This is a genomic window from Streptococcus sp. F2, assembly GCF_056500955.1.
Genome location: NZ_JBWKAI010000005.1, coordinates 1 through 97,575, shown reverse-complemented (window position 1 = coordinate 97,575; position 97,575 = coordinate 1). Strand labels below are relative to the sequence as shown.

At 40.8% G+C, this 97,575-nt stretch carries 90 protein-coding genes, 1 other RNA gene and 4 pseudogenes; 23 read left to right on the top strand and 72 right to left on the bottom strand.

Features of this window, described 5'->3' with window-relative positions:
• Positions 1-245: pseudogene (locus ACYTR8_RS03175) on the top strand (hypothetical protein); the annotation flags it as partial.
• On the opposite strand, the gene ACYTR8_RS03170 reads toward ACYTR8_RS03175, so the two are convergent.
• Together ACYTR8_RS03170 and ACYTR8_RS03165 are read right to left on the bottom strand one after the other, a co-directional pair.
• Positions 184-873, bottom strand: a complete 690-nt coding sequence (locus ACYTR8_RS03170) for an MFS transporter (RefSeq protein WP_479641657.1) — start codon at positions 871-873, stop codon at positions 184-186. The pseudogene ACYTR8_RS03175 and the gene ACYTR8_RS03170 overlap by 62 nt on opposite strands.
• Positions 874-1,488 (bottom strand): annotated as a pseudogene (locus ACYTR8_RS03165) (MFS transporter).
• 222 nt (positions 1,489-1,710) lie between these two features.
• On the opposite strand from ACYTR8_RS03165, the gene ACYTR8_RS03160 reads away from it, so the two are divergent.
• The 3 genes from ACYTR8_RS03160 to ACYTR8_RS03150 all read left to right on the top strand — a co-directional run bounded on the left by ACYTR8_RS03160 (position 1,711) and on the right by ACYTR8_RS03150 (position 3,200).
• Positions 1,711-1,977, top strand: coding sequence for an isochorismatase family protein (locus ACYTR8_RS03160; protein WP_269760017.1), 267 nt, complete (start codon positions 1,711-1,713; stop codon positions 1,975-1,977).
• On the top strand, positions 1,974-2,273 hold the full coding sequence (locus ACYTR8_RS03155) for an isochorismatase family protein (protein ID WP_479641656.1): 300 nt from the start codon (positions 1,974-1,976) through the stop codon (positions 2,271-2,273). The genes ACYTR8_RS03160 and ACYTR8_RS03155 overlap by 4 nt, the downstream gene beginning before the upstream one ends.
• A 96-nt stretch (positions 2,274-2,369) precedes the next feature.
• Positions 2,370-3,200: a MurR/RpiR family transcriptional regulator gene (locus ACYTR8_RS03150; protein ID WP_111717615.1), complete on the top strand. Its 831-nt coding sequence runs from the start codon at positions 2,370-2,372 to the stop codon at positions 3,198-3,200.
• Positions 3,201-3,316: 116 nt separating this feature from the next.
• Here the strand turns inward: ACYTR8_RS03150 and ACYTR8_RS03145 are convergent, their stop codons facing one another.
• The 27 genes from ACYTR8_RS03145 to ACYTR8_RS03015 form a co-directional block, all read right to left on the bottom strand.
• A complete protein-coding gene (locus tag ACYTR8_RS03145) occupies positions 3,317-4,204 on the bottom strand; it encodes an ROK family protein (protein ID WP_111717963.1) in 888 nt (295 codons plus the stop codon).
• Positions 4,205-4,224: 20 nt separating this feature from the next.
• Positions 4,225-5,142, bottom strand: coding sequence for a dihydrodipicolinate synthase family protein (locus ACYTR8_RS03140; protein ID WP_479641655.1), 918 nt, complete (start codon positions 5,140-5,142; stop codon positions 4,225-4,227).
• Between the two features lie 11 nt (positions 5,143-5,153).
• Positions 5,154-5,816 (bottom strand): DUF624 domain-containing protein, encoded by a 663-nt coding sequence (locus ACYTR8_RS03135; RefSeq protein ID WP_479641654.1) that lies wholly within the window; start codon positions 5,814-5,816, stop codon positions 5,154-5,156.
• A 43-nt stretch (positions 5,817-5,859) separates the two neighbouring features.
• Positions 5,860-6,315: a NanQ anomerase/TabA/YiaL family protein gene (locus tag ACYTR8_RS03130; protein WP_111717618.1), complete on the bottom strand. Its 456-nt coding sequence runs from the start codon at positions 6,313-6,315 to the stop codon at positions 5,860-5,862.
• Positions 6,316-6,334: 19 nt separating this feature from the next.
• Positions 6,335-7,165: a carbohydrate ABC transporter permease gene (locus ACYTR8_RS03125; RefSeq protein WP_111717619.1), complete on the bottom strand. Its 831-nt coding sequence runs from the start codon at positions 7,163-7,165 to the stop codon at positions 6,335-6,337.
• A gap of 12 nt (positions 7,166-7,177) precedes the next feature.
• Entirely contained in the window at positions 7,178-8,065 is an 888-nt protein-coding gene (locus tag ACYTR8_RS03120; RefSeq protein ID WP_003052879.1) for a carbohydrate ABC transporter permease, read from the bottom strand.
• Between the two features lie 102 nt (positions 8,066-8,167).
• Positions 8,168-9,487, bottom strand: coding sequence for an ABC transporter substrate-binding protein (locus ACYTR8_RS03115; RefSeq protein ID WP_138126561.1), 1,320 nt, complete (start codon positions 9,485-9,487; stop codon positions 8,168-8,170).
• Between the two features lie 48 nt (positions 9,488-9,535).
• A complete protein-coding gene (locus ACYTR8_RS03110; RefSeq protein WP_111717621.1) occupies positions 9,536-10,240 on the bottom strand; it encodes an N-acetylmannosamine-6-phosphate 2-epimerase in 705 nt (234 codons plus the stop codon).
• Positions 10,241-10,569: 329 nt separating this feature from the next.
• Complete coding sequence (rpmH, locus tag ACYTR8_RS03105; RefSeq protein ID WP_002885866.1) at positions 10,570-10,704, bottom strand: 50S ribosomal protein L34; 135 nt, start codon at positions 10,702-10,704, stop codon at positions 10,570-10,572.
• A gap of 312 nt (positions 10,705-11,016) precedes the next feature.
• Entirely contained in the window at positions 11,017-11,931 is a 915-nt protein-coding gene (gene jag / locus ACYTR8_RS03100) for an RNA-binding cell elongation regulator Jag/EloR (protein WP_479641653.1), read from the bottom strand.
• An 11-nt stretch (positions 11,932-11,942) separates the two neighbouring features.
• Entirely contained in the window at positions 11,943-12,770 is an 828-nt protein-coding gene (locus ACYTR8_RS03095; RefSeq protein ID WP_111679436.1) for a YidC/Oxa1 family membrane protein insertase, read from the bottom strand.
• Complete coding sequence (gene rnpA / locus ACYTR8_RS03090; RefSeq protein ID WP_003056083.1) at positions 12,736-13,095, bottom strand: ribonuclease P protein component; 360 nt, start codon at positions 13,093-13,095, stop codon at positions 12,736-12,738. The genes ACYTR8_RS03095 and rnpA overlap by 35 nt, the downstream gene beginning before the upstream one ends.
• A gap of 543 nt (positions 13,096-13,638) precedes the next feature.
• Positions 13,639-14,379: a LytR/AlgR family response regulator transcription factor gene (locus ACYTR8_RS03085; protein ID WP_111717625.1), complete on the bottom strand. Its 741-nt coding sequence runs from the start codon at positions 14,377-14,379 to the stop codon at positions 13,639-13,641.
• A 3-nt stretch (positions 14,380-14,382) separates the two neighbouring features.
• Positions 14,383-15,666 carry a sensor histidine kinase gene (locus ACYTR8_RS03080; protein ID WP_111717626.1) on the bottom strand — a complete coding sequence of 428 codons (1,284 nt, stop codon included), beginning with the start codon at positions 15,664-15,666 and terminating at the stop codon, positions 14,383-14,385.
• A complete protein-coding gene (locus ACYTR8_RS03075) occupies positions 15,667-17,010 on the bottom strand; it encodes a sensor histidine kinase (RefSeq protein WP_479641652.1) in 1,344 nt (447 codons plus the stop codon). It abuts the gene before it with no gap.
• Positions 17,011-17,624: 614 nt separating this feature from the next.
• Entirely contained in the window at positions 17,625-19,073 is a 1,449-nt protein-coding gene (gltX, locus tag ACYTR8_RS03070) for a glutamate--tRNA ligase (RefSeq protein ID WP_111717628.1), read from the bottom strand.
• Between the two features lie 132 nt (positions 19,074-19,205).
• Positions 19,206-20,474: an MFS transporter gene (locus ACYTR8_RS03065; RefSeq protein WP_269761091.1), complete on the bottom strand. Its 1,269-nt coding sequence runs from the start codon at positions 20,472-20,474 to the stop codon at positions 19,206-19,208.
• A 95-nt stretch (positions 20,475-20,569) separates the two neighbouring features.
• Positions 20,570-21,271: a hypothetical protein gene (locus ACYTR8_RS03060; RefSeq protein ID WP_479641651.1), complete on the bottom strand. Its 702-nt coding sequence runs from the start codon at positions 21,269-21,271 to the stop codon at positions 20,570-20,572.
• Positions 21,272-21,274: 3 nt separating this feature from the next.
• Positions 21,275-21,721: a LytTR family DNA-binding domain-containing protein gene (locus ACYTR8_RS03055; protein WP_003053367.1), complete on the bottom strand. Its 447-nt coding sequence runs from the start codon at positions 21,719-21,721 to the stop codon at positions 21,275-21,277.
• Between the two features lie 228 nt (positions 21,722-21,949).
• A complete protein-coding gene (locus ACYTR8_RS03050) occupies positions 21,950-22,666 on the bottom strand; it encodes a TIGR00266 family protein (protein WP_129556332.1) in 717 nt (238 codons plus the stop codon).
• 135 nt (positions 22,667-22,801) lie between these two features.
• A complete protein-coding gene (locus tag ACYTR8_RS03045; protein ID WP_443597544.1) occupies positions 22,802-23,296 on the bottom strand; it encodes a beta-class carbonic anhydrase in 495 nt (164 codons plus the stop codon).
• Between the two features lie 188 nt (positions 23,297-23,484).
• Entirely contained in the window at positions 23,485-24,846 is a 1,362-nt protein-coding gene (gene radA / locus ACYTR8_RS03040; protein WP_443597556.1) for a DNA repair protein RadA, read from the bottom strand.
• A gap of 82 nt (positions 24,847-24,928) precedes the next feature.
• On the bottom strand, positions 24,929-25,375 hold the full coding sequence (locus ACYTR8_RS03035; RefSeq protein ID WP_479641650.1) for a dUTP diphosphatase: 447 nt from the start codon (positions 25,373-25,375) through the stop codon (positions 24,929-24,931).
• 107 nt (positions 25,376-25,482) lie between these two features.
• The gene (locus ACYTR8_RS03030) at positions 25,483-26,250 is read right to left on the bottom strand and encodes an epoxyqueuosine reductase QueH (RefSeq protein ID WP_269761093.1); all 768 of its coding nucleotides are present in this window, start codon (positions 26,248-26,250) and stop codon (positions 25,483-25,485) included.
• A 118-nt stretch (positions 26,251-26,368) separates the two neighbouring features.
• Positions 26,369-28,153 carry an ABC transporter ATP-binding protein gene (locus ACYTR8_RS03025; RefSeq protein WP_479641649.1) on the bottom strand — a complete coding sequence of 595 codons (1,785 nt, stop codon included), beginning with the start codon at positions 28,151-28,153 and terminating at the stop codon, positions 26,369-26,371.
• Positions 28,153-29,862 (bottom strand): ABC transporter ATP-binding protein, encoded by a 1,710-nt coding sequence (locus tag ACYTR8_RS03020; RefSeq protein ID WP_479641648.1) that lies wholly within the window; start codon positions 29,860-29,862, stop codon positions 28,153-28,155. The genes ACYTR8_RS03025 and ACYTR8_RS03020 overlap by 1 nt, the downstream gene beginning before the upstream one ends.
• Positions 29,855-30,304, bottom strand: a complete 450-nt coding sequence (locus tag ACYTR8_RS03015) for a MarR family winged helix-turn-helix transcriptional regulator (protein ID WP_003053369.1) — start codon at positions 30,302-30,304, stop codon at positions 29,855-29,857. The genes ACYTR8_RS03020 and ACYTR8_RS03015 overlap by 8 nt, the downstream gene beginning before the upstream one ends.
• Positions 30,305-30,504: 200 nt before the next feature.
• On the opposite strand from ACYTR8_RS03015, the gene ACYTR8_RS03010 reads away from it, so the two are divergent.
• Both ACYTR8_RS03010 and hasC read left to right on the top strand, forming a co-directional pair.
• Positions 30,505-31,521 (top strand): NAD(P)H-dependent glycerol-3-phosphate dehydrogenase, encoded by a 1,017-nt coding sequence (locus tag ACYTR8_RS03010; RefSeq protein ID WP_003053365.1) that lies wholly within the window; start codon positions 30,505-30,507, stop codon positions 31,519-31,521.
• Between the two features lie 31 nt (positions 31,522-31,552).
• Entirely contained in the window at positions 31,553-32,458 is a 906-nt protein-coding gene (hasC, locus tag ACYTR8_RS03005; protein WP_269760429.1) for a UTP--glucose-1-phosphate uridylyltransferase HasC, read from the top strand.
• A 110-nt stretch (positions 32,459-32,568) separates the two neighbouring features.
• Here the strand turns inward: hasC and ACYTR8_RS03000 are convergent, their stop codons facing one another.
• From ACYTR8_RS03000 to ACYTR8_RS02990, 3 genes are all read right to left on the bottom strand, one after another.
• Positions 32,569-33,240, bottom strand: a complete 672-nt coding sequence (locus ACYTR8_RS03000) for a rhomboid family intramembrane serine protease (protein WP_111717642.1) — start codon at positions 33,238-33,240, stop codon at positions 32,569-32,571.
• On the bottom strand, positions 33,237-33,764 hold the full coding sequence (locus tag ACYTR8_RS02995; protein WP_164714890.1) for a 5-formyltetrahydrofolate cyclo-ligase: 528 nt from the start codon (positions 33,762-33,764) through the stop codon (positions 33,237-33,239). The genes ACYTR8_RS03000 and ACYTR8_RS02995 overlap by 4 nt, the downstream gene beginning before the upstream one ends.
• A gap of 535 nt (positions 33,765-34,299) precedes the next feature.
• The gene (locus ACYTR8_RS02990; protein WP_479641647.1) at positions 34,300-37,578 is read right to left on the bottom strand and encodes a Cna B-type domain-containing protein; all 3,279 of its coding nucleotides are present in this window, start codon (positions 37,576-37,578) and stop codon (positions 34,300-34,302) included.
• Between the two features lie 442 nt (positions 37,579-38,020).
• Here ACYTR8_RS02990 and ACYTR8_RS02985 point away from each other — a divergent pair, with 442 nt between their 5' ends.
• Complete coding sequence (locus tag ACYTR8_RS02985) at positions 38,021-39,526, top strand: helix-turn-helix domain-containing protein (RefSeq protein ID WP_479641646.1); 1,506 nt, start codon at positions 38,021-38,023, stop codon at positions 39,524-39,526.
• 113 nt (positions 39,527-39,639) lie between these two features.
• On the opposite strand, the gene ACYTR8_RS02980 is transcribed toward ACYTR8_RS02985, so the two are convergent.
• The 7 genes and pseudogenes from ACYTR8_RS02980 to ffs form a co-directional block, all read right to left on the bottom strand.
• Positions 39,640-40,764, bottom strand: coding sequence for a hypothetical protein (locus ACYTR8_RS02980; protein WP_479641645.1), 1,125 nt, complete (start codon positions 40,762-40,764; stop codon positions 39,640-39,642).
• Positions 40,765-40,799: 35 nt separating this feature from the next.
• Entirely contained in the window at positions 40,800-41,297 is a 498-nt protein-coding gene (locus ACYTR8_RS02975; protein ID WP_111717647.1) for a hypothetical protein, read from the bottom strand.
• A 259-nt stretch (positions 41,298-41,556) separates the two neighbouring features.
• The gene (locus ACYTR8_RS02970; protein ID WP_479641644.1) at positions 41,557-42,906 is read right to left on the bottom strand and encodes a glucose-6-phosphate isomerase; all 1,350 of its coding nucleotides are present in this window, start codon (positions 42,904-42,906) and stop codon (positions 41,557-41,559) included.
• Between the two features lie 240 nt (positions 42,907-43,146).
• A complete protein-coding gene (locus tag ACYTR8_RS02965; RefSeq protein WP_269760782.1) occupies positions 43,147-43,728 on the bottom strand; it encodes a TlpA family protein disulfide reductase in 582 nt (193 codons plus the stop codon).
• Between the two features lie 114 nt (positions 43,729-43,842).
• Entirely contained in the window at positions 43,843-44,463 is a 621-nt protein-coding gene (locus ACYTR8_RS02960) for a hypothetical protein (protein WP_012767582.1), read from the bottom strand.
• A gap of 84 nt (positions 44,464-44,547) precedes the next feature.
• A pseudogene (locus ACYTR8_RS02955) lies at positions 44,548-45,250 on the bottom strand (exotoxin beta-grasp domain-containing protein).
• 100 nt (positions 45,251-45,350) lie between these two features.
• An RNA gene (gene ffs, locus ACYTR8_RS02950) (signal recognition particle sRNA small type) lies at positions 45,351-45,449 on the bottom strand.
• Between the two features lie 224 nt (positions 45,450-45,673).
• Here ffs and ACYTR8_RS02945 point away from each other — a divergent pair.
• A complete protein-coding gene (locus ACYTR8_RS02945) occupies positions 45,674-46,894 on the top strand; it encodes a transglutaminase domain-containing protein (RefSeq protein ID WP_269760959.1) in 1,221 nt (406 codons plus the stop codon).
• Positions 46,895-46,995: 101 nt separating this feature from the next.
• On the opposite strand, the gene tadA is transcribed toward ACYTR8_RS02945, so the two are convergent.
• The 5 genes from tadA to tgt form a co-directional block, all read right to left on the bottom strand.
• Positions 46,996-47,523, bottom strand: a complete 528-nt coding sequence (tadA, locus tag ACYTR8_RS02940; RefSeq protein WP_269760960.1) for a tRNA adenosine(34) deaminase TadA — start codon at positions 47,521-47,523, stop codon at positions 46,996-46,998.
• A complete protein-coding gene (locus tag ACYTR8_RS02935) occupies positions 47,523-48,302 on the bottom strand; it encodes an MBL fold metallo-hydrolase (RefSeq protein WP_003052949.1) in 780 nt (259 codons plus the stop codon). The genes tadA and ACYTR8_RS02935 overlap by 1 nt, the downstream gene beginning before the upstream one ends.
• A 139-nt stretch (positions 48,303-48,441) precedes the next feature.
• Complete coding sequence (locus ACYTR8_RS02930; protein WP_479641643.1) at positions 48,442-48,981, bottom strand: biotin transporter BioY; 540 nt, start codon at positions 48,979-48,981, stop codon at positions 48,442-48,444.
• Positions 48,982-48,984: 3 nt separating this feature from the next.
• The gene (locus tag ACYTR8_RS02925; RefSeq protein ID WP_479641642.1) at positions 48,985-49,296 is read right to left on the bottom strand and encodes a CHY zinc finger protein; all 312 of its coding nucleotides are present in this window, start codon (positions 49,294-49,296) and stop codon (positions 48,985-48,987) included.
• A 204-nt stretch (positions 49,297-49,500) separates the two neighbouring features.
• Positions 49,501-50,643 carry a tRNA guanosine(34) transglycosylase Tgt gene (gene tgt / locus ACYTR8_RS02920; protein WP_443597045.1) on the bottom strand — a complete coding sequence of 381 codons (1,143 nt, stop codon included), beginning with the start codon at positions 50,641-50,643 and terminating at the stop codon, positions 49,501-49,503.
• Positions 50,644-50,862: 219 nt separating this feature from the next.
• Here tgt and ACYTR8_RS02915 point away from each other — a divergent pair, with 219 nt between their 5' ends.
• A complete protein-coding gene (locus ACYTR8_RS02915; protein ID WP_111717668.1) occupies positions 50,863-51,729 on the top strand; it encodes a DUF975 family protein in 867 nt (288 codons plus the stop codon).
• Between the two features lie 120 nt (positions 51,730-51,849).
• On the opposite strand, the gene perR is transcribed toward ACYTR8_RS02915, so the two are convergent.
• From perR to ACYTR8_RS02805, 22 genes are all read right to left on the bottom strand, one after another.
• Positions 51,850-52,317 carry a peroxide-responsive transcriptional repressor PerR gene (gene perR / locus ACYTR8_RS02910; RefSeq protein WP_012767592.1) on the bottom strand — a complete coding sequence of 156 codons (468 nt, stop codon included), beginning with the start codon at positions 52,315-52,317 and terminating at the stop codon, positions 51,850-51,852.
• 66 nt (positions 52,318-52,383) lie between these two features.
• Complete coding sequence (locus ACYTR8_RS02905) at positions 52,384-52,824, bottom strand: CoA-binding protein (RefSeq protein WP_479641641.1); 441 nt, start codon at positions 52,822-52,824, stop codon at positions 52,384-52,386.
• A gap of 206 nt (positions 52,825-53,030) precedes the next feature.
• Positions 53,031-55,673, bottom strand: coding sequence for a DNA polymerase I (polA, locus tag ACYTR8_RS02900; RefSeq protein WP_479640115.1), 2,643 nt, complete (start codon positions 55,671-55,673; stop codon positions 53,031-53,033).
• Positions 55,674-55,816: 143 nt separating this feature from the next.
• Positions 55,817-57,544 carry an ABC transporter permease/substrate binding protein gene (locus ACYTR8_RS02895; protein ID WP_111717672.1) on the bottom strand — a complete coding sequence of 576 codons (1,728 nt, stop codon included), beginning with the start codon at positions 57,542-57,544 and terminating at the stop codon, positions 55,817-55,819.
• Between the two features lie 17 nt (positions 57,545-57,561).
• Positions 57,562-58,758, bottom strand: coding sequence for a quaternary amine ABC transporter ATP-binding protein (locus tag ACYTR8_RS02890; protein ID WP_111717673.1), 1,197 nt, complete (start codon positions 58,756-58,758; stop codon positions 57,562-57,564).
• 432 nt (positions 58,759-59,190) lie between these two features.
• Positions 59,191-60,102, bottom strand: coding sequence for a diacylglycerol/lipid kinase family protein (locus ACYTR8_RS02885; protein ID WP_269760963.1), 912 nt, complete (start codon positions 60,100-60,102; stop codon positions 59,191-59,193).
• Between the two features lie 250 nt (positions 60,103-60,352).
• Positions 60,353-61,444, bottom strand: a complete 1,092-nt coding sequence (gene ulaG / locus ACYTR8_RS02880) for an L-ascorbate 6-phosphate lactonase (RefSeq protein ID WP_003052974.1) — start codon at positions 61,442-61,444, stop codon at positions 60,353-60,355.
• Positions 61,445-61,739: 295 nt separating this feature from the next.
• The gene (locus ACYTR8_RS02875) at positions 61,740-63,386 is read right to left on the bottom strand and encodes a BglG family transcription antiterminator (protein WP_269760964.1); all 1,647 of its coding nucleotides are present in this window, start codon (positions 63,384-63,386) and stop codon (positions 61,740-61,742) included.
• Between the two features lie 282 nt (positions 63,387-63,668).
• Positions 63,669-64,385, bottom strand: a complete 717-nt coding sequence (locus ACYTR8_RS02870) for an L-ribulose-5-phosphate 4-epimerase (protein ID WP_143927990.1) — start codon at positions 64,383-64,385, stop codon at positions 63,669-63,671.
• A 1-nt stretch (position 64,386) separates the two neighbouring features.
• Positions 64,387-65,250: an L-ribulose-5-phosphate 3-epimerase gene (locus tag ACYTR8_RS02865; protein ID WP_479641640.1), complete on the bottom strand. Its 864-nt coding sequence runs from the start codon at positions 65,248-65,250 to the stop codon at positions 64,387-64,389.
• A gap of 3 nt (positions 65,251-65,253) precedes the next feature.
• Positions 65,254-65,916, bottom strand: a complete 663-nt coding sequence (locus ACYTR8_RS02860) for a 3-keto-L-gulonate-6-phosphate decarboxylase UlaD (protein ID WP_084916572.1) — start codon at positions 65,914-65,916, stop codon at positions 65,254-65,256.
• A gap of 108 nt (positions 65,917-66,024) precedes the next feature.
• Complete coding sequence (locus ACYTR8_RS02855; RefSeq protein WP_049520169.1) at positions 66,025-66,510, bottom strand: PTS sugar transporter subunit IIA; 486 nt, start codon at positions 66,508-66,510, stop codon at positions 66,025-66,027.
• A 126-nt stretch (positions 66,511-66,636) separates the two neighbouring features.
• Positions 66,637-66,915 (bottom strand): PTS sugar transporter subunit IIB, encoded by a 279-nt coding sequence (locus ACYTR8_RS02850; protein WP_479641639.1) that lies wholly within the window; start codon positions 66,913-66,915, stop codon positions 66,637-66,639.
• Positions 66,916-66,986: 71 nt separating this feature from the next.
• Entirely contained in the window at positions 66,987-68,420 is a 1,434-nt protein-coding gene (locus ACYTR8_RS02845) for a PTS sugar transporter subunit IIC (RefSeq protein WP_164714888.1), read from the bottom strand.
• 304 nt (positions 68,421-68,724) lie between these two features.
• On the bottom strand, positions 68,725-71,226 hold the full coding sequence (leuS, locus tag ACYTR8_RS02840; RefSeq protein WP_479641638.1) for a leucine--tRNA ligase: 2,502 nt from the start codon (positions 71,224-71,226) through the stop codon (positions 68,725-68,727).
• A 247-nt stretch (positions 71,227-71,473) separates the two neighbouring features.
• Complete coding sequence (locus ACYTR8_RS02835; protein ID WP_479641637.1) at positions 71,474-72,196, bottom strand: LPXTG cell wall anchor domain-containing protein; 723 nt, start codon at positions 72,194-72,196, stop codon at positions 71,474-71,476.
• Between the two features lie 32 nt (positions 72,197-72,228).
• Positions 72,229-72,732, bottom strand: coding sequence for a hypothetical protein (locus ACYTR8_RS02830; protein ID WP_443597059.1), 504 nt, complete (start codon positions 72,730-72,732; stop codon positions 72,229-72,231).
• A gap of 301 nt (positions 72,733-73,033) precedes the next feature.
• Entirely contained in the window at positions 73,034-73,573 is a 540-nt protein-coding gene (nusG, locus tag ACYTR8_RS02825; RefSeq protein WP_002987881.1) for a transcription termination/antitermination protein NusG, read from the bottom strand.
• Positions 73,574-73,791: 218 nt separating this feature from the next.
• Positions 73,792-73,968, bottom strand: a complete 177-nt coding sequence (gene secE, locus ACYTR8_RS02820) for a preprotein translocase subunit SecE (protein ID WP_003052994.1) — start codon at positions 73,966-73,968, stop codon at positions 73,792-73,794.
• Positions 73,969-73,980: 12 nt separating this feature from the next.
• Positions 73,981-74,133: a 50S ribosomal protein L33 gene (rpmG, locus tag ACYTR8_RS02815; protein WP_003052996.1), complete on the bottom strand. Its 153-nt coding sequence runs from the start codon at positions 74,131-74,133 to the stop codon at positions 73,981-73,983.
• A gap of 48 nt (positions 74,134-74,181) precedes the next feature.
• Positions 74,182-76,530 carry a penicillin-binding protein PBP2A gene (pbp2a, locus tag ACYTR8_RS02810; RefSeq protein ID WP_479641636.1) on the bottom strand — a complete coding sequence of 783 codons (2,349 nt, stop codon included), beginning with the start codon at positions 76,528-76,530 and terminating at the stop codon, positions 74,182-74,184.
• A 38-nt stretch (positions 76,531-76,568) separates the two neighbouring features.
• Positions 76,569-76,949 (bottom strand): RidA family protein, encoded by a 381-nt coding sequence (locus tag ACYTR8_RS02805; RefSeq protein WP_003054743.1) that lies wholly within the window; start codon positions 76,947-76,949, stop codon positions 76,569-76,571.
• 344 nt (positions 76,950-77,293) lie between these two features.
• On the opposite strand from ACYTR8_RS02805, the gene ACYTR8_RS02800 reads away from it, so the two are divergent.
• Together ACYTR8_RS02800 and ACYTR8_RS02795 are read left to right on the top strand one after the other, a co-directional pair.
• Positions 77,294-77,485 (top strand): hypothetical protein, encoded by a 192-nt coding sequence (locus ACYTR8_RS02800; protein WP_003053001.1) that lies wholly within the window; start codon positions 77,294-77,296, stop codon positions 77,483-77,485.
• Positions 77,469-78,380, top strand: a complete 912-nt coding sequence (locus tag ACYTR8_RS02795; RefSeq protein ID WP_479641635.1) for an RluA family pseudouridine synthase — start codon at positions 77,469-77,471, stop codon at positions 78,378-78,380. The genes ACYTR8_RS02800 and ACYTR8_RS02795 overlap by 17 nt, the downstream gene beginning before the upstream one ends.
• A 101-nt stretch (positions 78,381-78,481) precedes the next feature.
• On the opposite strand, the gene ACYTR8_RS02790 is transcribed toward ACYTR8_RS02795, so the two are convergent.
• Positions 78,482-80,122 carry a zinc ribbon domain-containing protein gene (locus ACYTR8_RS02790; RefSeq protein WP_479641634.1) on the bottom strand — a complete coding sequence of 547 codons (1,641 nt, stop codon included), beginning with the start codon at positions 80,120-80,122 and terminating at the stop codon, positions 78,482-78,484.
• 281 nt (positions 80,123-80,403) lie between these two features.
• Between ACYTR8_RS02790 and ACYTR8_RS02785 the strand changes: the two genes are divergently transcribed.
• On the top strand, positions 80,404-81,900 hold the full coding sequence (locus ACYTR8_RS02785; protein ID WP_111717682.1) for a C69 family dipeptidase: 1,497 nt from the start codon (positions 80,404-80,406) through the stop codon (positions 81,898-81,900).
• 333 nt (positions 81,901-82,233) lie between these two features.
• Positions 82,234-82,701, top strand: a complete 468-nt coding sequence (locus ACYTR8_RS02780; RefSeq protein WP_111717683.1) for an 8-oxo-dGTP diphosphatase — start codon at positions 82,234-82,236, stop codon at positions 82,699-82,701.
• 218 nt (positions 82,702-82,919) lie between these two features.
• On the opposite strand, the gene groL is transcribed toward ACYTR8_RS02780, so the two are convergent.
• From groL to ACYTR8_RS02755, 5 genes are all read right to left on the bottom strand, one after another.
• Entirely contained in the window at positions 82,920-84,545 is a 1,626-nt protein-coding gene (gene groL, locus ACYTR8_RS02775; protein WP_479641633.1) for a chaperonin GroEL, read from the bottom strand.
• 35 nt (positions 84,546-84,580) lie between these two features.
• The gene (gene groES / locus ACYTR8_RS02770; protein WP_003054738.1) at positions 84,581-84,871 is read right to left on the bottom strand and encodes a co-chaperone GroES; all 291 of its coding nucleotides are present in this window, start codon (positions 84,869-84,871) and stop codon (positions 84,581-84,583) included.
• A 177-nt stretch (positions 84,872-85,048) separates the two neighbouring features.
• Positions 85,049-87,493: an ATP-dependent Clp protease ATP-binding subunit gene (locus ACYTR8_RS02765; protein WP_111717685.1), complete on the bottom strand. Its 2,445-nt coding sequence runs from the start codon at positions 87,491-87,493 to the stop codon at positions 85,049-85,051.
• Positions 87,493-87,954, bottom strand: a complete 462-nt coding sequence (locus tag ACYTR8_RS02760; protein WP_003054759.1) for a CtsR family transcriptional regulator — start codon at positions 87,952-87,954, stop codon at positions 87,493-87,495. Before ACYTR8_RS02760 ends, ACYTR8_RS02765 begins: the two co-directional genes overlap by 1 nt.
• Positions 87,955-88,158: 204 nt before the next feature.
• Entirely contained in the window at positions 88,159-88,362 is a 204-nt protein-coding gene (locus ACYTR8_RS02755) for a cold-shock protein (protein WP_003053018.1), read from the bottom strand.
• A gap of 410 nt (positions 88,363-88,772) precedes the next feature.
• Here ACYTR8_RS02755 and ACYTR8_RS02750 point away from each other — a divergent pair.
• The 10 genes and pseudogenes from ACYTR8_RS02750 (at position 88,773) to ACYTR8_RS02705 (ending at position 97,326) form a co-directional block, all read left to right on the top strand.
• A pseudogene (locus ACYTR8_RS02750) lies at positions 88,773-89,747 on the top strand (amidohydrolase family protein).
• Positions 89,748-89,879: 132 nt separating this feature from the next.
• Positions 89,880-90,335 carry a MarR family winged helix-turn-helix transcriptional regulator gene (locus tag ACYTR8_RS02745; RefSeq protein WP_003053027.1) on the top strand — a complete coding sequence of 152 codons (456 nt, stop codon included), beginning with the start codon at positions 89,880-89,882 and terminating at the stop codon, positions 90,333-90,335.
• A gap of 3 nt (positions 90,336-90,338) precedes the next feature.
• On the top strand, positions 90,339-91,721 hold the full coding sequence (locus ACYTR8_RS02740; RefSeq protein ID WP_479641658.1) for a GNAT family N-acetyltransferase: 1,383 nt from the start codon (positions 90,339-90,341) through the stop codon (positions 91,719-91,721).
• Between the two features lie 115 nt (positions 91,722-91,836).
• Positions 91,837-92,115, top strand: coding sequence for a GNAT family N-acetyltransferase (locus ACYTR8_RS02735; protein WP_479641632.1), 279 nt, complete (start codon positions 91,837-91,839; stop codon positions 92,113-92,115).
• 300 nt (positions 92,116-92,415) lie between these two features.
• Positions 92,416-93,000 (top strand): GNAT family N-acetyltransferase, encoded by a 585-nt coding sequence (locus tag ACYTR8_RS02730; protein WP_479641631.1) that lies wholly within the window; start codon positions 92,416-92,418, stop codon positions 92,998-93,000.
• On the top strand, positions 92,988-93,248 hold the full coding sequence (locus ACYTR8_RS02725) for a hypothetical protein (RefSeq protein ID WP_111717692.1): 261 nt from the start codon (positions 92,988-92,990) through the stop codon (positions 93,246-93,248). Before ACYTR8_RS02730 ends, ACYTR8_RS02725 begins: the two co-directional genes overlap by 13 nt.
• A gap of 11 nt (positions 93,249-93,259) precedes the next feature.
• On the top strand, positions 93,260-95,317 hold the full coding sequence (locus tag ACYTR8_RS02720; protein ID WP_479641630.1) for a cation:proton antiporter: 2,058 nt from the start codon (positions 93,260-93,262) through the stop codon (positions 95,315-95,317).
• 131 nt (positions 95,318-95,448) lie between these two features.
• Positions 95,449-96,072, top strand: a complete 624-nt coding sequence (locus ACYTR8_RS02715) for a VOC family protein (protein WP_479641629.1) — start codon at positions 95,449-95,451, stop codon at positions 96,070-96,072.
• 12 nt (positions 96,073-96,084) lie between these two features.
• On the top strand, positions 96,085-96,693 hold the full coding sequence (locus ACYTR8_RS02710; protein WP_111717694.1) for a flavin reductase family protein: 609 nt from the start codon (positions 96,085-96,087) through the stop codon (positions 96,691-96,693).
• A gap of 12 nt (positions 96,694-96,705) precedes the next feature.
• Positions 96,706-97,326 carry an alpha/beta hydrolase gene (locus ACYTR8_RS02705; protein WP_111717695.1) on the top strand — a complete coding sequence of 207 codons (621 nt, stop codon included), beginning with the start codon at positions 96,706-96,708 and terminating at the stop codon, positions 97,324-97,326.
• The last annotated feature ends 249 nt before the right edge of the window (positions 97,327-97,575 follow it).

The window sequence follows — 97,575 nt, the reverse complement described above, 5'->3', positions numbered from 1 at the left end:
TGGCATGCTTAAATCTCAAAAAACTGGTCAAAAGGATGGCGGGAGAGCCTTTTTATTTTGTTCAGATGAGGTGGTTTAAGCACGGAAACAGCCATTTTTATCTAAAAACACTAAAAAAGACAAACACCAAATCGATGTTTGTCTTCAATCTGAAAAAGCCTCCAAAGAGGCTTTTTGAAACCATTAGTGCTTTCGAGGGAGACTCAAAGCTAAGAAAAGCCCAAGGAAGGCAAGTCCTGCAATAGCTTGATAGGTAAATTGAAAGCCCTGTTCTAAACTTGCTTTTGTCCCCATAAGACTGACAAAAATCGCTGTCCCAATGGCCGCAAAGAGTTGTCGTGTAGCACTGTTCATAGCACTGCCATGAGGGATTAAAGAGAGAGGTAAAGCATTCATGGCACTGGTCGTTAACGGGGTTAAAATCAAAGCATTTCCTGTCATAAGCATCGAAAACAAGAAGCTAATGGTCAAGGAAGTAGATTGGGCATCTAGACGTGATAAGAACAAACTACTAACCACAATCAGGAGCATTCCCAGCACCGCAAAAGGCTTTCCACCTATTTTATCAAAAAGACGGCCTGTAATAGGACCTAATATCCCCATTAAAAGTCCTCCAGGCAGGAGTAATAAGCCGCTTTGCAAGGCAGTCAACCCTCTAATATTTTGAATGTAAATGGGCATCAAGGTCATTGAGGCGTTGAAAATCATAAACATAACCATAATAATTAAACAAGCCTGAACAAAAGCTTTCGCCCGTAACACGCTGGTATTTAACACTGGAGTTGGTAACTGTTTTTGCCTTTTGAAATAAACAGTGAGAGCAACAAATGAAGCTATTAAAAGAAGAACAATCGTCGGGTTAGTAAATCCCATTCAACTTGCTTTGCTAAAGCCATACAAAAGTCCTCCGAAGGCAAAGGTTGATAATACCACTGAAAGGAGGTCTAAATCTGCTGGTCCAGTAGTTGTCACATTTTTCACTACTGCGATGCTAATAACGATATTAATCAGCATAGCTACCAAAACAATCACAAAGATAGCCTGCCATGAGTAATAACTCAAAATCCATCCTGATAAGGTAGGCCCTATAGCTGGTGAAAAGCCAGTTACCAAGCCAAAAATCCCCATGACTGCCCCACTTTCTTCAAGTGGAAAAGCTACCAATAGTACTACTTGTATCAATGGAATCAAAATCCCTGCTCCAATAGCTTGTACGGCTCGACCCAGCTAAAGCAGCCAAAAGTAAGGTGCCACAAGACATAATAAGGTGCCCAAAATAAAAAGACCTATGGCTGTCAAATAGAGACTCTTACTGGAAAAACGGGTTGTGTAATAGGCTGATATGGGAATCATGATGTCGTTAACCAACATAAAAATCGTGGTAAGCCATTGTGCGCTATCAATAGAAAGATTGAAAGACGTCATGATGCCAGGAAGTGCCGTTGTTAGTAACGTTTGATTTAACAAAGCAATAAATGCTCCTAACATCATCACCATCACTGTCGCATAACGTTGTGCTTTACTTAATTCCATAACGAGCCCCTCCGTAACATTTTACTTGAAAAGAAAACAAGTTTCATTTACAATACTCTTAACATATATCACTATATAGTGTTATGTCAATTCTTTTGCCTCAATAACTGTTTGTGGGTAATCAGTACTCTTTTCACTATAAAAAGATATCACGAAAATAGAAATGAAGATCAACTTATGATTGATTTTAAAAAAACAGCCCTCGTCCTCATCGACCTACAAAAAGGCATTTTAGAAATGCCTACAGCACCTCATTCTCAAGACACGATTATGTCAAATGCTAAAGCCATGGTCGATCTTTTCCGTCAAGAGGGAGCATTTATTACCTTTGTCGCGTTAAATTTCACGATGGGAAAGATAAACTCAATCCTAACGCCATGGTTCAACTTCCTGGAAAAAGACCTGAAGCTGCCTTCTCTGATTTTGCTGATGAACTCGGAGTGACCGAGACAGACTATGTGGTAAACAAACGTGGTTTCAGTGCTTTCTTTGGTACTGACTTAGATTTACAGCTACGTCGCCGTGGCATTGACACCATTGTTTTAGGGGAAATTTCTACCCATGCAGGCGTGGATACAACAGCTCGTGACGCCTATCAATACGGCTATGACCAATACTTCCTAACTGACATGATGGGAGCTGCCAGAGCTGACCTACATGAATTTCCTATTAAGAATCTCTTCCCTCTGATAGGACAAACAGTGACGACTCAAGAATTCTTGGAGTCAGTAAAAGTCTAATCAAACGCTATGCGATTGAAAAGAATTGTTCATCATCCTTTTCTAATCTATGTTATACTAGTAGGTAATTAGTCCTTTAAGGAGTGTACCTGTATCATGTCTAAAAACCACCGACTTATTACCAAAATCGAAGCCGCCTTGGATCATATGACCAGTTTGGAGAAGAGCATCGCACAATTTTTCATCACCACTGATTTAACTCCAGAGGAATTAACAGCCTCCCAAATGACGAAACGGTTACATGTCTCTCAGGCTGCCCTGACTCGTTTTGCTAAGAAATGTGGTTTCACTGGTTACCGTGCTTTTGCTTTTGACTATATTCATGGTTTACAAGAAGCTCAAGATACCTTTCAGTCGATAAGTCTGGAATTAACCAAGAGAGTCTTGATGGACTATGATGCTTTGATTAACAAGACTTATGATTTGGTTGATGAAGACAAGTTATTGCGTCTAGCTAGCTTGATAGATCGGTCTGAACGCGTTTATTTTTTTGGAAAAGGGTCCTCTGGTCTTGTTGCGCAGGAAATGAAGCTGCGCTTTATGCGACTTGGCTTTATCTGTGATGCTTATTCCGATACCGATGGCTTTACTTGGGCTAATAGCCTGGTCAATGACAACTGCCTTGTTTTTGGTTTTTCATTATCTGGTAAAACACGTTCGGTCATTAAAGCCTTGCACCAAGCCAGCCAACGTGGTGCGAAGACTATTTTATTAACCACAGCTACTGATATGGACTTCGGTGATATCTTTGATGTAATTCATGTCTCATCAACCCATCAATTGAATTATGGGAATCGCGTGTCACCACAATTTCCTCTCCTTATTATGATGGATGTCATCTACGCTTACGTATCAGCCATTGACAAACCGCATAAGGATAAAATTTTTAAAGATACAATTATTATCGAAGACAACAAACACCTTTAGGCAAAGACTAAACCTAAAGGTGTTTGTTTATAGAACAGAGACTGAAATAAACGGTGACACTTGTCTTTGGTCACCAAACAGTTAAGAGAATAGAGAAAGCGTTAACCTTCCAATCTTTACCTTTCCTGTTTCTGCCTAAAATGATAGTAAGCCCCAAAAATGCCAGCATTATTTCCATGACTAGCAAATTGCAGTTGGGTATTCTCCGCAAGGCTAGGAACCAAGTAGCTGTCAAGGGCTGTCTTTAATTTATCAGCTAAATAGTCTTGTTGTGCCATGATCCCTCCACCAAGCACCACCACATTTGGATTAACCACATAGCAAATATTGGCAATGCCCTGCCCTAAATAATCCACCTGTCTATCAATGGCAGTGATGCAAACCTCATCCCCTGCCTTAGCTTGGTCAAAAATACGACGGCCATCCCATTGGCTGATGTCATCACCATAAGCTTCTGCTACGTCTTGAACAAGGGCTGTCGTAGACGCTAGATCTTGAAATTCCCCATCTGATAAGTGAAGGTAACCAACCTCACAAGCTGCATAACCGCTACCATGGAAAACTTGGGAATTAAGCAATAAACAACCCCCAATCCCCGTTCCGATGGTCAGGCAAAGAGCCACAGGATAATCCTTGGCACTACCGGATATAGCTTCGGCTAGACCAGCACAGTTAACATCGTTTTCCACTTCACAGGGTAGCCCGAAAGTCTCTTCAATTTCCTTTTTAAACTGGGTTCCAGCATAGTTAGGAATCTGGGGGCCAGCATAAAAGATTTCTCCCTTATCAGGATTAACCATTCCTGCAGAAGAGATAGCCACTCCAGCCAAAGCCACTTGTTCTTGATAGGTCTTTACCAAGCCCTTGACCTTCTCCAAAATAGAGGGACCACCTTTATAAGCCTCAGTAGCCATTTCCTCTTTTTTCAACAGGTCTCCTGTTTCGGAAATTAAGCCATACTTGATAGCAGTACCACCAATATCAATTGCTAAATAGTATTTCATCTCCTTTACCCCCTCGCGTTTTAACAAAAGGTTTCCTTAGCTTGACTAATAAGGGCAGCGGCCCGTTGGCAAATGACCATGTCTTCCTCAACTAACTCAGATAATGGGGAACGAACAGATCCAATATCAAGGCCTTCATTAATACGAAGAACTTCCTTAATTACCCCATACATATTGCCATGAGCAGAAACAAGGACACCAATAATCTCATTAATAGTATATTGGAGGGCCTTGGCCTTTTCTAAATCCTTGTCAGCAATAAGTTGGTTCATCCTTAAAAATAATTCTGGCATAGCCCCGTAGGTGCCACCAATGCCTGCAGCAGCACCCATCAAGCGCCCTCCTAGAAATTGTTCATCCGGGCCATTAAAAACAATATGGTCGTCCCCACCAATCGCACAGAAGGTTTGAATATCCTGCACTGGCATGGATGAATTTTTAACCCCAATCACGCGCTTATTAGCCAACATAGTCTTATAAAGGCTTGGCGTCAAGGCAACCCCTGCCAGTTGAGGAATATTATAGATGATAAAATCTGTGTGAGGAGCTGCCGCTGAAATAGCATTCCAATAATCAGCAACTGAATATTCTGGTAACCGGAAATAAATAGGCGGAATAGCTGCAATGGCATCCACGCCCAAACGTTCTGAATGAGCTGCCAATTCAATACTATCTTTAGTGTTATTGCAGGCAACGTGACTAATAATCGTCAGCTTGCCCTTAGCGACTGCCATGACATTTTCTAACACCAATTGACGGTCAGCAACGCTCTGGTAAATACACTCTCCAGAAGAGCCATTAATGTAAAGCCCCTGAACCCCTTTGTCAATATAGTACTGGGTCAAGGCACGCACACGCTCAGGGCTGATGTTACCCTGGTCATCGTAACAAGCGTAAAAGGCAGGAATAATGCCTTGGTATTTCGTAAGATCTGTCATAGTAATGTCCTTTATTCAATGTCATTATTAAGTGGGAATCGCCTAAGAAGAGATTCCATGATAATCAAGTAGAGGTAAGTTAGGCTACTGATGCCGATGATAGTTAGCAAAGACATGCCTCCAAATAACGTTAACAGAGACAATTGTAGGCTAAATATCGTGAGACAAATAAAAGCCAAGAAAGCAAAACTCCATGGAAAAAAGAGTCCGGCTAGTAAAAAGCTTCGCTTAAACAGCGTAGATAGGGAAAGGTCTCTTTTGACGGCCTGAGGATAAGCGTACAAAAAGAGTATAACCACCAGAAATAAAACAGCAATGCAAAGTACTTTAAATCCTTGAAAAACTAGGCCTGATTGGTTTCGAATTAAGAAAACATCTAAGAGACAAATACTCATTATCCCAAGTTCAATAAGACCAAGGCGCAGCCCACTTTTAAAATAATATTTAAAATGAGAACTATAAGTAGTAACAAGCTGACTAACTTGACCTTCTCGCCAATCCAACAAACTCGCATACAAAGCCATTTTAGCAACCCCAATTGTCAGAAGAGGAAGGCAGGACAAGACAAATAAGAGATTAAACACGAGCAAATCAAATAGTGCTGCGCTAGCCCTCATCCATTTACTATCAAGATTAAAAAGAGAATGTAAAAGTCCCTGTTTTTTCGACGTCACACCATCACTTCCTTTCCCTCAATTGGGTCACTGCCAAATCAACCTAATCTGCCATTAACACTTTGATTAAGCATTTTGTAACTGCTTCCCTTGCTTGGTTAAAATTATTGGGTTGGTGAGGCTCATTAGGAAAAAAGTAAGCAAAGCTATCATCAACCAAATCTAGGTCATAGGTTCGATCACAGGTTACAAAGCCAATATCAGCTTCTTGTTCAAAAGGCACTGCTTCAGCTTGATTACCTATACCATAACGAATGCACTCATTCCCAGCTAGCAAAAGGTGGCAATCTGCATACCGTTTGTGGTATTCCAACAATGAATTGTCCGCTTTACTCAATTGATTTCTTTGAATAACTGCAAATACTTTCTCCCCTAAAATAGGATATTTCCCTTCAGCTAGTTGCCTCAAATCTGTGGTTTGTAAAAAGGTAATCGCCGCATCCAAATGAGGGTGAATCCCTCGGTAACGGCTAATATTTTTTAAACGATCATAAAACATGTTAGAAACCTTTCTTGATTTAACCTTTCACAGCACCCATAGTAATGCCTTGGGTAAATGATTTTTGGAAGACAAGAAAGACTGTTACAATAGGCACTGCAGCCATGGCAGCCCCTGCCATAATTAAGCCATAATTAGTAGCCATTTCAGCTTGCATAGTGGCAACACCAAGTGAAATCGTTAAATTTTCCCGAGATGTTAACATCACCAACTGCATAAAATAATCATTCCAAGTATTGATAAAGGTAAAAATCGCTAGTGCTGCAAAGCCTGGTTTGACAATAGGGAAAGCCACATTGAAAAAGGTGCGAATCTCGCCACAACCATCAATCTTGGCGGATTCCAATAACTCGGTTGGAATATTTTCTGAGAACTGTTTCATGAGGAAAACGCCAAATGGCCACCCCACAAGAGGCAAAATAACAGCTGCCAAGGTGTCATGGATTCCCATAAAATTAACAATCCGCACAAGAGGTACTAGAACAACCTGTTTTGGCAAGGCCATGGCAGCAATAAAAATCGAAAACAAAATCCGCTGTCCATAAAACCGCTTTTTGGCCAAAGCATAGCCTGCCAACGAGGAGGTTCCGCAAACCAAAAACATGGTCACCACCGAAATAAAGACACTGTTCCACAACCATTTTAAGGCTGGATTTTGAATGACCAAGGCCTTAAAATTTTCAATAGTAGGTACCTTTGGCCACCATTGCGGTGGAATCATAATGGTATCGGCTTGAGCCTTAAATGCTCCTGTCATAATCCAATAAAATGGGAAAATAAACAAAATGGTCAAGATGCATAGAATAACAGTAGTCAGAATATCCGATGCGGTTAGTTTCTTTTTCTTCATCTTAATATCCTCCTAATATTCCACATCATTGCCTAAAATTTTAAATTGAGCAAAGCTGATGATTGCAATCATGACTGCCAAGAATACACCCATTGTGTTGGCATAGCCGTATTCAGAGAGCTTAAAGGCTTTTTCATACAAATAGTACATGAGAGTGCTGGTTGAATAATTTGGCCCTCCAGACGTCAAGAGTTGAATCAAAGCAAAACATTGGAAGGAATTAATTGTTGTTATGACAGCAATATATAAGGTTGTTGGCAGGAGACTTGGCCACTTGATATTCCAAAACACCTGAAATTCCGTCGCCCCATCCACACGTGCAGCTTCTACCAAAGAGTTATCAATATTTCCCATAGCTGCAATATATAGAATAATAGGCTGCCCAACAGATGTGGTTAATAAAATAACAATAATAGCTAACAAAGCCCAGTGCTTATCTCCCAGCCAACTAATATTTTGTTCAATCACATGAGCATATTTTAAGACATAATTCAAAATCCCTGACATCGGATCATAAATCCATTTCCAAACCACCGTTACGGCAACACTTCCGGTAACAACAGGTAGAAAGAAAACTGCCCGATAAAACGAACGTGCCACCACATTTTTGTCATAAGTCTTAGCAGCCACAAAGAGAGAAAAGAAAACCACAACTGGTACTGAGCCAATTACGATAATCAACGTATTGATAAGAGATTTCATAAAGATAGGATCTTGAAACATCCTAGCATAATTGGCAAAACCAACAAAGGTAAACTCTGTCATGGAATAATTGAAAAAGCTCGTCACAAAGCCCATAATCATCGGTATCAAGACAAAAATCACAAAGAAAACCAAGACCGGAGCTAAGAAAGCGTATGAGATGAGCGTCTCTCGCATTTTTAATTTATTGACGTTCACTTGAAATACCTCTTTTTTCTGTTCAACTTTTCTAAAAAGAAAAGCTTCTTTCCAGTGACCATTTGACATGTGCATTGAAAAGAAGCCACTTGTTAGGAACACTTATTGTGTTTTTTTGATTGTCTTGTTTGCTTTTTCAGTGAAGGCTTTCAAGGCATCTTCTGGTTTTTCATCACCATTAGATACAGCTTGAACCATTGGGAACCAAAGGGTTCTCATTTCCGCAAACCCATCAATCGTGTTGTAGTATGGTGAGTAGAAACTTGTCCATTCAGCAATTTTTTCCATTCGTTTGTCTTTGTAAAGATCCCCGTAAGAAGTTCTCACAGGAAAGGCACCTGTACGGACAACATTTTTAGGTCCCCATTCTTTATCATCAGCGATAAATTGGATAAATTTCTTAGAGGCAGCGACTTTTTGATCATCTTTGTTATTAAAGACCGCAAAACCATTTACCAAATATTCTAACTCAGGCTTGCCATCTTCTGATGGGAATGGGATTTCAAGGTAATCAACTTTACTAGCTTCCAATAATTTAGCTTGGATGCCTGGCTGTGCAGGCGCCCAAAGAATGGTAAAGGAAGTTTGGCCATTCGCAAAGTTTTGAATATCAGCTGAACCGTCGTATTGAGAGCCATTCATCATTAAACCATCTTTAATCCAATTGGAAATCTTGGTCATGGCTTTAATAGAGTTTGCATCATCTGTGGTGTATTTACTTACTTTATCATCGGTAATATGACTGCTATAAAGGTTAGCAAAGAAGGCGCGCGGTCCTTGGTCACCACCTTGACCATTAGCAAAGAAAGAACCTGGGTTATATCCTTTGTCCTTCAATGCTTTCAAGACTTTTTCAAAATCGTCAGTTGTCCAACCTTCTTTCACAAGGTCAAGGACGCCAGCATCTTTGAGCATTTTTTTATTCAACGCCATGTAGAATGGAGCAGAGCTGATAGGATACATGTAGGCTGTATCTCCTGCTTTTGAGGCTTGAATCAATTTGTCATTGTTAACATCTTTGGTAAATTCTTCGGTAAACAAGTCATTCAAGTCAGCTAATTTCCCATTTTTACCATATTGAATGATACGGCCTGGAGCATCAAAGAGGACATCAGGAGCTGTTCCAGCTTCAATAGCAGTTGTGATTTTCTCAGGGCCAGATGTAAAATCAATGGTTTCCAATTTTACCTTGATTTCTGGATTAGCTTTCTCAAAGGCAGCAATCAACTTCTTTTCATAAGTTCCCACACCATCTTCAGCTTTTTCTTGCGTAAAGACTGGGAAAGCCCACCATGTGATTTCTGTTTTAGCAGCATCAGATTTACTTGCACTGGCCTCTTTCTGGCTATTTCCGCCACAAGCTGCTAGTCCTAAAACAGATGCACCAAGCATCGCTAATGAAGCAAACTTCTTCATATTCATCGTAAAATCTCCTTTTTTTGATGTGTGTTTCTATTTTGACAACCACTATTAGGATTTGAGCGCTTCGATAAAACGCTCTGCAATTTCCTTAGGCCTTGTGATGGCCCCTCCAACAACAATACCTGCCACCCCTAAGTCATTAATTTTCTTGGCTTCTTCTGGGGAATGAATCTTCCCTTCGGCAATGACAGCAACACCTTCTTTGCAAAGGGCTTCTATCAATGCCACATCAGGACCTGCTTCCTGACGGCTATACGGGGTGTAGCCTGACAGAGTGGTTCCAACAAAATCAATGCCAGCCTGATGGGCCACTAGTCCTTCATCAAGGGTACTAATATCAGCCATCAAGAGTTGATTGGGGTATTTTTTCTTAACTTGTCGAATAAAACTGGCAATGTCCAAGCCATCATGACGGTCACGCTTGGTACAATCCATAGCAATCACTGCAATATTTAAGGCTGCTAATTGATCCACTTCGGCCATCGTTGCCGTAATAAAAGGCTCTTGCGGCGGGTAATCTTTTTTGATGATACCGATAATTGGTAGGTCTGTTATGGCTTGAATTTCTTTAATATCCCTAACGGAATTGGCTCTGATGCCGACAGCACCAGCTTCTTGAGCAGCTTTTGCCATCAGTGGCATAACGCCCCCAGTCTCTGAATAGAGAGGCTCACCTGGCAAAGCCTGACAAGAAACAATAATCCCACCCTTTAACTGCTCCATGAGCTTTTCTTTGGTTGGTTTATCAGGCATAATGTCTACTCCTTGTGCTTCTTAGTTTTAATAAAGAGAACGTTCACAAATTTATTATAACAAGAAATAAAGCGTTTTCAACACTTGTTAGACGTTTAGAAACTACTTTCATTTTTAGCTTAAATTTCTCTTTTTTTGAATTTGCTTTCAGATAAGAAAAAGCTATTGGTAAGGCTGCTAGTGATTACAGAGCATCCACTACTTTCTTTTCTAATGAACGGTTGCCAGAAGACCGTTTTATAGCGATTATTTTCAAGGACACTTTGACAAACCACAAAAAACCAAGAGCCTCGAGCACTCTTGGTTTACTTTAGTTGTATTTTTTGCAATTAAGCTGATAATACTTTACGTCCTTTACGACGACGTGCAGCAAGCACGCGACGTCCGTTTTTAGTTGACATACGGTGACGGAATCCGTGTTTACGTTGACGACGGATTTTACTTGGTTGATAAGTACGTTTCACAGTGAATACCTCCTCATAGATTTTGTATTCGTTTAGCCGGCTATTTGTGATATCAGTTACTAAACATACTATAATATTCTATCTTAAAGAGGGTCTGCTGTCAAGATTTATTTTCGTTTTTCAACAGTTTCTCTCATTTAAGAAATCGCTCATTTCATAAAGTGTCTCTTCTCTGACACTGTTCTTGTACCTTACCATTGAAACCTTATCAGTAGCAACCATAATCAACGAGATCAGTAAAACAATCGCTTAAGCTGGTCATACAAAAAATCTTCGATAGTTGAACTAACTACCGAAGATTCTTTTTAGGATCTAACGTTGAAGACTGACTACCACATAACGGTTAGGATCATTGCCTTCAGAATAACTTTCAACCCCTTCAATGGTTGAAACGGTTTTATGAACGATTTTACGCTCACTGTTACTCATAGGATCCATGGTGTAGTCCTGGCCAGATTCCAACACACGCTTCGCAATCTTTTGCGTAAAGTCAATCAGGGTTTCTGTTCGATGTTCCACATAATCATGGACATTCAAAGACACTGAGAAATTCTTTGAATAGCGGTCGTGCAAGAAATTTTGAGCTAACAACTGCAAGGATTTCAAAACCTTACCATGGTAACCAATCACACGTCCCGCCTCTGGTGTTTCGATTTGCAAATTGATTTGGCGACGGTTGTTACTTGTTTCAACGGTGGCTTCGATATCCATTTCATAGATGATTTTAGTCACATAATCGGACACTTCCTGAGCAGCTTTTTCAATATCTTTGCTTAAACCATCGTCACCAGCATCTTGGGGCACTGCTGATTCTTCGACTGGGCTTGAGGGTTGTTCTACTTCTGTTTCAGTGTCTGTCTCAGCAAGATTTGCAGGGGGTTGCACTGGACTTTCTTCAGGCATGAGAGGAACCACTTTAGTATCTTCTGCTTCTAACTCTTGAGCGGCTTTCATTTCTTCAAGTTCTACATCAGCAGGATTAACCACGGGAGCATTTTGACGATTAATATCCTCTGGAACACCTCGAGTGGCTTTTTTATCAGCCTTATAAACCGTCTTGTCGCTGATACCTTCAATATCAACTTGGGCTGGCTTTTTACCGAACCCGAGGAAACCTTTTTTCTCTTTTGAAATGACTTTGATATGCGCTTTAAGGCGTGATAAGCCTAACTCTTGAAGTCCTGTTTCGATAGCCTCTTCGACTGTTTTTCCTGTAAATAATACCATAACCTAAACTCCTATTTTCTCTTCATTGCTTTTTTACGAGCACGACGTTCACGAAGACGGCGTTCTTTTTCTTCATTAGCAAGACGTTGTCTTTCCGCAATAATCTTAAAAGGATTGTTTAATAACAGTAGTTGTACCACTTGAAAGGCATTGGAGACCGTCCAATAGAGCACGACCCCGCTGGCCAAGGTGAAGCCCATGAAAAAGATCATTAGCGGCATCACATAAATCATAATAGTCATCATGATGTTTTTTTCTCTAGCCGCGAGGTTGGTTAACCACGTTGATAAGAATGTAAAGAGAGCCGCTAAAACTGGCAAAATATACAAATGGTCATGCTGTGCCAGTTCCACCCACAAGAAGGTCCCTGTTTTCAAGAAAGGTACCCGTGTCAATGCTTGGAATAGGGCAATCATGACTGGCATTTGAATCAAGAGGGGCATGAGGCTAGCATAAGGGTTGACCCCATATTTTTTGTAAAGGGCTTGACTTTCTTCAGCTAACTTCATCCGCGTTTCTGTGTCTTTCCCAGCGTACTTCTTTTGCAATTCTCTAAGTTCAGGCTGGATGTCTTGCATCTTCTGACTTGATTTGATTTGCATGTTGAACAAAGGCATGAGCAAGAGACGAATGATGAGGGTAAAAAGAATAATCCCAACCCCAATGGACCCATCAAAGGAGAGCCATTGAATCGCTCTGGCAAAAAGATAGACCAACTGGTCCCAACCACTGGTCGACTGGGCGGTTACTTCGCCACGGCCACAAGCCGCTAATAATAGAACTAAAGGTGCTAAACCTGCAATTTTAATGTTTTTCTTCACTCTCAAAACCTTCCTCAAGCAATTGCGCTAACTTTAAAACATGATGTAAATTTTGTTGAAGCTCATGGTAATCCAAAGTTTCTACTCCCTTGCGGGCAATTACCACAAAATCTTCTGATTTGAGCTGATTTCCTAAGGCCATAAGAACATGACGAATCTTCCGTTTCACAGCATTTCGTGTGACGGCATTTCCTAATTTTTTACCAGCTGAAATCCCTACTCGGAAGTGTTTTTGATCTTTTGCTAAATGATAAATGACAAATTTTCGATTTGCCGTGCTTTTGCCAGCCTTAAAAATGGCTTGGAAATCTTTCTCACGCTTGACACGATAGGTCTTCTTCAAAACTTAACTCCATAATCTAAATTATTACCATTATACCACATCCCCTAAAAAATTAAAAAGCCCTAACCCTTTCAGATTAAGCCTCTTTCTGTACTATTTCTAGTTTTTGTGCTTCAACTGCCTTTTGTCACTCCATCTTTTCGTAGTCTAGTTCTCCTTTTGACAAAGGAATAACCTTCAGAAAACAACCATAAAAAGTCAGAATCCACAAGACGTCAGCTACTTGTCCCTGTATTTAGCTATCAAAAAACCCGGCAAGCCGGGCTTTGATACTGATTTTATAATCAGTTAATGTGATATCCAAACAAAGACAACTGAAATAATCATGTCGTCTATTAGGCTGTCATATCAAAAATACTATTTGTTTATGGAGAGAGAGAGAAAACAATATTTTGATTGAATTGGGGATTGACCACCTGATAGACCGATGATTTCGTAGATCTTTATTTACATTAGCTATTATAACGAAAAATAGCCTGATAAGGTCATCATTTCCTGAAATGTTGGTTTTTTGTCCTAAAATGTCAGTTATTAGGATTATTTTTAATGTAAGGCTTCCCATTTTTCAAAAAGGCATTTCATTTTTAAGCGTGAGACCATACAGGAATCCCCATTATCGAAATAGAGGAGCTGTTTGGATTTATCAATACGCACAACCTTATCTAGATTAACCAAGTAAGATCTATGGCATAAGAAAAGCTTTGGAGCCACAGCTTGTATCTCAGATAAATTGCCATAAAACTCCAGTCTCTCCGTCTGAGTCCACAAACACACCTTGTGGGGTGTCGTAGCAGTAGCAAAATAAAGGATATCTTTGTAAGGTAATTTCAACCTTGTCTGAGGGGTCTCAAATAAAAACATGTCTTCTGATTCACGGCTAGACATCATCTCATAGGTATAGCGGATACATTCTTCAATCTGATCCCTAAATTGTTGTTTATCAACTGCTTTGTCAATAAAATCTAAGGCAGACACTTTGTATTTAAAAGAAATAGGAGCAAATTCAGAATGTGTGGTAACAAACACAATGACCGCATTGGGGTCTTTTTGTCGAATATCTGCTGCCAATTCAAGCCCTCGGCGATCCTCATCACCAATCTCAATGTCTAAAAAATATAGCTGGTGATCGCCTCTTTCTTGAATGCTTTCAAATAATTTATGAGGATTGGCAAACACTTCTAGCTGATTACAAGGGATTTTAGCTTCTTCCAAGACGTCTGCCACTACAGATTCAATACGTGTCTGTTGGATAAAATCATCTTCAAGAATAAAAATATTCATCATAGCTTATCTCATTTCTAACAATTGCCTCAAGCGGTAGTGATCACTTTTACTTGAAAGCGTGATTTGGGGATGACCATCTAATATTTCGAAAAAGCGTGGAAGACTCTTTTGACGGTCATCAAAAAGACTTACCATATCCACACGATTCGTTTTTGTACTATTCTCAATAATAAAGAATTGTTTCCCATCTTGTTTAAAATAGGCAATCGATAAAAAGGGTCTTCTACTACCTTTTGCTGTCTCAATAGCGTTGTCTACTAGTCCAGTAAACAGTACAATAAGGTCTAGGAGTTTTATCGGTAAATCATCTATCACATCGGGAATTTCAATATAAAGATCAATGCCATAATGCTGCGCTTCAAGCAGTTTAGAATTCATGACACTACGTACTACTGCTTCTTTGATATTGTCTAACGACGACATTTCATAGCCCGGCCGTCTCAGAGAGGTAGCTGATTGCTGAACAACGGTCTCATAAACTTGAGTAATACTTTCGATATCGCCACTATCAATACTATCTTTGAGACTGATTAAGATATTTTCTGAATCATGCTTAACTGTTCTGATATCACGGTAAAGTTGTTCAATCGACTGATTATAATTCTCTAAGTAGGCAATACGCTCATTCTGGGCTTGGGCTAACTTTTGTGATAACTGGTCCTTGGCAAAACGGTCTAACTTCACAATAATCCATATGAGAATAGCCAAATAGATAAAAATCAAAATAGAGCGGTAACGGAAATATAATCCTAAAAACTCACTCTGGACCTTCACCAAAAAATGCACAAAGAAATAATAGGAAAACATGGTGGTATTCATCCAAAAAACCCACTTTTTCATTTTATCTTCGCTGATAAACCTTAGCAGGCTAAGATCAATGCTAAAAATATAGCTGAAGAGGTAAAACATGGGAAGGATCAGCAAATAACACAGTTCGAGAAGCCTAAGGTCACTATTGATTTGACGAATGCTAAATCCTAGCACAGCAGGCAAAAAGAAGGAACCAATCACCCGAAAAAGCAATTCAACAATCATAATGGCAAAGAAGCCATTGAAAATGTGTTCAGATAGTTTTTTCTGAGGGGCAAATAATAAGCTGACACCGATAAAGAAAAGTTGATCAATCAAGATGACATTATCAAAAAGGACATTTGCCACAATAAAGATAGCCCCTGTCACACATAAGGGTTTCCACTTAAGCTTAATCCCAGAGGACTTTGAAAAAATGATCCAACTATCTATAAAGATGGTGGTATAGAAGAAAAACATACTATGTATAAAAATCATCTAACTACCCTCCACCTTTGGAATTGTCAACGTTTGACTAAATTGATGATGATAACTCTGAGTTCGCAAGCCAAGTTGAGGGTATTTTTGGATAATCCGTTGAGCATTAGCGAGACCGATCCCACGACCTGATCCTTTAGAAGAGTAACCCTCTTCAAAAACTTTGGTAATGTTCACTTTTTCCTTGGTGCTATTAGTGACCGCAAAGACCTGCTGATCATCCAATAAAAAGTAAGCAATGGACATCCGAGGAACTTTAGCCTCTAAAGCTGCTTCGATGGCATTATCACAAAAGATAGACATCAACAGCAACAAATCTAACTCTGGGAGATAGGTCGCTTCAATCTTATCAGGGACCTCCACATTAAGGGCAATACCAGATTTTTCGGCACTGATAATCTTCGCTGACAGTAGACTTTTAATGGATGACATCCCAATTTTTCCTAACTTGGAAATATTATAATGTTTATCATCCCAATAGTCGTTAGCGTCATGGACGGTTGAAGTATACACTTCTTGGATATGGCTCACTGATCGTGTTTGAATGGCTTTGCCTAAGCTTTCCAAACAGTTCAAATAATCACTCTGAAAAACCCTAACATCCCGATAGAGTTTTTCCAGATGTTTGCCATAAGTTTCCAGATTAGCCACATAAGCCTGTTGCTCTTTTTTCAACTCGTTTTTGAGGTACTCCTTGGATTTGTGATTAAAATAAGACAGTAGATAGACCAAAAGAAGCATGAATATTAAAAAGAGCAATTTATAGGAAGTTGGCATGACCATAGAATGCTTAAAATGTAAAAAAGGATCAGTAAATCCTAAAATCATAAAAATATCAATATAGTAAGCCACAATAAAGATTAATAAAATTTTATAGAAGTTACGAGATCTGACGGAGTGGTCCGTTTGGAAGATAATTTTATAATCTTTCCCCACAAGGTAGTTAATGACGGCAAAACTCGGAAATATCATGGCATACGCTAAAAAATCTACCACAATATGACTAAAGTAAAGGTCATTAGATAGAAAAATGTAAGGAATAATGATCATCACAATGAAGCGGGATAATAAATCAATAAAGACGCCGGGCGCAAAAGCGAGGAAAAGCGACTTTAGAGAAAACACTTGGTGATTTGCCTGCCTCAAGATTATTAAAAATAAAAGAGGGTCAATCAATAAAGGCGAGAGGTATGGAAATTGATTAAAAAACAAAGCTATCGCCAAGACAAATAATTGTTTCCAAGCTGGTAATGTAATATCAGATAAGAAGGAAAAAATTGAGATTTCGGTCAAGTAATAGATGATAATAGATACAAATAAAAAAATATAATCGCTACTGGCCATTTTTCCTCCTTTCTAACTTTATTATTTTAGCATATTTTCAAACGTTGGCTATAATACTATTTGATTACAATTCTTTAATCAAACTCACCTAAAAAACGTCAAAAAAATATTGTACACTAATTAAGCTCTAAAAACCATCTCCTGATGTCAAAACTGAGCATCTTTTTTCAAGCAACTAGCTTACGACCAGCCTGATAACCCAAATTTTCTGGTTAGACGGTAATAAATACTATATTGGAAACAGACACAAAAAACTGAGAAGTTTCCACCTCAGTCCCAGGTTGTAGACAATGTACCTCTAAGAGAATTTGTTTACAATATCATCCAAAAATAGTATCACTGTTTGCCTTGTATTGGTCATAGACGAGCGAAGCGAGCCCAAACTCAATACTTTACGCCGTAGCAAAAACGCCAGAAACATAACGTTTCTGGCGTTCGGAGATTCTGAGACCTAGGCTCAACATCTAGGTATGAAATCCCTTAGGGAGTTGCTACCGTCCGTGTTAGCTAAGTCAATTATCATAAATAATAATAACTTTGACGAAATCAGACTTTCTCCTCAGTCCTTCCATGCCTTAGGCCTTGTCAGAATAGATAAGACTTATGACAGGTTTTTAAAGCATCTTGTTAATATGTTCGATAGATTTGTCACGACCTAGCAAATAGATTGTATTTGGTAATTCAGGGCCATGCATTTCACCAGAAACAGCAATACGAATTGGCATAAAGAGGTTTTTACCCTTGATTCCTGTTTCTTTTTGAACAGCCTTAATTTGTGGGAAAATGTTTTCTGGTTTAAAGTCTTCATCTGACATAGCTTCCAATTTTTCCTTGAAAGCTTGCAAGACTGTCGGAACAGTTTCACCTGCCATGACTTCTTTTTCAGCTTCTGTCAATTCTGGGAAGTCTGAGAAGAAAAGATCGGTCAGTGGAATAATCTCATCTGCAGATTTTAACTGTGGTTTGTATAATTCTACTAGCTTCTCAGCTTTTTCAGTCAAACGGCCTGCTTCTTCAAGGAAAGGTTTGCAGAGGGCATAAACTGTTTCAAAATCCGCATTTTTTAAGTACTCATTGCTCATCCAATCCATTTTCTTCTGATCAAAGGCAGCTGGCGACTTGCTGAGGCGATTTTCATCAAAAAGGTCAATTAACTGCTCACGAGAGAAGATTTCCTCTTCTCCGCCAGGATTCCAACCCAAAAGTGCAATAAAGTTAAAGACAGCTTCAGGCATATAACCTTTTTTGCGGTAATCTTCGATAAATTGAAGAGTATTGGTGTCGCGTTTGGATAATTTTTTCCCTGTTTCAGAATTGATGATAAGGGTCATGTGACCAAAGGCTGGCGCTTCCCAACCTAGGGCTTCATACACCATCAATTGTTTTGGCGTATTGGCAATATGGTCATCCCCACGGATGACATGTGAAATTTGCATGTCATGGTCATCTACAACAACCGCAAAGTTGTAAGTTGGGTAACCATCTTTTTTCTGAATGACCCAGTCACCACCGATATTGCCACCTTCAAACTCAATATCGCCTTTAACCATGTCCGTCCATTTGTAAATACCAGCTTCATTAACAGCTAAACGAACGGTTGGAACAATTCCTGCCGCTTCACGCTCGGCAATGTAAGCTGCTTTTTGCTCTTCTGTCATGCCAAGAAATTCATTGATGTAGCGTGGTGTCTCACCCGCTGCTTCTTGGCGCTCACGCTCGGCTGCCAATTCGTCTTCAGTCACGTAAGACTTGTAGGCCTTGCCTTCTGCCAATAATTGATCAATGTATTTTTGGTAGAGATCTAGACGTTCTGACTGGCGGTATTGCTCATGGGTTTCTGGGCTTTCATCCCAGTCCACACCAAGCCATTTTAAGTTTTCTAATTGCGAACGCTCACCGTCTTCCACATGACGTTTACGGTCGGTATCTTCAATACGAATGATAAACGTACCGCCATGATGACGTGCATAAAGGTAGTTAAAGAGCGCTGTACGCGCATTTCCGATGTGTAGTAATCCCGTTGGACTTGGTGCGTAACGCACACGAATTGGTTTTGTTGACATGTGAGTCTCCTGTAACATTTTCAAAATTCAATCGTTTCTATTATAGCACTAATTAGCCAAAAAAGGGAGGGGATTTCTCTTTTTCAAATCATAGCTGTTCTCTCTACCCAGAATCCGTCAGGAATTATCTTGTTAGACCACATCTTGAGGAGAACTAACAGGTGCTAGCTGGCGGTTCTTATACACATAAGCAATGAGTAAAACACTCAACCCCATAAATAGCATGCTAATCCAGTCTAATGGAACTAACACCACAAGCCCTGATACCAAAAGACGTGATAGGACAGCGCCAAACTGAACATAGGTTCCAATTCCAGACCCGATCATGGCAAGCCTCTCTTCGGGTAAAGTATTCATGATAATAGCATTTAATTTAGGATTAATCATCCCAGAAATAATGGTTGTTAAGACAAGGCTACAGTAAAGGCCATAAATAAAGTGAAGAAGGAGACTAATAAAAATAAAAGGAGTCGTGAGGGTAATCAGTTTAACCAAGAAAAGTAGACGTGTCTCTTTAAACACTGTCATGGCTAAAAAGCCACCTAAAATTGTCCCTGCAATACTAAAGGTTGATAAAAGCGCCAATGTGGTAACAGGATTGATGACCAGCATCGATTTGTCCTGACTAATGAGAGCTGCGACAAGCAGTGAAATAACTGTAAACAAAGCATTGAGAAAAGGGGCCACTACTAAACATTTACTAATATCAGGATATTTGATGCATTCCTTAGCTGCAATTACCATATTGCACCATAAATCTTTGATGACATGTGTTTCTTTTTTCTGATCTACCAGGATTGGACGTTCCTTAACTAAAGCGTCTAAGGATGGTGCTAAGAATACCATAAAACAAGCACAGATTCCAAAGGTAGCCGCATTCACAAATGCTAAACTTCTAAAACTAAACACAGTAACCAAAACAGCGCCAAGAGTCTGGAAACCAATAGAAAAGAGAGACCGAGCTGTCTGGCGAAAAGCGAAACTATTTGCACGGTCCTCATTGGACACAATACGAAGACTTAGAGGGGTGTAAAGTCCATCCTCGTATTGTCCTGCCAGATCAGATAAGACATTGATGAAAGCCACCACCACAACAACCCAGAGGCTTGGTTGAAAACCAATAATAATACCGACTATCACATAGAGTCCTACTCGAAAAAGTAAGGTCTGGAGGATTGTTTTAACCTTATGAACCGTTTTATCCGCCCAATATCCCATAATAAAACCTGTCAAGTAGGGCAATGCCTCTGAAAGACCAACAATCGAAATACCTAGCTTGGCATCAGGGAGCTGCAAGACGTAAGCCATTAAAGCCAAATAGTACATCACATCTCCAAAACTGGACAGCATATCACTGGCGAATACAGCCATAAAGAGCTTATTAGTCAATAGTTTTTTCATGAGGTCTCCTTTATTTAATTTGCGGAATTTTCAGACGAATTAACTGTTAAGAAAAAGAGCAGAAAACTGGTCGTCTATTCTGCTCTATGAATGGCCTAAAGGTAATGAATCTCCATACTTGAAAAAACCAAATCAGCATCGATAACCAAGACTTTTTCCGTTTCTGGTGCTGTAGGAGCTTGATTAACCGAGCTGAAAACATGATCCCCCACAACCTCTACTCGCCAATGACGCGGAAGATAAATGGTTACGGATGAAAAGACGGCATCAACAGTGTAAGTAGCCTGTTCTCCCTCTATTTCAGCACCATCAAAGTAGACCGTTGCACTTCCAAACAAAACTTCTACAGAATCATTTGAAAAATGATTGTCATTAATGTAACGGCTAAAACTGCCAAAAGCCTTGCTCATGCCTTTATTAAGATGTTTAACCATCTTATTATTTTCAAAGGATGTCTGGTTATTATAATATGAAAAGACGGAGTTGCCATAGCGAGAAAGGTTAGTACCTTTGAAAATCAAGATCAACCCTAAACCAACTAAAATCGTCACCAGCATCAATAACCAGCTGGTGATATTAACCCAATGGAATATATCGTTTAACTGGGCAAAACTACAAATAGCCAATACTGTTCCTAAAATAAAATGACGTTTAGCAAGTTGGCTAACGGCCCCAAAGGTCAAAAAAGCAATCCAGACAACAGTCCAAATAGGTAACTGGGCGAGGCCCAACTGTTCTTTGAAAAGCAAGAACCCTGCTAATAAAATCAATCCAATTCCTAATAATGTGCGTTTCATACGTTACCTCATTTCTCTAAGCTTCTCTTTCAATAGTTGATAATAGTGGCGTGACACATGGACCTGTTTATGAGTCTCGTAAAAACAAATACGGCTCGTCCCTGAGAAAGATTTTTCCAAGGCATAAATGCAGCTTGTATTGACAATAGTCGCCTTAGCCACACGACAGAAAGTCGTCGGAAGATAAGCCTCTAATTCATATAATTTGAGTTTGACCTCATAGGCATTGTCTTTTGTATGGCCAAAAATTTTAGACCCATCTGTCTCAAAGAAGAGAATATCGGAAAGAGCTAAAAAATATTCATTGTTACCCTTGTAAAAAATCAGGGGTTGGCGCTCCAGTTGGAGAAGCGCCTGCTGAAGTTGAAGAACCTGCTCTGTGACCTGCGCTGCTTTAATGTTGATTTCAATATCCTCACAGGACGCATCTAATTCAATCACAATCTTCACTGGGCACCTCCCTTCCCTGTCCTAAGAAACATTTAATCTAGTCGTCACCTTTGTTACTCTATTATAACAAGCTTTGACCTGAATACAAGAGCATTTAAGTAAGTGGTCTATTTTTCGACCTAAGTGGTTTAAACCAAGCACTAAAACAGCGCAGACACTTGCTACTGTGGATCTATGGCATTGCTTACCCCCCTTATCAATCAAAAAAGCCCCAGAAGGGCTTATCTATCAGGTATGACTAACGGAAGGTAAAAAAGGTTTCAACATAGTCGTAAAGTGTTCAAGGTTTAAACTTTGCACATAGATATCACCAGTACCTTTGAATGTATTCACAATGCCTTCGCCTGTGCCAAAGGATTGTAAGAGGCCATTTTCTAGGTGAATGTTATAGTCCAATTCTTGGCTCCAAGCCACAACATGAGCGTTATCAATCGTAAGACTGTCTTCAAGCAAACTTATTTTTTTGATGGAACCAAAGGCGTTGGCTAACAGCGTTCCCTCACCTTGTGTTGACATCACAAATAAGCCGCCTTGACCACCCAAAAGGGCCTTGCCAATGGACTGGCGTTTCATCACGTAATGCGCCGACCCATCCATGGCCAAGAAGGCACCATCATTCAAACAGTATTGATTAATTCCTAGTTCTAAGGAGATTACTTGACCCGGCATCGAAGGAGCTAGAGCGAGTTTGCCATGTTCATCTTTGGCAACTGCCTTTGTCACAAACATCGATTCTCCAGAAACCATGGAGCGTCCAATGGCACCGACTAGTTTCCCAAACCCAGAGCCACGACCGTTCAAACTTGTTTGCAAAGTAACCGACGGTGTGTGGTATACCATACTTCCTTGTTGGAGAAAGATAGAATCTCCTGCTTCTAAATCAATTTCCACAAGAGGAAATTGCATATTGCTATCAATCTGATATGTCATACGGTTATCTGCCATCGCCGTCTCCTTTGTATGAGTTTATTCATACAAAAAGTATATCGTTTTTTTGAAATGCTGTCCACTCCTTACCTAATGGTTCTCACCTTTTTCCACCAGCAAAACAGGCACAGCACTTTAGAAAGCCAAGCTTATTTACTCCACAGGTGTCATGCGTCCAGTGTCCACATCGTAGATAGCTCCATTGATCACCACATCATCAGGAATCAAAGGAGACTGACGCAAAATAGCCATGTCTTCTCTGACACTTGCCTCCACGTCTGTAAAAGGCAGAAAATCTCTATCGCCTACCTCAAAGCCTAAGCTATCTCGAAGCTGCCTCGCAAAACCTTCATTAGTAAAGGTTTGCGCCCCACAGTCTGTATGATGCAAAACTACAATTTCGCGCGTTCCCATTTGCTGCTGAGAAATAACCAGCGACCGAATCATATCCTCTGTCACACGCCCACCCGCATTCCGTAAAATATGGGCATCTCCAAGGGCGAGGCCTAAGGCTTGTGCCACGTGCAACCGCGAATCCATACAAGTCACTATGGCCACTCGCGTTTTAGGTTTTAGAGGTAAATGCGCTGTTCCATGCAAAGCTACATAAGCTTCGTTAGCTGATAAAAAATGGTCAAAGTAAGACATGCCTAAACTCCTTTTGCAAAATAGCAGAGCTATTTTAGATAGTAGTCTGCCTATCTTAACATCTTTTAGTAGAAATAGCTGAATTAACCACTTAGACGGCTGATATCGTTCGGAAAGTTTTAAAAAACAAATGATTTGGATACTTTCTTGACGAAGTTCCTCCTCACTTGCTCTTACTTTCTAATCTTTTAGCCAAAAACGGCCTTTAAAACCTGACCAACTGTTGTCACACCCACCACTTCAATACCATTAGGAATACTGATGCCCTGCAGAGCATTTTTAGGGACGTAAATTTTAGTAAAACCAAGCTTGGCTGCTTCATTAATTCGTTGTTCGATACGGGTCACCCGCCGAATCTCACCAGTCAACCCAATCTCTCCTAAGAAGGCTTCTTGAGGGTTGGTTGGTTTTTCTTTATAACTGGATGCGATGGCTACGGCTACAGCTAAATCAATAGCAGGTTCGTCTAGCTTGACACCACCAGCCGATTTGAGGTAGGCATCTTGATTTTGCAAGAGAAGCCCACAGCGTTTTTCTAAGACTGCCATGATTAGGCTTACGCGATTGAAATCAAGTCCCGTAGTGGTTCGTCTAGCATTACCAAAAACGGTTGGGGTTACCAAAGATTGGACTTCCGCTAAAATTGGACGACTACCCTCCATGGTCACCACAATGGCGGAGCCTGTAGCACCATCTAATCGTTCTTCAAGAAAAACTTGGCTTGGGTTTAAGACCTCAACGAGTCCAGCTGATTGCATTTCAAAAATACCGATCTCGTTGGTAGAGCCAAAACGGTTTTTCACCGCCCGCAAGATGCGAAAAGTATGATGCCTTTCCCCTTCAAAGTAGAGAACGGTATCCACCATATGTTCTAACATGCGGGGACCAGCCAAGGTTCCTTCCTTGGTAACATGTCCTACAATAAAGGTTGCAATGTTGTTAGTCTTTGCAAGTTGCATCAATTCGGCAGTGACTTCTCTCACCTGACTCACTGATCCTTGAACACCTGTAATATCAGGACTCATAATGGTTTGGATAGAATCAATAATCAAGAAATCTGGATTTAAGTTTTCAATCTCTGTACGAATGGCCTGCATATTGGTTTCAGCATAGAGGTAAAATTCATTGTCAATATCTCCCAGGCGCTCACTCCGCAGTTTAATCTGCTCTGTTGATTCTTCCCCAGAAACATACAGAACAGTTCCCTTATTAGCTAGCTGGGTGGATACTTGCAAGAGCAGGGTGGACTTCCCAATACCTGGATCCCCACCAATTAAAATCAAGCTCCCCGGAACGACACCGCCACCAAGGACACGGTTAAACTCTGCCATATCGGTCTGTGTCCGATGATAGCTGATATTGTCCACATCTTTTAATTTAACGGGCTTACTTTTCTCACCTGTCAAACTGACACGAGCATTTTTAACCTCTTTGACCTCAACTTCTTCCACAAAGGAAGACCAGGCCGAGCAGTTTGGGCAACGCCCTAAATATTTGGGTGACTGATACCCACATTCTTGACAAATGAAGGTTGCTTTTTTCTTTGCTATGGTACTCTCCCCCTTGATAAAATCAGCAAGCTAGTCCTGTTGCATTCAGTAACAGGAACCTATTGGCTATAACACAACTGTCTTATTTTCCTGTAGAACCAAAACCACCTGTTCGTTCACCGCTGGCTTGATCACCATCAGCAATCAAGAAAGGCATGAAAACACCTTGGACAATGCGCTCACCAACTGCCAGTGTAACCGGCTGGTCTGTAATGTTTTGCATCTGCGCAAAAATATGCCCTTCATTAGCGTCATTGCCATAGTAATCCCCATCAATCACCCCAACGGAGTTAATTAAAACCAACCCTTTTTTCCGAGGATTTGACGAACGGTCATAGAGGTAAAGTACCTCGCCATCTTGCATATAGGCTTTAACACCTGTTGGCACCAACTTAATCTCTCCTGGTGCAATGGTTACGCCCTCAGCAACAGACAAGTCATAACCAGCTGCATGCGCTGTCTCACGTTTTGGTAATAGGTCCTTGTTGGTAAAGCCTGATACAAGCTCAAACCCACGAATCTTAGTCATCTTTTTCATATCCTTTCAAGTCAATCATATCCTCTTATTATAGAATATTCGCAAAAGAATAGCAAAAAAGCGATCACTTTTGAAGGGACCACTTTTTAAGTCTGCTATCACATCTCTTCCCCGCGATAACTAAAGCGGATGTGGGGGAAATCATTATCCAAATCCTTGTCTGCCATAAAAGCTTTGGCATCTTTTTTCACTTGAACCAAGTCAATGCCCTGCATTTTGGCAGCGTAGACACAGCCACAATAGCATTGGCGGTAAATATCATACTCCTCACACATTTCAACTGATCTGCGATAACCGTTGTTTTTCTTGAAATCACTTGGCAGGTATTTGGTGGTGTAAACCTTTTGCACATCGATGCCCACATCATTAATGGTTTGCGAATTTTTATGAGGACTGATGGTTAGGGCACTGGCAAAGTAGTCAAAACCAAGTTCCACTGCTTTTTGAGCGGTCTTGTCTAGTCGGTAATCAAAACAGACACGGCAACGGTCCCCACCTTCTGGTTCCTCTTCTAAGCCTCGCACTTGTCGAACATACTCATTGGGGACATAGTCCGCTTCGAGAAACTGAACAGTATTGCCTGTTTTAGTGTTGAACTCAGAGACAAACTGTTGTGTCACATAAGCTCTGCGATGGTATTCGTCCTTAGGGTGAATATTAGAATTGGCAAAGTAAACCGTAATGTCAGCAAACTGCGTCAGGTATTCTAGAGTGTAAGTGGAGCAAGGGGCACAGCAGACGTGCATTAAAATACTGGGACGCACGGATTCTTTCGCCCAAGCCTTGGTCATTTGCTGCATGACCCTGTCATAATTTATCTTTTGATTGGGATTCATGTTAGCGAGAATCTCTTGTAAATCAATCATTGTTGCTACTTTCTAGTTGTTTTTTCTCTTGCTTGCTATTATACCATACCAATCAAGAAAGCTTGACTGCTTTATTGATAAGCAAAAAAACTCCGCTAAGAAGCGGAGCTGATACCATCTATTCAAAGACGAATTGATTGTGATACAATTCGGCGTAAAAGCCTTTTTGATGCAATAATTCCTGATGGTTTCCTTGCTCAATGACCTTGCCATCCTTGAGAACAATAATTTGATCTGCATTTAAAATGGTTTTGAGGCGGTGAGCAATGACAAAGCTGGTTCGACCTGCCACGATAGCTTCCATGGCCCGTTGAATTTTACTTTCGGTAACTGTATCAACATTTGAAGTGGCTTCATCCAAAATCAATACTTCAGGATCAGTAAGCAGGGTTCTGGCAATAGAAATTAACTGCTTTTGACCTGTTGAAAAGACGTTGTCATCATCTGATACATAGGTATTGTACCCTTCTGGTAAGGACATGATAAAGTCATGAATATGGGTTGCACGCGCAGCGGTTTCAACCATGTCTTGACTAATGGTCTGATCGCCAAAACGAATATTATCGGCAATGGTTCCTGAAAAAAGAACTGACTCTTGCAACACAATCCCCACCTTTTGACGAAGGCTATCCAAATCGTAGTCACGAATATCACGCCCATCAAAGGTAATCGAACCTGCATCCACATCGTAGAAACGGTTAATCAAGTTCATAATGGTAGTCTTTCCAGAACCTGTCGGTCCAACCACGGCAATCATTTTGCCCTTGGGTGCCACGATAGATACATCTGATAAGACTTTTTGCCCAGGAAGGTAACCAAAATCAACGTGGTTGATGGCCACTGCCTCTTTTAGGCTGGTAAATGCGGGTGCATTTTGTGGACGAACTTCTTCGGTCTCATCAAACATTTCTTGAATACGATGGGCACCGGTAAAGGCCAACTGCAATTCTCCCCAACTAGACGCAATTTGCATCATGGGTTGGTAATATTGTTGCGAATACTGAACAAAAGTCACCACCAAACCTAGAGCTACGGCAGCTTGTATGGATTTGTCGTTGAGGACAATTGCTGAACCAGCAAAAATCACGATAGCTGTGTTAAGCAGGCTCATTCCATTCATGACTGGGAACAACAGCCCTGAGAACAGACGCCCTTTGAAGGTTGCCTGCCGAACCTTCTCATTGTGTTCCAAAAAACCTGCAACGGTTTCTTCTTGAACGCCCTGCACAATAATCGCTTTTTGGCCAGAAATCTTTTCATCCATGTAAGCATTTAAGGCACTAACCTCTTGCTGTTGAATATTGGTGTATTTTCTTGCCAAACGAATGATAATGACTAGGAAAATAAGAGCAACTGGGGTTGAAGCCATGGTTAACAAAGCCAAGCGGCTATCTTGCCTAAACATCATCCAGACCAAGCCGATGTAGAGGGCAATATTAGTTACCACTTGAACCAAGGATTGGTTCAGCGAGTTTTGAATATTATCCAAATCACTTGTGAAACGAGAAAGAATATCCCCATCTTTATGACGGTCAAAAAAGGCAACCGTCAATCGTTCTAATTTGCCAAATAAGCCCTTACGCATGCGATTGGTTGAATGGGCCACAATACGCGTAAACAAGAAACTGTAAATCAAGTTAGCTAAAACGGTAAAGATATAAGCCATTAATAACTTGAACATCACAGCATTGAAAGCAGATAAATCAGGACTAAAATGCGTCTGACCACTCATCTTAGCAACATAATAAGCTTGTCCTATTTTTCCCAATTCGGTCAAGGACTCGCCTAAAAAGACAGGCGCCTTAACCTGCAAGTAAGTTGCCAGAATAATGGCAGCAGCAATCACTACAAATGATATCCGGTAACGTTTAAAATAAAACCAGAAAAAACGTGCTGTCTTCATTAGTCTTCCTCCTTCCCTTTTTGGGTCTCATAAATTTCACGATAAATCGCATTATTAGCTACCAACTCAGCATGAGTTCCTTCGCCAATCAGTTGACCCTGATCGAGAACTAAAATCTTATCAGCCTTTACCACTGACGAAATTTTTTGGGCAATGATCACTGTGGTGGTCTCTCTCAACTCTTTATTCAAGGCTTCTTGAACTAATCTTTCTGACTTGGCATCCAGAGCTGATGTTGAGTCATCCAATACAAGAATCTTAGGTTGGTTAATGACACCACGCGCAATCGAGATCCGTTGTTTTTGACCACCAGAGAAGTTATTGCCCCGTTCTTCCACTTGGCTTTCATAGCGGTCATCCATACGATCAATAAATTCCTTGGCTTGAGCAATACGCGCTGCTCGTTCCATGGCATAATCATCTGCAGTTGCTGATCCTTGACGGAGATTGTCTGCAATGGTTCCCGAAAAAAGAATAGCCTTTTGCAACACGATAGAAACCGTTTGACGAAGAGTCGCTTGACTCAAGGATTTAATCGGTTTGCCTCCCAGCAAGATTTGACCTTCTTGCGGGTCAAACAAGCGCGGAATAAGCTGTGCCAGTGTAGACTTCCCAGCTCCAGTAGCACCGACAACACCAACCATTTGACCAGGTTCAATCCTAAAGGAAATATGGCGTAAGGTCGGCTCATCATCATTAGGGTAGGTAAAGCTGACATCCTCAAAGACAATACTACCTGAAACCTCTTCTTCTTGCTCGGTGTCAAAGGTCATGGCTGGCTCAGTATTGAGCACCTCTTTGAGACGAGCAATAGAGACAAAGGCACGACTTGCTTGCATGCCCATAAAGCCGACCATGATAATTGAAAACATGATTTGCATCATGTAAGTCATAAAAGAAGCAATATTCCCAATAACGGTAGGATCTGTTTCAACCATACCTGAAACCATATAGATGGACACATACACTGCCAGATAAGATACCAACATCAAAGCAGGTTGCATCAACGAAAAACCGTAGCCGATAAAGAGATTCAAATCTAATAGTTCATTGGACGTTTCTTTAAATTTGGCATATTGTTCCCTTTCTTGCACAAAAGATTTAACCACACGCACGCCACGAAGATTTTCCTTTGCAATTCGATTGATCTTGTCCATCAACTTTTGGAATTTCCCAAAACGTGGGCCCATCTGACTCATGACCAAAGCCATGATAAGACCAATCAAAATAACCATCAGCACAATTACCCACCACAAGTCAGGTAGGGTCTGCACCGCCATGATAAAAGCTCCAATAAAGAGAATCGGCAGACGAAAAAGCACTTGAAACAGCATCATTACCAAATTTTGAATTTGATTAATATCATTGGTCATCCGAACCACGAGGTTCCCAGCATTGAAAGCTTCTACATTGGCATAAGAAAAACTCTGAATTTTTCGGAAGGTCTTCTCACGAATATCCGCTGAGACCCCTTGAGCAATCTTAGCAGCTAAAATAGTATTAACTGCCCCTGAAATCAATCCCATCAGCGCAATGATAAGCAACAATATCCCCACATTGTAAATCTTATCTTGGTTATTTTGAATAACAGCACTCAGCACATCTTTTAAATAATGAGGCTGAAGCAAACTGCTCGCTACCACCCCAATAATCATGATGAGCGAGCCCAATGCGTACCATTTGTAACGCAAAATCGCTTCTTTAAGCATCGTTCTCTCCTTTATAAGTTAGCATATTTTGCTTAAGCTGCTGAATCACCTTTTTAACCGTCAGCAACTCCTCTCTCGTGATTTCTTTAAAGAAATAATGTTCAATATCCTTGCGACATTCTTGCAACAAAGGCAGCTTCTCTCGTCCTGCCTTAGCCAAAATGACTTGCTTGTAGCGCTTGTCTACTTGGGAAGGAAGAACCTTAATAAAACCATTTTTAACCATGCGTTTAACAAGATTACTGGTAACTGATTTTGAAATTTGGAGTTCTTTTTCAATGTCCTTCACAAAAATTTCTTGATCTTGATGCTTGGATAGAAAAACCAAAACGTGTCCCTGGGGTCCTGCTAAATGTTCAAGGTCATATTTCTTTGCAATTTCATCGCTAATTTGTTCAACCTGATGTGTCAACTCACGCAAATCTGCAATTACTCGTGACATCTGTTACCTCCTTGATAGTTTTCATGATAAGTATTTTAGTTCTCTGGATAACTATTGTCAATTAAAATGTCTTGATTTTTAAAAATTATAATTTCCATTCCAAACGGGCAAGACTCGAACCCCTCTGCTATCTTTTCTAATAGAGTTACCTTTCCTCTTATGTTATAATAAGATGATTAGCTCTTAAAGGAGAAGATAAAATGACAAAACAAAAAGTAGCTATTTTAGGACCTGGTTCCTGGGGAACTGCCCTATCACAGGTGCTAAATGATAACGGCCACGACGTTCGTTTATGGGGAAATATTCCCGCTCAAATCGATGAAATTAATACCGAACATACCAATAAACACTATTTTAAAGACATTGTTTTAGATGAAAAGATCAAGGCTACTCTTGATTTAAGAGAAGCTCTAGCAGATGTTGACGCAGTGCTTTTTGTTGTCCCAACCAAGGTGACGCGCTTAGTCGCTAAACAAGTGGCTGAAGTGCTAGACCATAAGGTTGTGGTGATGCATGCCTCTAAAGGGTTAGAACCCGGAACGCACGAGCGCCTATCGACTATCTTAGAAGAAGAAATTCCAGCTGATCTCCGCAGTGAAGTGGTTGTTGTCTCAGGACCAAGCCATGCTGAAGAAACCATTGTTCGTGACATCACCTTGATCACAGCAGCTTCTAAAGATATCGAAGCTGCAAAATACGTCCAATCCCTTTTTAGTAACCACTACTTCCGCCTCTACACTAATACCGATGTGGTAGGTGTTGAAACAGCTGGTGCCCTCAAAAACATTATCGCTGTTGGGGCCGGTGCCCTTCATGGATTAGGTTACGGGGACAATGCTAAGGCAGCTGTGATTACGCGTGGTCTAGCTGAAATCACTCGTCTCGGTGTTAAACTAGGAGCTGATCCCCTCACTTACAGTGGCTTGTCTGGTGTAGGAGATTTGATTGTCACCGGTACTTCTGTCCATTCTCGTAACTGGCGAGCTGGGGATGCCCTTGGACGCGGTGAAAAACTCGAAGATATCGAACGCAATATGGGCATGGTTATCGAAGGCATTTCCACCACTAAGGTTGCCTACGAAATCGCTCAAGAATTGGGTGTTTATATGCCTATCACAAGCGCGATTTACAAATCCATCTACGAAGGAGCCGATATTAAAGAAAGTATCCTTGGCATGATGTCAAATGAATTCCGTTCTGAAAACGAATGGCACTAAGCCATTGATTATAAAAAGTGAGGAGTTACTGATGACCAAAGTCAGAAAAGCCATTATTCCTGCTGCAGGTCTAGGAACACGTTTTTTACCTGCTACCAAAGCTCTTGCCAAAGAGATGTTGCCCATCGTTGATAAACCAACCATCCAGTTTATCGTCGAAGAAGCGCTAAAATCTGGCATCGAGGAAATCCTTGTGGTGACCGGAAAAGCTAAACGCTCTATAGAAGACCATTTTGATTCAAACTTTGAATTAGAATACAACCTCCAAGCTAAGGGGAAAAATGAACTGTTGAAATTAGTGGATGAAACCACTGCCATTAACCTTCATTTTATCCGTCAAAGCCACCCACGAGGACTGGGAGATGCTGTCTTACAAGCCAAAGCCTTCGTTGGTAATGAGCCCTTTGTGGTCATGCTTGGAGATGACTTAATGGACATTACAAATGCATCCGCTAAACCTCTCACCAAACAACTCATGGAAGACTATGACGAGACGCATGCATCCACTATCGCTGTGATGAAAGTTCCTCATGAAGATGTGTCTAGCTATGGGGTTATCGCTCCTCAGGGCAAGGCTGTCAAGGGCCTTTACAGTGTAGACACCTTTGTTGAAAAACCACAACCAGAAGATGCGCCTAGTGATTTGGCTATTATTGGTCGTTACCTCCTAACCCCTGAAATTTTTGATATTTTGGAAAGACAGGCTCCTGGAGCAGGTAATGAAGTGCAACTCACAGATGCTATCGATACCCTCAATAAAACTCAGCGTGTCTTTGCACGAGAATTCAAAGGCAATCGTTACGATGTTGGGGATAAATTTGGATTCATGAAAACATCTATCGACTATGCCCTAGAACACCCACAGGTCAAAGAGGAGTTGAAAAATTACATTATCAAACTAGGAAAAGCTTTGGAAAAAAACGACCCTAAAAACTAAAACACCAAAAAAGGAATTGGAAAACCCCAATTCCTTTTTCAAATAGACTTCATTTGATATGCCTGTCAACAAGTTTTAGAAAGAGCCAACCGCTCACTCTGACCCTTGTCTTATAAAAAGGCTAGCATTAAGACCACACCTAAAACGAGACCATAGGCTAATAAAGCCAAGGCTTTTTGAGATTTTGTTAACCTTAATTCTTGAAGGTTATTTGAAAATCCTAAGCCAATTAAGGCACCCCCCACGACACCACCAATGTGTCCTGCCATGCTTACATTCGGCATGAGCAAATTCAGTAATAGATTGACCACAATCAAGGTCTGGTAAGATTTCCCAAGATCTCTCAAAGCTTGGTTATTCCCAAAAGCACCTAAAACCATAATAGCTGCAAACAGTCCAAATAAAGAAGTTGACGCCCCAGCAGCTACTGTCTCTGGTGTGAGCCACATGGTAAAGGCATTTCCCGTAATTCCTGAAAAAACATAGAGCAAGAGAAAGCGGTGCGACCCCCAAATCTCCTCAGCCATTTGACCAACAAAATAGAGGGTTAAGGCATTCACAAAAAAATGCCCCCAGCCAATATGCACAAAAATCGGAGTAACCAGACGCCACATCTGATTTGGAAAAGCCTTGACGGCCAATCCATACATCCCACCAAATTGATAAATCGCTTGAGAGCTAGTCGCTAGAGAACCATAAACCAACTGCATGGCCATAAATACCAAGGCTGTTAACAGTAAAAAGAAAATAGTAATGGGTTTCTGTTTTAAAAAACGTGTCATCTGCGGTAAACCTCCTGAACAGCGATATCATGGGATTCTGGGACAAATGCCTTCATTTGGCAATCGTAAATGGTGCTAAAAGTCGGGCCACCGTAATCTTGCAAATAACGGTCATAATAGCCACCACCATAACCGATACGAAACCCTTGCTCGTTAAAAGCCACACCGGGAACATGCAGGCAATCAATAGCAGACTTTGGAATTTCCTCCTGACTCTGAGGTTCTAAAATACCAAAGGAAGATAGGACTAAATCGTCAGCCTGATAGCCTACAAAAATCATGTTTCCTTTCTCCAGCACCTTTGGTACCACAACAGTCTTTCCATCTGAAAGCGCCCGCTGGATAAAACCATCTGTTTGGTACTCAGTTGGTAGCGACAGGTAGGTCGCAATCACCTTTGCCTCTTGATAAGCAGAGCTATTGACCACATCTTCCAACAAGGCCTTGTCTTTTTGCTGTTTAAGGATTGGAGGCATGGTGCGCAAGGCTTGCAACACCTCTTGCCGAATGTCTTTTTTTATCATGCCCCTATCATAACATAAAGTCAGAAAAAGATTCAAGGTGCGTTTCCTGTCAAGCATCAGTCAAAGATATCTCACAAAACCTTGTAATGACAAGCTTTCCAGTACATTTAGTTCTGTGTCTGGACCTCTCTAGACACCGCCTTACAAATATATATTAAAAATAAAGGAAATCTAAAAAAGGATTTAAGGAAAGTTTAAGGTTCCTATCGTAGAATAAAACTATCCTAAAAAGCGGTTTACCCAAACCGTTGGGAGAATAGGATTTCCTTGTTTTCCCTTTTCATAAATCTCCTGGGCACCTATCCTCTTAGGTGCCCTCCCTTATTAAGCCTAATCAGTTCGCCGACTGGTTAGGCTTTTTAGCTAGCTGACATATGCCTCCCGCCGACTACTCCTTAGAAGCAAGTAAGACAGGATTTCTGAAACAAACAAAAAAGCCGAGAGCATTTTCATGCTTCCAGCTTCTTTGTTAGAATCTCCTGTTATAGCAACAAGTGATTCTTCGCTTACTAATCATTTATCGTTGAAAAGGTTGTTAAGCTTTTGACACTTTTCTTTTGAGAAAAACCCAAAGTGATACTAGGAAGAGAATCATTGCTCCCACGATAGTAGATAGGACGTGTTCAGCTTCCCCTGTAGCTGGCAAGCTTACCTTAGCCTTAGGTTTTTCAACGGCAGGTAGTTGTGGTTTTTCTTCCTTAGGCCACTCATTGTCAAAATGAATGGAGATTTTAGGCTTACTATCTTCAACTTCAGTTGTGGATCCTGATTGGCCATGTTCAGTTGGTAGAGTTTCCTCAAATTCAACAATCTCTCCTTGACCACCAATCAGCACATCTGGACCTTTCGTATCCTCTACTTCGGTTGCAGAACTTGACTGTCCCTGTTCAGTTGATAAAGTTTCCTCAAATTCAACAATCTCTCCTTGACCACCAATCATCACTTCTGGGACTTTAGTGTCTTCAACTTCGGTTGTTGAACCTGATTGACCTTGTTCAGTTGGTAAAGTTTCCTCGAAATCAATAGATTGACCCGCCTCAGTAATCGGCTTGTCATTATCAATCATTACAATAGGATCATCACCTACAATTAATGTACTGTCTACCCAAATTTGTCCTTTCTCATCAATTGTGAAGGTAATTGGAGCTGCCAATTCATAACCTTCTGGCGCTGCCGTCTCCACAAATTGATAAGTCCCTGGCATCAAGTAGAAAACTTTAACTGTGCCGTCTGATACCCATGATTGAATAGTTTGACCTGATAGATGACGTAGTTCAATCATAGCACCTGCTAATTCTTTACCATTAATATCATGTTTTGAGAATTTAACGTGAGTCGTACTATCTTCCTCAATTGTAGTATTACCAGACTGCCCAGTCTCTCCTGATAAACCTGACATGGTATCAATTGGACGACTATCTTCAATCGTCGTGGTTCCACCTGACTCATGCTCTTCTGTTGGTAAAGTTTCATCAAGTCCAAGAATTGGTCCATGTTGAGTGATAACTTCACGTTTGGTATTGATAATATCATTACCTGAGTAGGTCACATCATAACCAGCAGGAACAGTTACTTCTTTAACAGAATAAGTGATTTCTTTTCCTGATTTTCCATATTTCTTCAAGTTTTTAAATTCGAATGACCATTCATCACCTGAACCAGAAACATATTTTTTCTGATCCTCAATAGCTACCCCATCAGCATAAAGCTGCACTTGAATATCTTCAGGACGGTCAGCTGCTGCATCGTTTTTCCAAAGCTTACGGCCTTTAAAGGATGTTAGAGTATTTTCAGTAATAACTTTAGAACCTGATTGACCTCTTACTTCAGAGTTCCCAAATTCAAGACTAAAGTTATTGTTTTCAAATATAAATTCTGTTTCTCTTGTATTATAAATATCATTCCCCAAGTATGAAACTTTGTAGCCATCTGGAACTGTTACTTCTTCAACAGAATACTTATATTCCTTACCTGTTTCATCGTATTTTGGTAAATCAACAAATGTGTAAGACCAATCATTAGCCTTAGTAACTGTTTTTATTTTATCTTTGATAGGAACTTTATCTTGTAATAGTTGCACTTGAATAGATTCTGGCCGTTGGTCTGCGCGGTCATTCTTCCAAATTTTCTTACCAGAAAATTTAGTAGTTTCTTTATTTATGTATCTGTTAGTGATAGTGAAATTATACGGAGATATTTCTTCAATAATAGGAATCTCATAATCATTAGCTTGAGTTTCCAAAACGGAGTAATTATTTACTTTTCCCTCTGAATTGAATTTAGGAAGATTCTCAAAGGCATAGTTCCAGTTATCACCGTTAGGATAAACGATAATATCTGTTTTACCCATAACCGGTTTTCCAGACTCTAAAAGAGTTAAAAATAAGTGCGTTGGACGTTTTTTAAATTTATTATTATAGTCATCCCAAATTTTAGTAACCGATAAGTTAACTTTTTCTGATAGTGGTACTTTTCTCTTTTTATTTGTAATTTTAAAAATCTTTCCTTCCAAGTCACTATCCTTAACCTCAAAGGAATATTTTTGTGAATCGAATGGGTCAAATTCTATCCACTCTGGTGCTCTAACTTCTTTTAATTCGTACTGGCCTTCAGGAAGTCCTTTTTGACATGCTATACCTAATTGATTTGTAATAATTTTCCAAACTTTACCGGTTATCTTTGATTTTATTTCAAATTCTACCCCTTCAATACCTATTTCTGTTCCTTCAATTATTTTTAAAATTCGTACTTCCCCTCTGACCGTTCCCTTTGCCCAACCTCCTTGGCGAAGTATTTGAACATAAGCACTTGTCGAGTTAGGATCAATAGGCCAATTTTCACCTCTTACCTCTACCTTAGATTCATTCCGTACATATTCAATTGACGAATTCTCCAGAACCTCCTTCTTAATCTTAGCATACAAATGAATTTGCATTTCACTTTCGTTTAGCTCTTGATAGCTTCCATTATCATATTGAATTTTTTCTGGTATATTTATTGAAACAGTCTGGCCACTAAACTCCACTTTAATACCATAATTTTCGGCTTCTTTTAAACTTAACCATCCATTTTTAGACTTTAGAAGCTCATCACCAATCCATCCACCAGTAAAATTGATTGCATATTTCTCTCTAAGATTTTTTTCGACATCCCAAGTCATTGTTGAATCTAATGTATCGGTAACAAGAAATCCTACTCCATTAGTTGACTTCCTAGCAGCATTAAAAGTAAATGACCATCTTACTGAATCCTCATTTTGAGTATCTGGAATATCACCTGATTTGTAGTAAATATTGTCCGTAGCCGTACCTCCTCTCTCTTTCTGAATAACAACCTCAGCATGTTTAGTTCCTGAAATAACTTTTAATTTAACTGATTCATCTCTCTGATTTGTATTTCTTGCAAAAAGATCAAAATAAAAACCACCTTCTACATTGTGTAAGTTTTTCACCCCATTTGTAAAAATCGCCCTTATGGTTTTACTTTTATTATCAAATTTAACTTCTCCCAAGATATTTTGAGTCTTTGTATCTTTCAGTGGAATTGAAGGCTTCTCTAAATTAAAAGAAGAATCTGGCCCCTCAAACTTTAATTCAAAATAATCTCCGTAACTCAAATGTAAACTGTCTTTAACTTTAAATTCTACTTGAGTACGAAAAACACCTCCATCAGGAATTTCTGTCTTATCAAAGTCAAGTCTTGTAACCACCTCATTACTAACATCTCTTCCCTCCGCTTCCACTGTCTGCATTGCAAATATCCCCAACACAGCAAAAAGAAACAAGACCAGTGTCTTGAGTACTTTGTTCTTCATTTCTCTCTCCTCCAAAAGTGAGTGTTCTCAACTTGTTTGATAACTAAGCCAGAAACTCTCAACTTTGTTTTTTAAATTTCCGTTACTAGGATAGCACATTAATCGTTTTTTCCGAAATAATCTGGTGGATTTTTCCTTCCTAAGAGTTTCTACTTTTTTATCTAATCTCAAGAGCTTTATTCTATTATTTTTAATTTTTATAACTTTTCGTTTTTTTAGTTTTTTAGTTTTTTTAGAATATTTATTCATTTTTAGGTCTTTCAAAATCTTTTGTCATTTTAAATCATCCTTTTCATCGTTAATGGTCACTCCTTAAAAGACGTCACTTTTGTCTTAATTTGTGTTAAATTAGCCCAATCATGCTATTTTAGTTGACTTTTTGCAAAGTTCCGTTACAATATATAGAAATTATACAATTTAATTTAAGGAGAGAGAAATTACATTGTTAGATCATTACTTGGAGCCCGACATTATTGACCAGAAGGTCTTAATGGCTATTTTATTGACCGAAAGAGAACTGACCTTAGAGTCTGTTTGCTCGCAAACCGCTTTGACTGCTCAAAAAGTGAAGCAGTATTTCCGCCAGTTTAACGCCCTCTTTAAAGGTTCTCTACGCATTGAACTCGTCAAATCGATGATTTATTGTGAGGTGCTTGAAGATAAGGAAGATGGTTTCTTCTACGATATCTTTGGTTTGTCAGACACTTTAAAGATGCTTACCTTTTTACTGACTGACAACCAGCATAACAAGGCCATTGCAACCTACACGCGCCAGCATTTCATTTCCCAATCAAAGGCTTACCGCCTTATTCATAAACTCAAAGACTATCTGCAAACCATTGGCTTGGACGTTGTGGACAATACGGTTGTTGGGGATGAATTGCGCATTCGCTATTTAATCGCCCTCTTGCATAAAGAGTATGGTATTGTGCTGTACGATATCCGTCCTGAAGACATTGAGATCATTCATTCTTTTATCTTTGCGACACAAAGAAACCTGAAACCGTCTGCCTTTTTGGATAAGAAATTCCTCTTTTTTGACATCTTACTGATGTTGTCCTGGAGAAGGCACAAGCATCCTGTTCGCTTACCTGACTTACCGTTATTTAACCAGCTCAAAACCTTATCCATTTTCGATGAAATCAAGCATTATGCTGTCTCTGAAATTGAACCTCGAACCCAGCGTCAATTATCAGCTGATGATTTTGACTACCTCTTTTTGATTTACTTAACAGCGGACAATTCTTTTCTCACGGATTACTGGACAGTAGAACATAGGGAGCAGCTTTTTAAGGTGATTGCTGAAGATTCCGACTATCGACGATTGGCGAGTCGCTTACAAGCACTGGTAGGGGACCATTATGACATTACCCAGCACATGTCTAGCTTACTCCCTTTCTTTAGAAGGACCCTCTATAATTTACAGACGCTCATTACCTTTGATGGTTACTATTCTGACCAGTATCAAGGAAATACCCTCTTACTTGAAAAAATCAAAACCGTTATCAAAGATTGGCTAGCTGATACTGGTAGACAGGGAAATCTCAGCATGGGGCATCTCCATCTTATGTGTCTGTTGTTTGAGCAAATTTTGGAGAATTCTGTGCATCCAATCGCCATCACTATTGTAGAAAGCCAAGAAACCATTGGTGATATTATCACTCGATTTATTAGTTCGACCATTCCTGCTTATAAGGTTGACCTATCACGGATCAATATCTTGTCTGAAAACATTTATCATTATGATAAACCCGTCGATTTGGTTGTCACCAGTCAAAACTTGCTGCCATTTCTCAAAGAACTTGAGGTCTTCCCAAAAGAGACCTGTTTGTTTGGCTTAAGTTTAGATGGTATTCAGCAACAATGTGAGGACTTGACTAAAACTATCTTAGCCTTGCACCAACAACATTATCAAAAACGTTTGGAAGAGCTCTTGGTCTCCCCCTAATCCCTTATCAAAAAACATCGTCTCTAAAGTACTAAAGACTTTAGGGACTTTTTTAATCCTTATGACAACAAAAAAGCCCTTTCGGGCTTTAGTCTGTGATTGCTGTGTAAAGTTTAGGATGCTTTATATTCTGTGTAGCCTTCTGTTTTAAGGCTTGCAATCAAATTTTCTAAGTCTTCGGTGCTGTAACCACCTACCGTCTGAGCATCTTCAGTAACGAGTTTGTCATTGACTACTTCTGCGCTATAACCATAGTAACCATAACTTACCGTTGGTTTCCCGCTATAAGTTTCTGTAATTTTATAGACCGTTACCAAGCTGACTTGCTCACTGCTGTCACTAGAGAAAAATCCAGAGTAGTTTGGGTCATATTTTAAATAGTCCCCGACTTTTTCAATAGTGTAGGTAAATGATGAGGTGTTTTCATGTTTAGACTTGACCAAATCATCATTTTTTGCCAATAAATCGTTGAGGTTGCCAATTTCTGTGATACCTTTCAGCCCAGATACTTTGATGGTCATTTCTTTAGGCGAAATGCTTTCCCCCTTGGCCAATAGCTTTTCAAGATATGATTCTGATAAGCTCAGTCTAACTTTATCTCCATTAGATAGATTTTCTTCCTCATCATTGTCTCGGAAGGGTTCTTGACCATCCTTATCTTTTGGTAAGACCAAGCTAGCATAGTTATTATAACCTTTGAAGGTCACTGGATTGTCTTTCAGGAAATCCTTAAGGCTCACCGTTTTAATTTTTTCTAATCCTTTAACCGTGAAAACTTTCTTTTCGGATTTAACGGGAGATTTACTGCTTGTTGATGTCACACGAAAAATTACCTTATCCCCATTTTTAAGGTTATCTGCATGATCAAAGTCACACCTAATAGTCCCTAGCATGGTCATGGCGCGGTCATAGTTGGCTTGTAACTTAGGATCTAACCGAATATCTGTCATCAAGACAGGGTCATTGGATAATAACTCTTCTGTCTGCTTTTTGGTGAAGCCGACTGAACGGTAGACAACTCTGCTCACTTCATTACCGACATCTCGACCATTATAGGTTAGCGAACCGTAGCCATCATAGCCACTATAAGAGGGCTTTACATGGCTGATAATGCTTTTAGGCTGGTTCTTGTAATAATGGTAACCAGCAAAGCCTACTAATACCAAAACAATACCTACTACCAAGTGTTTACTATTTTGTTTCATCCACTTTTTTAACTCATCCACATTTATTGTCATCTGTCTTCCTGCTTTCTTATCAGTACCTTGAGTGATTAGTTGTTAGTCATGGCATCAATCAAGCGATCCGTTTGCTCAGCTGTGTGCTTTCCAACATCCGTCGCTTGGTAACGTTGATTGATAAGGGCTTGAATATCTTCTTTACACTGCATAGCCTTTTCTTTTTCAAAAACAGCTACGCTAATAGGATGCACTTGACCAGATGTTAATCCCAAGGTTAAAATAGTTTGGAAGGAACTCAACACGGTTAAGATACCATAAGCACCTAAAATCAGACCCCCGAAGAAAGAATCGGATAACATATTCATCCCAATGAGGGCAAACAAAAGACCCCAAAAGAAAGATTTCAAATCTAACTTGAACGAGTCATCGACTGTCGAAACTTGCTCCACAGGAATCGTACGGTTTTGCGCACCAAGTGGAATAACCTTTAAAATGGTATTAGGATTAGATACTTTAATAAAGTTTCCCTCTAAACTCACCGTTGCCTTTAAGTAATATGTCAAGTATGACATAATGAATGAATATTTCATCTCAATCTCCCTCTGAAAATAATGGTTTCGGTTTTTCCGAACTAATACTTATTATATGCTAGTCCATAAGAACCTGTCAATATTATTTGAGAAAAAAATTAAAAAACTTTGGCAATTTTCTTTTATTAGGGATAAAAGCCTATTGACTCTATGGAAGACATTAAAAAAATTATCTTTGACGACCTGTTGTGATAAAGAGATGTCTTAGAGACAACTAAAAAGGCCTCCTCTAGGGAAGCCTTTTCTCATTATCTGTTTATTAGAGGCGAGCGTTAAGCTCTGCTGATAATTCTTCAAAACCTGGTTTTCCAAGGAGCGCAAACATGTTACGTTTGTAAGCTTCAACACCTGGTTGATCAAATGGGTTAACAGCATTCATGTAGCCTGAAACCGCGATAGCAAGCTCAAAGAAGTAAATAGTGTAACCAAGGGTAAATTCGTCTTGAGCTGGTAGAGTGACAAACATGTTTGGCACACCGCCATCTGTGTGGGCAAGAAGCACACCATCTGTAGCTTTCTTGTTAACGAAATCAACGTCTTTACCTTGAAGGTAACCAAGTCCATCTAGGTCTTCTGCTAATTCAGGAATGATAACATTTTTACGAGGTTTATCAACACGAATAACTGTTTCAAAGAGATTACGGTAACCTTCTTGGATAAATTGACCAAGTGAGTGTAAGTCTGTTGAGAAGTTAGCTGAAGTTGGGTAAATCCCTTTTTGGTCTTTTCCTTCTGATTCACCGGCTAATTGTTTCCACCATTCTCCAAAGTATTGAAGAGATGGCTCGTAGTTAGCCAAGATTTCAGTGATGTAGCCTTTACGGTAAAGCACATTACGAACTACAGCGTATTGGTAAGCAATGTTTTCAGAGATTTTGTCTGAAGAAAGGTCTTTACGCGCTGCATTTGCACCTTTCATAAGAGCTGTGATATCTGCACCTGATGCAGCAATTGGCAACAAACCAACAGCAGTCAAGACTGAGAAACGACCACCGACATTATCTGGCACCACAAATGTCTCCCAGTTGTTAGCGTCAGCTTCTACCTTAACAGCACCTTTCACTTTGTCTGTTGTAGCGTAGATACGTTTGTTAGCTTCTTCTTGGCCATATTTTTTAACCAAAAGTTCTTTGAAGACACGGAAAGCAATCGCTGGCTCAGTGGTTGTTCCTGATTTAGAAATCACGTTTACTGAGAACTCTTTGTCTTGAACGTACTCTACAAGGTCAGCTAAGTAAGTTGATGAAATAGAGTTTCCAGCGTAAAGAATTTGTGGCGCTTTGCGCTCTTTGGCAGTTTGTAAGTTAGCAAAGTGATGGTTTAAGAAATCGATAGCAGCTTTGGCACCAAGGTATGACCCACCAATACCGATCACCACAAGAACTTCGCTGTCTGACTTAATTTTTTCAGCAGCAGTCAAGATACGTGCAAATTCATCTTTATCATAGTTTTCTGGAAGATCAAGCCAGCCCAAGAAATCTGAACCTGGTCCAGTTCCTTCACGCAATAACTTGTCGGCTTCTGTAACTTGGCCTTGTAAAAAATCAATTTCATGTTGTCCCGCAAATGACTCGAGGACTTTTGAATAATCAAATGTAATATGTGACATGAGTTTCACTCCCTTAAATTTTAGGTTCCACTAGTATGATAACCTTTTCTATCTAATATTTCAATGGTTTTTATCGGATTTCGACCTCGAAAAAAGTATCGTTTTTGAAAAGGTTTTCAAGTTTTCATCCTTATGAAAACAAGCTATGCGTGGCTCCTCTAAGGACAATGGAGTTGACGATAACCTTTTGTTTTCATAGTTTCTGAAATTTTTATGAAATAATAGAAATACTTACTCTAGTTATGAGTCTTTATTCTGTTGAGGCAAGAGGTTTAAAATTTGGCTCTCCAGTTCGTTTTCCGTCATATCTGCAGTGGTGACGTGTTTAACCACTCCTTTCTTATCAAGGAAAAAATAGGTGGGAACAGCAGTTACTTGTAACTGATTAGCAGCCGCCATCTGCTGATCATAATAAATAGGAATCTCATAAGGCAGTTGTTGACGGTAGTTAGCTGCCCTGTCTCTAGTTTCTTTGCCTTGTGCGGATCCGGTCGCATTCAAAAAGATAAAAGTGATGTCGTCATGGTAAGTTTGGTATAGTTTACTCATGATAGGCATCGCTTTTTGGCAATGCTGACACCAGCTGGCCCAATCCATCAGAACCATAGGCTTGCCTTTAAACTCACTTAGAGACACGCCTTGCCCCTCTTGTGTCATGATCTGGACGTCAGGAAGTGGTTGGTTAACCCAACGACTAGCAGGAATAGCTTCCGGTTGAGCTGGGGAAGTGACTTGTTTAGAACGCCATAGCATAAAGCCTAAGACAATCACAAATAAACATAATATGCCAATAAGCGCGTAAAAATGACGATAGGTCTTCATCCGTCGAACCTCTTTTCCAGGTATTTTCATTTACTTTATTAAATCATAACACAATATCATCTTTGGCTGCTTAATCTTGTCTATCAAAAAACGACCTTCAGGCCGTTTGATTTGTTATTTGAGGGATTTGATAATTTCAATACGGGTAATAACCCCTTCGTGCATATGATCAATGCGCAAAGCGACATCCGCAAAGGCAATCGATGCTCCAATTGATGGGAGTTTATCTTCCATTTCTAAGTGACGAAGCATCAATTCACGCATCAATTCATCTTTACTAGCAGCTGGTAAAGTCACACGCGCCAGCACATTTGCCACCTTAACTTTTTGGCTACCTCGGACAACCACACTAGACGTGTCATCAAAACTAGTAAAGAGGTATTTCCGAGTGGCAAACAAAATGGTTAGCGCCACCACACTTAGCAGGGAATCTACAGGCGAGCCATGAGCAACAACAATCTGACGCGCAATGGCAAATAAGAGAACTTCAATAATGGTGCCTGAAGTATGTTTACTCAACATTTTGATTAACTCGACACCAATCGCAATACTCATCGCCTGGTTGAGAAAATTCTGCAAGTAGGTGTCCAAACCACTCTTAATTGAGAAAATCCCGGTCAGCATCAAGGCCAAATGCCCAGTCAAAATCAACAACGATACTAATAATATGATTGAAATCAAAATTTCAACATAATACGACAATTCGTATAACCTAACTTGTAAATATTTTCTCATGCTATCTCCTTCACATTACCTCTTCTCATTATATAAAAATTATCATCGTTTGAACACTAAAAAAGCAAGCCCTAGACGGACTTGCTAGTGTGTTTTTAAGTAGATATCAAAATGACTAATTTCTTCACTATTAAAAACCTTATTATCTCTATACCTTTTAAAGAAACGATTTCGACCTAGAATCTTATCATTCTTATTAAATAAATCAACTTCATAATGTTTACTATCTTTGGTAGCTAGAAAAAGCTCCCCGATATATAACGCGATTCCGAATCATAGATACTGTATTTTTCCATTAGAAATTTTCTTATTTTAAAATCAAATTCTTGCAAAGTAAATTGCTTATGCTTTATTAAAATAGTATCAGAGGGGAGACTGGTTTCTTCTCCATCTTGATTTAAAATCCCTACAAACTGCAATGATTGATGTTTGTCATCCGAATGTTTCACAACACCACCATAAATATTATCTACATTGGGTGATGAAAAATTGTAAGGGAGCCCAAAAGCATCTACCTTATCCCCTTTGATAAAGTTATCAGTAATCCCTAAAGATACAATAGAATCAACATACAAAACACATCCAGATTTCTTTTGTCCAATATTAATATGTATATTGTTCGTAGTAACAAATGTAATCTCTACATTTTCATACTCAAGTGGAGTAACATCATAAGCAAATCTTAAGCTTGCTTTCAAATCTTTTAATATTTCATCCGCATAAACTAATTTACTTCCATAGCTTAAACCCATGATAATATGATAATTTTCAAAATTTTGATTTTCATTTAAAACGTTTTATGTCCTGTTTCATACCTCTTAACCTCACTAAAAATATCGATAAATTTCAACAACTGATAGCTCTATAGAAAGCTGAGATTACTTTAATAAAGGTAACAAAAAAGAGCACACACCTGACAATCGCTTAGGGCTGCTGGATTCCTCCCCTGACCCACTTCACGCACAAGTGTTGCTCCACTTTTATTATAGCATACTATGATGCATTTGCAAAGGCTTCTTCTTGAAGACTTTAGCACACTTTTCTTTGATTCCTGCTAATGACTTCTTGTTATCTCTTTCATTTTACTAAGGAAGTTCACAAAGGACGTTTTTCAGAAAATACAATTTTATTTTGAAAACGTTTCACTTTCAATCAATTGCTCTTCTCTCTATGATATAATGAAAGGGATTAGATTAGAACGGGGATGGTTATGAAAAAAGGGATTAAATGCTTAACAATAATGATTTTTGTGATGCTTGGCTTATCTGCTTGTAGTCTCATTAGTCAACCTTCTAACCAAGAAAATAGCCTTACTTTAACAGGTCAAAAACGACAAAAAACCATCGCAAAAGTGGGACAGCATTACTATTTTCAACAACTGTCTAAACCCGAACAAGAAAATTACCTCACTTTGCATGACAGTCTCTCACAGTTTCGTGAAGTTATCAGTTTAGCACCTACTTCTAAAGAAAGCCTCATCAAAACTGTAGATGCTTTTATGATGGATAATCCTGAGTTTTACTGGATTACTTCGGCGGATTACCGTTTTGAACTTTCGAACCAAAATGCCTTTGTCACCTTTCCGCTGCCAAAAGACGTTGAAAAAACCTACCAAACCTTACAAACCATCGGTGACAGTATTATAGCTAAAATGCCAGCAGAAAATGATTATGAGAAAGTGAAGTATTTCTACGAGGTGATTATCCAAGACACCGATTACAACAAAGCCGCTTTTGAAGCTTATCAATCGGGTGATCAAACTCAGATTTCTTCTAACCAGGATATCAAAAGTGTCTTTATTGATCATTTATCCGTGTGTAATGGTTACGCCCAAGCTTTTCAATTTCTCTGCCAGAAAGCTAATATTCCCGTTGCCTACATTAGAGGAACAGGAACATCTCGCCAAACGCAGGAAGCCTTTCCTCATGCTTGGAATGCTGTCCAGCTTAATGGTCAATACTACGGAGTAGATACGACTTGGGGCGATCCAGTCTTTGATAACCACTTGTCTCAACAGCAACAAACTGGCATCAATTACAGCTTCCTTTGCTTACCAGATCAACTCATGTCGTTATCTCACCAAGCTAGCAAAGACATCGTCTTCAATGCTAAAGAGACCTCTAAAAACGTGTGGAAGATTCCGGTATGTACAGATGATAGCCTCATTTACGCTAAGCGTAACCAAAGTTATCTGACTACTTTTGACACTAATGTCATCCTCAACAGCCTAGAAGGCCAATTGTTACAAGGACAAGAACAGGTTAGTCTCCAATTTGCCAATCAGGCTGACTATGACCAGATGGTTGCAGATGTCGTCGATAACCAAGCCAGATACCACAACTTGTTTAGTCACTACTGGGACAATTATAGTGGCTTCTCTTATGGACTCTTAGCAGAAACCTTGAGTATTACCTTTACCAATCGTACTTAGATGACTAAGAACCACAGGACAGTTACTGCCCCTTTCTATCTTAAATACATCTATCCGCCCAAAAAGAGACTTAGTTATCCTTCTAAGTCTCTTTTTCTTGATTAGGTTTCGTCATTAGCAAGCAGTGCTTCTTGCTCTTTAGCTAGACGCTTAGCTTCTTTTTGACGTTCACGTCCTTGTCTAAAGAAGGTTTGCATGATGTTAGCACAGTCTTGTGCTAGCAGTCCACGCTCCACTTGCACGCGGTGGTTCAGTCGCTCATCTGTCAAAATCTGGTAAAGGCTGTCTGTCCCACCAAACTTTTGATTGCTGGCTCCATAGATGACATGGGGAATTCTTGCTAGCCCAATAGCACCACTACACATCACACAAGGCTCGATGGTCACAAACATCGTGGTGTCCAATAATCGCCAGTTTCCTTCATGAGCGTTAGCCTCGTTAATAGCCATCATTTCGGCGTGCATAATGGCTTGGTTACTCTCTTCACGCGCATTGTGCCCACGACCAATAATCTCGCCATCCTTGACAATGACACAGCCAATAGGGATTTCAGCTTTCTGCAAGGATTTTTCGGCTTCTTTTAAAGCCTCTTGCATGAAATAAATTTGTTCGTCTAAACTATACAACATTAGGAAAAACTCCCCAAATCCCACGACTTATGAGGGAATGCCAATTCAACAGGAATACTTCCTGCGTACACTTGTGTTTCTTGCCTTAACACTTCCAAGTGATTGTCAGGATCAATACCTTCTGGAGGAACCGGTGGCATGTGGGTCAAGACAAGCTTCTTAACACCTGCCTGGCTAGCCATTAGTCCTGCTTCCTTACTGGTCAAATGTGCCATATGATTTTCATTGCCTTCGTATAAGTAAACATCTGCTAAGAAAAGGTCTGCTTCTTTTGCAAAGTCTGCCAATCCTTCAAAATAACCACTGTCTCCAGTAAAGACAAGTACCTGACCAGTCGCTCTCTCTACAATTCGAAAGGCATAGCACACAACTGGATGAACCGTTTTAAGAAAGGTAATGTCAAAAGGACCAATCCGTTCAACTCCAGTAACATCATAAGCTTTTCCTTCGGAAACATCAGGAATGCTTAACTTAGCAAATTCGTGTCGATCCTCATCATGCCCATAAATAGGTAGTACCTTTGGTTCCCACAAGTGTTTGGGGTAAAGTTGAAAATAATGTCGCAATACTCCTAAGTCGGCTACGTGATCAGGATGGTAGTGGCTAATAATCACTGCATCCAAATCGAGAGGACTGATTTCTTTCTCCAGCTCATTGAGCGCTCGACTACCAGCATCCATCAGTAATTGAAAGCCGTCATGTCCTGTCAGCAAATAAGACGTTGTTCCTGCCTCTTGGTAAGGATAAGCTCCCCAGGAGCCTAAAGTGGTTAATTTCATCTCAAACCCTTCTTTCTTGCTTTCCTACTATTATAACAAAAATTAGTGTTAACAAGGGGCTGAGACTCACCAAAAACAGGTCCTAGCAGATAAATCCGCCAAGACCTGTTCAACACAACTTAACTATTTGATGATTAGATTACTGTTTTGTATTCAAGAAACTGTCTTTGTATTTAACAGCAATAATCGTTGCAATAATTGCTTTGATGGTATCTCCTGGAATAAAGACCAAGTTTGATAACAGAGAAGCCATCAACGGCATCCCTGTGTAAGCTGCCAACCAAATCGCTCCCATCACATCCACTAGCAAGACTCCAGAAATGAATAAGGCTAAGAAAGCAAGTGGTGTGTTCTTTGAGAACCAGTTACGGTAAAGTAATGAAAAGGCAATTGGGACAAGAAGGTAGGCAATAACATACCCAGCTGATGGTCCCATCAAGACTGGAATAGTTGTTCGTGATCCTGAGAAAACTGGTAAGAAAAGCCCAATCACTAAGAATAAGAAAACAGATAGGGTTCCTTTTTTACCACCCAACATCAATCCAGCCAACATGATGCCTAAGTTTTGTAAAACAATAGGGACTGGGATAAAGCCTAGCGGGATAGCAGGAATAAAGCCTAAAATAATGATCAAAGTGGTCATCATAGCCACCTTAACAAGTTCCTTGGTTGTAAACATCAGTTACGACTCCTTTAAAAAATAGATATCCTTGTGTCGATGACAGGCCGGATTAAAGGGTCTTTGACAATAGGGACAATGACCACACGCATACTCAGCTCGACTCAAGAGCTTTCGACAATGGCCACAAATCACAGGAAACATTTCAGCAGGCCCTGTTGGCACAAAGGCATGCTCTGTTAACTGGTCATGGCAATGGTAACAAGCATAATAAGTCTGACAAAAAGCACATTTGAGGCCAACAATATCAAGAGTTGTGTGATAGTGCAGGCATCGATACTCTTGGTCAAGGTCAATTCCAAAACAGTCCGTCATATCTCATCCTCTTGTAATAGTTTAATCAAAAGCTTATCCTTTGTCAACTGCATTTTTTGAAAAGGGTAACTATTTTCTGAAAAAGAACAAGGAAAAAACAAATTTTCAGCTCTGAGCATCGCACAGTACCTACTTGTCTACACAAAAAATCCTGAAAACAGAGACGATAAGCTTCCATCTGTTTCAGGATTTTATCATATCTAACTAGAAATTACGGTTAGATTTGTTATAACCATACCGTTCAAGGAAATCTTGGCGGAATTCAAGTAAGTTATCGTCCATAATAGCCTGACGTACTTGTTTCATCAAGTTAACCAAGAAATAAAGGTTGTGGTAGCTTGTCAAACGAATACCAAAAGTTTCGTCCGCTTTTAGTAAGTGACGAATGTAGGCACGGCTATAGTTTTGGCAAGTGTAGCAGTTACAATCATGGTCTAATGGCGTGAAATCCTCTGCAAACTTAGCATTTTTAACCACGAGGCGTCCCTCACTAGTCATACAGGTCCCATTACGAGCAATACGCGTTGGCAAGACACAGTCAAACATATCGACGCCGCGAATCACACCATCAATCAAGCTATCCGGGGCTCCTACCCCCATCAAGTAACGCGGTTTGTTTTCTGGTAAGAGTGGGGTTGTAAAATCAAGAACAGCATTCATTTCTTCATGCGTTTCTCCAACAGCCAAGCCTCCAATAGAATAACCTGGAAAATCCATAGCTACTAAATCTGCCGCTGACTGACGACGAAGGTCCTCAAATCCAGCTCCTTGAACAATTCCAAACAACCCTTGGTCATGAGGACGACGATGGGCTTTTAAGCCACGTTCTGCCCAACGGCTAGTACGTTCAATGGATTTTTTCACGTAATCATAAGGTTGGTAAAATTGCGGGCACTCGTCAAAACTCATCATGATGTCAGAACCAAGATTGTTTTGGATAGAGATGGCTTTTTCGGGCGATAGAAACATTTTTGAGCCATTCAAGTGATTTTTAAAGGTGACCCCTTCTTCAGTGATGTTTCGTGAATCGGCTAAAGAGTAAACTTGAAAACCGCCCGAATCGGTTAAGATTGGCTGATCCCAATTCATGAACTTGTGCAGACCACCTGCACGAGCAATCAAATCATCTCCTGGACGCAACCAGAGGTGATAAGTGTTTGATAAAATAATCCCTGATCCAATAGCTTTTAACTCTTCTGGAGACTGTGTTTTAACAGTAGCCTGAGTTCCTACCGGCATAAACATAGGGGTTGGGAAAGTCCCGTGAGGGGTGATAATTTCTCCTAAGCGTGCACCCGTGTGCTTTTCTTTTTTGATAAGGCGATACTTAATCGGATAATCTGTCATGTGCTTTCTTCCTTGCTATCAAGATAAACAGTCTTGAGCTTTTTTGATCTGCCTGAGTTTCCATCATAATGAAGGGCTTCAAGATGACATGTTGTTCCAGCGCCTATCATTTTATCAAAAAATTGCAAACTTGTCATGCCTTCCTAGACAGCAGAATTACCCTTATTACCAACTTTCTAGCTTCTCTATTTATGGTATAATATGGCAAAGGAGTTTATTATGTCAATTAAAGAAATAAAACGCCAGGCAAAGACGACCCTAGCAAATCTTTCTGGTAAATATTTACTATTTTTAATACCAACCATTCTCACTATTTTTCACTTTGGTATCGAGGTTCATCAAGGCTATGTCATGGCTACAGGCATCAAAATGTCCTTGATGGCCAACTACTTCCCTTTACTTATTGCCCTCATCATAACCCTTTTTACGTTATCAGCCGCCTTTACCATGATTGATGTTGTTAGGCATTACCGTCGAGAAGTGACTTTCAGTGAAACAACAACGGCTTTTTCAGGAGAATACTTTGGTAAGTTGGTGGTGCTATTTATCATGAAATGGTTATTCTTCCTCGTTTGGTCCTTGATTTGGTTCCTTGGCCTTTTCATCTTCATCCTAGGTCTATCAGCCTTTTTGATGAATGCCAAATCAGGTACAGGTGTTGCTATTTCCGTGATCTTTTTAGTGTTTGGGGCCATCTTAGCTCTAGTCGGGTTTGGAATCTACCTCAACCGCTACTACGCCTATAGTTTGGCAGAATATATCCTGTACGACAAGGTGAAAGAAGGAACCTATTTGGGTACGGTTGATACTATCGAAATTAGCGTTGCAATGATTAAGGGGTATAAATGGAAACTCTTCTTATTACAACTCAGCTTTATCGGTTGGTTCTTGCTCAACATCTTGACGCTGGGTTTACTAAACATTTACCTCTTGCCTTACTTCACAACGGTCAATGTTATTTTTTATAACCAACTAAAACAACGCTTTGATGAAAGTGACGAGCCTTTTGAAGGGGAGCATCTCCGAATTCCTAAACTGTCAAATCATCAAACTAAACCTGTCATGTGTGACGATTCACACGACTAATGCTTCGCTGCCTTTTCTGATACTGATAAAAATCCTCCAGTGCTCTGTTGAACACTGGAGGATTTTACGATATTTTCATTAGTAGAGAGGTTTAGGACCACTTCTCACGTGATGTTAACATTAGAAGTCGGATTTGCCTTTGGCCTGACACTCTGGACAAACACCATAAGCGATAACAGGGATACGTGTCACCTTATACCCCGTCTGCTGGTGAGCCTCTTTGGCAATGTCCATGACATCTACGTCCATAAAGTCAGCGATTTTGCCACAAACTTCGCATACCACATTGACATGCTGATGCCCCATAAAGTCATAATAAGTGGTTAAATCATTGCTGATCTTTAATTCTGCTACAAAGCCTTCATCCACTAAGACTTTCAAGTTATTATAAACCGTCGCTAGACTCATGTTAGGGAATTTAGGCTGTAAGTCACGGTAAATCTTATCGGCACTAGGGTGCTCTGTTGACTGAATCATGTAAGAAATAATGGCTTTACGCGTTTCCGTAATCCGAATATGTTTTTCCCGTAGATGCTCTAGGACGTTTTCATAGGCATCTAGGGCTTGCTGATGTGAATGAATGTCCATAAGCTGCTAACTCCTATCATTTTTTCTTTATTATATCACAAGATAAGGATTTCAACGACTAAAGATCTATCCTTGTTTGATGATTAAGTCTAAGTAGTCAACCTTGAGGCAGCGATTCATGACAATCGCCTGCTTGCCCGCAGATCGCAAAATCATTTCCGCTTCTTGATTGTCAAGACCTAATTGCGCCCAAAACACTTTGGCTTGACTCCCTAAAAAGTCTCTGGCAACTTCTGGTAAAAACTCACTTCTGCGAAAGACATCTACAATGTCAACCTCAAAAGGAATAGCTTTGATTGTTGCATAGACTAACTCTCCTAAAATCGTCTGCCCTGCCAACGTGGGATTAACAGGAACAATCTGATAGTCCATAGCTTGCATAAACTTGGCAACCTGATAAGCAGCCGTATCTTGTCGGTCAGAAAGACCGACAACAGCAATGGTCTTAGCAGATTCTAGGTAAGTTCTTAAGATATCGTCTGAAGGATTTTGAAACTGGTAGGTCATTTTCTACTCCTCACCTCTTTAAAAGAGAACATAGTAACAAGCCACAAAGACCAAGATAAAGGCTAAGGCAATCAAAAGCATAACACCAGCCAATTTTAAAATCATTCGTAACAAGAGCTCAAAACCGTTCATTAGTTCCCCTTACTGTTTCTATTTTCATGTTATTATAACATATCTTATAAAAATGAGAAACTTCATGAAGAGAGCTACTTGGCTTCGTACCAGCTCTGTCCTGCATTTTCATCTGCGCGTAAAGGAACTGCCAAGTCAACAGCGGCTTCCATGGTCTCTTTGACTAACTTTTTCACAGCAGCCAACTCCGTGTTTGGCACTTCTAAAACAATTTCATCGTGCACTTGAAGGAGCATTTTAGCTTTGAAACCACCTGCTTGCAAGGCGTTGTCCAGGTTAATCATGGCAATTTTTAGAATATCAGCTGCGCTTCCTTGAATCGGTGAATTGATAGCGGTACGCTCTGCAAAGGAACGCACATTGAAATTGCGAGAATTGATGTCCGGTAATTCACGACGACGCTTAAAGAGGGTTTCCACATAGCCCTTGTCTTTAGCCTCACGAACGACATTTTCCATATAGGCTTTGATGCCAGGATAGCGTTCAAAATAGGTGTCAATGTAAGACTTGGCCTGTTTCCGAGTGATGCCAAGGTTATTTGACAAACCAAAATCAGAAATCCCATAGACGATACCAAAATTAACAGCCTTGGCATTGCGACGGTCATTGGCAGTAACATCTTCTGCTTTATCAATGCCAAAGACACGCATAGCCGTTGAGGTATGAATGTCTGCCCCTTCGTTAAAGGCAGCAATCAAATGCTCATCCCCTGAAATATGTGCTAGCACTCGCAATTCAATCTGTGAGTAATCTGAACTCAACAAGACGGCATCTTCTTGAGAGGGGGTAAAGGCCTTGCGAATCAAACGCCCCTGCTCCAAACGGACAGGAATGTTTTGGAGGTTAGGGTCAACACTAGACAAGCGACCTGTCTGGGTGAGATCCTGCACATAGCGGGTATGAATCTTGCCATCAGCCAGAATATAATCTTGTAAACCAATCACATAAGTAGACTGTAATTTGGTAATTTGGCGATAATCCAAAATTTTAGCCACAATTGGAGCAATCGGCGCTAGACGTTCCAAAACATCCACTGCTGTAGAATAACCTGTCTTGGTTTTCTTAGTCATCTCAAGAGGTAACTGCATTTTCTCAAATAAGATACTGCCTAGCTGTTTAGGCGAATTAATGTTAAATTCTTGACCAGCCATATCGTAAATCTCTTGGGTGAGAGCTTCAATAATGGCCTTATTTTGCTCCGCCATGTCTTGCAGAGTAGCCCTATTAACCTTGATCCCTTCAATCTCCATTTTAGCAAGAACGTTCGCTAACGGTAACTCAATCTCATGGTAAAGACCAATTTGATCATGGTCAGCTAGTTTCTCCACCATAGGCGATCTACTATCCAAAAGAACCTTGACTTTACGGGCTAAATGCCCAAGCAGAACCTCTTTTTCAGGAACAGCTCTTTTGACACCCTTGCCATAAATGCTGTCATCTGCTTCTAGGGAAATATCGGTGAAAAGCCTTGCAATAGTAGTGAGTTCATTGTCTTCCACATTTGAGAGAAGGTAATTAGCCAATCTGGCATCATAGCTAGGTGCCACTAAATCAAGTCCTAGATGACTCAATAAGACTTTGCTACGCTTAAAGTCATAGGTGGCAATTGGTTTTTCAAAAACCTTTTTGAAAAGGTCAGTTGATAACAAGCTGAGATCAGTTGACGCATAAATCTGCTCCCCGTGTCCCCATGCAAAGCCAATGATGTCCTCACGATGATAATTGTCCCGAAGCACTTCAAAGTAGAAGATGTCCTCATCACTAAAAAGATCATCAGAGAGGGAAGTAACTTCTTGGTAAGAAACAGCGGCGATAGCTTCTTGAGGCATCTGACTCGCCAAACCTTTTTTCAGTTGGACAAAATCCATTTCATCGTAAAACTTAGACAGACTAGCAACATCAGGACCATTGTAGACAATATCATCTAGACCAATCGTGATAGGAGATGTTGTATTAATGGTTGCTAAGGTTTTAGACAGAAAAGCTTGGTCACGGTCATTGAGCAAGTTTTCTTTCATTTTGGAAGCTTTGAAACCTTCAACGTGCTCGTAGATACCTTCTAAACTACCAAATTCATGAAGGAGCTTGAGCCCAGTTTTTTCACCGATTTTGGTCACTCCTGGAATATTATCCGATTTATCCCCCATCAAGGCTTTGAGGTCAATAAACTGGTTTGGCGTCAAGCCCATTTTTTCCATGAGGTAAGCCGGCGTGAATTCTTCAAATTCGGCAACACCTTTTTTAGAGATTTCAACCACGGTATTTTCGTCAGCCAATTGAATCAAATCCTTATCTCCGCTGACAATGGTCACATCGAAAGGCACTTCTGTGCGCTCCGCCATTTTATCCAGCGTCCCAATAATATCATCGGCTTCGTAATGTTCCAACTCATAATAAGCAATACCAAGGGCTGTCAACATCTCACGAATATAAGGAAATTGCTCACGAAACTCCTCTGGTGTCTTGGCGCGACCAGCCTTGTAGTCTGCATACATTTCTGTCCGGAAGGTGGTTTTGCCCGCATCAAAAGCCACCAGCACGTGTGTGGGCTGGACTCGCTTCATCATATGGTCTAACATCAAATGAAAGCCATAAATAGCATTGGTATGAAGACCGCTATGATTTTTAAAACGGTCGATTTGATTGTAGAGGGCAAAAAAGGCACGGAAGGCAACAGATGACCCATCAATTAACAGTAATTTATTCTTGTTTTCCATAGCCTTATTATAACACAGTAGAGCGGGCTTGACTCCTTCAAGCCATTGCTTTTGCAGAGAAGCTGACCACCAACTTAAAAAGCCTAGGAGATTTCCTAGACTTCTATGGTGTTGGGTTATGATAAGCATTTCCTACAGTTAGCTTATTTAGTCCAACTTGATACCTTAGATTGGTTAGCCTCTACCCATTTTTTAGCGGCTGCTTCTGGGCTCATGCCTTTGTTGATGTCAAGCATGACAGCTTCCATATCTTTTTTGGTCCAGTGGAACTTATCAATGATTTTGTAAACATTTGGAAGGTCTTTTTTCAAGCCTTTACGGGCAATGGTATTGATGTTCTCAGCAGAGCCAAAGGTTTCTTTAGAATCTTTGAGATACTTCAAGTCATATTTAGCAAACATCCAGTGTGGTGACCAAGCTGTCACGACAATAGGATCTTTTTTCTTGATGGCTTGGTCTAAGGAAGTCGTCATGGCTCCTGTTGATGCCGCAACTAATTCCCAGCTTGATAGATTATCATAGTCCTTAAGAGCATTTTTGGCAGCTGTCATGATTCCTGCACCTGGCTCAATTCCTGTGATTTTTTGATCGGCTTGACTAGTTAAATCCTCAATACTGTTGACATCTGTCATGTATTTTGGAACAGCTAAACCAAGTTTGGTCCCTTTTAGGTTAGGCCCTAAATCATCTAATTTTGACTTGTATTTCTGATATTGTTGGCCATGGGTGACTGGCAACCAAGCACTAGTTGAAAAGTCAGCGTTGCCATTAGCAACGGTTTGCCACATGACAGCATTGTCAAGCGGGGTCAAGGTTACATGGTAACCTTCTTTTTTCAAAACTTCTGCAATCACGTTAGTTGAGGCAACTTCAGAATCCCATTGCACGTAGGCAATGTTAACATTTTCACCTTTGTCTGCCATACCAGAAGTCATGGTCATAATACCACGTCCTAAAGCAGCTATCAAAAAGACAGCAAGGGCTGCTAGAGCAATCCATTTATTGGTTTTGCCAGCTTTAGCTTTTTCTTGCGGTTTACTGTTGAAAAGCTGTGTCATACGGTCAAGAACAATAGCCAAGATAACCAAGGCAAGACCACTGACAAATCCACTACCAATATCAGCGTGCTGAAGAGCTGATAAGACTTCACGTCCTAAACCAGGCGCACCGATCATAGATCCTGTGACTACCATGGAGAGGGCTAGCATCATGGTCTGATTGACACCCGCCATGATGGTATTTTTAGCTAAAGGCAATTCTACCTTGAAGAGCTTTTGTTTCCCAGTTGACCCAAAGGCATCTGAGGCTTCAATCAATTCTGTTGGAATGTCACGAATAGCCAAGTTTGTAAAACGAACCGTTGGTGGTAAGGCAAAGATGACTGAGGCAAACACACCCGGAACCATACCAATACCAAAGAAGGCAACGGCTGGAATCAAGTAAACAAAGGCCGGCATGGTTTGCATAAAGTCCAAGATAGGATTAACCACTTGACGGACCGTGGCATTTTTAGCCATCCAAATTCCTAGTGGAATACCAATCAGAACTGAAATTAAACTGGCAACCAAGACCAAGGTAAAGGTATTAATTAATTGTTCCCAGAGACCTTGGTTATAGATAAAGAGCAAGCCTAGGAAAGTAAAGGTTGGTAGGGGCCATTTTTTCTTAGCAAGGAAAAACATAGCCGCTGTTACCAAGACGATAAAGAGAAGGGGATGAATAAACAAGAGAGTCTTGGTCATCCAGTCCATCAAGAAGCTTCCCACAGCTTGTAGGACATCAAAAAGTCCTGAGAAGGTTTTGGTTATCCATTCCGTTAATTGTTCAACCAGTTGAGCCACTGGTAATTTCGTTTGTAATATCGTTTCCAAAATGCAATCACTCCATTCTAGTTAAGGTCTTCATCTGGGATATTAGCTAAAGCTTCAATCACTCGTCCTCGGATCACAACCCCTAACAGACGGTTATTGTCATCTGTCACTGCAATCGGTGCAGAAGAGTCATAAATCAGTGGCATAATATCTGTGATAACGGTGTCTTTTGAAACCGTTCTAACGTCACGGTCGATGACTTCTGATAGTGGTAACCCTTTTTTGCGGGCTTCAATAGCCGCATCAGCTGTTAAGCTACCCACTAATTGGCGGCGGCGATTTGTCGCCATCAACATAGATACCTCTTCATTATGCATACGGTTCAAGGCAACTTGAGGTCCATCTAATTCAATGGTTGTCGTTAGCGGTTTAATCATAATATTTTGTGCTGTCAAGACTTTGGAACGGTCCACGTCTTCAACGAATTCACGAACAAAATCGTTGGCTGGGTTAGTCAAGATTTCTTCTCCCGTTCCAATTTGCATGATTTGACCATCTTTCATCAAAGCGATTCGGTCACCAATCCGCAAAGCTTCATTCAAGTCGTGACTAATAAAGATGATGGTTTGTTTCATACTGTCTTGCAGATCAAGTAATTCATCTTGCATTTCACGACGGATTAAGGGGTCAAGGGCTGAAAAGGCCTCATCCATTAATAGGATTTTAGGGCTATTTGCCAAGGCACGCGCTAAACCAACACGTTGTTGCATCCCACCAGAAAGTTGGTCAGGGTATTGGTCCTTGAAATCCAGAAGACCAGAATTATCAAGAGCTCTTTCAGCTAATTCCTGACGCTTTTCTTTTGGAACACCACGCAATTCCAAACCAAATTCGGTATTTTCCAAAATGGTTTTATGCGGAAATAGGGCAAAGCTTTGGAAAACCATGTTAATGTCATGACGGCGAACTTCACGCAGTTGCTCCGCAGACATGGTTGAAATGTCTTTACCACCAAGTAAGATCGATCCGGTTGACGGTTCAATCAAACGGTTTAACATGCGAACAAGAGTGGATTTCCCACTTCCTGATAGCCCCATGATAACGAAGATTTCACCTTCTTTAACCTCAAAGCTAGCATCATAGACACCTACAGTTGCACCTGTTTTCTTGAAAATTTCACTTTTACTTTTGCCAGCCTTGACCATTTCAAGGGCAGCCTTTTGTCGTTTGCCAAAGATTTTACTCAAATGTTTGACTTCTAAAATAGTATCCATTTATTCCTCTCCTAAATGATAAATTATGTCTGGGTATGATTTTGGCATGCTACAACCTAACAGTCACCAAAACAATAAAAGTAGCCCTACTTTTTTAGTAGCTATATGGTCACTTTTTTGCTTAAAAAAGAATCTGCCGAAACAGAACATAACTATGCTATCATGTGTGGTCACTTTGTGTCAAGGACAAGGTCTTGATTTTAGGACTATTATCCAATCCTGTAATCGTTTCTAAGCTTGTTATCACTGCATTTTTTTAAAATGATATTTTTTTGACTGGACAGTGAATTCTGCGCTATTTTACCCTTAAATTGGCACTTTTAGGGTCACTTTGAAACAAAAAAACCACCTTAAAAAAGGTGGTCACTCACTCTAAAATGGCAACAAACAGTCGTGTCAAAACTAAGGATTTTTAGTGTAATCCGTAAAATGTTATTCCGTATCTGTTGTCTCTGATTTACGGCTAGTGTAAACCTCTATATGGCTTGGAAGTACTTTAATGCTTAGAGGCAAGTCATCGCCTTCATCCCCATCGACATTACTTTTAAGACTGGCATCTTCCAGTGCAATGTGAACTTCCTTGACCCGTTCATAGCCCAATTGGTCACTACCTTCCGTCTCAGCTGAAAATAGGCTTGGTAAGGCTGCTAATGTGTCAAAAAAGGTTTTGTCCTTGATATAAACCAGGTGAAGGTAACCATCATCTACTTTCGCATTGGCTGTCAGTTGATCAAATCCTCCGATGGAATTGGTCAATCCAACCAGAATGAGGGAACTTTTTAACTGCTCTTCTTTCCCATCGCGAGTCAGTTGGAAAGTGTAACTGGTATTGGTCACAACTTGTTTGAGGCCTGATAAAAAGTAGGCAAGAGGTCCTAAAGCTGTTTTTGCCTTATCGTCCACATTGTTAATGGACTCAGGAATATTACCAATAGCAACAATGTTCATAAAATAAGCATCATTGACCTGGCCAACGTCAATAGCTTTAGGATGGTCCAAATCAAGACTGTCAATTGCTTGATCAGGATCCAAAGGAATATCCAAGGCACGGGCTAAGTCATTGACTGTCCCCAAAGGCAAAAAGCCAAAACGTGGTCGATAAGACTGCCCCGATATCCCATTGATAGCTTCATTAACAGTGCCGTCTCCACCCATCGCAAAGACACTATGGTAACCATCATCTGTCGCTTCTCGCGCAAAAGCCTTGGCATCTCCAGCTTCTTTGGTATGCTTGATAGTGACCTTATCGAAATGATCAGACAGTTTTTGCTGTATCTTCGTTTCGTATGCTTTGGCCTTTTCCCCACCTGAAGCGGGATTAACAATCAGTAACGCATCTTTCATCTTTAGACTCCCTTCCTTGTGGCTGCTTTTCAATGATTCCCCTCAAGCTTATGGCAATTGAGAGTTTCTTTTCAACCACTCCTATCTGCCTTTATTGTAACACAAACCTTGGCATTTGGCTTTTCTAGAGACTGTTTGAATAGTAATAGCTACTCACCATTTTGAGCATCAAAAAACTCACCCAAGTGAGCAGGTCCACAAAACCAACTAGCTTTGTGAGCTACCTCTAGCTTGGATGAGTCGTTGAGTATTAAAGAAGAGCTTTGAATTGGATATTTGAGTCTTCTAAGAAGCAATCATCAAAACCACGTGGGTGGTGATATTCAATGCGGTCTTGGTCTTGTGGGTAAGTGTATTTACCACCAACTTCCCAGATAAATGGATGGAAATCGTATTGAAGGCGTTCTTTACGCATTTTCCACAATTCAAGGATTTCATCTGTTGATGCCATAAAGTTTGACCAGATGTCATAATGAACTGGGATAATGACTTTGGCATGGAGATTTTCTGCCATACGAAGCAAATCAATCGAAGTCATCTTATCTTGAATACCAATTGGGTTTTCCCCGTAGTTGTTCAAGGCAACGTCAATCTTGTAGTCACGACCATGTTTAGCAAAGTAGTTGGAGAAGTGAGAATCAGCACCATGATAAATGGTTCCACCAGGTGTTTCAAAAATGTAGTTGACAGCTTTACGTGCCATTTCATCATCCGTCACCGCTAAACCTGCCAATTCACCACCTTGTGCGTCTGCTCCTTCGACAGGAAGAGTCACCAAGCAAGTACGGTCAAAAGATTCCACAGCTGTCACTTTCATGTCTTTAAACTCAAAGCTATCACCTGGTTTCAAGATCATGATACGGTCTTCAGGCACACCCCATTTTTTCCAAATTTCGCCGCATTCGTATGGACCTACAAATTTAACGTGGTCAAGTTTTGGATTGTTGATAATGGCTGCCGCAGTATTGATATCAATGTGGTCACTATGGTAGTGAGAAACCAAATAGTAGTCCAATTCGTTAATCATGAATGGGTCAATGACCATTGGCTGTGCTCTAAGGTTTGGTTGCAATTTACGCACACCTGCCATATTAGCCATTTGATGGCCGCGCACCATGTCTTTCACTTTTTTAGTTGATTTACCACGCGCAGACCACAAGTCCATGACAATATTAGCACCGCCAGGGGTTTTAATCCAGACACCGCAGTTTCCTAGCCACCACATGGCAAAATTGCCATCTGGCACCACTTCTTCTTCGATTTCTTCGTTTAACCACGTTCCCCATTCTGGGAATGTGCTAAGAATCCATGATTCACGTGTAATATCTTGTACTTTAGCCATTAGATTTCCTCCAAGAGTGTTCTTCTTTTCTATAAGTTAAGTATAGACTTTCTTACCACTGATAAAAAGACCAAGTCTCACACAGTTCTGTGTTCAAAAATGGACTGGATTCAACCCTAACTAAGCTAGTAAAATCCCTTTAACGTGATGTTTTACCTTCCTGAGATGATGAGAATAAGAGCAAAAATTGTCCCCAAAACAAGGGGAGATATTTTCTCAGGACATACTAAAAACCTCAGTTATGTTTTTTCTACGTCATAGAAAAACTGAGGTACCTTTTTTGATATGTAGACACTCACAACAATTCGCGGTGAATGAGTTTTTCAATTTTAGAAGTCAGCGCATAGCGGTCGGACTCGTCTTTGACAACTGCCTCGATCGCCTTAGCCAGCTCTGTGGAGAAACGTGAATGCTCTGTCAAACGCCCCTGTTTAGAGAAACGAATCAGCTTAATAATATCATCATCACTTAAAATCGGATTGACAATCAGCATAGGAACTTTGGTTTCCAAAGCATCTGTTGTGGCAACAATCATGTCCACTGATAAGAGGTCATAGACGCTCTGATACTGCTCTGTTGTAAAGACTGCTTCAATCTGACCATTGGACAAATACCGTTGGCACTGTTTGAGCAAGAGCTTTTGAATCCCAATCCCGTCGTCTGACACGATGACCAACTTGGTTTTGTCTTGATCAGCAATGTTATTGCGTAATTCTCCCCCTAGATGTATGGTCAGATAGGCCACGTCATCATCCGTCAGGCTAATGTCCCAATCCTTTTCTAAAATGGTGGCACAAGACTGCGCCATGGCAAACAATTCTTCGTATTTTTCCTTGATGTGATCTGTCAGCGGATTAACCGAGAAAATGCCATAAGCTTTGCGGTAAACAAGTGCCTTACAGTGAGTGGTTAACTGCTTCAACAAATCCTGCTTATGGGTGAAATGCAGCTGGTAGCGGTTCTCCAATTGGTCAATAAAATGACTAATCGTGGCTCGCATCTCATCATAGTCTTGACTTTCCACATGGTGATCCTGATCTTTTCGGAAAGATAGCATGAGCATGGCTACCATTCCCACTTCAATATCATCCAAGTGAAGCTTGAAATTCTGATAGAGTTCTCCAGCTAATTCTTGAGCAATCTGGTACTCTTTACGCTTCCAGATGAGGTTAAAATCCTTTTTGAGAGCACTTTTGATGTCTGAATTAAGCTGCATGTTACGATAACTCAGGAGCATGAAAGGCAAGATTTGTAACATGAATTGGCTGTCTTGAGTATTAATTGTCTTTCCTAGACTAGCCTGAGACAACAGAAGGTACTCATGGAAATAAGCTAGAATATCTTTTGAAAAGTAAACGGAAAGCCCCTGTGTTTCTGACAGTTTGCGGTTAAACATGTCAATAAAGCTACTATTTCCTCCTTGATAAACATCCACCAATAGTTTGTAGAGGTATTGGATCAAAGCCATCGGGTGACAATCAAAATAGTAGCCTCTGGCTTTAGTCGCGTGCAGTTGAATCTTGTACTGCTTATCCTCCAACTCTTCTCGGAGTTCGGTCAAGTCATTCAAAATAGTATTACGGGACACGTCATTGATTTGCATGAGCTTGTCAATAGTCACACGCTCCGTAGACACCGCAATATACACCGATGATAGACGCCTGCGTTCATCACTTTTCATGACATAGTTGTAATCAGTCACTTCTTCTAATAACAAACGGCAGGCAGCCTTTTGTTCGTCAGTTAAGAGAATACCGACTCTTGGGTAAGATATAATCTGCTCCACCTCTCTTGGCAAGGCCTCATTAATCTTATCAAGCTGATAATAGACTTTGCGCCGCGATTGGTTTAAGGCATGTGAAATCGCCATGACCGTTTCAGGCGCTTCGAGTTTGAGCAAATAAGAGAGCAAATCATAACTCTTTTTATCCAAAATCATCATTGTTACAAACCTCCTCTCTAAAAATCTGTCTTTGTCTATTTTATCATGATTTGGACAGCTTGACAGCTATCTCCTGTAAAGAATCTTGTTAGCAGAGCAAATGTGTGGCTTTTATTAGAAACCCTATTTCTCCCCAATCATCGCTAAGAAAACTCTTCAATAGCGAGGTGAAGTCGTCATTTTTCACAGTAGCGATACCGAGCAAAATGAGGCTGGGACTCCTGTCCACAGCCTTCATTACTGTCAATACGCCCTGTATCAGACCAAGATGCATACTTCTGCTTAATGCGCATCACCTTTTTGCCCATAATAAGCATTTGGGCCATGTTTACGTAAATAATGTTTATCCATAATGTATGTTGGTGCAGGCTCTACACGTGGATTGATTTGCTCAGTCAAGCGATTCATTTTAGCCACTTCTTCTAAGACAACAGAGTGGTAAACGGCTTGTTCTGGCGTTTTGCCCCAAGTGAATGGGCCATGGTTACGGACGACAATACCTGGCACCGCCATAGGATCTAAGCCCCGCTTGCTAAATTCTTCCAAAATCACGCTACCAGTTTCTTGTTCATAGGCCCCATCAACTTCTTCTTTCGTTAAGGAACGAGCGCACGGAACTGGGCCATAGAAGTAGTCAGCATGCGTAGTTCCATAAAACGGAATGTCACGACCTGCCTGTGCCCAACCGACAGCTTCTGTGGAGTGAGTGTGGACAATACCGCCCACTTCTGGCCAAGCTTTATAGAGCTCCACATGAGTTGGTAAATCTGAAGAAGGGTTCAAATCACCTTCGACCACATTCCCATCAAGGTCTGTAACAACCATGTTTTCTGGTGTCAAAAGGTCGTAGTCCACACCAGAAGGCTTGATGACGATACGCCCTAACTCACGACAAACTTCGGAGACATTGCCCCAAGTAAATTTGACAAGGCCATGTTCTGGTAAAGATTTATTGGCCGCACAGACACGTTCCCGCATTTCTTGTAAATTTTTTGCCATATTACGTCAACCCCGCTTTTTCAATGAGTGGGTAAAGAAAATCCTGAGCTTCTTTGATAGCAGCTTTTGTTTCCTCTACCGTTTCACAATTTTCTGACCACATTTCAATCAAGAATGGCCCATTGTAGTTGGTTTTCTTGATGACCGCAAACATCTCTTCCCAGTCCACACAACCTTGACCAAATGGCACATCACGGAATTGCCCTTTTGAAGTTTCTGTGACAGCATAAGTATCTTTCAAGTGGAGGGCTGCAATGGATTTGTGGCCATTGTAAAATTCACTCCACAAATCATTATGCCAAGCAGACACATTGCCTGTATCAGGATAGACAAAGAGATAAGGTGAATCAATTTCTTTTTCAACTGCCAAGTATTTCTCAATAGAGTTGATAAAAGGATCATCCATGATTTCAATGGAAAGCATGACTTGGGCTTCTTCAGCCCAGTCACAAGATTGTCTCAAGTTTTTGATAAAACGAGCACGGGTTTCAGGTGATTTTTCTTCGTAATAAACGTCGTAACCAGCCAATTGAATAGTACGTACCCCAAGGTCCTGTGCCAATTCAATACACTGTTTCATCAATTCAAGAGACTTGGCTTCAATAGCAGGATCATTTGAGCCTAGTGGGTAACGTCTATGACCAGAGAAACAAATGGTCGGGATGCGAATTCCTGTTTCATAAATGGCTTTCACTAAATTGAGACGTTCTTCCTTGGTCCACTCTAAGCGAGCTAAGCGAGCATCTGATTCATCGACAGACATTTCCACAAAATCAAAACCTAAGTCTTTTGCAAATTGCAAGCGTTCACGCCAGGTAAACTGTTTTGGCGTTGCTTTTTCATAAATACCAATAGGACGTGCCATAGGTTACCCCCAGATACGTTTGATTTCATCTTTGAAGGCACGCGCCGCTGCAGCAGGATCTTCTGCTTCAGTAATGCCTCGCCCTGCGATAAAGGTAAAGACATCAACCCCTTCAAAAAGTTTCAAAGTGTCTACATCAAGCCCACCAGTTACTGACACGCGGAAGCCCATGTCAATCAATTTTTTCACCTTGTTAAGGTCCTTTTCACCCCAAGTTTCGCCAGCAAGAAGGGCATCACGTGATTGGTGGTAAATGGCTTGGGAAATCCCAGCGTCAAGCCATAATTGAGCTTGTTCATAAGTCCAATCACCATAAAGTTCAATTTGAATCTCCCCACGGTCTCCGCGCACTTCTTTTATGGCTTTGAGGGCTGCTTCCATGGTTGGAATCGTCGCACAGCAGATACAAGTCATCCAGTCAGCACCACGTTTTGCATTGTTTTTAGCCACCGTGCCACCAGCATCAGCACATTTGGTATCTGCCACGATGATTTTTTCTGGGAAAAGGCTGCGCAAAACCTCAACCAACTCGCTTCCGACTTGAAGCAAGCAGACCGTACCGGCTTCGATAACGTCTACTTCATGGCCGACTGAAACGGCTGCTTTGATAGCCCCTTGCAAGTCAGAATGGTCTAAGGCAACTTGTAAATTTGGAAGATGTGTCATGTGTTTTTCCTAGAACTCTCAGCGGCTATGAAAAAGCTGATGAGGAGTTCTTATCCTTTCAATAATGATTGTGAGTTGTTTTATCCGTTTAAGTCAGTAAGCTATCGATTAAGAGTCTAAATCCAAACCTTCTAAATACGGGCTATTTTTTGATTCTTCTACCATTGCTAGAACCTCTTCAGGGTTTTGGCAGGCCACCAAGCGTTCAATGGCATTATCAAGTTCAAACAAGGCCACAATTTGTGGAATAGCCACTGTTGTGTGGATAGAAGGGTCTGTTGCCGCCAAGGTCAAGAGAACAGAAACCTCTTTACCATCTGAGAAGGTAACTGGTCTTGTTAAAGTAATCAAAGAAAAGGCATTACGGTTGACCCCTCGACCTGCTTCTGCGTGAGGCATTGCCATCCCTGGCATCAGCACATAATAAGGGCCGTATTTTTCTGTTGATTCAATGATGGCGTCGTAATAAGCTGACGTCACTGCTCCGCTATCAATTAAGGGCTGAACAGCTAATTGAACAGCTTCTTGCCAAGTCTGTGCCTGTAACCCCAAACGAATAGAGTCGTTAGCAATAAAGGCTTGTTTTAAATTCATAAACATATCTCTTTCTAGTGTTTTTGTTTAAAAACACACCATTTTCTTGTCTGTTAACTGACTTTTGCTAAAGAGAAAGAGTTGGGAACCTTCGTCACAACTCCTCCTTTTTGTTTTAGAATCAGCTTATAGCACTTCTTGCAATTTGGTTTTGATTTCACTGTCATCCATCAGGTTATCAAGACCAACTAAGTGACCTTTCGTACGACCATCAAGTTCATGAATCAAGTGGTTTGAAGCCACCACAATATCATAACCTGAAGCCAGACCTTTTGCTTCACCAACAGAACAAGACGCAGATTGAATATCAGTCACACCAAGTTGACGAAGCGCATTTTCAACTTTCATTTTAATCACCATAGATGATCCCATGCCATTGCCACATGCTGTTAATACTTTAACCATTCGTTTTTTCCTCCAAAGTTCTTAGGTTTATATCTTGTTAAAATAGCAGAGCTATTATGCGAGAGTGGTGCTTATTGAGCTTCACCACGGTAATACGCTTCTTTATCTTTAGCTTTTGCGAATTGCAATTGTGGAATAGCAAGAAGGAAAATGCAGACAAGAGCATAACCTGCAATGCCAAGGAATTTGAAGAGGTAACCAAATGGTAACCATGGAAGAACCAAGTCGATGTTTCCGTGATAACCACCTGTAAGGCCTAGTAAACCAACAGCTACTGCACCGAGTGCAACTTGCAAAATACCTGAAATAAAGGACAATGCAACTGCTGCTTTCCAACCACCACGTTTATCAGCGTAAACCGCAATTGCCGCATTATCAAAGAATACGGGAACGAATCCTGTGATAATTAAGATTGGGTTTTTAAAGATAACAAGAAGAGCAATCGTGATTAATTGACCGATCAAACCAAAGGCAAATCCTGAAAGAACCGCATTTGAAGAACCAAAACCGTAAGAGGCTGCAACGTCAACCGCTGGGAATGATCCTGGAAGCAATTTACTTGAGATTCCTTGGAAGGCATTGGTCAACTCAGAAACGAACATACGTACACCTTGCATCAAAATGAAGAGGTAAACAGAGAAGGTGAGTGATGTTTGAAGAATATACATGAAGAAAGCTTGCTTAGCTGGGTTGAAAGCGCCTGGTCCGATTAACTCTACATTAGACATGATGTCTGGACCAAGGACAGCCAAGATAGCTCCAAAGAAGACTAACATTAAGGTTGCTGACGCAACAACGGTATCGTGGAAAATATTTAAGAAGGTTGGTAATTTTAAGTTATCAAGGTTTTCTTCTTTTTTACCAAAGATTGGAGCAATCTTATCCACAAACCAAATCGCAAATTGTTGTTGGTGACCAATCGCAAAACCACCGCCACCAGTTAGGCGTTGTGTTGCTTCAACCGTCATGTTTGAGCTGACTGCCCAGTAAAGACCACAGATGATACCAACCGCCCAAGCACCAAAGGCATTTTGGAATTGAGGGATTAAGAGAAGGACAAAGACAGAGATAGTTGCTGCCTGTTGCACCATGATATGACCAGTGATGAAAAGGGTACGAACTTTAGTGACTTTGCGAAGCGCAACGAGAAGAATGTTAACCCCAAAACCAATCAAAAGAGCTGTAGTGGCTACACTGATGAAGCCCATTTCTTCTAATTTCGTATTGGCAGCCGCAAGACCAAAGTAAGGGTCAATAACAGCCGCTTTCAATTCAAATTTCTTAGCAAGAGCCACTAAGATTGGACGGAAGGTCGTTACCAGACCACCTGCACCAACGTTCAAAATCAGATAACCAACTGTCGCTTTGACAAAACCGGCAAAGACTTCATAAATTGGTTTTTTAAGGAGTAAATACCCAATTAAAACCAAAAGACCTACAAAGAAAGCTGGGTTTTGCAAAATGTTTTGCGAGAACCAGTTTAGGGGAGCTAGGAACATTTCCATGAGAACTACCTCTTTTCAAAGTTTATAAATATAATGTTTTTATATATTCATTATAGGTAATGAAAGCGTTTTAAAAAAGACCAACTATCACACAAAGAAGTGTTCAAAATTAGACTTCAGTTAACTTATTTTAAAATTTAACTATACTTAATTTATCTAAAACTCTTTAAAAACAGTGGTTAATCTCCTAACCCAGCCACATATCATCGAAGAGCCCTTGGGCTTTTCCAACGAAAAAAGACCCCACTGGAACGGGTCCCCAGTGGAGTCTATATAGATATCAACTATTGTTAGTCTTTGATTGTTACTTTACCACGATATTAACAAGCTTGTTAGGGACTGCAATCACTTTGACAATGTCTTTGCCTGCAATCTCAGCTTGTACTTTCTCACTAGCAAGGGCTGCAGCTTCTAAGTCTTCCCTAGAAAGGTCCTTAGCAACCACTAATTTCGCTTTGACTTTTCCTTTGATTTGGACAGCGATTTCCACATCATTTTCAACCAATTTGGACTCATCCCAAGTTGGCCAAACCACATGAGCAATGGACTCATCTGATTGAGTAATCATTTGCCAGAGTTCTTCACCCAAGTGTGGCGCAAATGGAGCAATCAATTGCACAAAGCCTTTGGCATAGTCCACAAACAACTGGTCTTCTTTGTTAGCTGCATTGACAAAAATCATCAATTGAGCAATGGCAGTATTGAACTTCATGGTCTCAATTTGCTCAGTAACAGCCTTGACAGTTTCGTTGTAAACTTTATCCAAGGCACCGCTATTTTCCACCACAATCTCCTTAGTCGTTACCAAACGGTAGACGCGGTCAAGGAACTTACGAGAACCTTCTAAACCTTCTTCGCTCCAAGCGATTGAGGCATCTAATGGCCCCATGAACATTTCGTAAACCCGCAAGGTATCCGCACCGTATTGTTCCACCACGTCATCAGGATTGACAACGTTTTTGAGTGATTTAGACATTTTTGCTGGTGCTTGTTCAAGCTCCTCACCTGTTTCGATATGGAAGAAGCTGCCATTACGTTTTTCCACCTTGTCAGTCGCTACAAGCGCTCCACGATGGTCACGGTAACTCGTTCCCAAAATCATCCCTTGGTTAAAGAGTTTTTGGAATGGTTCTTTGGTTGGCACAACGCCTAAATCGTAAAGGACTTTATGCCAGAAACGGGCATACAGGAGATGAAGCACTGCATGTTCAGCACCACCCACGTAAATATCAACAGGCAGCCATTGTTTCAACAATTCTGGATCCGCCAAAGCTTGATCATTTTTAGGGTCAATGTAACGCAAATAATACCAGCTTGAACCAGCCCACTGTGGCATAGTATTGGTCTCACGACGACCTTTAACACCATCTTCGCGGGTCACTTCTAACCAATCAGTCAAGTTAGCTAGTGGTGATTCACCTGTTCCTGAAGGGCGAATATCTGAAGTTACTGGCAAGACAAGCGGCAACTCATTTTCAGGAACAACTGTTGAGGTGCCATCCTCCCAGTGAATAATTGGAATCGGCTCACCCCAATAACGTTGGCGGCTAAAGAGCCAGTCACGCAAGCGGTAAGTCACTTTTTCATTTCCAACTTCCTTGTCTTCAAGCCAAGCTACCATTTTAGTGATTGCGTCAGCCTTGTCTAGACCGTCTAAGAAGTCGGAATTAATGTGACGTCCATCCTCGGTGTAAGCAGCTTCTGCCACATTACCACCCTCAAGCACTGGAATAATCTCAAGGTCAAATTGTTTGGCAAATTCCCAGTCGCGTTCGTCGTGGGCAGGTACAGCCATAATAGCACCTGTACCATAACTTGCTAGCACGTAGTCAGCAATCCAGATTGGCACTTCTTTGCCGTTGACCGGGTTAATAGCGTAGCTACCCGTCCAAACACCTGTTTTTTCCTTAGCGAGGTCCGTGCGGGCCAAATCAGATTTCAAGCTCGCTTGGCGTTTGTAGTCTGACACTGCCTCTGTTTGTTCGGGGCTAGTAATCTCGTCAACAAGGGCATGTTCTGGCGCCAAAACAGCATAAGTCGCTCCAAACAAGGTGTCAGGGCGCGTGGTAAAGATGGTAAAGTCTTTGTCACTGCCTTTAACCGTGAAGGTCACATTGGCACCGGTTGACTTACCGATCCAGTTACGCTGCATGTCCTTGATAGACTCTGGCCAGTCAACCTCTTCTAAATCTTCTAAAAGACGTTCAGCATAGGCCGTGATTTTAAGCATCCATTGGCGCATTGGTTTGCGGACAACAGGGTAGCCACCACGCTCAGAAGTTCCATCAGGCAGCACTTCCTCATTGGCAATAGCTGTTCCCAACTCTTCTACCCAGTTCACAGGAACCTCTGCCTCATAGGCCAAGCCTTTTTCATACAATTTGGTAAAAATCCATTGCGTCCACTTGTAATAGTCTGGGTCAGTGGTATTAACCTCACGGTCCCAATCATAAGAAAAACCAAGGGCATTGATTTGGCGTTTGAAGTTAGCAATATTTTCCGCTGTAAACTCTGCTGGATCATTACCGGTATCCATAGCATATTGCTCAGCAGGCAAACCAAAGGCATCCCACCCCATTGGGTGCAAGACATTGTAACCTTGAGCACGTTTAAAGCGACTTAAAATATCTGTTGCTGTGTATCCTTCCGGGTGTCCGACGTGAAGACCGGCTCCTGAAGGGTAAGGAAACATATCAAGTGCATAAAACTTAGGTTTCGAAGCGTCTGTTCCTGTCTTAAACGTGTGATTGTCAGCCCAGAAGGCTTGCCATTTTGGTTCAATGGCTTTATGATCGTAAAATGTCATGTGAAATCTCCCATGTAAAAAAGTCTAGTCTCCTTATTATAGCATGATATGAGGCTTTTAGGAATGGGCAAGTGACGCGATGTGTTACTAATTTCAGATTTTTCAAAATATTTCACGGGGATTGGACATTCCTAAAAAGCAGGCAGCTGGAAAACTCCTCTGAAAACATCCAAATATCCCGACATAAGCTAAAAAACGAAACACAAAAGGGCTATCTGCCCTTTTTGGGAATTGGTTGGTGATGGAATTAGTCTTCTTTGCGTTTTGAAGAAACGGCAACCATACCTGCACTTGCCATAACTGCAAATGCTGCTGCTGTGAAGAATGGGTTAGCAGCTTCGCCTGTTGTTGGAAGTTTTTTCTCATCTTTCTTAGCTTCTGCTGGTTTGTCTTCTTTCTTAGCAGGTTTGTTTTCTGGTTCAACTTCTGGTTTAACTTCAGGAGATTTTTGTTCTCTCAAGAAGTCTACAAGACCTTCTGTTGCGTTAGCAATGTTCTTAGCTTTATCTTCTTCAGAAGATACTTTCCCTGAACGCAAGTAGTCAGTTAGACCTTCTGTCGCAGTCGCCATATTTTGTCTCGTCTCTTCTTCAGCAGCAACTATGTTATTAATAGTATCTCGGAAATCTCTTAGTGTAACTACTTTATTTGCTTTTTCAATTAGTGAGGCTTTTTGACCTTTAGTCAATTCCTTGCTTTCAGTAATTCCTTTAACAAAAGTTTCTCGCACTTCTGTAATATTAGTATCAACCGCAACTCTAATTTGATTTTCTAACACTTCTAATTCGTCTAAACTCTTAGCTGCTTTAATTTTGTCATAAAAAATATTGATATCTTCAAGTGGTAAAATAGTCTGCTCACTAAGCCATGAATTTAAATTTTCTTTTACTGAAGCAACTTTTTCATCATTTGAACTCACTTCAGCAACTAATGTAGCAGTTATGTTTCTAATCACATATCCCTTATCCATATATGTATCATATTTTGATAAGAAATCTAGTCTTAACTGTTCTGTTCTTTTCTTTCTACTGGAAGGCTTGATACTGCTAATTCATCTAAAATTTCTTTAAATTTTTGTCCATTCATAGCAGAATTAACGTCATGTCTAAGCTTAGTAATTATTTTATTAGGGTTATCTGAGTTATAGTTATTAGACATAAATTCGTCATATTTTGACAAAAGATTTTGCTTTAGCTGCTGTTTTCTATCTTGAGAAAGGCTTGAATCGTCTATACTATTTAAGATATTTCTGAATTCATACCCTCCTACAGCTCTTTTAGATCCTTTTAGAGCATCTATAGTTTCATGAGAAATGACTGCATTATCCACTAACTCAGTTGCTTTAGCTCGAGTTTCTGCATCAAAATTTGCATCTGCAATTTCTTGACGCGCCTCACTACTGAGTCGTTTGATGGTTTCTAAATTATTCCCATTATCCGCAGCTACTGTGCTACCTAAGATAAATACGGCTGATACTGAGGCTAACCCGAAGGCTGATTTTCTCAAGTAATACTTCATTTGTTTGTTGCTTTCATTCCTATTCCCCTTTAATGATGTGAAGAAAACGTTATCCTAATTATCATCATTTATAATCCTAATCTTAGTTATAAATAGTATTAAAGTTAATGTCGAGGTTAAAATAATATTTAGTTAACTTTCATCGTTTTACAAGGAATTTCATGATAAAATAGCAAATTGGCGCATTTTTTAATATTGAAATATTAAAAAATCGGACGATTATATTTTCTCATCCGATTCGTGTTTTTTAAAAGATTAAAACATTAAAATATATTAGAAATTTTAATGATTATAGTTCTGCGATTTGGTAAAGTTCAACTTCGGCTACTGTTTCTGATCCAAACATGTTCAACATCAGTTTCACCTTGTTATTTTCAATCTCAACCACACGGCCTTCTTGTCCCATAAAGGCACCGTCGATGATTTGAACCACATCGCCCTCTTTGATATTGGTATCAAAGACATCAATGGTTTGCCCCATAGATAATAGGATGGCACGGATTTCTTCTTCAAGTAGTGGCGTTGGTTTAGAACGGTTCCCGTGTGAACCCACGAACCCAGTAACGTTTGGCGTGTTACGCACCACGAACCAAGCTTCATCTGTCATGACCATTTCTACCAATACATACCCTGGGAAGCGGTTTTCTTCGATTTCTTTGGTTTGCCCATTTTTTTCCACGTTAACGGTTTGCGTTGGGATTTCCACGCGCAAAATATTGTCCAACATGTTGTAAGTCTGCGCACGTTGCAAGAGGTTTTCTTTCACCTTGTTTTCGTAGCCTGAGTAAGTTTGGAGGACGAACCAGCCCTTGTCAAAAGAATCTAACATGATGTTTCCTTTCATTATAAAAAAGCCTCTTTTGGCTTTTGCGATGTTTTCTATTACTCTCATTATAATAGAAGAAACCGTCACTGTCAATGAAAGACCTTGCTCCTGACACTTTCGAATCTCCTTTTTCAACCTGAGCTATTAAGCACTCAAAAAGGCTGGGAACAATTCCCAGCCTGGCTTTTCCAAGCGATGTTTTCCAATTTCTTTTAGTTAACTTAGAAGAAATTGATCAATGATAATACGCCTTTTGACAACAACTGGTCAAAGATATAGATAATCACCGTAAAGAAAGCTGTGTACTCAAGAACTGAGATAAAATCTTTCCAACGTTGCTTACGGTCTGGCCATGTTGTGTCTTTTAAGACTTTAAAAATCCCACTAATGAATCCCATCAGGCTCTCCTCTTAACGTGTTTCCTTGTGTAAGGTATATTTTTTACAATACTTGCAAAATTTGTTGACTTCTAGACGTGTTGGTTTTGGGGTGCTGCTTACTCCGATAGAGTAGTTGCGGCTGCCACATTCGACACACGCTAGGCTTGCTTTTTTCTGTGCCATAACGCCTCCGTAGTCCATATTCTACCATGATTTTTAGAATTCCGCAAGCTATCTGAAATAGTCCACAATACCGTTCCAGATGGATTGGGCTTTATCACGCAAGCCGGATTGATCAACGGCATCAGAAAAGGATTTTGAGGCTTCCTCGGCTGATTTTCTCAAACCATCAATGATGGACTGGGAATCAATCCCTGTCTGGTTACCCGTTTCATTAATTCCATAGACAGCTGCAATGCCATTTTGAGCGTAAGCATTATCCACATGAAATTGGCTTCCTTTTGTGTAAGGGAGGATATAAGAAGCTTGGGTACTAAAAATCGTTGAGGCTGTTCCTGCACTGGAGTCGGTCAGGTAATGGTTTTCATCGGTCTGGTTAAAGCCCACCCACTGGCTGATGACCACATCTGGGGTGTAACCAATGACCCACTGGTCTCCTGCAACATCTGGGTTAAAGCTCGTTTCGGTGGTTCCTGTTTTTCCAGCCAAGGTGTAACCATAGACGTTAGCGTTAACGGCTGTTCCGTTTGAGAAAGTCCCTAACATCATACTTGTCATCTTGTCAGCAACAGATTGGCTAATCACACGCTTAGCCTTATCGGTAAAGGCTTTGACCACCTCACCTCTGGCATTTTCAATGCGGGTGATGAGATGAGCAGGGTGAATCACCCCATTATTAGCAAAGGCAGCGTATGCCTGAGCCATTTCCAATGGATTGGTGGTCACACTACCGCCGAGAGCTACGCCCAACTCTTTTTTGGCAGAGGTCATGTCTAGACCGAACTTTTTCCCATAGGCAAAGGCCTTATCAATACCAATGTCATTTAAAGTCGAAACAGCTGGAATATTGTAAGAATTGGCTAGCGCTTGATACATGGGCACGTCTTCTGATTCGTAGTTGCCATAATTGTGAGGCTGATAGCCGTCAAAATCTTGAATCGTGTTCGGCAGTTCTTTTTCGATTGACCAGCCAGAAGCAACGGCCGGTGCATAGACTACAAGAGGTTTTATGGTCGACGCTGGGCTTCGTTGCCCTTGGGTCGCGTAGTTGAAACTTCTAAAGGTTGGATTCTCACTACTATTTACTCGACCAATTAGTCCACGAACCGCTCCTGTTTTAGGATCTAGGGCAACACTGGCAGCCTGCGCAGAGCTGCCATCATAGGCTGAGACAGGGAATAGATTATCATTATTAAAGGTCGTCTGCATACCTGTCTGGTAGTTTTGATCCAATTCTGTATAGACCTTGTAACCATTATTAACAATATCTTTTTCGGAAATACCGTAGGTTGAGATGGCCTCATTGATCACCGCATCAAAGTAAGATGGGTATTGGTAGTCATCTGACTTGCCAACGTAAGTATCGGCCAAGCGATTACCCATGCCAACTGTTTTAGCCTCAGCAGCTTGATCTTGGTTGATTCTCCCTGCATCAACCATAGCTCCTAAGACCGTATCTCTTCGGTTGGTTGCATTTTCGAGGGAATAATAAGGGTTGTAAATTTCAGGCCCCTTGAGCATTCCAGCTAAGGTAGCAGCCTCATCTAAGGTCAGGTTGGCCGCTGTGGTTCCAAAATACTTTTGACTAGCATCTTCGACACCCCAGACCCCATTCCCAAAATAAGAATTATTGAGGTACATGGTGAGGATGTCTTTTTTACTGTATTTTTTGGTTAATTCTAGGGCTAAGAAAAATTCACGCGCCTTTCGCTTAACGGTCTGATCTTGCGACAGGTAGGCATTTTTAGCCAACTGTTGGGTAATGGTAGAGCCACCTCCAAATCGGCCAGCTGTTACCACTGCCAGCAAGAAACGTTTGAGATTAATCCCATTGTTGCTATAGAAAGTTCTGTCTTCTGTAGCAATCACTGCATTTTCAAGGTCATCTGAAATGGCATCCAATTCCACATATGTCCCTTTTTGTCCAGACAAACTCCCCGCGTATTCGCCCGTATGGTCGTAAATGACGGTTGTCGCTTTCAAGGCATCTTGTAAGTCAGAAACCTTGGCTGTTTTTGAGAGGTAAAACAGGTAGGATCCTAGGAGTAAAACAAGAGTTCCTATTAAAATGACGAGAATCTTGCCAATATGGTAGCGACGCCAGAAACGGCGAATAGGGTTCTGCGGCGACGGCAAAATAGCCTCTAGTTTTTGTAACCAGACGGGCTGTTTTTTAGGGGCTGTTTCTCGAGATTTGCTGCGCTGAAAGGCAGCCGAAGCGCTTTGGTTTGCTGCTGAATCAGCTATTCCCACTTCCTGATAAGGCTCTTGCTCTTGTGATTGGAAGTCGTTACCGTCACCAAATCGTTGCGCTTGCAAGGCTTCTTCTTTTTTTAAGGCTTGTTTTTCCTGATAGCGTTTCGGAAAAAATTTTTTTTGTAAAAGTTCTAGAAATGTCATAGAGTCATTATACCACTAAGACCTTAAACAAGTCTTGACTAGCTAACAGGAATGTGTTTTGAATAAGCCACACCATCCACCTGGAACAGCAAGCCTTCTGGTCCACCATGGTGTGCAAATTCTGTCTGGATGGATTTACGGGCTGGGTAGCGACCGTTAAACCGTTCTTTAATAATCTTTTCCATCACAGGCACATTCCAAATATCTCTGAAGAGGCAGTCCATTTGAACCACTGCTTCCAAGGTCAAGCCAACAAGCCCCAAACGGCGTTCCATTTCATCAAAGGCGCCATTAATCTGGCTTTCAATATCTTGGCCAATATTACCCACGCAATAATTCAAATAGTAAAAGTCTCCTGCTTCTACAAGGCCTGTATGAGCCCATTCTTCGTTAACGTCATAGCGTCTAATTGTTTTCATTATTCTTCCTCTAATTATCGTTAAGCTTTTTATCATATTATAACAATTTCTGTTCAAATCTTATATTAAAAACCGTTGCAAAAGCATTTTTGACCATTAAAAAGACAGGTTCAAAATAGTCGTTACTGAAATCTTTCCTATTTAAATTAAAAACCTTGTTAGCAGCTGCTTTACCACCCTTAAAATAGCTCTACCGGTTAGCCAACAAGTCGATTACTCTGGAAAATTCTCCTTTCCTTGCGGTTCATCAGCTAATTTTGCCCTAAAACATGCTATAATAACACTAGATTCTTTCCTTATAAACAGGAAACCTAAAGACTAAAATAGAAAGATAGGACCCACGAATGAATAAATTCCAAGCCTTTAAAGAAACCTTATCTGCGGACAGTTTAAAAGCCATCTACGATGAAACCCGCCTTGAAGTGGCTAACGACGAACGCGAAGGAACGGAAGCCTTCTCTGCTGCGCTTGCCACACAAATGGCTGTCAACCTCGTTGAAAAATACCACGAGTGGCTCAATGAAGACCGTCACTAAACCATCTCAGGGCTTTACCGTTAGGTTTCAAAATCCTTATCAGACATTGACCGTTAAGGAACTTTTGGAGGACAAACTCTTGATTCCTCGCAAAATTAGGCATTTTCTGCGAACCAAAAAGAACGTCTTGGTTAATGGCAGTCCCATTACTTGGCAAAGCACTGTCAATAGCGGAGATCAGGTTGAACTTTTCTTTGATGAAGAGGGTTACCCTGATAAACCTATTGTGATGGGGCAAGCCAATAAGGTAGATTGCCTTTATGAAGATGACCATCTTATCATCGTCAATAAGCCTGAAGGGATGAAGACCCACGGCAATGAGCCCAACGAGTTAGCCCTTCTCAATCATGTGTCTGCTTACACCGGACGAACCTGTTATGTGGTTCATCGGTTGGACATGGAAACGAGTGGTGTCATAGTCTTTGCCAAAACCCCATTTATCCTCCCTATTCTCAACCGTCTTTTGGAAAAACGAGAGATTAGCCGAGATTATTGGGCATTGGTACACGGAACTCTCTCTAGCAAAGAAGTGAGCTACCGTGAGCCTATTGGTCGCCACCGTCACGACCGACGAAAGCGCGTGGTTGATGTGAAACAAGGTCAAAAGGCTGTGACAGACGTCAAGCTTCTCAAATCTTTCAAGCAAAACGTCAGCCTAATCAATTGTCGGTTACAGACGGGTCGAACCCATCAAATACGAGTCCACTCGTCTCATCACGGTCATGCTCTATTGGGTGATCCCTTGTATTCAAAAGGAAAAGCTGAGTGCCCTCGTCTTATGCTGCATGCTCATCAACTCCGACTGAGACACCCCTTAACCCAAGAGATGATTTGCGTGCAGGCCAAATCCACAACTTTCGAGACCGTCTTACAACAAGTAAAGGTTAAGGGATAACCCCTTAGCCTTTTTTAGTTATGCCACCAACTTAGCTTACTTGTGCCAAGTCCTTTGGTGAGATTTGTTTTTGCTCAGTATCTTTAAGGTAATCAGGTGACTTACTGTTTGGTCAAACTTAATCCCGGCAGTGGTTTGCTATAATCAAAATCACTGTCAGTTCCTGCTTGCCAAACGATAGGACTGGCTGTGTTACCAAACACTTTAAAACCGTAAGCGTATTTGACGTTAACGCCACCTAGACCTCCTCCTGGCGCTAGGGCACCCACATCACTACCCACATCTGGGGTGTAAAGATAAAGGCCATTTCCTTTATCCTCAACTTTGGTAATTTTAGCGGTTTTGGTTTGGCTAGGGCGATTTCCTGATTTATAGTCAACCCTAGTGGTAATGGTACCGTCCTCAGCGATGGTCACACTGATAGAAGCATCCTCTCGTTGCCCTGTCCAAGTCCCTAACATATTTTCAGGGAAGACCGATGGGGCCTTGACTTGATTATTTTCATTGGCAACGGTGATGTTTTTAGGCCCTGACTGACTAACGAGGTAAACCTCTCCCACTTTTTTCAAGGTCATTTTACCCGTCAACTCTTGGCTTATCCGTCCTGAGGTTTGTTTGGCAGGGTCAGTTGCTTTGTCATACATAAACTCATAGGTAGCTGTAAAATCAAGCAGATAGGATTCCTTGCCGACCTGAGTCATTTTGGTAAGGAGGATAGAGGGAATGCTAAGGCTACTTGCTCTGCGACTATCTGTCTGGAATTTTGCCTTAATAGATTCTTTCAATCCTCTATAAAAGTCATTGCTGGCACCAGCTTCAAAGACACTTCCTAAGGTCGCAGCATCTTGACCAGTACTAAGGTACTGAATCAGCTGATCAAAGGCTGACACCAAAATCTGCCCTGCTTTTTCTTCATCTAAGAGGTTATCCACAAGAATCTCCAGATGCCCGCCGTCTTCGATACCTGCTAGAGGATGTTTGCTAGAAGTGAGGTCTCCGTCTGGGAAAGTCTTTGTGATATAGGCTTCAGCCCCTTCTGTTACCGGGTAATCTTGTACCTGAAATTCTCCTTCTTTTAAGGTCCCTACGCGGTTATCATCAAAATAAAGTTCCCCTTCTTTGACATTGCTTGTCACCGTAAAGGTTTTGAACGTCACATTCAAATCCAGGACAGGATTCTGCCCATCATAGGTCTTTTTGACCTTGATTTTACGACCATTATGCTGACCGTTGATACTAGCTGTGTAGTCAGCCATCGGGAGACGGTCTAGCTTGACTGAGAAGGCTTCTGAATCCGACACAGCCACTTTCTTCTGGTTTAAGAGGACATCCACTTGAGGCACATTGGTCTGTATGGTCAAATCCATGGGTTTTAGGGCTATCCGATAATCTGGGAAAATCAGAAAACGACGCCCCACAGACACAACCTGGATAGGACTTTCTGGTCCAGCTTCTTTCAATTCTTTAGCTTTTTGAGCTAACTCTTTTTGGTTATAGCGTCTAAAATGAGTAAATCTAGCTTCGTCGTTGGTAATTTGTTCCTTGGTATCTTCCCACACCAAATACTCTTTGATGTTTTCAAACACAGGCCCAGAGGTTGCCGATCGAGCTTTTAAATAGGTATTAATACGGTTACCTTTAGAATAATGAAAAGCCCCAAAAAGCAGCAACAAGAGGAAGAAACTTCCTACAATGATAGCTAAGGTTTTAAAGCGTTGTTTATTACGAAATAACTTGGTCATATCAATAAGGCCAACTTTCTGTGTGTTTTCTCTATTATATCATAAAATAGCTAGTGCTTTTGATAGAGTCCTTGACGGAAGAAGACCTGAATGTAACGATTTCCCAAAGTCGAAAGGCATTGCCGGGATTGAGAAAATAAGGCACCCCTCTTATTTCTATAATTCTCGCAATATTTAGATAACTAACAATTTCAAAATGCTTGCGAAAAAACTTGAATTTTAAAAAGGGCAGTCTTATAATAGCTGGTGAAAGCGTTATCAAGTTTTTTAGGAGGTTTCGCATGACAAACAAAAAAATAGCTCTTGGGCTTCTATCTGTACTAGCAGCATTATCGTTCCAAAATGTTAGTTACGCTTGTACTGGTTTTATTATTGGTAAGGACTTAACAACAGATGGGTCCATTATTTATGGCCGAACAGAGGACCTAGAACCAAACCATAACAAGAATTTCGTGGTCCGTCCTGGCAAGGACAACAAGGCTGGAGAATTATGGAAAGATCAAGCCAACGGCTTTGAGTACCCTTTACCTGAGCATTCTTACCGTTATACCGCTGTTCCTGATGTGACGCCAAAAGACGGGGTCTATGATGAAGCTGGTTTTAATGAATTTGGGGTATCCATGTCCGCAACGGTATCAGCTTCAGCCAATGATGCCATTCAAAAAATTGATCCTTACGTTAAAGACGGCTTAGCCGAATCATCAATGACCAGTGTTATTTTGCCAAGTGTCAAAACAGCCCGTGAAGGCATTGAACGCATTGCTAAGATAGTTACCGAAAAAGGGTCTGCCGAAGGAAACATCGTTACCCTCGCTGACAAAGACGGCATTTGGTACATGGAGATACTTTCTGGCCACCAATACGTCGCCATTAAATTCCCAGATGACAAATTTGCTGTTTTCCCAAATACCTTCTATCTCGGCCACGTTGATTTTAATGATAAGACCAATACCATTGCCTCAGCTGATGTGGAAAAGGTAGCTAAAAAAGCCAAATCTTACACGGAAGTGGAAGGTAAATTTCACATTGCTCAATCTTACAATCCGCCGCTAAACGATGCCAACCGATCCCGCTCTTTCTCAGGCATCAAATCCCTTGACCCTGACTCAAAAGTCACCTACAAAGACAAAAACTACGAATTACTTCAAAGCACAGATAAAACCTTCAGTCTAGAAGATGCAATGAAGCTGCAACGTAACCGTTTTGAGGGACTGGACCTTAAACCACTTGACCAAATGGCATTAGATGGCAAAGGCAAACCAAAATCCAAAGATGCTGTTAAGGGCTATGCGTATCCTATTTCCAATCCAAATGTTATGGAAGCCCACATTTTCCAATTGAAAAAGGACATTCCTGCTGAATTGGGTGGTGGTGTGATGTGGCTATCTATTGGCAGTCCTCGTAACGCCCCTTACTTGCCATACCTCGGCAATATTAGTAAAACCTATGAAGCCTATCAAGAAAAGAGTACCAAGTATAATGATAAGTCATGGTACTGGACGGTGTCACATATTAATGACCTCGTGGCTACCCATCCAAAACAATTTGGGACTAAGGTTATTGACGAGATAAAAGAGCTCGAAAAAACGTGGATAACTGAACAAGACCAAACCAACAAAGAACTTAGCCAACTCGTGCAAACAGATCCTACAACTGCCCAAGAAAAAGCTGACGCGGTCTCCATGGCTCGAGCAGAAAAAACCTTCAAGCGCTTAAAAGCTATTGAAGCCAAACTAGTGAAAGAAAGCCCTAAAAATCGAAAAGCAACTCAGAAATAAGAAGCACAGGGTTATATTTCTATCGTTAAGCCTACAAAAACCTCCAAAAGCAAGAGAAACCTTGATTTTTTGGAGGTTTTTTGATTGGGAGATTCTTTTTGGGCCAGATATAACAATAAGGCCTCGCTCATGCGAGACCTTATCAAGTAGGAGGGGATGAATAAGATGAGTTTCGGTCTAAGAGAAAGGTGTTAATAACTCCCCTCCCTGTCGTCCAAACACTTATTCGTTTAAGGATTGTCCTTAGTATAAGGGAAGAGGCTTAAAAAAACCTTAATTCGCTTTCAAAAAAACAAATCCCTTATGCTATACTAATGACAAGAGGTATAAACTATGGAAGTCATCAAAAACTGGGTTAATATTTGTGTCAAACAAGGAGAGCATGTTCTTTTGCTCAACCGACAGCACGATAACTTTCCAGGTTGGATTCAGCCAGGTGGAAAGGTCAAGGAATCCGAATCATTCTTTGAAGCGGCGCTTAGGGAATTAAAAGAAGAAACTGGTCTAACTGCTCTTAATCTGCAATTAAAGGGAATTTCTGGTTTTATCAATCCTGATAAGCCAGAACGCTATGTCTATTACGATTTTCTCTGCGAAACTTTTGAGGGGGAATTACTGACTGAGTCCCGCGAAGGACTGCCAAAATGGCATGCTATCAGTGAGTTGGACACCCTTGATATGCAAGAGGATATTCGGCAACGCCTACCGCTTTATTGGCGACAAGGGTCGTTTGAGCGCATTCACTACTGGTCTGAAAGCCAGAAAAAAGTGGTTAAAACGATTACTCATTTGTATGATTAAGGTTTATTTAAGGTAGGCACTCTATACTATCCTTATCCTAAACTTTTTCTTTTTCAGAAATCTCATATTCTCCTAAAACAATTTCTTATTCCATTGCTTTAGGAGAGTATTTAAAAAAAAGTAGCCTTGACCAGTGTCAGAGCTACTTTTTTTAATGCAGTGAGTAAATCTAGGACACATCAAGCAGCCTAGATTTATTCATTATTAGTTGTTTTTATTTAGAAGCCACCCATCATGCCTGGATCCATTCCTGCTGGCATTGCTGGTGCAGCTGGTTCTGGTTTGTTGGCAACAACTGCTTCAGTTGTTAAGATAAGGCTAGCCACAGAAGCAGCATTTTGAAGGGCTGAACGGGTTACTTTAACAGGATCGATAATACCTGCCGCAATCATATCTACCCACTCACCTGTTGCCGCATTAAAGCCTGTTCCAACAGGGCTATTTTTCAATTTGTCGATGACAACGGAACCTTCGTAACCAGCGTTGAATGCAATTTGACGAACAGGTTCTTCCAACGCACGAAGAACAATATTGCGACCGGTAGCGTCATCGCCATCAAGCTCAAGAGCAGCTACTTTTTCGATCACCGTAATAAGTGCTGTTCCACCACCAGCAACGATACCTTCTTCAACGGCTGCACGTGTGGCATTCAAGGCATCTTCGATACGAAGTTTCATTTCTTTAAGGGCAGTTTCTGTTGCAGCACCTACCTTGATGACAGCCACACCACCAGCTAATTTCGCCAAGCGTTCTTGTAATTTTTCACGGTCAAAGTCAGACGTTGTGGTTTCTAGTTGTGACTTAATCAAGCCAACACGGTTGGCAATGGCTTCAGAACTTCCTGCACCTTCCACAATAACTGTGCTATCTTTATCCACAGTTACTTTAGCGGCTTGACCAAGAGCTGGCATCGTAGCGTCTTTCAATTCAAGACCCAAGTCTTCTGTAATGACTGTACCACCTGTCAAGATAGCGATGTCCTCAAGCATAACTTTACGGCGATCACCAAATCCTGGAGCTTTGACAGCAACCACATTGAAAGTACCACGAATTTTATTCAAAACAAGGGTTGGAAGAGCTTCGCCATCAACGTCATCGGCGATAATCAACAATGGACGGTTAGTTTTGAGAACTTCCTCAAGCAATGGGAGAATATCTTGGATGTTTGACACTTTTTTGTCAGTAATCAAGATAAATGGGTTCTCAAGGTCTGCAACCATTTTTTCATTGTCTGTGACCATGTATTGAGACAGGTAACCACGGTCAAACTGCATGCCTTCTACCACTTCAAGCTCTGTCTCCATACCACGTGATTCTTCGATGGTAATGACACCGTCATTGCCCACACGTTCCATGGCTTCTGAGATGTATTCTCCAACTTTTTCAGAACGAGATGACACAGCAGCAACTTGAGCAATCGCTTCTTTACCAGAAACAGGCTGAGCAATAGCTTTCAAGGCTTCAACGGCTGTTGCTGTTGCTGTTTCAATCCCACGACGAATACCAATTGGGTTGGCACCAGCAGTTACATTTTTAAGCCCTTCACGGACGATAGCTTGTGTCAATACTGTTGCAGTTGTGGTTCCGTCACCTGCGATATCATTGGTTTTAGAAGCAACTTCAGAAACCAATTTAGCTCCCATATTCTCAAAATGGTCTTCTAATTCAATTTCTTTAGCAATGGTAACACCGTCATTAGTAATCAAAGGAGATCCAAAAGCTTTTTCAAGAACCACGTTACGACCTTTAGGACCAAGCGTTACTTTTACCGTGTCCGCTAACATATCAACTCCACGCACCATAGCAGCACGCGCATCTGCTGAAAATTTAATATCTTTTGACATATTCAATCCTTCTTTCTATACAGAGATTTCTCGTCTTATTCTGCGACAATAGCGATGATGTCAGATTCACGAATGATAGACACTTTTTCACCATCAACAGTTACTTCTAAGTCATGTCCGTTTTCAACCAACACTTCCTGCCCAACGGCTACTGACGGAAGAACAGCATCACCAGTAATGGTACGAATGCCATTTTCGCTGACAGCAAGAACTGTCGCTTTGCGAGTTGACTCTTTATGAGTGCCTGCCAGAACAAAACCACCGACGGTCTGTTCTTTGTCTTCGTCAAATCTTACGACCACACGGTCACCTAATGGTTTTAACATGTATATTTCCTCCAATAAAAGAATCTTTAGTCATTTAGCACTCTTGTTGCACGAGTGCTAACTTTCTCCTCTATTTTATCACTTGGTCAAAAATAGTCAAGAAAAAAGAGTCCGTTTTCATAAGAACAGACTCTTTATTGTTCAGTGGCTATTAGCGATTCCGTTAGGGATAAGGATTCACTCAATGTTAAAGCTGAGTTTTCCATGAGAAAGGCCAATTTTCAGGGTATGACCACTTGCCAATTCACCAGCAAGAATCAATTCAGACAATTTATCTTCCACCTGAGTTTGCAAAGTGCGGCGCAATGGACGAGCACCCATTTCCACATCATACCCTTCTTCTGATAAATACTTGAGGGCCATTGGCTGGAATTTGAGGGTAATGCCTTTTTCTGCCAAAGTAGCGATCAACGGTTGCACCATAATCTTGACCACTTCTCTCATATTGTCCTGAGTGAGGCTGTGGAAGACAACCTTTTCATCAATTCGGTTGATAAATTCTGGTCGGTAAGCTTTCTTCAACTCTTCCAAAATCCGTTTTTCCATGGCTTGGTGGTCATGGCTAATGCCTTTTGCCCCAAAGCCAACTGTTTTATCATCACGCAGAGCTGTTGCCCCTAGATTACTTGTCATGATAATAATGGTGTTTGAGAAGTCCACTTTACGCCCACGGCTATCTGTCAACATGCCATCATCAAGCACTTGTAAGAGGACGTTGAAAATATCAGGGTGAGCTTTTTCCACCTCGTCAAAGAGGAGCACAGAATAAGGCTTGTTTCTGACCTTCTCTGTTAATTCACCCCCTTCATCGTAACCAACATAGCCTGGAGGTGCGCCATTAAGGCGAGAAGCCGCAAATTTTTCCATATACTCTGACATATCAAAGCGGATAAGGGCGGACGCGTCATCAAAGAGAACTTCTGCCAAGGCTTTTGCCAACTCGGTCTTACCAACCCCTGTTGGACCAAGGAACATGAAAGAACCGATTGGACGTTTACCTGTACGAATGCCTGACTGATTACGGCGAATGGCTCTAGAAATAGCTGAGACAGCATCTTCTTGCCCAATCACGCGCTTATGCAGTTCTTTTTCCAAATTAAGGTATTTTTTGCTATCAGCTTGGCTGAGTTTTTCCAGTGGAATACCTGATAGCTTGCTCAAGGTCGTCAGGATGTCCTCTTCTGTCACAGCTGTTGGCTTGCGATGTTGCCCTTTAACGTCTTTTGCCAACAAACGAGAGGCCTTCTTCATATCGCCATCAATCAAAGCTTGATCTAATGGCGTGATGATTTCTGGACTAGATTTTTTAACCATACCTTGCACTGTAGCACTGGCTTCATCCAATAAATCAATGGCAGAATCCGGAAGGTTTTTGCTGGTCAGATAGCGATGTGCCATTTTCACAGCGGTGCTAACAGCCTGATCAGCAATGGTAACATTATGGTAAGTCTCGTAAGAGCCTTTTAGTCCTAGCAGAATCTGATAAGCATCTTCTACATTAGGTTCTTCAATTAAAATCTTAGCAAAGCGGCGCGAAAGAGCGGCATCTTTTTCAATGTGTTTTTGGTATTCTTCCTGCGTTGTTGCACCCACCATATGGAGAGTTCCACGAGATAAGGCTGGTTTTAAAATATTGGCAGCATCAAGCGTGCTATCAATACCACTTCCTGATCCCATAATGGTGTGCAATTCATCTACGAAGAGAATAATCTTGCCATCTGACTCAATATCGTCAATGATTTGATTCATGCGCTCTTCAAAATCCCCACGAAAACGGGTCCCCGCAACAACACTCATCATGTCTAATTCTAGAACACGCATGTCTTGCAGTTCATAAGGAATAGCACCATTAGCAATACGTTGGGCAAGGCCGTAGGCAAGGGCCGTTTTACCCACACCTGCGTCACCCACAAGAACAGGGTTATTCTTGGTTTTACGACTCAGTACTTGAATCATCCGTGATACTTCAGCATCACGGCCAATAACTGGCTCTAAGAGACCTTGGCTTGCCATCTCGGTCAAATCACGTGTAAAGTCCGCCAAGTCCCCAGCCGTACTTGGTGGTTTCATCATGTCTGAAAAAGAACCTTGATTCTTGGTTTTCTTTGGCTTACGCAACTCGTGGATAGCCTTAATTATTTCCTTGCTATAGCCTGCATGAATCTCTATAGCTTTTCGTAAATCAGCTAAGCGAGGCTCCCCGTTTCCTTTATCCTTGATAGTATAACCCGCCATCTCTAATAAGCGAGTCGCCATAATATCTGGATTAAGCAAAATGGCAAAGAGAACATGCTCTGAACCTACCTCTTGGTCCTTGGTGACTTGACTGATAGCTTGGGCAAATTGCAAAAGGTTCGTTAAGGTTTTTGACTGAGGCCTAAAGTCAATGTGAGACACTTGGTCTTTAGGGCTTTTGCCCATCGCTAAAATAGCTGCAGCCTCATATTCTTCCACTGCAACCTTAGCATCAAATTCGCTTAGTACCAAGCCCGCTAGGGAGTGGTCAACCCTCGCCATAGCTAGCAATATATGCCAAGTTTCTAAGTGTTGGCTATCAAAGCGGGCTGCTTGAAACTGCGCCTGCCTGAAAATTTCTTGCATCTTCAATGAATACATGATCATTAATTGCTTCCCTTTCTATCTATACGCTGTAATAAACGGTAGAGCATTCGAGCACGGATTGCCGGCCCTTCCACACCTAGAACCTCATCAGAAGCCATGGCTAAAATGAGATTTCCCTCACGTTCTGTGATGAGGTGTTCGTCAAAGAGGAGTTGAATGGAGTCGGTAAAGACCTGCTCACTAAGGTGATCTTCAATAGAAGCCATTAGATTGCCAATCAGATGGTGCTTGTCTGAAAAATGAACCTTGGCAATACGAATATAGCCCCCGCCACCGCGCTTACTTTCGACTTCGTACCCGCGACTTTCTGTAAAGCGGGTTTTAATAACATAGTTAATCTGGCTTGGAACAACTTGAAAGGAATCCGCTAGCATGGAACGTTTAATTTCTGCAATTCCCGATTGGGCTAATAACTCTTTGATATATTCTTCAATACTGTCTGAAGTATTTTTTGTCGGCATGCTGTCACTCCTTTACTCATGAAGCATCTCAGTCTCTTAAAGGCACGACAGACGTGCGATTTGACTAAAACTGACTATTATTATAACAAATAGAAGACCTGAAAAGCAACTCTTTGCCATTGACAAGAGAGGTAAGAGAGGTAAGAGAGAAAAAAGCAGGCGCTAGCAATAGCACCTGCTTTTATCTCTTGTTTGTTAACCTGACTAAGCTAATTTAGTGATATTAACTGCTTGAGGGCCACGTTGACCTTCTTCAACGTCAAATTCCACTTTTTGTCCTTCTTCTAATGTTTTGAAACCATTAGTTTGGATTGCTGAAAAATGCGCGAAGACATCTTGACCGTTCTCAGTTGAAATAAAACCGAAACCTTTTTCAGCGTTAAACCATTTAACTGTACCTTGTGCCATATACATCCACTTCCTTTCTATAAAGCATTTGTAAAAATAGAGAGAAATAAAGATGTTGAAACACAAATACTAACTCAAAAACTAATTTACTTGCCAAGTGTAACACGTTTTAAAACCCCTGTCAATCTAAAACCTTAAAAAAAGATGATTATTTTTTTACTTTTTCTAAATTTTTTAAGATTATACTCCCTATTTGATTGGTCTCCAAGGCATCATAAGCTTGTTTTATCTCAAGTTAGTGATTTTTTGTTACAATAAAGATAAATCGTTGATGCTAACAAACTCCTACCTAAAGCGACGTAAGAAGGGAATTCTCCTTATTAAACGAAGGGATAGAAGGCGAGGCACCACAGGGCAAGAAAGGTCAAAATAACCTTTCCTATCACTGATGATAGAAAGAAGGTCAACTAATGACACAAACAGCTATTGACACACACGCCCATCTCTGGTCAGATGAGTACCTGGATTTATTAGAAAGCTTAGGTGGTAAAGGGATTGCCATCGCTAAAGGACTAAATGCCAGCGGGGAGCCACAAGATTTAGCCAAACGCCTTGACATGATGGACAAGGCTGGAGTCGATTATCAAGTGCTCTCGGCAATGCCGCAAGTTCCTCAATTTGGCAAACCACAAGAAGCTCTTGCAGCCGCTGAAATGATTAATAATTTTTACCATACTATTATTGACCAGCACCCCGACCGTTTCCGCGCCTATGGTGTCGTTCCTTTGCCACATGTTCAAGAGGCTATCCAAGAAGGGAAACGCATCATTGAAGAACTAGGATTTTTAGGAATCGCAGTCAATACCGTTCTTGAGACAGGCCAATCCATTGCTGATGACGCTTTTTTACCCTTCTTTGAAGCAATGGATGCTTTGGGAGTAATTATCTACATTCATCCCACAGGTTGTGGAGCTTTAAGCCCTATGGTCAATGATTATGACCAAGAGTGGGTGGTGGGAGAACCTATTGAAGATATGTTGGCCACCTTGTAACTTTTGAAAAGAGAATTCCCACAAAAATTCCCACACCTTGGTTTCCATATTGCGCATTTAGGTGGTGGTATTTCCTTTCAAATGCAACGCATTCTCGATAATTATGAGGACTGGCGTAGTTTTTCATACCATCCGCTTGAAACCTTGCAGAAGCACTTCTGGTTTGATACAGCCAATTTCCTCGAAGCCTCTCTTCTCCATAGTAACGAGATTTTAGGAAATCAACGCTTATTGGCAGGAAGTGATTTTCCTTATTTCCAAAATCAAAAATATACTCGAGCATTTTCTTACATCCGAGAAGCAAACTTAACTGATAATCAGAAAACAGCCATTTTAGAGACTAATGCTAAAGCCCTTTATGGTAATCGTTGGTCACTTTCTAAACTTCATTAACGAAAGCAATTGAGACAATAGCCTTAGCAGGCTTTGTCTCTTTTTTTAATCACTTGACTTTAAAAAAATATAGCAAGCTATGCTATTATGTTACTATTGTTTTGTATAGCAAGCTATATATAAGGAGGCAACATGCGCGAGAAAAACACTGTTTACCTGATTAAACGTGCTAATTTAAGTTTTGATAAAATTGCCAATCATACGCTGGCATCCTATGGCATTACCCATAGCCAATTTAAGTGCCTCAAATACCTTTATCTCTTTGAGAATGGTAGCCTTAACCAGAGGGATTTGGAGCATTATTTTAACATGAGCAATCCAACTGTCACAAGGATTCTGCAAAATTTGGAGAAAGAAGGGTGGATTAGACGGCTAGCTAATGGCAAGGATAAGCGTCAAAAGCAGTTGTACCTCACTGACAAAGCCTTGAGTATGCAAGAAACCTTTAAGGAGATTGCCACCCAACTGGAAAATCAGTTGACCCAACGCCTTACTGATGACGAATTGAATGACCTCCAAACCTTATTACGTAAAATGTTAGCCATTTCGCTAACTGCCGAGAAAGGAGCAGACCGTGACCACATTTAGAAAATTAACCACATTTACACATTTAAAGGAAGTAACTTCCTTATTCCCATGTTTTTGACCTCTATCATCTACACTTTTTACCCTCATCTCCTAAAACTAGGGGCTCCTTTTAGTGGTCTCTTCAGTCAAGACGCCACCTTTTTTATCATTGCGGTTTTACTAATGGTTTCTGGTATTCAGACTGATCTTGGTAAATACCCCAAAGTCATCAAGGCTATTGGACCTGTTTTGCTCTTAAAGATAGGAATCGCTCTACTGCTGACCTTAGCTTGGAAAGCATTCTTCCCCACAACGGGTTTTATAGGCATCACTGTCGTCACCATCACTGCCATTTTAATGTCTCTTAACCCTGGCATGTATCTGGTACTCCTGGGAAAAGATATCAGCGAAATGGAAGAAAGTGCCTTTTCCGTCATTAACTTACTGATGTTACCGGCCATTCCTTTACTTATTTTGAGTGTTGGTGAATCCAACATTAACCTCATGACACCCTTATTAGCCAACATTCTTCCTTTTGCCATTGGGATTTTGATTGGTTACTTATACCCTTCTAGTCGAAGTATGTTTAAGCCGCTCTCTATGATGTTGATTCCCTTTTTGGCAGTGACCTTTGGGGCTCGTATCAATATTATCATGGCTCTACAATCCAGCTTAACTGGACTGTTGTTGGTCATCTTGTATTACGCTTTAGGCGTCTTACCAGTGGCCCTCTTTGACAAAGCCTGGAACAAAAAAGAAGGCCGTATGACTTTATCCATGAGTTCAATTGCTGCCTTTTCCATGTCTATCCCTCCCTTTGTTAGCCAATACCTCCCTCTCTCCCAAGAGGTCATGGCTCAAAGTATTAGTCAGATTGCCTTTGCCGTTATTATTTCTAGCTTTGCAACTCCTTACCTTTACAAAAGAATCGTTAAAATCACTCCTAAAGAGGAAAAGATGGAAAAAATTTACCAATTATCACGGGATAACCACAAGCCAGAATTCTTGTTAGAAGCTATGGCAGCTGTCGAGTGGAAAGCGGGTGCTTACTTGGCTAAACGATTAGAAACCGGCCAACTCGATGCCTTGGATCAAGTGATTATCATGACAGACAGCCAAGACAACCTAATGGGATTTGCAGCATTGGTACAAGAAGATATTATTGAAAAACCAAGTTATGGTCCTTTCCTCTCAACAGTCTATGTAGCGCCTAATTATCGTGGACAAGGCCTAAGCTTGGAGCTGGTTGATCGCATCACTGAACTCGCCAAAGAAAAAGGCATTAAGAACCTTTACACCATTACCGCTCATAAGGGGCTCTATGAGAAGAACCAGTTTATTTTTGAAGGCCCTGTCCAAGATAAGTTTGGTCGTGACATGCGTCTTTTGGTCAAACATCTCAATTAGCGTCTACACGACGTCCTAAATGATTAAAATGTCTTTCTATTTGTCATAACTAACATCTTTTGTTACAATGTAACCATCATTATCATCATGGTTATAGTTAAAAGGAGGTTTTCTCATGGTCACTATTACGTTTGAAGCAAACAAAAATCGCTCAATAGCCCTCGATGAGGCCACAGAAATCGGAGAATGCACTGTCCGAAGCACGGATGACCTTTGGACGATTAACCACACGTTCGTTGACGAAGCTTATCAAGGTCAAGGAATCGCTAGACAACTAGTGGAGAAAATTGCTGATGAAGCCCGCAAAGCGGGCGTAAGGTTAGCTGCGACTTGCCCCTATGCTGTAAGGTTATTTGAGCAGACTCACGATTTTGATGATTTGCTTGCTAAATAAGGTTACGTCAAACCATTTTGCCTGTTAGTCACTGTTGGGGCTTATTTTCCGATGAACGTAACGGACAAATTCTTCTAATTTGTTAGCGTTATGAGCATGAACCCTTTTAAAGGGTATAACGGACAATCCTTTTATCATTACCGAGACAATCCTCGTTATCCTGACAAGGGTAGGAAAATTCCTCAAATATCTTGTGATTTTGAGCTTTTCCTGCCCTTATTTTGCAAGTTAACGGAGAAAAAGTGCTTAGGCGGATGGTTCCTTATCGATTGAATCAAAGGCTGGAAAGGAGACGACAACATGCTACCACCCACGTCTAAAAAAGGTTATCCTTGTCATTTAAAGGCTCTCATACCACCCACTTTTAGTTATCGTTCGTGGTACCAAGATGGAGACCAGCTCTATCACCTCAAAGCGGTCGATGCTAAACCACAGATGATTCTCAATCTGATGGAAAACAGTGATTGGGAAGCGTGTAGCGTCTTAGCTGATAAGATTAAAGATGACGCCCTTAACATTAAAGATATTATTATCGTACTCGTAGACAAGTACGGACACATGAAAGGAATAGCTGCTCTTTTATCAGAAGATATCACGACTTATTCCAATGATGGCCCCTTCCTTAGCGCTCTCTATGTCAGCCCAGCGTTTCGGGGACAAGGCTTGTGCCTTGATTTAGTGTCAATGATTGAAAAGGAAGCCATGAAGCGCAATTACCATCATTTATATGCTTTGGCCTACCATAGTCAGCTCTATGAGCGGTTAGATTATCACTATGTCGGCCATACCAGTGATGACTCGGGACATTCCCTAAAGGTATTTGAAAAAGAATTAGGAACGGTCTCATCTCATGTAATAACCAAGGAGAAAAAATGTCTCATTTAACAGTAACCGAACGCCTGGACGAAATGCGTCAAAAGTATATTGATGAAAGAACAGGTAATCATCCCGAGTCTTTAGGGTCTTGTAATGACCTCCGACAACTAAAGAAAGTCAAGAAAAAATTGTTAGCCCTTGAAAAGGAGCGCTGTCAATTACTGATTGAGAAGAAAGACATTACAGCTATTACTCAAAAAATCGCTCATTTAAAAACGTTATATATGGCTAAAAACAACTCAAAAGGACAGTCATAGGAGGATTTGCTATGCCCTTGTCAATGCTCCTCATCCTCTTTCTCATGTCACTTATTCTCTCCAACGTGCTTAACCGAATGTTTCCTCAATTGCCTCTTCCTGCCATCCAACTTCTTTTTGGGTTGGGCTATGGCATTTGGCATAGAGGAACAAGCATTCCGCTGGATCCTGAATTATTTTTAGCGTTTGTGATAGCCCCCCTAAATTTCCGCGAGGGGCAAGAGAGTGATATTAAAAATATTCTGACTTTTCGCTCAATTACTCTCTACCTCATTCTTCCTACTGTCTTACTTACCACAGTATTTCTGGGCTTAACCACTTACCATCTGTTACCAATACAAGTTCCCTTAGCTGTTGCTTTTGCTATGGGAGCTGCGCTTGCTCCAACTGATGCCGTTGCTTTGCTGTCTATTGCCAAGCGCTTTAACTTTCCCCAACACATCAAACATATCCTGACTTCTGAAGGTCTGCTCAATGATGCCAGTGGTTTAGTTGCCTTCCAATTTGCTTTAACGGCCTTAACCACTGGTTATTTTTCCCTGATAAAGGCTGGGTTACATTTGTTTTTAGCCATTGTAGGGGGCTTTCTAACAGGATTAGGATTCGCTTTAATACACAGACTCTTGCTATCTATTCTCGAAAAGTTTGATGCTAAGGATGTTACTGGAGCTTTGCTTTTGGAACTAACCCTTCCGATTGTCTCTTACTTTATTGCTCACCTACTAGGGTTTTCAGCCATTATATCAGTTGTTACTGCTGGTTTGATGCAAACCAATCGTCTCAAAAAAGTGACCTTATTTGATGCTCAAGCAGACCGTGTCACCCATATTATTTGGGGCACCATTAAGGTGATGCTAAACGGTTTTGTCTTTTTAGTTTTTGGGATTGAACTGGCTGAGATTTTAGGGCCTGTTTTAAGCAATCCTCATTATAGTAACTCTTATCTATTTGGACTAGTGATTGCCTTGACAGTCGCTCTCCTTCTCATTCGTTTTGGTCTAATTAGTCTTTTCTATCTGTACCATAGTATTCGACATCAAAAATCTTTCAAAGACTTTTTAGTTGATATTGTGTTGCTAACCTTTTCTGGAGCTAAGGGAAGTGTCTCAATCGCTACGATTTTATTGTTGCCTCGTATGGAGTCTTTCCAACACAGCCTTGTCCTTTTTATCGTGGGAGCGGTCACCCTGGTAAGTTTCTCAACAGGACTTATTGTTCTTCCGAGATTACTCCCGCCCTTAGCTGAACCGCCGAATCATTTTGATGAGATTAAGATTTTAACCACTGTATTACAACGACTGGAAATTGAAAGTAAACAAGCACCTGATAATCAAGCTGCCTTATATCAGGTGATGGATATTTACAATCAACGCATCGAACACCTTATTCTGGAACAAGAACCCAATTCGGTCAAAGAAGATCTGGCGGAATTACAACTGTTGATTATCGGTATTGAAACTAACGGTTTGGAACATGCCTTTTCCACAAAAGCTATTACTATCAAAGATTATCGTCTCTATCAAGCCTATCTTAAATCCCTTGAGAGACAAATTAATAGAAGCTTTGTTTCTAGTTTTAGGTATGGTTTGGCTATCTTTCTTCGAGTTATCCGTCGTTGGATGCGCGAGCTGCTGTCTTTTCACCATTTCTCTCCTAAGTTATTGACTGAGGACTCCTCTCAAGATCAACTTTTAGATGACCAAACACGAAATCGTTTAACAGATCTTTATCTCGGGAACACTGAGCTGATTTTGGAAGCACTTGAGGATTTAGAAGGGTATTATAATGCCTCCTTGGTTGATTTTTTACAAGGAAAACGTATCCAGGATGCCGAATTAATCAAATCTGGACTTTTTGTTGAACGGGTTATTACCCATTTCATTCCCGATAATAGTGGGGAATTATTACACGCCTTTTATTTAGAAAGGCGGGCTATCTATGAAGCTGAACAAGCACAAGAAATCACACCGACTCAAGCTCATGACCTCCGCCATACTGTTAATGAGCTTGAGACTTACTCACTTCGCCAACATGCTAATCCATTAATGGTTGATGTCGTGGATGGCTAACCTTTTTAGCAGATAATCATGTAAGCAAAGAAATATCTTTGCTTTCTTGTTTGCAAGCATATTTCTTTAAAATAACACTAATTAGTAATATTATGTGATTAGAATCTTGACATTAGAAATGAGGTATTCTTATGACAAACACAGCATTAATCGGTATCCATCATGTCCCTTTTGAGGAGACACAGTGGTCTGATGCGCCAGCTCTTTTCTTCCAAGATAAACACAAGTTAGACTTGGCTCTGGTTGAAGGAACAACTGAAAATGAAACACCTGCTATTTTAGGCTTCCATGGGGTAATGCTCTTATCCAGTGATGGTCAGGCTAGTCGTGAGTTTCTGACGACACTTATGGGACTAAAAGAAATCGATCAGACGGCTAGCTATAGGCGTTTTAAAACTCAAGGGAGCTTAGCTCATGAGGTTTTAATCCCTAAACAGGCTAGTCCAAGAGGAAGTTGGGGACCGGGTACAGGCCACCACATTGCTTGGAAAGTGACAGACAAAGACAGTTTGATGGCGTATCAGACAGAACTTGGCCAGCAGGGGTTTCATACCACTGTGATTCGCGATCGAAAATATTTCCAATCCATTTATTTGAGAGAGAGTGGCAAGGTGATTTTTGAATTTGCGACGCAAGGCCCTGGGATGACTGTTGATGAAACTATAGATCAACTGGGCCAAGCGCTCCAACTCCCCAAACGCTATGAAACAAGACGCCAGGAGATTACGGATAACCTTCCCCCTCTTCGAATCTAGAAATGAGCTAGTATGCTATCCATCAATCAAACAGACCTAAGCGATAAAGAAAACTATAACATTCTTATTGGTAGTGTTATCCCGAGACCCATTGCCTTTGTGACAACCTTGTCTGAGACTGGGGAACTTAATTTAGCCCCTTTTAGTTTTTTTAACATCGTTTCCTACCGCCCCGCCATTCTATCCATTAGCATTCAGCGAAAAAATGGTCAGATGAAAGACACTGCACGGCATATTCTTCGCCAAGGTGAGGCCGTTATTCATACGGTTTCTAGAGTTAATCTTTCTCAGGTCAATCAAGCAGCTATTGAGTTGCCTGCTGATCAAAGTGAGTTACCTTGTACTCATATGACTCCCGCACCATCTACTCGGCTAAAGACTCCTGGTGTCTTAGAAGCTAAGCTACGATTTGAAACCACCCTTTACCAACATATTCCTATCTCGGATGACAGGGGAGAACTTGTCGCTGATCTTATTTTGCTTCAGATTGTTCATTCCCATCTAGACGAAGAGGTTTACCAGGAAAACCACATTTTAGCGGAGAGATTGGAGCCAATGAGCCGTCTAGCAGGGCAAGATTACGCTCAATTGGGAGCCATTACCAGCCTAAAACGACCTTGACGGAGGTATCTTATGACCTATTTAGTAAAAAATGGTCACCCTGACCAACCAACTTTTATTTTATTACATGGAACGGGAGGCAATGAGGAAAGCTTACTGAACTTAGCAAACTTTCTCAATCCCGACGCGAATTTGATTAGTTTGAGAGGAGAGGTCAACGAAAATGAAGCGTTGCGATTTTTCAAACGCCACCGAGAAGGGCTCTTTGATGAAGAAGACTTGAATACTCGAGGAAGACAGCTGAAAGACTTTTTAGAAGAACAAGCCAAGACTCATCAATTTGATTTGTCAGATGCCGTTTTGATTGGCTTTTCCAATGGTGCTAACATGGCTATCAACCTTCTTTTGGCCGACCAAAGTTCTTTCCAAAAAGTTATCTTATTTGCACCCATGTATCCCGTTGACACTAGTAAGCTCACTGAAGATAAATCCCACCTCAACCTGTTTATCTCGATGGGAACCGAAGATCCTCTTGTTTCAATGGCAGATAGCCAACAGGTATTGTCGCTTTTTGAAAGTCGAAGGGCTAAAGTTACTCCATTCTGGGTTACTGGTCATGAGATCAGATTAGATAGTCTTCAAGCTGCCAAGGAATGGCTAGAGCAACTAACATCTAGCAGCAAGGAGCTTTAAAAACGTTCGTGAACATCCGTTTTAAACTGACGTCACTAACCCAAAACCAGCAAGAGGTTAGCCACCAATTTTGCTAGATCACGTCAAGTGAAAAAACAAAAAAAGCCTCCAAAGAGGCTTTTTCAGACTGAAGACAAAGTCCTTAGAATCACTTTTCTAGGGGCTTTTCATGATATTTAGGAGTATAATATAAGAAAAAGGACTTGTGAGGTTCTCCTATGTTACACAAAGAAAAACCTGATTATAACC

What these genes read in the sequence shown, in the direction of transcription:
- ACYTR8_RS03170 (WP_479641657.1), bottom strand. Translation starts at nt 873, where the DNA reads ATGGGATTTACTAACCCGACGATTGTTCTTCTTTTAATAGCTTCATTT.
- ACYTR8_RS03160 (WP_269760017.1), top strand. Translation starts at nt 1,711, where the DNA reads ATGATTGATTTTAAAAAAACAGCCCTCGTCCTCATCGACCTACAAAAA.
- ACYTR8_RS03150 (WP_111717615.1), top strand. Translation starts at nt 2,370, where the DNA reads ATGTCTAAAAACCACCGACTTATTACCAAAATCGAAGCCGCCTTGGAT.
- ACYTR8_RS03145 (WP_111717963.1), bottom strand. Translation starts at nt 4,204, where the DNA reads ATGAAATACTATTTAGCAATTGATATTGGTGGTACTGCTATCAAGTAT.
- ACYTR8_RS03140 (WP_479641655.1), bottom strand. Translation starts at nt 5,142, where the DNA reads ATGACAGATCTTACGAAATACCAAGGCATTATTCCTGCCTTTTACGCT.
- ACYTR8_RS03130 (WP_111717618.1), bottom strand. Translation starts at nt 6,315, where the DNA reads ATGTTTTATGATCGTTTAAAAAATATTAGCCGTTACCGAGGGATTCAC.
- ACYTR8_RS03125 (WP_111717619.1), bottom strand. Translation starts at nt 7,165, where the DNA reads ATGAAGAAAAAGAAACTAACCGCATCGGATATTCTGACTACTGTTATT.
- ACYTR8_RS03115 (WP_138126561.1), bottom strand. Translation starts at nt 9,487, where the DNA reads ATGAATATGAAGAAGTTTGCTTCATTAGCGATGCTTGGTGCATCTGTT.
- ACYTR8_RS03110 (WP_111717621.1), bottom strand. Translation starts at nt 10,240, where the DNA reads ATGCCTGATAAACCAACCAAAGAAAAGCTCATGGAGCAGTTAAAGGGT.
- jag (WP_479641653.1), bottom strand. Translation starts at nt 11,931, where the DNA reads ATGGTATTATTTACAGGAAAAACAGTCGAAGAGGCTATCGAAACAGGA.
- ACYTR8_RS03085 (WP_111717625.1), bottom strand. Translation starts at nt 14,379, where the DNA reads ATGATGAATATTTTTATTCTTGAAGATGATTTTATCCAACAGACACGT.
- ACYTR8_RS03080 (WP_111717626.1), bottom strand. Translation starts at nt 15,666, where the DNA reads ATGATTTTTATACATAGTATGTTTTTCTTCTATACCACCATCTTTATA.
- ACYTR8_RS03075 (WP_479641652.1), bottom strand. Translation starts at nt 17,010, where the DNA reads ATGGCCAGTAGCGATTATATTTTTTTATTTGTATCTATTATCATCTAT.
- gltX (WP_111717628.1), bottom strand. Translation starts at nt 19,073, where the DNA reads ATGTCAACAAAACCAATTCGTGTGCGTTACGCACCAAGTCCAACGGGA.
- ACYTR8_RS03065 (WP_269761091.1), bottom strand. Translation starts at nt 20,474, where the DNA reads ATGAAAAAACTATTGACTAATAAGCTCTTTATGGCTGTATTCGCCAGT.
- ACYTR8_RS03060 (WP_479641651.1), bottom strand. Translation starts at nt 21,271, where the DNA reads ATGAAACGCACATTATTAGGAATTGGATTGATTTTATTAGCAGGGTTC.
- ACYTR8_RS03050 (WP_129556332.1), bottom strand. Translation starts at nt 22,666, where the DNA reads ATGGCAGATAACCGTATGACATATCAGATTGATAGCAATATGCAATTT.
- ACYTR8_RS03045 (WP_443597544.1), bottom strand. Translation starts at nt 23,296, where the DNA reads ATGTCTTACTTTGACCATTTTTTATCAGCTAACGAAGCTTATGTAGCT.
- ACYTR8_RS03035 (WP_479641650.1), bottom strand. Translation starts at nt 25,375, where the DNA reads ATGACTAAGATTCGTGGGTTTGAGCTTGTATCAGGCTTTACCAACAAG.
- ACYTR8_RS03030 (WP_269761093.1), bottom strand. Translation starts at nt 26,250, where the DNA reads ATGATTGATTTACAAGAGATTCTCGCTAACATGAATCCCAATCAAAAG.
- ACYTR8_RS03025 (WP_479641649.1), bottom strand. Translation starts at nt 28,153, where the DNA reads ATGAAGACAGCACGTTTTTTCTGGTTTTATTTTAAACGTTACCGGATA.
- ACYTR8_RS03020 (WP_479641648.1), bottom strand. Translation starts at nt 29,862, where the DNA reads ATGCTTAAAGAAGCGATTTTGCGTTACAAATGGTACGCATTGGGCTCG.
- ACYTR8_RS03015 (WP_003053369.1), bottom strand. Translation starts at nt 30,304, where the DNA reads ATGTCACGAGTAATTGCAGATTTGCGTGAGTTGACACATCAGGTTGAA.
- ACYTR8_RS03010 (WP_003053365.1), top strand. Translation starts at nt 30,505, where the DNA reads ATGACAAAACAAAAAGTAGCTATTTTAGGACCTGGTTCCTGGGGAACT.
- hasC (WP_269760429.1), top strand. Translation starts at nt 31,553, where the DNA reads ATGACCAAAGTCAGAAAAGCCATTATTCCTGCTGCAGGTCTAGGAACA.
- ACYTR8_RS03000 (WP_111717642.1), bottom strand. Translation starts at nt 33,240, where the DNA reads ATGACACGTTTTTTAAAACAGAAACCCATTACTATTTTCTTTTTACTG.
- ACYTR8_RS02995 (WP_164714890.1), bottom strand. Translation starts at nt 33,764, where the DNA reads ATGATAAAAAAAGACATTCGGCAAGAGGTGTTGCAAGCCTTGCGCACC.
- ACYTR8_RS02990 (WP_479641647.1), bottom strand. Translation starts at nt 37,578, where the DNA reads ATGAAGAACAAAGTACTCAAGACACTGGTCTTGTTTCTTTTTGCTGTG.
- ACYTR8_RS02980 (WP_479641645.1), bottom strand. Translation starts at nt 40,764, where the DNA reads ATGACAATAAATGTGGATGAGTTAAAAAAGTGGATGAAACAAAATAGT.
- ACYTR8_RS02975 (WP_111717647.1), bottom strand. Translation starts at nt 41,297, where the DNA reads ATGAAATATTCATTCATTATGTCATACTTGACATATTACTTAAAGGCA.
- ACYTR8_RS02970 (WP_479641644.1), bottom strand. Translation starts at nt 42,906, where the DNA reads ATGTCACATATTACATTTGATTATTCAAAAGTCCTCGAGTCATTTGCG.
- ACYTR8_RS02965 (WP_269760782.1), bottom strand. Translation starts at nt 43,728, where the DNA reads ATGAAGACCTATCGTCATTTTTACGCGCTTATTGGCATATTATGTTTA.
- ACYTR8_RS02960 (WP_012767582.1), bottom strand. Translation starts at nt 44,463, where the DNA reads ATGAGAAAATATTTACAAGTTAGGTTATACGAATTGTCGTATTATGTT.
- ACYTR8_RS02945 (WP_269760959.1), top strand. Translation starts at nt 45,674, where the DNA reads ATGAAAAAAGGGATTAAATGCTTAACAATAATGATTTTTGTGATGCTT.
- tadA (WP_269760960.1), bottom strand. Translation starts at nt 47,523, where the DNA reads ATGTTGTATAGTTTAGACGAACAAATTTATTTCATGCAAGAGGCTTTA.
- ACYTR8_RS02935 (WP_003052949.1), bottom strand. Translation starts at nt 48,302, where the DNA reads ATGAAATTAACCACTTTAGGCTCCTGGGGAGCTTATCCTTACCAAGAG.
- ACYTR8_RS02930 (WP_479641643.1), bottom strand. Translation starts at nt 48,981, where the DNA reads ATGTTTACAACCAAGGAACTTGTTAAGGTGGCTATGATGACCACTTTG.
- ACYTR8_RS02925 (WP_479641642.1), bottom strand. Translation starts at nt 49,296, where the DNA reads ATGACGGACTGTTTTGGAATTGACCTTGACCAAGAGTATCGATGCCTG.
- tgt (WP_443597045.1), bottom strand. Translation starts at nt 50,643, where the DNA reads ATGACAGATTATCCGATTAAGTATCGCCTTATCAAAAAAGAAAAGCAC.
- ACYTR8_RS02915 (WP_111717668.1), top strand. Translation starts at nt 50,863, where the DNA reads ATGTCAATTAAAGAAATAAAACGCCAGGCAAAGACGACCCTAGCAAAT.
- perR (WP_012767592.1), bottom strand. Translation starts at nt 52,317, where the DNA reads ATGGACATTCATTCACATCAGCAAGCCCTAGATGCCTATGAAAACGTC.
- ACYTR8_RS02905 (WP_479641641.1), bottom strand. Translation starts at nt 52,824, where the DNA reads ATGACCTACCAGTTTCAAAATCCTTCAGACGATATCTTAAGAACTTAC.
- polA (WP_479640115.1), bottom strand. Translation starts at nt 55,673, where the DNA reads ATGGAAAACAAGAATAAATTACTGTTAATTGATGGGTCATCTGTTGCC.
- ACYTR8_RS02890 (WP_111717673.1), bottom strand. Translation starts at nt 58,758, where the DNA reads ATGGATACTATTTTAGAAGTCAAACATTTGAGTAAAATCTTTGGCAAA.
- ACYTR8_RS02885 (WP_269760963.1), bottom strand. Translation starts at nt 60,102, where the DNA reads ATGAAAGATGCGTTACTGATTGTTAATCCCGCTTCAGGTGGGGAAAAG.
- ulaG (WP_003052974.1), bottom strand. Translation starts at nt 61,444, where the DNA reads ATGGCTAAAGTACAAGATATTACACGTGAATCATGGATTCTTAGCACA.
- ACYTR8_RS02875 (WP_269760964.1), bottom strand. Translation starts at nt 63,386, where the DNA reads ATGATGATTTTGGATAAAAAGAGTTATGATTTGCTCTCTTATTTGCTC.
- ACYTR8_RS02870 (WP_143927990.1), bottom strand. Translation starts at nt 64,385, where the DNA reads ATGGCAAAAAATTTACAAGAAATGCGGGAACGTGTCTGTGCGGCCAAT.
- ACYTR8_RS02865 (WP_479641640.1), bottom strand. Translation starts at nt 65,250, where the DNA reads ATGGCACGTCCTATTGGTATTTATGAAAAAGCAACGCCAAAACAGTTT.
- ACYTR8_RS02860 (WP_084916572.1), bottom strand. Translation starts at nt 65,916, where the DNA reads ATGACACATCTTCCAAATTTACAAGTTGCCTTAGACCATTCTGACTTG.
- ACYTR8_RS02855 (WP_049520169.1), bottom strand. Translation starts at nt 66,510, where the DNA reads ATGAATTTAAAACAAGCCTTTATTGCTAACGACTCTATTCGTTTGGGG.
- ACYTR8_RS02850 (WP_479641639.1), bottom strand. Translation starts at nt 66,915, where the DNA reads ATGGTTAAAGTATTAACAGCATGTGGCAATGGCATGGGATCATCTATG.
- ACYTR8_RS02845 (WP_164714888.1), bottom strand. Translation starts at nt 68,420, where the DNA reads ATGGAAATGTTCCTAGCTCCCCTAAACTGGTTCTCGCAAAACATTTTG.
- leuS (WP_479641638.1), bottom strand. Translation starts at nt 71,226, where the DNA reads ATGACATTTTACGATCATAAAGCCATTGAACCAAAATGGCAAGCCTTC.
- ACYTR8_RS02835 (WP_479641637.1), bottom strand. Translation starts at nt 72,196, where the DNA reads ATGGATAAGGGATATGTGATTAGAAACATAACTGCTACATTAGTTGCT.
- nusG (WP_002987881.1), bottom strand. Translation starts at nt 73,573, where the DNA reads ATGTTAGATTCTTTTGACAAGGGCTGGTTCGTCCTCCAAACTTACTCA.
- secE (WP_003052994.1), bottom strand. Translation starts at nt 73,968, where the DNA reads ATGGGATTCATTAGTGGGATTTTTAAAGTCTTAAAAGACACAACATGG.
- rpmG (WP_003052996.1), bottom strand. Translation starts at nt 74,133, where the DNA reads ATGGCACAGAAAAAAGCAAGCCTAGCGTGTGTCGAATGTGGCAGCCGC.
- pbp2a (WP_479641636.1), bottom strand. Translation starts at nt 76,530, where the DNA reads ATGACATTTCTAGAACTTTTACAAAAAAAATTTTTTCCGAAACGCTAT.
- ACYTR8_RS02805 (WP_003054743.1), bottom strand. Translation starts at nt 76,949, where the DNA reads ATGAAAACAATTAGACGCTATGACGTTAACGAAGAATGGGCTCATACA.
- ACYTR8_RS02800 (WP_003053001.1), top strand. Translation starts at nt 77,294, where the DNA reads ATGAATAAATTCCAAGCCTTTAAAGAAACCTTATCTGCGGACAGTTTA.
- ACYTR8_RS02795 (WP_479641635.1), top strand. Translation starts at nt 77,469, where the DNA reads ATGAAGACCGTCACTAAACCATCTCAGGGCTTTACCGTTAGGTTTCAA.
- ACYTR8_RS02790 (WP_479641634.1), bottom strand. Translation starts at nt 80,122, where the DNA reads ATGACCAAGTTATTTCGTAATAAACAACGCTTTAAAACCTTAGCTATC.
- ACYTR8_RS02785 (WP_111717682.1), top strand. Translation starts at nt 80,404, where the DNA reads ATGACAAACAAAAAAATAGCTCTTGGGCTTCTATCTGTACTAGCAGCA.
- ACYTR8_RS02780 (WP_111717683.1), top strand. Translation starts at nt 82,234, where the DNA reads ATGGAAGTCATCAAAAACTGGGTTAATATTTGTGTCAAACAAGGAGAG.
- groL (WP_479641633.1), bottom strand. Translation starts at nt 84,545, where the DNA reads ATGTCAAAAGATATTAAATTTTCAGCAGATGCGCGTGCTGCTATGGTG.
- groES (WP_003054738.1), bottom strand. Translation starts at nt 84,871, where the DNA reads ATGTTAAAACCATTAGGTGACCGTGTGGTCGTAAGATTTGACGAAGAC.
- ACYTR8_RS02765 (WP_111717685.1), bottom strand. Translation starts at nt 87,493, where the DNA reads ATGATCATGTATTCATTGAAGATGCAAGAAATTTTCAGGCAGGCGCAG.
- ACYTR8_RS02760 (WP_003054759.1), bottom strand. Translation starts at nt 87,954, where the DNA reads ATGCCGACAAAAAATACTTCAGACAGTATTGAAGAATATATCAAAGAG.
- ACYTR8_RS02755 (WP_003053018.1), bottom strand. Translation starts at nt 88,362, where the DNA reads ATGGCACAAGGTACAGTTAAATGGTTTAACGCTGAAAAAGGTTTCGGT.
- ACYTR8_RS02745 (WP_003053027.1), top strand. Translation starts at nt 89,880, where the DNA reads ATGCGCGAGAAAAACACTGTTTACCTGATTAAACGTGCTAATTTAAGT.
- ACYTR8_RS02735 (WP_479641632.1), top strand. Translation starts at nt 91,837, where the DNA reads ATGGTCACTATTACGTTTGAAGCAAACAAAAATCGCTCAATAGCCCTC.
- ACYTR8_RS02730 (WP_479641631.1), top strand. Translation starts at nt 92,416, where the DNA reads ATGCTACCACCCACGTCTAAAAAAGGTTATCCTTGTCATTTAAAGGCT.
- ACYTR8_RS02725 (WP_111717692.1), top strand. Translation starts at nt 92,988, where the DNA reads ATGTCTCATTTAACAGTAACCGAACGCCTGGACGAAATGCGTCAAAAG.
- ACYTR8_RS02720 (WP_479641630.1), top strand. Translation starts at nt 93,260, where the DNA reads ATGCCCTTGTCAATGCTCCTCATCCTCTTTCTCATGTCACTTATTCTC.
- ACYTR8_RS02715 (WP_479641629.1), top strand. Translation starts at nt 95,449, where the DNA reads ATGACAAACACAGCATTAATCGGTATCCATCATGTCCCTTTTGAGGAG.
- ACYTR8_RS02710 (WP_111717694.1), top strand. Translation starts at nt 96,085, where the DNA reads ATGCTATCCATCAATCAAACAGACCTAAGCGATAAAGAAAACTATAAC.
- ACYTR8_RS02705 (WP_111717695.1), top strand. Translation starts at nt 96,706, where the DNA reads ATGACCTATTTAGTAAAAAATGGTCACCCTGACCAACCAACTTTTATT.